Genomic DNA, 111,117 nt, shown 5'->3' with positions numbered 1-111,117 from the left:
CGAGGCCGGGATGCGCGAAACCGCCGCACTTCTGCCGGCCGGGGCCAGCTCCACCCACAAACTCGATGTGCGAGACCGTGAGGCCTGGGATGCGGCGCTGGAAGCCTGCGCCAAGGCCAGCGGCGGGACAATCGACGTGGTGTTCAACAACGCCGGGATCCCGCTGGGCGGCAACCTGATCGAGAACAACAGTGCCGAGATCGAGCGCTGCCTGGATATCAACCTGAAAGGCGTGCTGTTCGGCGCGCAGGCGGCCTACCCTTACCTCAAGGCCAGCGCGCCGGGTTCGTGCCTGCTCAACACCGCCAGCGCGGCGGGGATCTATGGCACGCCGGGCGCATCGGTCTATTCGGCGACCAAGTTCGGCGTGCGCGCGCTGACCGAATGCCTCGATGCCGAATGGGCGCCCGACGCGATCAAGGTCTGCGACCTGATGCCGGGCTTCATCGACACGCCGCTGATCGACATGAACCCCAACCAGCAGAGCAACGAGGATATCCGCGGCCGGGTGCTGGAAGCGGGGCTGGAAATCACTCCGGTCAGCGAAGTGGCCGAGGCCGCGTGGAAAGCAGTCCACGGCAATGACCTGCACAACCGCGTCGGCAAGACCGCCCACCGCATCGCCTTCGCCGCGCGCTGGATGCCGGGCCGGCTGCGCAAGATGACGCGGACCCAGCTCAAGCCGCTGGGCGGGCACTAAGGCCCTTCAAGATCCTCTCCAAATTCGCCGAATGGCGCATTTGGGGAGGTGGCAGCGGCGTCTAGCCGCTGACGGAGGGGTATCGACGCTGGCGTTCAAAACCCCTCCGTCTCGGCCTTGCGGCCGATCCACCTCCCCATTTGTCGCATTCGCAAAAAATGGGGAGGGTCTAGGAAATCTGTCCCGCCAGCTCCGCCAGCTTGGCCACCGTGTTCATGTTGCGCGCGGTGCCGTGCTTGGTAGCCGGAACCACCAGCTTTGAAGTGCCCACCCCGTCTGCATAGTCGATAAAGATCTCGCGCTGACCCAGCGCCAGCACTTCCGCGGCCTGGTGGCGCACCCCCTCCAGCGAGGGTTCGCGATCGGTGAACAGCACCAGCACCCGGTTTCCGGGACTATCCGGCCAGGGATTGCGCGCCGCCACATCGGCCAGTTCCTTTGCCCCGCGCACCAGCACGCCAATCGGCTTGCCCCATTCGGCTTCGATCGCCTGTTCCAGCAGCGCGCGCAGTTCGTCCTCGCCCTTGTCGCTGGCAAAGATCAGATTGCCGCTGGCGATGTAGGTCTGCGCGTGCGCCAGCCCCAGCCGCTCGGCCAGCGCCTTCAGTTCGGCCATCGGGACCTTGTTGTGCGGCCCCAGGTTGACCGCGCGAAGCAGCGCGACCCAGCCGGTCATCGGCGCGCCTTGCCCAGTCCCAGCCGGGCAATCGCCGCCTTGCCTTCAACACTCAGATGAGGGGCCAGTTCGGAATAGGGGACCAGCAGATCATCGGAGCAGGCCTGCATCACATGCGGCAATTCCGGAGTGAAAATCAGGCCCTTTGCCGATACCCCCACCGACCAGGTGGCCTGTTCCGCCAACGAGGTACGGCATTCGTCGCCATCTTCCTTCTGATCCTGGCGATAGCGCCGCATGATGGCGCGAAGCAGCGCCGGGCCCGGGTTCAGAGACGCGCCATCGGTGCTGGGATAGTTCTGCTTGCGCACCGCCTGGCGGGCAAACCAGCGATCGATCACGATCGGCAAACCGGTCTGGCGATCGAAGTTCATCCAGGAATAGCCCCAATAGGGATGGGCTCCGCCGCAATAGCCGGATGAACGATCAAGCGCGCGCACGAACATCGGGCCGATTTCAGCCGCTTCATAGATCTGCGTGTATTCGCCATCGGTTCCGCCCATCATCAGGCTTCCCTGAAAGCACTCGCGATATCCGATCACGGCCGGGGCAGTTGGCGCCAGTTCAAACCTGGCATTGATCTTGCGGTCGCCCGGGCGTTCAACGGGAAGCGCAAAGCTGGCGATTTCAACGCCGCTGAACCAGTCCGGCGGTCGGTAGCTGATGATGGTGTGCGGCGCGGCCGTGCGGTTTGCGGGCCGACGGGTGACCGTGACCGGCCCGTCGCGCGGCGCCATGAACGCCTCACTGGCACAGCCCTGGTTCTCATCCTTGCCATCGGGAAGCTGGTCCAGCGAGATCGGCAGGCGCTTGCCGCCATCGCTCCATTCGCCAACCAGCTGCGCGCCATTGCGCCCGATCTGCCAGGTGCCGGTTACCTTCCCGTCTCCGCCAGGCTGCTCATTCCACTGGCCGTTATCGTCCCTGGTCAAGCGGATCGGCCGTTTGGAGCTGAGGTAGTAATACGAACCGGTTGTCCACGACCCTTCCTGGAAACAGGCCACCACGGGCAGCTTGCCAATGGTTCCGCGCCATACGCCGCTGCCGATCAAGGCCACGTTTTCCGCATGTGCGGGGCCGGCCAGCAAGGCTGCGCTGGCGATTGCTGCAACCCACCTCACAGCATGCCCCCGATCGCCCGCGCCATCGCCGCATCGCGTGCCGACAGGCCATCGGCATCGTGCGTGGTCAGGGTCATTTCGACCCGGTTGTAGACGTTGAACCATTCGGGATGGTGATCGTGCTTGTCGGCATAGAGCGCGACGCGGGTCATGAAGCCGAAGGCCGCATTGAAATCGCCGAACCGGAAACTGCGGACAATCGCCTTGCCATCCTCGCGCAGGGTCCAGCCCGGGCATTCGGCCAGCAGGGCTGTTACTTCGGCATCGGTCAGGCGGGGGATCGTCATGGCTCACTCCTTGGCAGCGCGCCCGCTTTCCCCTATCCGGCTGGCCCATGCAAGAGTGCCGCATCGCCGCAAGAGACCTGGCCTGCCGCCGCGGCGACCGGTTGCTGTTTGCCGGGCTGTCGTTTGCCCTGCAGGCGGGGCAGGCGCTGCAGCTGGTCGGATCGAACGGGATCGGCAAGTCGAGCCTGATCCGGATCCTGGCCGGGCTGATGCCGGCCTATGCCGGAACCGTGGAAGTGGTGGGCGCGCTGGGGCTGGTCGATGAACGCCCCGCGCTTGATCCGCATCTGCCGCTGGGTCAGGCGCTGGCCTTCTGGCAGCGGCTGGATGGCCCGCACGATAACCGCGCGGCCGATCTGGGCCTGGCCGAACTGATGGATGTACCGGTACGCTATTTGTCCACGGGCCAGAAGAAGCGCGCGGCACTGGCTCGGCTGATCGGGCAGGCCGCACCGGTCTGGCTGCTCGACGAACCGCTCAACGGGCTCGACACGCGCGGCGCGGCGCTGGTGATGGACATGGTCGCCGGGCACTGCCGCGAAGGCGGGATCGCGGTGATCGCATCGCACCAGCCGTTCGACGTGGCAGACAAGCAGCAGATCGAGCTGAAGGACTTCGTGCGATGAACGGTCAGTTCCTTGCCCTCCTCCGCCGCGATCTGGCGCAGCTGTTCCTGGGCGGACGACGCGGCGGGGCCTTGCTGCCGGTGCTGTTCTTCCTGGCGGTGGCGATGCTCTATCCCTTTGCGGTCGGCCCCGATGCGCCTTTGCTGGGCAAGACCGGCGGGGGCATGATCTGGGTCGCGGCGCTGCTGGCAGCGATCCTGCCGCTTGACCGATTGATCGAGCCCGATCTGGAACTGGGCCTGTTTGACCAGTGGGCCTTGCGCGGGATCAGCGAGGAATGGCTGGTGAGCGTGCGGGTGCTGGCCCACTGGCTCAGCTTCGGCCCGCCGCTGATGCTGGCCGCCCTGCCCGCCTCGGCGCTGGTGGGCATTGATGGCGAGAAGCTGCGGCTGGTCGAGATCGGCCTGCTGGCCGGGACCCCGGGCCTCGCCGCGCTGGGCGTGATGGTCGCCGCGATCACCGCCGGCCTGCGCGGCGGCGCGGCGCTGGGCGGCCTGCTGGTGATCCCGCTGGCGGTACCGCTGCTGGTGTTCGGCGCGGGCAGTCTGGCCACCGGCGGCGAAAGCGGCCTGGCGCTGTGCGGCGCGTTCAGCCTGGTCCTGCTGGCGATCACACCGTTTGCGGCGGGGGCGGCGATCCGGGCTGGAAGAAGCTAAGGGGGTTTCACGCAGAGGCCGCAGAGAAGAGAGAAGAAAGAGAGACGCAGAGATGTTGATATGAGCCGCAGGCTCATACGACTCTTTCATCGTTGCGACTGACGGAACCTAGACAGAGAGAGCGGCTTCGCCGCAAGTGCGACGCCTCTGCGCCTCTTCTTTCTTCTCTGCGATCTCCGCGTGAAACCAATCAATAAGGCGGCTTGTCCAACCCCTTCGGGCTCGCCGTAAAGATCTCGCAGCCGTCGTCGGTGATCCCGATCGAGTGTTCGAACTGCGCCGACAAGGACCGGTCGCGGGTCACCGCCGTCCAGCCGTCTTCGAGAAGTTTCACCCCCGGCTTGCCCAGGTTGATCATCGGTTCGATCGTGAAGAACATGCCGGGGCGCAGTTCCGGCCCGGTGCCCGCCCGCGCGGCGTGGACCACTTCGGGAGCATCGTGGAACAACCGGCCCAGGCCATGCCCGCAAAATTCGCGGACCACGCCGTAGCGGTGCCCTTCGGCATATTTCTGGATCGCCGCGCCGATATCGCCCAGGTGCTTGCCGGGTTTGGCCTGTTCGATCCCCAGCATCAGGCATTCATAGGTCACATCGACCAGCCGCCGTGCTTTCAAAGGCACATCGCCGACCAGGTACATCCGGCTGCTGTCCCCGTGCCAGCCATCGAGCAGCGGGGTGACGTCGATGTTGACGATGTCCCCGTCCTTCAGCGTTTTGTCCGACGGGATCCCGTGGCAGACCACGTGGTTGATCGAAATACAGCACGAATGGGCATAGCCGCGATAGCCCATGGTGGCGGGCACCGCGCCGTTATCCAGCGTGAACTGGCGCACGAAATCGTCGAGCGCGGCGGTGGTCACCCCCGGCTGGACCAGCGGCACCAGCGCGTCGAGCGTTTCGGCGGCCAGCCGCCCGGCCTTGCGCATCGCTTCGAAGGCAGCAGGGCCGTGCAGCTTGATCGTGCCGTCACGCAGCTGGGTCTCATTATCGGCGACAGTTTGGTACTGAGTCATGCCGGGCACATAGGGCAAGCGAGCGGAAATTTCTACTGCGCTCACTTCCCGCTTGATGGGGGAAGGATGTGGAGACTTGGCAACTTGTTGCCTAGTCGCAGCTGGATGGGGGTGATCTCGCCGCCAAGCGCTGCATCTGGCGGCAAGATCACCCCTACCCAACCTGCGCTAGTCGCCAAAGCGACAAGCTCCGGTATCCCTCCCCCATCGAGGGGGAGGAAATTGGAACTGCAATCATTCCGATTTTCTGCTTTAGGCTGACAGCATGAGTGACAAGAACGCCCTGATCCAGCCCGACCGCGACCAAGCCGCGGTTCCGATCCACCTGGTCGACAAGGCCGGATTCGATGACTTCGTGAAGGGCCTTTCCGCCCCCCAGCGCGCCACACTGGCCGCGCAGAAGTTCACCGGCGATGGCTATTCCTATGCGATCGTCCCCGATGGTGATGGCTGGTTCGTGGTGTCGGGCGTGGCCAACACCGAAAGCCTGTCGAGCTGGTGCATGGCCAAGCTGGCCGAAGTGCTGCCGGCCGGCACCTATCGCCGCACCGGGGGTGAACCGGGGTCGGCGCTTTATGGCTGGGTCACCGGGCAGTACCGCTTTGACCGCTATCTGGCCAAGGGCGACGACGAAGGCCCGCGCGTGCTGCTGACCAAGGATGTCGCCGCGATTGCGCCGGTGCTGGCCGAGGCCGAGGCGACCGCGCTGGTCCGCGATCTGGTCAACACCCCGGCCGAAGACATGGGCCCTGCCCAGCTTGAGCATGAGGCGCAGCTGCTCGCCAAGGCGCATGGCGCGGACTTCAAGGTCACCCATGGCGACGCGCTGGAGCGCGGCTTTCCGATGGTCCACGGGGTTGGCCGGGCGGCGGCGCGCAGCCATGCCCCGCGCCTGATCGAGCTGACCTGGGGCGATCCCAAGCATCCCAAGGTGGCGCTGATCGGCAAGGGGGTGTGTTTCGATTCGGGCGGGCTCGATATCAAGCCGTCCTCGGGCATGCTGCTGATGAAGAAGGACATGGGCGGCGCTGCGCATGCCCTGGCGCTGGCCGCACTGGTGATGGGGCAGCGGCTGAAAGTGCGGCTGCACCTGGTGATCCCGGCGGTCGAGAACGTGATTTCGGGCAATGCCTTCCGCCCCGGCGACGTGCTGCGCAGCCGCGCGGGCCTGTCGGTCGAGATCGGCAACACCGATGCCGAAGGGCGGCTGGTGCTGGGCGATGCGCTGACCCGCGCGGGCGAGGAAGCGCCCGAACTGGTGATCGACTTTGCCACGCTGACCGGCGCAGCCCGGGTCGCGCTGGGGCCAGACCTGCCCGCGATGTTCGCCCGCCGCGATGACAGCGCCGACGAACTGCTCAAGGCCGGCGAGGCCGCCGACGATCGCTGCTGGCGCCTGCCGCTGTTCGATGGCTACCGCGAATACCTGAAAAGCGACCTGGCCGACCTCAACAATTCCAGCTCGAACGGCTTTGCCGGCGCATCGGTCGCGGCGCTGTTCCTTGACCGGTTCGTGCCCGAAGGGACCGACTGGATCCACTTCGATACCTTCGCCTGGCGCCCCGCTGCCAAGCCCGGACGCCCCAAGGGCGGCGATGCGCTGGGCCTGCGCGCGGCCTGGGGGCTGCTCAAGGGACGCTATGGATAACTTGCTAGATGGGCCGAGCGGCGCTAATCGCCCGCTCTTCCAGTTTGGGGAAAGCGCAACCTTGACCGTCAGTCCGATCCCGACCGGGCAGCTAGGCCTTACCGGACCAGCCGAAAAGCTGGATGCCGCGCATTGGCCGGTGCGCGGCGATCTGGCGCATATCCGCCTGGCCGGGCGCTGCTTTGTGCCGCACTATGCCGTGCCGATGGAGCGCAGCGTGGTGCCTTGCGGGGCCAAGCTGTTCGCGCAGAACAGCAAGGATGCCGAAGTCCGCGAAGTGCTGGGCGGCGGCGCGCTGTTCAACGTGCTTGACGTAGCCGGCGGCTGGGCCTGGGGCCAGGTCGGCGACGATGGCTTTGTCGGCTACCTGCCGGTCGAGGCGCTGCAGGAACGACGAAGCTAGGCAAAGCCCTTTCCGTTCGTTTCTGATTCAGGCCAATCATCATGACCCACACAGTCTTCATCGACGGCGCCGCCGGAACCACCGGCCTTGAAATCGTCGAACGTCTCGCCGCGCGCAGCGAGTTTGAGCTGCTGGTGCTGGACGAAAGCCAGCGCAAGAGCGCCGAGGCCCGCCGCGAGGCTTTCCATTCCGCCGATTTCGCCGTGCTGTGCCTGCCGGACGATGCCGCCAAGGAAGCCGTCGCGCTGGCCGAAGGCAGCAAGGTGCGGATCATCGATGCGTCCAGCGCGCACCGCGTGGCGCCGGGCTGGACCTATGGCTTTCCCGAACTGATCGGGCGCGATGCGATCGCTGCGGCCAACCGGGTTTCAAACCCGGGCTGCTACCCCACCGGCTTTCTTGCGCTGACCGCCCCGCTGGTCCGCGCCGGACTGCTGCCGGCCGACTGGCCCTACACCTGCCACGCGGTCTCGGGCTATTCGGGCGGCGGCAAGGCGCTGATCGAGCGGTTCGAGCATGACACCGACATCGCCTATCGCGATTATGGCCTGGCCATGGGGCACAAGCACGTGGCCGAAATGCAGCGCTATGCCGGCCTGACCCATCCGCCGCTGTTCGCCCCGGCCGTGGTGCCGGCGCACCGCGGCATGGTGGTTGAAGTACCGCTGCACCTGGGCCTGATCGCGAATGCGCCCGGTGTTGCGGCGCTGCGCGAATGCCCGGCGCAATTCTTTGCCGGTTCGGCGCTGGTGCGGGTCCATGCCGACCAGCCCGACGAACTGCTGCTGCGCCGCGCGATGGCGCCGTCTGACCGTCTTGACCTCTACGTCTTCGGCACCGACGAGCAGGCCCGGCTGGTGGCCATGCTCGACAACCTGGGCAAAGGCGCCAGCGGCGCTGCGGTGCAGAGCCTGAACCTGATGGCCGGGCTGGAAGAAACGGCGGGGCTTGAACTCTAAGGCCAAGCCTCGCTGCCAGCGTCAGGCCTGTTCTTTGACGTCATCTCCGCGGACTGCCAGGCGGGTCCGCTTGTCATAGTCACCAAGCACTGCCTTGGTCAGACCGAAATCGGTAATTGCCAGGATCACCAGCTCTTCGCTCTGGGACAGATTGCGCGATTGATGGAACGCCCAGCGCGGCACGAATGCCACCCCGCCCGGCTCCAGCGTCAGCCTGTCGTCACCGATCCGGACTTCGGCCGAGCCCTTGATCACATAGAACAGCGATTCATGGGCGTGGCGATGCAGTTCATTGTTGGCCCCCGGCGCGATCCGCACGACGCGCGGATCGAAGACCTGAATTCCTGAGAAGGCAAGCACGTCGACCGAAAAATCGATCCCCAGCCGCTCGTTGCGGTTGCGGTAGATTTCCCGGTTTCCTTCAGTGATGTCGACATGAAAGCCGCTGGGTTCATGCCCCACATTAAGCGGTTCACGCGCTTCGATATTGTCGATGATCTGGGCGAGGTCATTGGTCATGGCTGGTTCCGAAAATTGTGAGGGGAGCGCTGCCCGGCCCAGTCGGCTGGCAGCGCAGATTTCAGGCGGCTTCTGAATGCATGGCGTGCGAACAGGCCCGCTCGTACAGCCAGTCCCAATAGGAGGAGCGCAGCGACAAGGCCTTGATCATGCCCTTGCGGAGTTCGCCCTTGCCCGCAGGTTGTGCAGCGAAGCTGAGCGAAATCTCCTCAAGCGCTTCCTGGTGATGGTCATCAACCGCCGTATGAAGCGGGAAGAACACCCAATCCCTGGGCTGGATCGTGGAATCTGTCAGGGCCTGCACGAACGGGATGTAGATCGTGCTGACGATGTTTTCGGTCCCCAGCCCCAGTGCACCCAGTGCCTCGGCGGGCGAACCGTGCGTCAGGGTGGTGATGAAGGATTCGCGCCAGCAGACGAGTTCGATCGCATCGCTTGCGGCCTCGTAAGGCGTTGTGACGCCCGCGGCTTCGCGAAACCGCTTGAACAGCTGCGGATGCGGCACACCCTCGATCCATTCGCGCTCGATGCCGATTGCAGCCAGTTCGGCAAGTTCGGCTTCATCGTAAAAGCCCGATTCCTCGGTCAGGTTCTGTAGCAGGCTGGTGCGATGCGCGGGTGTTTCGAGCCTGGAGATTACTGCTGTCAGGTACCGCGGAAAGTTGATCGAATAGCCATAATAATTTTCGGCGAAGTCGCGAATGACCCAATCCATTCGGTCAAAGGCCCGGTTACCGATCGCTTCGAGATAGGGGTGCTTCACGGCACGGTGGTTGAGAGCTTCCTCGACAAGATCGTCAATTGAAACAGACACGTTTCCTCCAGGGATGAGTTGGCCTTCCCGCAGCGATCGAATTGCTGCAGGCAGAATGAGTGCGACTTATCCGACCGATTGCGGCGAAGGGAGCTTGGGCAGCGCACCAGTACATCGCCTCCCGCACTGGCCCTGCCCGTTTTTTAGGCAGCGCTTGCTGAAAAATCAGGCAAGCCCACCCCCGGCTTGACGCACGATTGTTGTGCATGGTCGCTATCAGCGATTCGAATTGTTGCGAATCCGCCCTTTTCGCACCTGCACAATCGGGTTAGAGCCCGATTCAGGCCACTGGCACGATTCTTGTTATGACAAGATCAGCATGTGGCAATGAAACCTCCGGACGCCCGGTGATCGGGTACGATCCGGCTTGCTGCGCAGGGGAATTTGACGTGAAAAAGATCGAAGCGATCATCAAGCCGTTCAAGCTGGACGAAGTGAAGGAAGCGCTGCACGAGGTCGGCGTTTCGGGCATTACCGTGACCGAGGCCAAGGGCTTTGGCCGGCAGAAGGGCCATACCGAGCTCTATCGCGGCGCCGAATATGTCGTGGACTTCCTGCCCAAGGTGAAGCTCGAAGTGGTCGTGCCGGATGACCTGGCCGAACGCACTGTCGAAGCGATTGCCGCCGCTGCCCAGACCGGCCGGATCGGCGATGGCAAGATCTTCGTGATCCCGGTCGAAAGCGCGCTGCGCATCCGCACCGGCGAGCGTGACAACGACGCAATCTAGGACGCGCAAAGCTCCGAATTCTCCCCTCCCGCTGGCGGGAGGGGCCGGGGGAGGGTCTGTTCCCGATCCCAACCGCAACAAGCCCTCCCCTACCCCCTCCCGCGGGGCGGGAGGGGAAACCAAGGGCCCCTTCCGCTGCGCGGCGGGGAAAATGCAAAGGACGAGACATGGCCAAGGCTAAGGACATCATCAAGCGGATCAAGGACGAGGAAATCGAGTGGGTTGACCTGCGCTTCACCGACCCCAAGGGCAAGTGGCAGCACCTGACCATGGTTGCCTCGGTGATGGGCGAGGACGAGCTGGAAGACGGCCTTATGTTTGACGGTTCGTCGATCGAAGGCTGGAAGGCGATCAACGAAAGCGACATGATCCTGAAGCCCGACCTGGATTCGGTCTATATCGATCCGTTCAGCGCCACCCCGATGATGATCATCTGCTGCGACATCGTCGAGCCTTCGACCGGTGACCTCTATGGCCGCGATCCGCGTTCGACCGCCAAGCGCGCCGAAGCCTTCGTCAAGTCGGGCGGGTTCGGTGACGCCGTCTATGTCGGCCCCGAAGCCGAATTCTTCCTGTTTGACGACGTGCGTTTCTATGACGGCTATGACGGCAACGGCTTCAAGATCGACGACATCGAACTGCCGACCAATTCGAACACCAAGTACGAAGCCGGCAACCTGGCCCACCGCCCGCGCGCCAAGGGCGGCTACTTCCCGGTCGCACCGGTTGACAGCTGCGTCGATATCCGCGGCGAAATGGTTTCGACCATGATCGAAATGGGCCTGCCCTGTGACAAGCATCACCACGAAGTGGCTTCGGCCCAGCACGAATTGGGCCTGACCTTCGGCACCCTGGTCCAGACCGCCGACCGCATGCAGGTTTACAAGTATGTCGTGCAGCAGGTCGCCCAGGCCTATGGCAAGACCGCGACCTTCATGCCCAAGCCGATCAAGAGCGACAACGGCAGCGGCATGCACACCCACATCTCGATCTGGGATGGCGGCAAGCCGCTGTTCGCCGGGAACGGCTATGCCGGCCTCAGCGATATGTGCCTCTACTTCATCGGCGGCGTGATCAAGCATGCCAAGGCGCTCAACGCCTTCACCAACCCGACCACCAACAGCTACAAGCGGCTGGTGCCGGGCTTCGAAGCGCCGGTGCTGCTGGCCTATTCGGCTCGCAACCGTTCGGCCTCGTGCCGCATCCCCTATGGCGCGGGTGACAAGGCCAAGCGCGTTGAATTCCGCTTCCCCGATGCGATGGCCAACCCCTACCTGTGCTATTCGGCGCTGCTGATGGCCGGGCTCGACGGGATCAAGAACAAGATCCACCCGGGCGAGGCGATGGACAAGAACCTCTATGATCTGCCCCCGGCCGAACTGGCCCAGGTGCCGACCGTTTGCGGTTCGCTGCGCGAAGCGCTGGAATGCCTTGAAGCCGATCACGACTTCCTGCTGCAGGGCGGCGTGTTCACCAAGGATCAGATCGACAGCTACATCGAACTCAAGTGGCCCGAAGTGATGCGCTGGGAAACCACGCCCTCGCCGGTTGAATTCGACATGTATTACAGCCTCTGATAGCTGGCAGTCATCACCGAGAAGGGCGTCCGAAGCGATTCGGGCGCCCTTTTTCGTTGTCCGGAAGTCACGCAATTCTGCCGCGAGCTGTGGTTAACGGCTGATTTTCGTTGCTCTGAGCGCTGCAAAACTACGCAAAGATTTCGCCGACCCGCACAGCGGCTACCCGCATACGTATTCATACGTTGAAAGCGTTTCCATTGAATCGCTGTTCAACATAGGGGCGCCGCGGTTTTTGCGGAGGACGACCGGCAGTATCCATCAAGGGTGCGTCGGCGTGGATGGACCTGGCTGGTCAAACAGCAGTGCGGGTCCACTTTGGTCCGCACAGGGAACATTCCTCGTCCTTCGGGTCGCACCAGGGCCAGCCTTCAGGCTGGCCCTGGCATGCGGCGCGCGAAGGCAGGCAAGGACTTATTGGACTGCGATGCACAGGCCCTTCGTAAATGAAGGGATCGAAAACCTCGATCCCGAAGCCATCCTCCACCTTGACCGCGCGATGCGGCGCGCGCGCGAACGCGTGCTGGGCGCGGGCGCGCTCAGCGACCCGATGTGGGCGGTGATGGTTGAACTCGCCAACGGCATTGACGGCCTGTCGTTCGAAGCGCTCGAAGCCGGCCCGCTCAAGCACCTCGGTCGGACCATGCTGCTGGGCTGCCTGTCCAACCTTCAGGAGGCCGAACTGGTCGACGGGCAGAAGCAGGCCCAGGGACCGCTGCTGTCGCACATCCGGATCACGCCGCTTGGCCGGCAGAAGATCGAACTGATCCTCAACGAAGCGCTGACGATCCTGCGGCGCTGAACGGAAAGGCGCCCGGATTGCTCCGGACGCCTTTTTCCACCGGTATACTGAACGGAAAAGGGGCTAGCTCCCGTTCAGCCGGCGTCGAGCATTCCCTTGCGGCCCAGGGCGATGATACTGCCCAGGATCAGCAGGGCAGGCAGCGCGGCGATGACCAGCAGCGGATCCAGTGCCGCGATCCAGCCAAGGTGGACCAGGGCGCCCCACAGGATCAGCATGGGCGCAAGGATAGCCAGCGCGATCGCGGACGCTTCCAGCGTCACCTGGCTCCACATTTCGTCATAGTGGCGCCGGGTAATGCCGACCCAGGCCACAACGCCAGTCATCACCAGTGCAAATGCCAGAACCCCCAGCGCGGTATCTGCAGCAACCGGCCCGTCTGGACCCGCAAATGGCAGCAAGGTCATCGCCAGGCCTAGCATAACGCAGGTCGCCGCGCTGCCATTCAGCATGGCGCTGCGTTCGCGCAGGTCCTCTTCATCCGCGACGTTGAGGATCAGCGTACCCAGTTTGGGCCACAGCACGCCCACCCAGACGAACAGCCCGCAGAGCAGATAGAACAGACCGGTCGCCGCCAGAACCACGCCGCCCGGGGTCAGCACTGCCCCCCCGACCGGCATGTCGAAATACATCACCAGATGCGCCAATCCCGGGCCCAACAGCGCACCCATCAAGCCGCCGGCCAGCAGGCGCAGGGCATTCTTGCCGGAACGTGTCATGGTCATGCTTCAGGCTCCCATCGATCGATGAACAGGTCTTGCACCGGCACGCCGAACAGCTTCGACATGCGCAGCGCCAGCGGCAGGCTGGGATCGTATTTGTCGGTCTCGACCGCGTTGATGGTCTGGCGCGAAACGCCCAGCCGCCGGGCCAGTTCGCCCTGGCTCCAGCCCCGCGCTTCGCGCATGTCCCGCAACCGGTTCTCCACCTCGACCGCCTCCTTGCTGTCAAGAGCTCTTTACAGGCAGCGAGGTTCATCTGTCAAGAGTTTTTGACAGGCTGAAGCGCACGAAAATGCGCCGATTTTCGCAAAATCATTTTCCTACAGACCCGTTTGGTGCCTAATTTTCCGGCCTCTTCTGCGAATCGCGAGGCCGGCACCATGGAATTCTCACTCGACTTTTTTGACGCATTGCGCCGGATGAAGGCGCGCAAGCCGGATCCGGTTCCGGCCAGTCCCGCCCCCGCCAGTTTAACCGAGCCGCCTCCGGCCGAACCCGCCAAGGACACGATCTCGCCAGCAGGAATCGCGCTGATCAAACGCTTCGAAGGCTGCGCGCGCCAGCGGGCCGATGGCCGGTTCGAAGCCTATCCCGATCCCGGCACCGGCGCTGCCCCCTGGACGATCGGCTGGGGCGCAACCGGCAAGGGGATCGGGCCGGGGACGGTGTGGAGCCAGGACCAGTGCGACGCCCGGCTGGAAGCCGACCTGGCCCGCTATGCCCGCGACGTGAGCCGCGCGCTGGGCCGGGCCCCGACCAGCCAGCACCAGTTCGACGCGCTGGTCAGCTTTCACTACAACACAGGCGCGATCGCCCGGGCCAGCCTGACCCGGTTGCACAAGGCCGGCGAATATGCCGCGGCGGCGGCCGAATTCGGCAAATGGGTCCATGCCGGGGGCAGGCGCATGACCGGTCTGGTCCGCCGCCGTGCGGCTGAGGCGAGCCTCTATCGCGGCGAGTGACAGATTGCATCTTGCAATCCATCCACTCGGCTCCGAAATATGGTGTGTTAATCGAGCCATTAATAGGAGATTCGAGGATGCGCGAGCGGCTGCAACATTACATCGACGGCAAGTGGGTGGACAGCGAGGGCGGCGCCCGCCGCGAAGTCATCAATCCTGCCACGGAAGAGGCCTGCGCGGTCATTTCGGTCGGCACCAAGGCGGACGTCGACAAGGCCGTCGCCGCCGCGCGCCGGGCCTTCAAGAGCTATAGCCAGACCACCCGTGAAGAGCGCCTGGCGCTGCTGGAGCGGATTGTGGAGGAATACAAGAAGCGCGCAGCCGACCTCGCCCAGTCGATGGCCGAGGAAATGGGCGCCCCGCTGTCTTTCGCGATCACCGCGCAGGTTGGCGCCGGGATCGGCGGCTTCATGAGCACGATTGCCGCGCTGAAGGACTTCAGCTTCATGGAAGACGGCCCGGGCTACAAGGTCGCCTATGAGCCGATCGGTGTGGTCGGCATGATCACCCCGTGGAACTGGCCGCTCAACCAGATTGCGCTCAAGGTTGCCCCGGCGCTGGCCGCCGGTGACACCATGGTGCTCAAGCCGTCGGAAGAATGCCCGACCAACGCGGCGATCTTTGCCGAGATCCTGGATGCGGCGGGCGTGCCGCCGGGCGTGTTCAACCTGGTGCAGGGCGATGGCCCGACCACCGGCAATGCGATTTCCAGCCACCCCGACGTCGAAATGGTCAGCTTCACCGGTTCGACCCGCGCCGGGATCGCGGTGGCAATCGCCGCCGCGCCGACCGTCAAGCGCGTCCACCAGGAACTGGGCGGAAAGAGCCCCAACCTGGTCCTGCCCGATGCCGACCTGGCCACCCAGCTGCCCGCCGTGGCGATGGGCCCGCTGGTCAACACCGGTCAGAGCTGCATCAGCCCCACCAAGGTGCTGGTCGCCAAGGACCGCGAGGCCGAAGTGGTGGCCTTCTACAAGAACATGTACTCGGCCACCCCGGTGGGTGATCCGATGGCCGAAGGCCAGCACCTGGGCCCGGTGGTCAACAAGGCGCAGTACGAAAAGGTCAAGGGTCTGATCCAGTCGGCAATCGACCAGGGCGCCAAGCTGGAAACCGGCGGCACCGACCTGCCCGCCAATGTCAATCGCGGCTATTTCATCCAGCCGACCGTGTTCTCGGGCGTGACGCCTGACATGACGATCGCGCAGGAAGAAATCTTTGGCCCGGTGGCGACGATCATGACCTACGACAGCCTGGATCAGGGCATCGAGCTGGCCAACGCCACCGAATACGGCCTTTCGGCTGCAATCACCGGCGATCCGGCCAAGGCTGCCGAAGTCGCCGGCCAGCTACGCGCTGGCATGGTCGCGATCAACAACTGGGGCCCCACCCCGGGCGCGCCGTTCGGCGGCTACAAGCAGAGCGGCAACGGCCGCGAGGGCGGCCTGGCCGGTCTCAAGGACTTCATGGAAATGAAGGCGATTTCGGGCCTGCCGGCCTGATCCAGCTTTCCTGAGGCGTAAACCAAGCCCCCTTCCCGCCCGCGCGGGAAGGGGGTTTGGTTTTGGGTGAAGCGCTTGTCGGCCAGGATCCGATCTGCAATCCTGCGACCATGCTGGATGGCTTGAGCTTTGGATGGCGAACCGCGGTGCTGACCGTTGCTCTGGTCCAGTTGCTGCTGTTGGCTCTGGCGTTGGCTCGCACGTTGGCCAACCGCACCGCCAATCGCACGCTCGCGTTGCTGTTGCTGGTCCTGGCGCTGCAGGTCACGCCGTGGCTGATCGGCTTTGCCGGCTTCTATGACAAATGGCCGTGGTTGAGTTTCGCTCCGTTCCAGATCGGCCTGGCGGTTGCGCCGCTGGCCTGGCTCTATGTCGTGGCGCTGACCGAGGGGCATTGGCCCGTGCATGGCTGGCGGCACTTGCTGCCCGCACTGGTGCAGTTCGGCTACCTTGGCGCCTGCTTCGCGCTGCCGCTTGCTACCAAGCTTGCCTGGGCCAATCGTTCCGCGACCGGCTATGGCCTGATCACCGGCCTGGCACTGCTGGTCCAGCTGGCGTGGTACGGCCGCGCGGCGGCGCGCCGGTTCACGGGCTATCGGCTGGCGCTGGGTCAGCATATTGCCGACGATCAGCGCTTTGCCGCGCGCTGGCTGTCGGTCGCGCTGGGCGTACTGACGCTGTTGTTTGCGATCTGGTCCGGGTACCTGCTGTGGGACCTGGTCGCGCCGCTGAGCTACAAGGGGCTGATGGGCCTCTACCTGGCGATCGCGGCCTGTGCGCTGTTCCTGGGGATCGAGGGGTGGCGGCATGCCGCAATGCCTTTCCCACGCCTGCCCAGCCTGACAACCGAACCCGCACCCGATCAGCGTGACTGGACCGAACAGGGCCAGGCCTGGGCCGCGCAGGTCCGCGCCGCCGGTTGGGCGCGCGATCCGGATCTGACGCTCGCCAGCCTGGCCCGCAGACTGGGAACCAACACCGGTTACCTCAGCCGGGCGATCAACCAGGGACTTGGGGTCAACTTCGCCAGTTTTGTGGCCGGACTGCGCGCCGAAGCGGTCGCCGAACGACTGCGGGCCAGCGACCCCGCCGACCTGCTTGAAATCGCTCTTGCGGAAGGTTTCGGTTCGAAGGCCAGTTTCAATCGCGCCTTCGTGGCGCGGTTCGGACAGAGCCCGTCGGCCTTCCGGCGCGAGGTATCAAAACCCGAATAGTTGCGCGATTGCCGGTTTTGAGGCGCATTTCAGACCGCGCCCGGCGATCACAGCGTTCATGAACAGACGCACATTCCTTCACGCCGGATCCACTGGCACTTTCGCTCTTGCTGCCGGAACCTTATGGCCGGGCACTGCCCGGGCTGCGTCCGGCGGCCTTGACGATGTCGAGATCGTCCGCCGAGCACTGGACCTTCATCCCGGGCTCTACCGCTACAACACCCCGCGTGGCTTCGCCGCCAAACTTGACGACTTCGCCCGGAACTGGGCTGCGCGGCCTGACCGCGCTTCGCGGTTCCTGGCGCTGTCGCGATTGACCGCCGAGGTCCGCTGCGGCCACACCCAGTGCAATCCCTTCAACCAGAGCGACACCGTGGTGGCAGAGCTGTTCGACCGGCCGACCCGCGTGCCGTTCCGGTTCGTTTGGATCGGCGAAGAGATGGTCGTCACAGGCGATAGCGGCGCCACCACCGGAATCGAATGCGGCAGCGTGGTCGAGCGCCTGAACGGGCAGCGCCCGGCAGCAATCCAGCACAGCCTGCTGCGCTATGCCCGCGCCGACGGCAGCAACGATGCCAAGCGCCGGGTGCAGATGGAAATGCGCGGCGATGAACAGTTCGAGACTTTCGACATCTTTCAGGGCCTGCTGTTTCCGCCCGGGCCGGAAGGCCACCGGGTAACCTGGCGCGATCCTGCAGGCCGGCGGCACAGCGCGGTGTTACCAGCCATTTCCTATGCCACCCGCAAGGCGCTGCTGCCCCCCGAACCGGCCGGGGATCAGCCGCTGTGGGACTGGCGGATCGACCAGGCCGGGATCGCCATCCTGACCATGCCGAGCTGGGTGACCTATCACGGCAAATGGAATTGGCAGGGCTGGCTGAAAGACCGCTTTGCCAGCCTTGGCGGGGCCAAGGGCCTGGTGATTGATCTGCGTCGCAATGAAGGCGGGACCGATTGCGGCACCCTGATCCTGCAGCATCTGATCAGCCGGACCGTCTATCCCATGCCATATGCAACCCGCGTGCGGTTCCGCGAGGCGCCGGCGCAGTTGCTTCCCTATCTCGACACCTGGGATCGATCGTTCCGGACTCTGGGCCGCAACGGCCGCGACGCTGGCGGCGGATTTTTCGACCTGCCCAGCGACGATGATGAAACCGAATTCGCCGCGATCAAGCCACTTCCCCCGCAGATCCAGGTGCCGGTGGCCGTGCTGATGGGACCGGTCAACAGCTCGGCCACATTCAGTTTTGTACGCCGGGTGCGGGAAACCGGCGCGGCCCGGCTGTTCGGCGGGCCAAGCGGCGGCAATCTGCGTGGGATCAACGGCGGGGCAATGTTCTTTGTGCGCCTGCCCGAAAGCGGGCTTGAGTTCGACCTGCCGCTCAAAGGCTTCTTTCCGCGGCTGGCCCAGCCCGACGCCGCAGTCCAGCCGCATGTCAGGATCATCCCTAGCGCCGCTGACATCGCAGCCCTGCGCGATCCCGAGCTGGCGGCGGCCCGCAGCTGGATTCTTGGCTGACAGGCTGACGACGCTTTGAGCGGGGGACTTGACAGTGCGCTCATTGATTCGATATTTCCACATTTATCGAATCATGGAATCAAAATGGACGCCACCCAAACCATCCGCGCCCTGTCCGCCCTGGCCCAGGAACACCGCCTGGCCGCGTTTCGCCTGCTGGTTGAAGCGGGCCCCGATGGGCTGGCGGCTGGTGCGCTGGCTGACGCGCTGGGGATTCCGGCCTCTTCGCTCAGCTTCCACCTGGCCCAGTTGAGCAACGCCGGGCTGGTCAGCCAGCGCCGGGTCAGCCGCTCGATCATCTATGCGGCAGACTATGCCGCAATGAACGGCCTGCTTTCCTACCTCACCGAAAACTGCTGCGCCGGGGGATTATGCGCTCCGGCCACAACTGCCGAAAGGATTGCCTCATGAAGCGTTTTCACGTTCACGTCGGCGTTGCCGATCTCGATCAGTCGATCGCCTTCTACAACGGTCTGTTCGGCCAGCAGCCCAGTGTGACCAAGCCGGATTACGCCAAGTGGATGCTGGACGATCCGCGGGTCAATTTCGCCATTTCGGTCAAGGAAGGGGCAACAAAGGGGATCGAGCATCTGGGGCTGCAGGTTGAGGATCAGGGCGAACTGGCCCAGGTCTATGCCGCACTCGAAGCGGCCGGTCGCCCGGTGCTGGAAGAAGGCGCGACCACCTGCTGCTATGCCAAGACCGAAAAGAGCTGGATCGCCGATCCCGACGGCGTGGTCTGGGAAGCCTTCCTGACCACCGGGGATTCGACCGTCTATGGCGCCGCGCCCGAACTGGAACAGCTGGTTTCGGCCAATGCCGCTGCAGGATCGTGCTGCGCGCCCGCCGCCGCGCCGCAGGCAGCGGCCGCGACCGGCGGATGCTGCTGAACCCGTGAAGCGCACACTGTGGGCAGAAGCGGTGGGCAGCTTCCTGCTGTTCGCAACCGTGATCGGATCGGGCATCATGGCCGAGCGGTTGGCCGACGGGAATGTGGCGGTTGCACTCCTTGCCAACACCGGCGCGACGGCCGCGATGCTTTACGTCCTGATCGCCATGCTGGAGCCGATTTCCGGAGCGGAATTCAACCCGGCGGTCAGCCTGGTGATGCGGCTGCGTGGCCAATGCTGCTGGAAGGGCCTGGTTGCGCGCGTTGCTGTGCAAGTGGCAAGTGGTGTGCTGGGTGCGTGGTGCGCCCATGCGATGTTCGGGCTGCCGATACTCCAGATCTCGCAGCATGTGCGCGCAGGGACCGGGCAATGGCTGGGCGAGTTCATCGCCACATTCGGGCTGGTCCTGACGATATTGCTGACTGCGCGCCATCGCCCGCAATCTGTCCCGGCCAGCGTCGCACTCTTTATCGCGGCGGCTTACTGGTTCACCTCGTCAACCAGCTTTGCCAATCCCGCGATCACGGTGGCGCGCAGCCTCAGCGATACCTTCGCCGGCATCGCTCCGGCCAGCGCGCCAGCCTTTATTGCCGCGCAGCTCGCCGGCGCGCTGGCGGCACTCTGGTTCGACAAAACTGTCCTGGCGGAACCAGCCTAGCCGGCCACCTTGTACTGGCCCTGCACCCCGTGGGCACCGTCCTTGGTGCTGCCATCCAGCGGCAGGGCTTCGGTGCGGCGCATCTGCGCGGCCTTGGCGATCAGGGCATCCTGCTGGGCCGGTTCGAACGCGACCCAGCCGCCGCGGGTCAACCGTTCGAGCGGGCGGTAGCGGATCTTGTACTGCATCCGCGCCGACCCATCGACCCAATAGCCCAGATAGACGTACGGTAGCCCTTCATCCGCCGCGCGGCGGATGTGATCGAGGATGATGTAATTGCCCAGCCCGCTGCGTTTGCCGTGATCGGGCTCATAAAAGCTGTAGATCATCGACAGGCCATCGCCCTGGCGATCGGTCAGGCAGGCACCGACCAGCCGGCCGGGCGTCCCATCGCTGCTGGGTTCGCGATATTCGATCAGCCAGCTATCGACCGGGGTGTGTTCGACCATGTCGGCGAAATCGATCTCGTCCATGCTGGTCATCCCGCCGCCGGGATGGCGCTCGCCCAGATAGCGCTGGAGCAGTTCGAACTGTTCGGCGGTTGACCAGGGGCGGCACACGCTCGACACCAGATCGCCGTTGCGCTTCAGTTCGCGCCGCTGGGTAGCGGACGCGCGGAACTGATCGGTCACCACCCGCACCGAAATGCAGGCCGAACAATCAACGCATGACGGGCGGTAGGCCACGTTCTGGCTGCGGCGAAAGCCGATCCGGCTGAGCGCATCGTTGAGTTCGCTGGCGTGCGGGCCCTTCAGCTCGGTAAACACCTTGCGCTCGCTGCGCCCGGGCAAATAGGGGCACGGGCTGGGGCTCGTGACGAAGAACCGAGGAAAGCGAACGGGAGCCGTCACAACGCGCCAATATCCCTAATCTGGGGTTACCAGGGCGTTATGCCGACAAGGGCAGCGCGTTGAAAGAACTTTAACCACGAAACGTGGTAAACAGATGGTTATTATGCACAGCCCGGTGACCTGCCCCGCGCTGGGGTTCGCCCCCCAGAACAGGTCGTGGGCGGCTAGCCCAGTTCGACCAGTTCCACCGAATAGCCCTTTTCACCCAGGCTTTCGACCAGCGCATCCAGCTGTTCGCGGTCGCGCGCTTCGCATTCGATGTCGGTGATCAGGCCCTTGGCCGGCAGGTGGGTGAAGATCCTTTGGTGGTAGATCTCGATGATGTTGACATTGTGATTGTCGAATTCGCGCATCACCTTGAACAGCGCGCCGGGGCGGTCCTGCAGGGTCAGCCGCAGCCGCGCGAGGCGGCCCGAGCGGGCAAGATCGCGCAGCAGCACATTGGCCAGAAGGCGGGTATCGATATTGCCGCCAGTGATCGGGATCCCGATCTTGCGGCCCTTGAACCGCGCCGGATGGGCCAGCACCGCCGCCAGACCTGCCGCACCCGCGCCTTCGGCCACGGTCTTTTCGATCTGCAGCAGCAGCGAAACCGCGCGTTCCAGCGCGCTTTCGTTCACCAGCACCACATCGTCGAGCAGCTTGCGCAGCATGGCCGAGGTGAATTCGCCCGGTTCCTTCACCGCGATCCCTTCGGCCAGGGTATCCCCGCCGCAGGGCAGCTCGTTATGGCGCAGCTTGTTGTACATCGAGGGGAACAGTTCCGCCTCGACCCCGATCAGCGCGATATCGGGCTTGATCGCGCGCGCGGCCACGCTCATCCCGGTAGCCAGCCCGCCCCCGCCCACCGGGATTACCAGCATGTCGAGATCGGGCACCTGCGCCAGCATTTCGAGCGCGACAGTGCCCTGCCCGGCGGCCACGTGCGGATCGTCGAAGGGGTGGACGAAAGTCAGCCCCAGTTCTTCTTCCAGCCCGCGCGCATGGGCATATGCCTCGTCAAAGGTCTCACCATGCAGCACCACCTTGCCGCCCAGCACTTCGGTCTGCTGGACTTTCACCGTGGGCGTGGTGCGCGGCATGACGATCGTCACCGGCACGCCCAGCCGCCCGCCGTGGTACGACAGGCCCTGCGCATGGTTGCCGGCCGACGCCGCGATCACGCCGCGGTTGGCCTTGTCACCGCCCAGCAGCAGCATGGCGTTAAGCGCGCCGCGTTCCTTGTAGGCGGCGGTGAACTGAAGGTTTTCGAACTTCAGCCAGATTTCCGCGCCGGTAATCTCAGACAGGGTCCGCGAATAGTCCATGGCAGTTCTGACCACTGCGCCTTCAATGCGCGCGGCGGCCGCGTGCACATCGTCGATGGTCAGTAGCGAATTGGCGGAGTCGGTCTGGATATTCATGACGCCGCCGCCCTAGGGCAAAGCACGGGAGGCCGCAAATGCTAAGTTGTTTCGTCTGACGGCAGAAAACGTAGCAAAAATTGCGCAATCAGCAGAGCCAGCGCAACAGCAATGCTATCGGCGAGCCAGTCGCGCCAGTCGCTGTCGCGGTGCAACATGGGGATCGCCTGCGCCACTTCGATCGCGGCGCCGAACAGCGACAGTCGCAGCGCGATCGCCCAGATCTTCGACGTCCGCCAGGCCAGGCGTGCGACCAGCGCCAGCACGGCAAAGGCCAGCATGTGCTGAAACTTGTCGCCGAACCGGTCGATCGGCAGCTGCGGCGGCTTGGGCAGCAGCGCCATGGTCAGCGCAAAGGTGGCGAGCAGCCAGAACAGCGGACGCAGCAGGCGCGGCGAAAGCAGGCGGAGGATGAACGATGGCATTGCGCTGCGATAGTGGCAGGAGGGCCCAGCACAAAATGGTTTTGCTATGCCGCAATAATGCATCTGGCGAACGATGCGAAAGCGGCTAAACAGCAGGGATATGACCACGCCCCTCAACGTATCGTTCCTGGGCCTGGGCGTGATGGGCGGCGCGATTGCGCGGCATATCGGCCAGGCCGGGCACAAGCTCACGATCTTCAACCGCACCCCGGCACGCGCCGCCAGGTGGCAGGAAGCCAACCCCGGCCTGGCCGCGCGCGTTGCCAAAAGCCCGGCCGAAGCGGCCGAGGGCGCCGATGTGGTGCTGACCTGCGTTGGCAATGACGATGACCTGGCCGATGTGGTGCTGGGACCGACCGGGGTGTTTTCGGCGATCGGCAAGGGCGCGGTGTTCATCGACCATACCACCGTTTCAGCGCGGATTGCCCGGCAGATCCAGGTCGAGGCGCGCGACCTGATGGTCCACTGCGTCGATGCGCCGGTCACCGGCGGGCAGGCCGGGGCCGAGAACGGCACCCTGACCGTGATGTGCGGCGGCCGCGACGATGCGATCGAGGCGGCGCGCCCGGTGATGGAAGCCTATACCAAGCGGATCGTCCATGTCGGCAAGGCCGGCGCCGGACAGACCACCAAGATGGTCAACCAGATCGCCTTTTCCGGAATCCTCGCAACCTTGAGCGAAGCGCTGCGCTTTGCCGAGGCGGCGCATCTTGATCTCGATAAGGTCTATCAGGCGATCTCGGGCGGCGCGTCGCAATCGTGGCAGATGGACAACCGCTGGAAGACGATGTGCGAAGACAGCTTCGACTTCGGCTTCGCGATCGACTGGATGCGCAAGGACATGGGCCTGGCGATGGACGAGGGACGTTCGCTGGGCGTTTCCTTGCCGGTCGCGGCGCTGATCGACCAGTTCTATGCCGAGGTTCAGGCTATGGGCGGCGGGCGGCAGGATACCTCTGCGCTGGTCCGCCGCTTGCCCAGGAAGGGGAAATGATGCTGCGTACCATGCTGGCGGCGGGTGCCGCGCTGATCGCCCTGGCCAGTCCGGCCATGGCCGACACCCTGCTGGATAATGTCGATGGCATGACGCTCGACGCCAACAACGCGGTGGACCATTTCACCGGGCTGGTGATCGACAACGATGGCCGGATCAAGCAGGTGCTGCACCGCGGCGACAAGCGACCCCGCACCGACTATGCGATCGACGGCAAGGGCCAGTTCCTGATGCCCGGCCTGATTGACAGCCACGCGCATGTGATGGGCGTGGGGATCGGGGCGATGACGCTGGATCTGTCGGAAACCAAGTCGCTGCCCGAAGCGCTGGCCCGGATCGACGCCTATGCCAAGGCCCACCCCGATCGCCCGTGGATCCTGGGTCGCGGCTGGAATCAGGAGCTGTGGCCCGACAAGCGGTTCCCGACTGCGGCCGACCTTGACGCGGTGGTGGGCGATCGCCCGGTCTGGCTGCAGCGGGTCGATGGCCATGCCGGCTGGGCCAATTCGAAAGCGCTGGCCCTGGCCGGGGTTACCGCGGCGACCAAGGACCCAGCCGGCGGTCAGATCGAACGTGTGCAGCCCGGCGGCAAGCCGGCCGGCGTGCTGATCGACAACGCGCAGGACCTGGTTGACAAGGTGATCCCCGCCCCGCGCCCCGAAGACCGCGATTTCGCGTTTGCGCTGGCGCAAGACATCTTTTTCAGCCGAGGCGTGACGGCCGCCGCCGACATGGGCACCACGATCGAGGACTGGCAGGCCTTCCGCCGCGCGGGTGACAATGGCACCCTGCGGATGCGGGTGATGAGCTACGCCGCCGGGGTCGATAACATGGTGCTGATCGGCGGGCCCGGCCCCTCGCCCTGGCTTTACCAGGACCGGCTGCGGCTTAACGGGGTCAAGCTTTACGCCGATGGCGCACTGGGATCGCGCGGGGCCAGCCTCAAGGCGCCCTACAGCGATGCACCGGGCACCAAGGGGCTGCGGATCACCGAAAATACCGCGCTGAAGAACATGATGAGCCGCGCAGCGATGGATCACTTCCAGATCGCGGTCCACGCGATCGGCGATGAGGCCGACGCCAGCCTGCTTTCCGCGATCGACGAGCTTTCGGGGACCTATACCGGCGATCGGCGCTGGCGGATCGAGCATGCCCAGATCGTCGATCCGGCCGATATCCCGCAGTTCGGCAAGCACGGGATCATCGCCTCGATGCAGCCCGTCCACCAGACCAGCGACCGGCTGATGGCCGAAAAGCGGCTGGGTCCGGACCGGCTCAAAGGCGCCTATGCCTGGAAGACGATCCAGACAACCGGATCGAAGCTGGCCTTCGGGTCTGATGCCCCGGTTGAGCTGGCCGATCCCTTTGTCGGCATGGCCGCCGCGATCAGCCGCCAGGGCACCGATGGCGAACCGGCCGGCGGCTGGCAGCCGCAGGAAAAGGTCACCCGTGAAGAGGCACTGGCCGGCTATACCGTCAACGGCGCCTATGCGGGCTTTGCCGAAGGCCGCTTTGGCCGGCTGGTGGTGGGCGAGCGCGCCGACTTCCTGTTCGTCGATCGCGATCCGATGCTGGCCACCGCGCGCGAGCTGGCCGATACCAAGGTGCTGCAGGTCTATGTGGGTGGCCGGCTGGTCTGGGATGCCAAGACCGCGAAGAAGCCGGGCAACTGATCAGGCAGGCGGCGGCGCCAGATCGGTGCCCGCCGCCTTGCTTTCCCGGCGTTCGCCCAGCCACATCACCAGCAACGCGCCTTCGAACAGCAACACCAGCGGCACCAGCAGCAGGATCTGGCTGACGATATCGGGCGGGGTGATGATCGCGGCGATCACCGCCATCAGCACGATCATGTACCGGCGCAGTCCGATCAGTTGCTTGCGGCTGACGATCCCGGCGCGGTTGAGCAGCAGCAGCAGCACCGGCAACAGGAAGCTGATCCCGAAGGCCAGGATGAACTGCATCACCAGCCCCAGGTAATCCCCCGCAGCCGGCAGCGCTTCGACGTTCAGGCCGCCCTTTACACCCTGAAAGCCCAGCATCCATTTGAACGCGGTGGGCATCACCACCAGATAGGCCAGCGCCGCCCCGGCAAAGAACAGCACCGGGGTCATGAACAGGAACGGCAGGAACGCCTTCTTTTCCTTGGCGTAGAGTCCGGGCGCAACAAAGGCCCACAACTGGTTGGCAATCACCGGGAAGGCCAGCATGAAGCCGCCGAACAGCGCGACCTTCAGCTCAACGAAAAACGCTTCGTACAGTTTGGTGTAAACCAGCTTGCCCTGACCAGGCGGAAACGCCTCGGTCAGCGGACGGATCAGAAAGCCGAAGATGTCGCTGGCGAAGTACAGGCAGATGGCAAAGGCCACCCCCAGTGCCAGGATCGATCGCATCAGCCGGGTGCGCAGTTCGATCAGGTGATCGAGCAGCGGAGCCTGGCTTTCATCGATGTCGCTGACCTGGAAGACCATTACCCGGCCTCTACGCCATCGGGCGTCCGCTTGGTCGATTTCCGGGCCTTTGCCGGCTTGCGCGGCTTGGTCGTCCTAGCAGCCTTGGCCGGTTTCGCGGGCTCGGCCGGCTCGGTCGGCTCGGTCGGCTGGGCAACGTCTTGAACATCGCTGGGCAACGGCTCGGCATAGGTGCCGGGGTCTGGCCCCACCAGCGCGCTGTCATCGCCGCTCGCAGGCGGGTGCGCGGCCATGATCGCGTCGTTCTGCGCCTTCCACTGCTTTTCCATGTCCTCAAGCTCAGCCTCGCGGATCATGGTTTCGATACCGGAACGGAAATGGCCGGAAACACGGCGCACCTTGGCCACCCAGCGGCCCACCGTGCGCATCGCGCGCGGCAAGTCCTTGGGCCCGATCACCACGATCGCAATGACCGCAGTGAACAGCATTTCATCCCAGCCGATATCCAACATGGCGTCGCCTAGCCCAGCCGCGCGCGGCGGCTATTGCTGGTTGTTCTTGCTGGCGTCGATCGTGGTATCGCCGTTCAGCGTGGCCTGCCCGGCAGGCGGCGGCGGGGGAATCTGGCTGGCGGGCGGCTGGCTCTTGTTTTCATCGCCCATGCCTTCCTTGAAGCTCTTGATGCCTTTGCCAAAGTCACCCATGATTTCAGAGACGCGACCGCGGCCAAACAGCACCAGCACGATGATCAGCACCACGATCCAGTGCCAGAGCGAAAAACCACCCATTGTTCCAAACTCCATCTGGGGCGCGAAACCCGTTAGCCCCTCAGCACGCTATCTAGGCGCTTTCTTCCTCACTTGCCAGTCCGGCGTCGGATTCATCGTCCTGATCGCCGCCCACGGTCGCCATCGCCTCGGCCAGCGCATCCTCCACCGGATCGAGCAGCCCGGCAGCGCGCAATTCATCAATGCCAGGCAGGTCGCGGCGGCTTTCGAGCCCGAAATGGGTCAGGAAATCGGGCGTAGTGGCATAGATTACCGGGCGCCCCGGAACTTCGCGGCGGCCAACGATCCGCACCCAGCCGGCTTCCATCAGCACATCGAGCGTGCCCTTGGCGGTCTGCACCCCGCGGATCGCTTCGATCTCTGCACGGCTGACCGGCTCGTGATAGGCGACGATCGCCAGCACTTCGGTGGCCGCGCGCGACAGGCGGCGCACCTCCTCACGCTCGCGCCGCAGCAGGTGGGCAAGGTCCGGCGCGGTCTGGAAATGCCAGCGCTTGCCGCGCTCGACCAGTTGTACCCCGCGTTCGCGATAGGCCTGCTCGAGTTCCGCCAGCGCGGCCTTCACGTCAGCGCCGCCCAAATGAACCGAAATCGCCTCCGCGCTCATCGGTTCGGTCGCCGCGAACAGCGTTGCCTCGACCGCGCGGACCAGATCATCGGGGCGGACGGCGTGCTGTTCGCTCATGCCCGGATCCCCCGCAGGCGAAGCGGCCCGAAGGTATGATCCTGGCTGATTTCGGCCTTGCCCAGCCGCGCCAGTTCAAGCGCGGCGACAAAGCTGGAGGCGAGCGCCGACTTGCGCAATTTGGGATCGGCGTGCGGCGGCAGGAATTCGCGCAGCTCCATCCAGTCCAGGTTGACCCCAAGCATCGATGAAACCCGGCTAAGCGCCGAATCCAGCGTCATCACCATCCGGTCACGCACCATGTGCACCACCGGCGCGGTGCGCGCCTTGACCTGACCATAGGCCTGGACCAGCGCGAACCAGTCACACTGCCACAGGCTCTTGCGATCGACCCGCAGCCCTTCGGGCGCACCGCGCATGAAGGTATCGCGGCCCAGCCGGTCACGCCCCATCAGCCGCGCTGCGGCATCGCGCATCGCCGCCAGCCGCTGCAGCCGCAATTGCAGCCGCAGCGCCAGTTCTTCGGGGCTGGGATCGGCCTGTTCGTCACGCGGCAGCAGCAGCGCGGACTTCAGATAGGCCAGCCAGGCCGCCATCACCAGATAATCGGCCGCCAGTTCCAGCCGCAGCGCTTCGGCCTGTTCGATATAGGTCAGGTACTGGTCGACCAGTTCAAGGATCGAGATCCGCCGCAGATCGACTTTCTGCCGCCGGGCCAGATCGAGCAGCAGGTCAAGCGGCCCTTCCCAGCCATCAAGCTCAAGGTACAGCGCGGCATCCTCGCTGGCCGCGCTGGCAACGCCTTGCCAATCATCCTCGGCAAAGGTCACTGCCGGGCTGTCGATCAGGCCGTCTTCAGTCATGCTGTCACCAGCCCCAGCAGGGCATCGCGCTTGGCCAGCAGTTCGCCCTGCTGCGCGACATCGCCGTGCATGGTCATTTCCGCCAGCGCGCGGTCAAGCCGGACGCGGGTTGCCTCGCCCATGGCGGGCAGCCGTTCGCAGATCCCGGTCATGTCGTCCATCCTGGCCCAGCAATTGAGCGCAATGTCACAGCCCGCCGCGATCGAGCGTTCGGCGCGTTCGGGCACCGAACCGCTGAGCGCCTCCATATCTAGGTCGTCGGTGATCAGCAGCCCGTCGAAGCCGATCCGCCCGCGGATAATTTCGCGGATAATCCAGGGGGATTGCGTGGCCGGGTTCTCGGTGTCCCAGGCGGTGAACAGCAGGTGCCCGGTCATGCCGGTCACCGCGTGGTTCAGCGCCCGGAACGGCGCAATATCCCATTCCAGCTCGGCATCGCTGGCATCGACCGTCGGCATCGCCTTGTGCGTATCGCAGTGCGTGCGGCCGTGGCCGGGCATGTGCTTGATCGTGCCGACCACCCCGGCCCGGGCCAGCCCTTCCAGCACCGCGCGGCCCAGTGCCGCCACCCGCAGCGGCTCGTGACCAAAGGCGCGGTCGCCGATGACATCGTGCGCGCCCGCCTGGCGAACATCGAGCACCGGGGCATGGGTGCAGCTGATCCCCACTTCGGCCAGATCCAGCGCCAGCGCATGGGCATTGGCGCGCGCCGCCTCGATCGCGCTGGTCGGGGCGAGGTCATAAAGCCGTTCAAACGCTTCGCCTGCCGGATAGGCCGGCCAGACCGGCGGCTTCATCCGCTGGACCCGCCCGCCTTCCTGATCGATCGTGATCAGCAACCGCTCACGCCCGTGAATCGCACGCAGATCATCGGTCAGCGCGCGGATCTGGTCACGGCTTTCGACATTGCGTCCGAACAGGATGTAACCCGCCGGATCGGCCTCACGGAAAAACGCGCGCTCATCGGCGCTGAGGGTCAATCCGGAAAGGCCGAAGATGGCGGGCGTCATAACCGGGCGAAAGTCGCAGCAGGAGAGGGATTCGGCAAGCTGCCGCGCGCCGGATCGTGTGGATTATCGCGCTATTTCACCTGGCAGGAAATGCCTGCGGCCTTCAGCTTGCCGCACAGCGTATTGGCCGCGCCGGTATCGGGTGCCACCGCCTGCAGGCGATAGACCGTCCCGGCCTCGGCCGTGCCCTGAACCACGCGGTGCGAAACGCCCGACAGCGCCCCGCCGGCCTTGGTGCCCAGCTGGGTCCAGAACGCCTCGGCCTTTTCCTTCGATGAGAAGGCGCCGACCTGGACCCCAACCCCGCCCGAAGGGGCGGTCGCAGCGCCACCGGCCGGAGCAGCTGCAGGGGCAGGCGCGGCCGGGGCAGCGCTGCTGCCGGCCATCTGCGCGGGCCGGGTCTGGCCCTCGGATACGGCAAAGCTGGTGTCACCGGTGCCGTCGAAGGTCTTGCCGCCCGGATCCTTGGGCGCTTCCTTGTAGGGCTTGTCATCGGCCGCGACCAGGCTGCCGTCGGCCACCAGCGCCGGATCGGGATTGCGGTGCGTGGCCCAGTAGATCCCGCCAACGATCGCGCCTAGCGCCAGCACGGCCAGCACGCCCAGCCGCGCGGTCTGGCCCCAGTCGGTGCCTTCGTAGTCGGCGTAGTCCTCGTCGTCGGAGCTTTCGAGCCAGGGCAGGCGTTCGTCCGCGTCTTCCAGCGCCAGCTGTTCGGTCTCCAACGGCTCGCCGTCGTGGTCTTCCCAGCTTTCCTCGCGATCCCCGTCGATGCCCGCCATGACTACATTTCCTCTACTGCCTCCACGCCCAGGAGGGCGAGGCCATTGCGGACAAGTTGCCCGATTTGGGACGCAAGATAAAGCCTTGAAGCCGTTAGCTTACCATCTTGTGCCACGATGAAGCGCTTTTCCGGCTTGTCGTTGCCAAGGTTCCAGTAAGCGTGGAAGGCGGCGGCCAGATCGTGGAGGAAGAATGCCACCCGGTGCGGCTCGCGCGCCTGGGCTGCGCCTTCAACCAGCCGCGGGAACTGTGCGCCCAGCTTGATCAGCTCAAGCTCTTCGGCGCCCAGCAGCTCCAGCGCATCGGCTGAGGGTGCAAAGCCCTCCGCCTCCGCCTTGCGCAGGGTCGAGCGGATCCGGGCGTGGGCGTATTGCACATAGAACACCGGATTGTCCTTCGATGCCTCGACCACCTTGTCGAAATCGAAGTCCATCTGCGCTTCGGGTTTGCGGGTCAGCATGGTGAAGCGGACCACGTCCTTGCCGACCATTTCGACCACATCGGCCAGCGTCACGAAGTTGCCGGCGCGCTTTGACATCTTGAACGGCTGGCCGCCCTTGAGCAGCTGGACCATCTGAACCAGCTTGACCTCGAACGGCTTGGGCGCGCCTTCGGCCCCGGTCATTGCCGCCACCGCCGCCTTGATCCGCTTGACCGTGCCGGCATGATCCGCGCCCCAGATATCGACCAGCGCATCGGCGCTTTCGGCTTTCTGGAAGTGATAGGCGAGGTCAGCGCCGAAATAGGTCCAGCTGCCGTCGCTCTTCTTGATCGGGCGATCCTGATCGTCACCGAACTTGGTCGAGCGGAACAGCGGCAGTTCGACCGGTTCCCAGTCATCGGGCGTCTTGCCCTTGGGCGCTTCAAGGTGGCCGTCATAGACCAGATCATGCGCGCGCAGCCATTGTTCGGCCGCGTCCGGCTTGCCGGCGGCCTGCAGTTCGGCCTCGGATGAGAACAGGTCGTGATGGATCCCCAGCAGGGCAAGGTCGGACTTGATCTCTGCCAGCATGGCCGCAACCGCGCGGGTCCGGAACGGCACCAGCCATTCGCTTTCGGGCGCGGAGACGAACTGGTCGCCGAATTCCTTTGCCAGCGCCTCGCCCACCGGGACCAGGTAGTCCCCCGGATAGAGCCCCTCGGGAATCTCGCCCACTGCTTCGCCCAGCGCCTCGCGGTAACGGACATGCGCCGAACGGGCGAGCACATCCACCTGCCCGCCGGCATCGTTGACGTAGTATTCGCGGATCACCTTGTGCCCGGCGAATTCGAGCAGCGCGGCCAGCGCATCGCCCACCACCGCGCCGCGGCAATGCCCCATGTGCATCGGCCCCGTGGGGTTGGCACTGACATATTCGACGTTGACCGTGCTGCCACCGCCCATGGCCGAACGGCCATAGTCGCCAGCCAGCGCGGCAATCGCGCGCAATTCGGTAAGCCAGGCGGCGGCATCCAGCCGCAGGTTGATAAAGCCCGGCCCGGCGATCTCGGCCGAAGCCACACCCGGAACCTTGACCAGTTCGGCCACCAGCGCCTCGGCCAGCGCGCGCGGATTCATGCCCGCCGGCTTGGCCAGCACCATCGCGGCATTGGTTGCCAGATCCCCGTGGCTGGGATCGCGCGGCGGTTCCACCGTGATCGGGCCACGGTTCAGCCCACCCGGCAGCGTTCCCGCCGCTTCAAGCGCATCGAGCGCGGTGTTCAGGTGCCCGGCATAGGCGGCATAGATGGTCTGCATCGTGGTCATGGCGGCGCGGTTAGCCTGTTTGCTTTGATAAGGAAATCCCAAGGGCCATCGCCCCCGGGATGCCGAGGGTGTGGCGATAATTGGCCCAGGGTGGTGCGAGAATGGCGGATTTCGAGAACCGGCGCGCCCCCTTCGACAAGCTCAGGGTTGTCGTAACCGGAACCGGAAGCGCAGAAAGCTGCCGTTCGCAGCCCTCCCTGGGGCAATTATCGCCGCACCCTCAGCGGGTGGCGTTGTAGACCAGCTGATCCTGGCTGAGCTGAAAACCCACCAGCACGTCGAAAGTGGCGCGGGTTACCGCGGCCTTGACTTCGGGCAGGGTCAGCGGATCGACAGCGGCGTCCTGCTGGCCGGCCCGGCGTCGGCGGGTCAACCGTTCGCGGATATCGGCCGGCAGGGTCGCTTCAGCGCGGTCGATCGAGGCGCTGCCCTGGCCGCTGGCCTGGGCGCGGTCCTGCCCGTCGGCGAAATTGACGGTGGCCTGGCCAACCCGCTTGGTGATCACTGCGCGCCCGCCGCGCAGCACCGTGACGAAATAGGGCACGGTCACCTGGCGCGCGCCGCGCGTATCGGTGCGGCGCACCAGCACATCGAAGGTCACGTTGGTCACCACCTTCTCACCGGCGTCGCTGCACTGGCTGCGCACGTTGGTCATCGCCGCGATCCAGTCGATATTGCCTGCGGTGGTATCGCCAGCCGTGCGGAACTGCGTGATATCCCCGGTATTGTTGGGAATCCCCACCGCCGGGCAGACCCCGCGCACGGCGGTGATGCCCACGCCTTCATCAACCACGATGTCGCCCTTGGTCTTGCACCCGGCAAGCGCGGCGGCCAGCGCGATGGCGGAAATCAGGCGGAAACGAGCGGTCATCGAGGCGTCCTTGGTTAAGCCCATGTGGTCTTCGTGTGCATGCCCTAGCGGCGCGCGGGGCAAAGCGCTAGGGGGGCCAAGATGAACGCCCCATTTCCAACCCCAGAAAAGCCTGCATTGCGCATGCTGCTGGCCGCCCCGCGCGGTTTCTGCGCCGGGGTCGATCGCGCGATCGACATCGTCGAGCTGGCACTGCAGCGCTATGGCGCGCCGGTCTATGTCCGCCACGAAATCGTTCACAACCGCTTCGTGGTCGATAGCCTGAAGGCCAAGGGCGCGGTGTTCGTCGAGGAACTGGACGAGGTTCCCGATGGCGTGCCGGTGGTGTTCAGCGCCCATGGCGTGCCCAAATCGGTGCCCGCAGCGGCCACTTCGCGCGGACTGGACTGGCTGGATGCGACCTGCCCGCTGGTCAGCAAGGTCCACCGCCAGGCCGAACGCCAGATCGAGGCCGGGCGGCACATCCTGTTCATCGGCCACCACGGCCATCCCGAAGTGGTCGGAACGATGGGGCAGGTGCCCGAAGGCACGATCACCCTTGTTGAAACGGTGGACGACGTTGCCGGGCTGGACTTTGACGACGAAAGTCCGCTGGCCTTCCTGACCCAGACGACGCTGTCGGTTGACGATACCGCCGAAGTGGTTGCCGCGCTCAGGGCCCGGTTCCCGCAGATCGTCGGCCCCAAGGCCGAGGACATCTGTTACGCCACCTCCAATCGCCAGGCTGCGGTCAAGACGATTGCGCCGCAGTGCCAGCTGGTGCTGGTGATCGGCGCGCCCAACAGTTCGAATTCGCTGCGGCTGGTCGAAGTGGCCGAACGCTGCGGCGCCCAGGCCCGGCTGGTCCAGCGCGGCGCCGAAATCGAAAGCCACTGGTTTGACGGTGTGGACGTGCTGGGGCTGACCGCCGGGGCCTCTGCCCCCGAAGAGCTGATCCAGGAAGTGATCACGCGAATCGGTGAATTCCGCGACGTGACGATGGAACAGGTGGTCACCGCCGAGGAAAAGATGGTGTTCAAGCTGCCCCGGCAACTGGTGGACTGAGATGGCCGTTTACACCCAGCTGGGCGCCGAGCAGCTTGCCGAGCTGATCGCCCATTTCGATGTCGGCGAACTGGTGATGGCCAAGGGGATCGCCGAAGGCGTGTCCAATTCGAACTGGCTGATCGAAACCACCGGCCAGGATGGTTCGGGCGCACGCTTTATCCTGACCATGTATGAATTCCGGATCGAGCTGGAAGACCTGCCCTATTTCCTGTCGCTGCTCGATCACCTGGCGGCCAGGGGCTGCCCGGTGCCGCGCACGATCCATGACCGCGATGGCGCGCTCTACCGGATGATCGGCGAAAAGGCCGTGGCGCTGATCGAGTATCTGCCGGGCGTGTCGGTCAGCGAGCCCACCGCCCAGCAGGCTCGCGCAGTCGGGGCGGAACTGGCGCGGATGCACCTGGCAGCGGCGGACTTTGCCGGATCGCGCGCCAACAGCATGGACCTGGCCGAATGGCGGCGGCTGGCCGATGCCTGCACCGCCCAGGGGCTGACCGATATCGATCCGGCGCTGGCCGGACTGGTTGAGCGTGAACTGCCGCTGCTGGCCGCCGCCTGGCCACAGGACCTGCCGCGCTGCGTGATCCATGCCGACCTGTTTCCCGATAACGTGCTGATGCTGGGCGGGCAGGTTACGGGCATGATCGACTTCTATTTCGCCTGCAACGATCTGACCGCCTATGATGTCGCGGTGACCCATGCCGCCTGGTGCTTTGATGGTTCGGGGCAGACATTCCTGGCGGAGCAATCGCGCGCGCTGCTGGCGGGCTATGAATCGGTCCGGCCGCTGAGCGCTGCCGAGCGTGCGGCGCTGCCGGTGCTGGCCCGCGGGGCGGCGATGCGGTTTGCGATGAGTCGGGCCTATGACTGGATCAACACCCCCGCCGATGCGCTGGTGACCCGCAAGGACCCGATGGCCTTTGCGCGCCGGCTCGAATTCTATGCCGATCCGGCCAATGCCGGGATCTTCGCCGCGGCATGAAGCAGGTCGAGATTTTCACCGATGGCGCCTGCAAGGGCAATCCCGGCCCGGGCGGCTGGGGCGCGGTGCTGCGTTCGGGCGGGCATGAAAAGGAACTGTCGGGCCATGACCCGGCCACCACCAACAACCGGATGGAACTGACCGCGGCGATTGAAGCGCTCAAGGCGCTGAAAAGCCCGTGCGAAGTCCAGCTCTATACCGACAGCAAATATGTGATCGACGGGATCACCGGCTGGATCTTTGGCTGGCAGAAGAACGGCTGGAAGAATTCGCAAAAGAAGCCGGTATTGAATGCCGACCTGTGGCAGGCGCTGCTGGAAGCCAAGCGCCGCCACAAGGTATCATGGCATTGGGTCAAGGGCCACGCCGGCCACCCCGAGAACGAGCGCGCTGACCAGCTGGCCAGCGACGCGGCGCTAGGTAAGGATAAATAAGAGTCCGTTCGTGGTGAGGAGGGACTGCCACTGAGCTTGTCGAAGGGGCTGGCCCGTCTCGAACCACCGCGTGCGCACGCAGGTCCTTCGAGACACCCTTCGGTCTTCGACAAGCTCAGCCCTACGGGCTCCTCAGGATGAACGGTGTTCTTTCGGCCTAGCTGTTGTCTTCAACCGGGGCGCCAGGGCCGTTCTTCTTGATCGATTCGATCGCGTTTTCGGCGCTGGCCTTGCTTGAATAGCCCTCGGTCGAGAACATCACTTCCGAATTGTATTTGAAGCGAACGCGGAATTCGCCAGCCTTGTCCTTGTAGATTTCGAACTTGTGAGCCATCGGTCTGTTCCTTGACTGGTTGAGTCCCCCATGGCCTCAAACCTAGCGCAACTGCCCGGTTTTGCTAGTGAAATCTGTCCGGCAAATAAGGCGCCGGATCAACCGCGCCGCCAGTCCGCCCCAGCAGCAGCCCTACCGCCAGATCGGCGGCCGCCGGTGCGGTCTGGATGCCGAAGCCGCCCTGCCCCGCGCACCAGAACAGGCCCGGCACCTTGGGGTCAAAGCCATAGATCGGCAGGCGATCGGGCGCGAAACTGCGCAGCCCGGCCCACTTGTGCTCGACTCGCCTGACCGGCCACTGGGCAACATCTTCCAGCCGGGCAATCGCGGTCGCCACGTCGATCTCCTCGGGTGCGGCATCGCACGGCGGATTGGGGGTTTCATCGTGCGGCGACAGCCACAGCCGGTCACCTTCGGGCCGGAAATAGAAGCTGCCGTCAAAGCCCAGCACCAGCGGCAGCTCGGGCGGAACCGGAGCCCCCATGGCCAGCTGGGCAATGGTGCGGCGATAGGGCTGCACGCCCAGCGGCCGGGCGCCGGCAAGTTCAGCAACCGGATCGGCCCAGGCTCCGGCGGCGTTGACCAGCACATCGGCGGAAAAGCGGCGTCCGTCCTCAAGCGCCAGCTGCCAGCAGGAACCTTCGCGGCGGGCCTGGGCCAGCCGGGCGCGGCACTGCAGTTCGGCCCCGCCCTGGCGGGCCTGGGCAAGGTAGAGCTGGTGCAGCGCGGCAACATCGATGTCGCAGCAATCGGGTTCGAGCACGCCATGCTGCCAGTCGCCCCGCAGGCCCGGTATGCGGCAGGCCAGCGCCGCGAATTCAAGCCGTTCGATCCGCACGCCCAGCCCGGCGAATTCGCCAGCAAACCGGTCCAGCGCCGCCGCCTCGTCCGCGCGCGCCAGGGTCAGCGCACCGCGCGGACGCAGCAGGCCATGCTGCTTGAGGAACGGCCCGGAAGCCGCGGTAAGCGGCAGGACCAGCGGCCCGCCATAGCTTTCGGTCCAGAACGCGGCGGAACGTCCGGTGGCGTGGTAGCCGGGCCGGTCCTCGGCCTCGAGCAGCAGGACCCGGCCCTGCCCGGCCAGTCCTGCGGCCAGCGAAGCGCCCGCCATGCCGGCTCCGACGATCGCAAAATCGAAGCGCCCACCCATTGCCGTCAGCGCGCGGCAACCCGCGCCAGCAAGGCATCGCAGGCCGCCAGCGCGCGGTTCCTGACCGAATCGGCCTCCCGCAGGATCTCGTGCCGGGCTTCCTTGCCGAAATGGACCAGCTCGCAATCGCCCAACCGCGCGGCGGCCCGCGCGATGGCCTTCCAGCCAACCAGCTTGTCATCGTCGGTGGCGACGATCACCGTCGGCACCTTGACCGCTTCAAGCAGCCCCGGCGTTTCCAGGAACCGCATCGAGGCATAGGCGCGTTCGACCCAGCCCCAGCTGCCCGGTCCCATCACCAGCTGCGGGCGCTGGCTGCGCCACCACAGTTCGTCGGCATAGCGCTCGGCATCGTGCGACAGCAGGTGCGCGCGCTCTTCGGGCACTTCGCCAGGGGCCTCGCTCCATTTCCAGGCCGGGCGGCGCGGATCGCCCAGCGCGCGAATCGCCTTGGCCGCCTGATGCATCACCGCCTGCGGCAGCAGGCTGGCGGTAAAGCCCAGCATCGGCGCGGACAGGATCAGCGCATCGGGATCGGCCAGTCCTTCGGCCACGGTGCGCAGCGCCAGATGTCCGCCCATCGAATGCGCCGCCAGCACATGTGGCCCCGGCGTTTCGGCCTTCCAGCGTTTCCACAGCAGGGCCAAGTCTTCAACCCAGGTGGCGAAATCATCAATATGGCCGGTGACCGGATCCTTGCCCAGCCGCCCCGAATCCCCCTGCCCGCGCCAGTCGCTGGCGGTGACGTGCCAGCCCAGCTCATTCCAGTGCGCCAGCGTTTCGAGGTATTTTTCGTAGAAATCGCCGCGTCCGGGCAGGAACAGGATCGAGCCCTTGGCGTCTGCCTGCGGGGCCGGCCAGTCAATCCGCCGGATCGCCCAGCCATCGCCCGCCTGCCAGCGGCTTTCGCTGGCTGCGGAAGGAATCGCGCGACGATCGAAGGCCGGTAAGCTTGCTTGCGACATTTGGATAATTCCAGCCTCTCGGCACTGGTTACTTTTTAGTAAGTCCTGCCCCTTAGACAGTCTCCCTGAGACCAGGGGGGCTGTAATGCCGGACTTCGAATTTCGTTACCTGCTGCTTGCCGCATTGGCAATCGCGCTGCTGGTTGCTGCCTTCACCGACATTCGCCGCCGCCAGATCGACAACTGGCTGAACGGTGCGATCGCCGCATCGGCTCCGCTTTACTGGTGGGCCAGCGGACTGTCGCTGTGGCCGGGCGTTGCCTGGCAGCTGGGTGTCGCTGTGGTAACGCTGGTGGTACTCGCAGGTCTGTTCGCAATGCGCGCGATGGGCGGTGGTGACGTCAAGTTGCTGACTGCGCTGGCGCTGTGGATCGAACCGCTGTGGTTCATGCGATTGCTGATCGGCATGGCGCTGATCGGCGGCGTACTCACCATCGTTCTGGGCATGTGGCACGTGATCCGCAAGCGCCGCGACAAGCTCGCCGTACCATACGGCGTGGCGATTTCGAGCGCCGGACTGTGGGTCCTTGCTGCCCAGTTTCTGCCAGCTTTCCAAAGCGCTGCAACAGCGCAGGGAGCCGGTTGACCGGATTTTAACCAGTTTGCCCGAATAGACACGGACGTTTTCGGGATTTTTCTAGGGGGCTTGCTTAGCCATGGATAAAAAGAAGCTGATGCTGCTGCTGGGCGCGCTGGTCATTGCGATCGGTACCGCACTGGCCGCTCGTAGCCTGCTCACCGGGGGTTCTGCCCCCAAGGCGGATGCCGCCCAGCAGGTCCCCAAGGGCCCGAAGGTCCTGGTGGCGCAACGCGCTCTGCCGGTGGGCACGATCATCACCGCCGATTCGGTCAGCTTCCAGCTGTGGCCGAAGGAAATGGTGCAGGACGCCTACTTCATCGACGGCGAAGCCGACATGAACAAGCTGCTCGGCACCGTGGTTCGCTACCCGATCACCGCCGGCCAGCCGGTCACCCAGGGCGCGCTGGTTGCCCCTGGCGATCGCGGCTTCCTTGCTGCGGCGCTTGGCCCCGGCATGCGCGCCGTGACGATCCCCGTTTCGGCCAAGACCGGCGTGGGCGGCTTCGTCTTTCCGGGCGACCATGTTGACCTGATGCTGACCCAGACCGTCCAGGGCAACGGCGACGGCCCGCCGCTCAAGGCGACCGAAACCATCCTGCGCAATGTCCGCGTGCTCGCCACCGACCAGTCGACCGACAGCACGGTGGAAGACGGCAAGACGATTGTCCGCTCGTTCCGCACCGTGACGCTCGAAGTGACGCCCAAGATCGCTGAAAAGATCGCGGTGGCCCAGACCATCGGCACGCTCAGCCTGTCGCTGCGCAGCCTGGCTGACAACCAGTCCGAACTCGATCAGGCGATTGCCAGTGGCTCGGTCAAGGTTCCGGCCGGTGCAACCAAGGATCAGGAAGCCAAGTTCCTCGCCAATGCGATGAACCGCCCGATCGATGCCAGTGCCACCTTTGTCACCGGCGGCGACGTGTCGCGCTTCCAGCGCCGCACTGCGCCCAGCCCCGAACGCTCTGCCCAGGTTGCGGCTCCGGCCATGAGCAGCCCGGCTCCGGCTTCTTCACAGCCGCGCGCCGCAGCGCCGAGCGGCCCCGTGGTCCGCGTGACCCGCGGCAAGAACACCACTGCCGAACCGGTTGGAGGACGCTGAGATGCTGACCCGTAACACTTCCGCTTCCACCGCCGCCACGAAAGGCCGCACGATGAAACGCCTTGCCTTTACCATGCTCAGCGCCACCTGCGCGGCTGCCCCGCTGGCTCTGATGCCGGTCGGAAGCGCCGATGCCCAGTCGGTCAGCCGGCCCGCCAATGACCTTGTCCTGTCGATTGGACGCGGCCAGCTGGTTACCGTCGGCGGAGCGATGGCCGATGTCTTCGTCGCCAACGAAAACGTGGCAGACGTTCAGGTGAAGAGCTCGCGCCAGCTTTATGTCTTTGGCAAGGCGGGTGGCGAAACCACCATCTATGCCAGCGACGCTGGCGGCAACATCATCTGGTCGGCCAACGTCCGGGTGGGTTCGAACATCGACAGCGTCGACCAGATGCTGAAGGTGGCGATGCCCGATGCCAAGATCTCGGTCTCGACCATGGGTACCAACACTTTCCTGCTGACCGGCACCGTTGCGGCGCCCGAAGATGCCGCTGAGGCCGAGCGCCTGGTCCAGGCCTTTGTCGGCAAGGAAGCCAATGTCATCACCCGCGTGAAGATGGCCACGCCGCTGCAGGTCAACCTGCACGTCAAGTTCGCCGAAGTCAGCCGCACCCTGGTGCGCGACATCGGGGTCAACATGACGACCGGCGATGCTACCAGCGGATTCCAGTTCGGGATCGGTCAGGGCCGCGGATTTTCGTCAACCTTCCGTCCGGGCACTGTAACCGGCGTTGGCAACAAGCCGTCGATCTGGGTTCCCGATATCAACAACCCCGGAAAGTTCGTGCAGGTTGACGGTACGTCGGTCAGCCCGATCGGGGTTGGCACCACGCTTGCGGGTGCCGGAAAGCTGTTCGGCCTCGACATCCTTGGCGCGCTCGATCTGGGCGAACAGGTTGGCCTGGTTTCGACCCTGTCGGAACCCAATCTGACCGCACTGTCGGGCGAAACGGCAGAATTCCTGGCGGGCGGCGAATATCCGATCCCGATCAGCCAGGGCCTGGGCACCACCTCGATCGAATACAAGCGGTTCGGGGTCAGCCTGGCCTATACGCCGACGGTGCTGGCCAATGGCCGGATCTCGATGCGGGTCCGTCCCGAAGTGTCCGAGCTTTCGAGCCAGGGCGCGATCACCATCAACGGCTTCCAGGTTCCGGCGCTGACCGTGCGTCGCACCGAAACCACGGTCGAGCTCGGCTCGGGCCAGTCGATGATGATTGCCGGCCTGATGAGCAACGCCGCGCAAAGCACCGTCAAGAAGATGCCGGGCGCCGGCGACCTGCCGATCGTGGGTTCGCTGTTCCGTTCGAGCCACTTCCAGAAGGGTGAAACCGAACTGGTGATCGTTGTGACGCCGTACCTGGTCCAGCCGGTCAGCGCCAACGAGATTGCCCTGCCGACTGACGGCTATCGCAGCCCCAACATGCTGCAGCAGGTGTTCGGCAACCAGCAGAGCGCCGGCAAGTCGGGTGAAAAGCGCCCGATGCCCAGCAGCGGTCCCGCACAGCAGGGCCCCAATGGCCCGCAGGTGGGTGAACTGATGTCTCCGCAAGCAATCGTGCCGCAATCGGCCAGCGCCAAGGAAGACAAGAAGAACAAGAAGAAGAGCAAGGACGGCGATGCCGCCGCGCCCGGCTTCAGCCTGAACTGAGGAAGGACCAACCATGCGTATTCTCAAGTCTCGCAAAGCGCTGGCTTCGGCCCTTACCCTTTCGCTGGCACTCGCGCTTGGCGGCTGCGGCGGCGGTGGCTTCCCCAGCAATCGCAGCCTCGACAGCGTGCACCAGCCGGTAGTTTCGACCACCAGCTACACGCTCGACATTTCGGCTGGCCCGGGTGGCGTCTCGATCCCCGAACAGCGCCGTCTGGCTGGCTGGTTCGATGCCATGGCGCTGCGTTACGGCGACCGGATCTATATTGACGATCCGATGAAAAGTGCCGGTGCCCGCGCCGCGGTTGAAGGCGTTGCCGGCAAGTACGGCATGCTGGTCAACGACGATGCGCCGGTGACGCCGGGTGATGTATCGCCGGGTACTGTCCGCGTGGTCGTGACCCGTTCGAGCGCCACCGTTCCGGGTTGCCCCGACTGGTCGCAGAATTCGGACGCCAACCTGACCAATGGCACCAACGCCAGCTATGGCTGCGCGGTCAATTCGAACATGGCTGCAATGGTCGCTGATCCGCAGCACCTGCTCAAGGGTGCCAGCGGCAGCGGCGTGACCACGGTCATGAGCTCGACCAAGGCCATCGACACCTATCGCGAAGCTCCGCCGTCAGGCCAGAAGGGCCTCAAAGAACAATCGTCGCAGAGTGGGAAGTAAGCCATGAATGCTCCTTGGAAACCTGGCGTGCAGGGCAACCGCGATCCGTTTGCCGCCTTCATCTGCGACGATGCCGCACTCGATGTGCTGCGCCCGGTCGTGATCGAAATGGGCTGGCAGCCCGAGAAGTGCAACAAGGGTGGCCTGCGCAACGCCGTGCAGTCACTCTCGATCTCGGCCAGCCCCAACATCCTGATGGTCGACCTGTCGGAAAGCGGCGATCCGCTGAACGATATCAACGCCCTGGCCGAGGTTTGCGAACCCGGCACGGTGGTGGTGGCGATCGGCCAGGTCAACGACGTGCGCCTGTACCGCGACCTTCTGGCCAGCGGGATCCACGACTACCTGCTCAAGCCGCTTTCGCCCAGCCAGGTGCGCGATGCCCTGGTCAACGCCCAGGCGGTCTTTGCGAATCCCAAGTCGCACGATCCGGCAGTGGCCAAAAAGCATATCTCGACTGCGGTCATCGGTACGCGCGGCGGGGTTGGTGCTTCGACCATCGCCACTTCGCTGGCCTGGCTGTTCAGCTCGGACGAAAAGAGCCCGACTGCTCTGCTCGACCTTGATGTGCACTTCGGCACCGGCGCGCTCGCGCTCGACCTCGAGCCGGGCCGCGGCCTGACCGACGCGATCGAGAATCCGGGCCGTATCGACGGACTGTTCATTGAACGTGCGATGATCCGCGCCAACGATCACCTGGCGATCCTTTCGGCCGAAGCGCCAATGAATTCGCCGCTGATGACCGATGGCGCCGCCTTCATCCAGCTTGAGGAAGAATTCCGCCAGGCGTTCGAGATGACGGTGATCGATCTGCCGCGCAACATGCTGATCAACTTCCCCAACCTGCTGGCCGACGTGAACGTGGTGCTGGTGGTGGTGGAAATGACGCTCGCTTCGGCGCGCGACGCGATCCGCATCCTGTCGTGGCTCAAGAGCAACGCCGCCCATGTCCAGCCGCTGGTCATCGCGAACAAGGTTCAGCCGGGTGTCGCGGAAATCAGCAAGGCCGACTTCGAAGCCTCGATCGAACGCAAGATCAATTTCACGATCCCGTACGACGTCAAGGCCGCGACCAATGCTGCCAAGCTGGGCCAGACCTTTGCCGACGCCAACCGCTCGGCCAAGGCCGGGGTCGCGATCCGCGACATCGCCAAGTCGATCATGAACGTCGGTGACGGCGAAGTGATCGACGCGGCGATCAAGCCAAAGAGCTCGTTGCTGGGCAAGTTCGACCTCAAGTCGATGCTGTCGGGCAGCAAGAAGGCCAAGGAAGTGCCCGCTCCGGCCCAGGCCTGAGCGCGTGAGTGAAACCGGGACCCGCCGCAATGCGGCGGGCCACCCCGCAACGGAAGGCGAGTAGCGCGGATGAGCATTGTCCAGCTCCTGCTGATTGCCATGGGCCTGATGAGCTTCATGGTCCTGGGCTATCTGGCCTTCGCGGGCCCGTCGGCGGCCAAGGAAGGCACGCGCCGGCTCCAGGCCGTGCGCTATCGCCATTCCGACAGCACGGTCGACCGGGTCGAAGCGCAGCTCAAGAAGGCGGTCGCCGCCCGCAAGCCCAAGATGCACCAGATCGCCGGTTCGGAATCCCGGATCGCGGCGCTGGCGCTCAGGCTGCACCGTTCCGGCAAAAGCTGGACACTGGCGCAATATGCCTATGCCTCGGCCGGTCTGGCGCTGGCGGTTACCATCATCATGTTCCTCAAGACGGGGGCCGCGCTGCTCTCGCTTGGCGTTGGCCTGATTGCCGGTGCCGGGCTGCCTCACGCGGTGGTCGGCTTCTTCATCAAGAAGCGCAACAACGCCTTCACCACCAAGTTTCCCGATGCGATCGAACTGCTGGTTCGCGGCCTGCGCTCAGGTCTGCCGGTAACCGAAACGCTGGGCGTGGTGGCAACCGAAGTTCCTGGCCCGGTGGGTGAGGAATTCAAGCTGGTGACCGAACGCATCAAGATCGGCAAGACCATGGAGGACGCCCTCCAGGAAACCGCCGACCGGCTCAACACGCCTGAATTCAGCTTCTTCTGCATCACTCTGGCGATCCAGCGCGAAACCGGGGGTAACCTCGCCGAAACGCTGTCGAACCTTGCCGACGTGCTGCGCAAACGCGCGCAGATGAAGCTCAAGATCCGCGCGATGAGCTCTGAATCCAAGGCTTCGGCCTACATCGTCGGCTCGCTGCCGTTCATCGTCTTCGGGATGATCTACTGGATCAACCCCAAGTATCTGGGTGGCTTCTTCACCGACGACCGTCTGATCGTCACCGGGCTTGGCGGCCTGGTATGGATGTCGATCGGCGCCTTCATCATGGCCAAAATGGTCAGCTTCGAGATCTGAGTCAGGGGAACCGGACAATCATGCCTACCAATCCGCCCGGACCTACGCTCCTCGGCATCGACGTCATCTGGGTCGGTACGATCCTGGCGTTCTGCGCCGCACTGGCTGTGATCTTCGCGATCTACACTGCGGTCACCATCCGTGACCCGATGCAGAAGCGCGTCAAGGCGCTCAACGACCGCCGCGACCAGCTCAAGACCGGGCTGATCACCGGCGGCTCGAAAAAGCGCGCCAGCCTGGTGCGCAAGACCGAAGCCACCGACAAGATGAAGGACACGCTGTCCTCGCTGAAGGTGCTGCAGCAAAGCCAGCTTGAGATCATCCAGCAGAAACTGGCCCAGGCCGGGATCCGCCGCAAAGAGCTGGGGATCGTGGTGATCTTCGCCCGCATGGTGCTGCCCGTTGTGCTGGGCGGGTTTGCAGCCTTCATGATCTATGGCGTCAACTATTTCCCGACCTGGGGCGGCATGAAAAAGCTGATGGCCTTCGCCGCAGCCGTTGGTGCTGGCTACAAGGGTCCGGAAGTCTACATCCAGAACCTGATTTCCAAGCGCACCGACGCGATCCGCAAGGGCCTGCCCGATGCGCTCGACTTGCTGGTGATCTGCGCCGAAGCCGGTTTGACGGTCGATGCCAGCTTCAACCGCGTGGCGCGCGAACTGGGCCGGGCCTATCCCGAACTGGGCGATGAATTCGCCCTGACCGCGATCGAGCTCGCCTTCCTGGGCGAACGCCGCATGGCCTTTGAAAATCTGGCCTACCGCGTCGATCTCGAAGCGGTGAAGGGCGTGACCACCACCATGGTCCAGACCGAACGCTATGGTACGCCGCTGGCTTCCGCACTGCGCGTGCTGTCGGCCGAATTCCGCAACGAACGCATGATGCGCGCCGAAGAAAAGGCCGCGCGCCTGCCCGCGATCATGACCGTGCCGCTGATCCTGTTCATTCTGCCGGTGCTGTTCATCGTGATCCTTGGTCCGGCAGCCTGTTCGATCGCCGATGCCTTTGGCGGCGGTGGTCCGGGCAAGAAGTAAGGCTCAATTGCCTGGGGGCAACCAAAGGCCGGTTCGGGATCCCCGAGCCGGCCTTTGCGTATCAGGCCTGGGTGACGGTGCCTTCGATCGCGCCGAAGATGGTGTGGCCGTGATCGTCGCGCATCTCGATCCGCACCACATCACCAAAGCGCAGGAACGGGGTTGTGGCCGCGCCGCCGGCAATCGTCTCGATCATGCGCTGTTCGGCAATGCAGGAATAACCCCGCCCGCCCTGACCGCACGGACGCCCCGGTGAGCCATCGGGATCGCGGTTGGAAACCGTACCCGATCCGATGATCGAGCCCGCACCGATCCGGCGGGTCTTGGCCAGATGCGCGATCAGGGTGCCGAAATCGAACGTGCATTCCTCGCCGGCATTGGCGCGGCCAAAGGCTTCACCGTTGAGGTCAACGCTTAGAACGCGGTTCAGCCGACCGCCCTGCCAGGCCTCGCCCAGTTCTTCAGGAGTGACAAAGACCGGCGAGAAATGGCTGGCCGGTTTTGACTGGACGAAACCGAAGCCTTTGGCCAGTTCGGCCGGGATCAGGTTGCGCAGCGAGACATCGTTGACCAGTCCGACCAGCCGGATATGATCCAGTGCATCCCCGGCCGAAACCCCTTGCGGAACATCGCCGGTCACCACGCAGATTTCGGCCTCCATGTCGCAGCCCCAGGCTTCATCGGCCAGCGTGATCGGCTCACGCGGCCCGCGCAGGTCATCGCTGCCGCCCTGGTACATCAGCGGATCGTGCCAGAAGCTGTCCGGCAGTTCGGCGCCGCGCGCCTTGCGCACCAGTTCGACGTGGTTGACGTAGGCCGAACCATCGGCCCACTGGTAGGCGCGTGGCAGCGGCGCGGCGACTTCGCGTTCGTGAAAGCGTTCACGCGGGATCGCACCGTGTTCCAGTTCGGTCGCCAGCGCCTCAAGCACCGGCGCGTGCCGGTCCCAGTCATCCAGCGCGGCCTGCAGGGTGGGCACCAGGTGATCGGCCGGGGCATACCAGGCGAGATCTCTGGAAACGAGAACCAGCCGCCCGTCGCGGCCGTGGGGCAAAGATGCCAGTTTCATATGGTCATGGTTCCTTCTCGCCAGCCTGCTCGCGGATACGCTGCAGCAGGTCCTTGAAAGTCTTGCGTTCGGGCGCGCTCAGCCCGGAAAACAGATGCTCTTCCATCTTAAGTGCGATCGGCATGATCGCGCCGTGGACCTCGCGGCCCGTCGCGGTCAGTTCAAGATGATGCGATCGCCCGTCACGCATGTTGGGGCTGCGCGCGATCAGACCGCGTTCTTCCAACACCTTGCAGGCGCGGTTGACCGCCACCTTGTCCATCCGGGTGGCCCCGACCAGTTCACGCTGGGTGTGCGCACCGCTGTCACCCAGCACTGCCATCACCCGCCATTCTGGAATCTTGAGCCCGAAACGCGATGAATACTCCGCCGCGATCCGGTCACTCACCGCGTTGGAAGTGATCGAGAGCAGATAGGGCAGAAAATCGACAAGGCGGGCAGACTTGGCGCTCATGAACTGGTTCCTGTTGCAACCAGTTCGCTAAGTGGCCGCGTGGCAAAGCGCAATGGCAAAGGTCAATTTTCGCAGGTTCTAAGGTGCGGCGGCCGCAAAGGCGGGATGTTCGCGCAGGGCGGCATCGATCCGCACCAGCTTCGGGTAGGGATCAAGCGGCAGCTCAAACCGGCGGGCATTGGCCATCTGCGGGACCAGGCAGATATCGACCAGATTTGGCGCTGCCCCGCCAAACAGGCCTTGTTCCGGAGCCTGAGCTTCCAGCGCGGCAAAGCCGTTGCCGATCCAGTGCCGGTTCCATTCGTAGGTCGCGGCGTCATCAGCGCCAAACTGGCTTTTCAGCCGGTTCATCACCCGCAGGTTCTGGATCGGATGGGTATCCGCAGCAATCACCAACGCCAGGGCGAGCGCGGCGGCACGCGCGGCGGGATCGGCTGGCAGCAACGCCGGTTCGGGGCGGGTCCGGTCAAGGTAGTCGATGATCGCCAGGCTCTGGGTCAGCAGGTGGCCATCGATCGCCAGCGCCGGCACCAGCCCTTGCGGATTGAGCGCGGTGAATTCCGCGCTGCCCTGCTGGCCCACCCGCAGATCGATCGGCACAGTGCGAAAAGCCAGGCCCTTCAGGTTCAGCGCAATCCGCACCCGATAGGCCGCCGAACTGCGCGGCCAGTCATAGAGCACCGCTTCAGCCACCCAGCACCCGCCCTGCCACGGCCTGCAATTTCGCTACCAGCGCGGGATCACGCGCGGTGGGTGCAGTCATGATCGCATGTTCAAGCGCATGGTCGATCGGGCTGGCGCTGCGCGCCTTGGGCAAGGCGCGGGCGAAAGCGCGCACCACCTTGGCGGCCAGATCGACATTGCGCTTCATCACCGCCATAATCTCGCCAACGTCGGCTTCGTCGCCTTCGCGCCAACTGTCATAGTCGGTCACCATGCCCAGCAGGGCATAGGGCAGTTCAGCTTCGCGGGCGAGGCGCGCTTCGGGCATGGCGGTCATCCCGATCACATCCGCACCCCATTTGCGGTAGAGCTTGCTTTCGGCCCGGGTCGAGAACTGTGGTCCCTCGATCGCGACATAGCAGCCGCCATCGTGGATCTTGGCCTCATCCTCGGCCACCGCCGATACCAGTCCGGCACGCAGACGCGGACAAATCGGATCGGCCAGACTGACATGGGCAACCAGGCCGGGTCCGAAGAAACTGTTCTCGCGCCCGGTCGTGCGATCGATAAACTGGTCAACCGCAACGAAATGCCCGGGTGCCATGCCCGGATTGAGCGAGCCGATCGCCGAAAGCGCGATCACATCACTGACCCCGCACCGCTTGAGCACATCGATATTGGCACGGTAGTTGACTGCCGAGGGCGGCACGGCATGGCCGCTACCGTGGCGCGGCAGGAAGGTGAAGCGGACCCCTTCAAGCGTTCCGGTGGTTACCGCCGCCGATGGCAGGCCGAACGGGCTGGCAACCTCGATCTCCTGGGCACTGTCCAACCCGATCCCGGACGCCAGGCCGGAACCGCCGATAACCCCGATGTGCCAGGTGCCGCTGTCAGATATTTCGCTCATTGGTGAGCGAGGATACCGGCCATGATGAAGTCGATGCAATGCTCACGATAGCGATCGCGCAATTCTTCGGTCAGGGTATCGGTATCGTAGCAGTGCTTGAGCACCAGACGGGAGGCAAAGAACCGGTCGGCAGCGCCGGTGGTGGTGAAATAGAACATCTGCGGATCGACATTGCGGAACACACCGCGCTTCACCCCATCGGCGATCAGCTTGTCATAGGCGCGGCTGAGCGGGGTCAGATAGGAATCGGCGATCCGGTGGGCTTCATCGGGATCGCTTTCACGCACCAGCCGCATCAGCAGGCGGTTGAGATAGGGGGTCTTGTAATAGGTATCGACCACCGCCCCGATGTGCCGCCGCAGCCGCACTTCGGGCGGCATGTCCTTGGCCATCAGGGCATCGACCGCGTGGATGATCCCTTCCATGTCGCGATCGAGCAGGGCCTTCATCAGCCCGGCCTTGTTGCCGAAGTAGTACTTCACCAGTGCCGAATTGAGCCCCGAACGCAGCGACAGTTCTGACAGCGAAATGTCGACGATATCGCCTTCGCGCATGATGTCGGACGCGGTCTGCAGCAATTGCTCGCGCGCGCCCGGCGGCGCTTCGCTCGCCACTTCTCGCGTCACAGTGCTCATTTGTAAGGCGGCTCCCCTCCCCACCACGGGTAGAAATCGGGCATATCGCTTGAAACCCGTAGGGGAAAGTCAGGCGCGCGCTTCTCAAGGAAGCTTTGCACACCTTCTTTTGCATCGGCGCCCTTCGACAGGCGGTAGATTGCCCGGCTATCAACCTTGTGCGCTTCCATCGGGTGATCGCCCGATGGAATCCGCCACAGCATCGCGCGGGTCATCGCCACCGATATGGCCGAGGTATTTTCGGCAATCTCGCGCGCCAGGCCGCGCGCGGCGTCGATCAGTTCGCCCTGGGGGTGGACCGATCGCACCAGTCCGGCCTTGAGCGCCTCTTCAGCGCCAAAGATCCGACCGGTCATGCACCATTCCAGCGCCTGGTTGATCCCGACGATCTTGGGCAGGAACCAGCTGGAGCAGGCTTCGGGCACGATCCCGCGCCGCGCGAAGACAAAGCCATAGCGCGCATTGTCGCTGGCCAGACGGATATCCATCGGCAGCTGCATAGTCACGCCCACGCCCACCGCCGCGCCGTTGCAGGCCGAGATCAGCGGCTTCTTCGACTGGTAAAGCCGCAAGGTCAGCAAGCCACCGCCATCGCGCACACGCGGATCGGACAGATCCTCAACCGGTTCCGAATTGGAGAAGACTGCCCGGCCATCGTCGGGTGTCAGATCGGCCCCCGCGCAAAAAGCCCGCTCGCCCGCCCCGGTAAAGATCACCGCGCGGACCGAATCGTCAGCATCGGTTCGGTCCATGGCATCGATGATCTCGTTCATCATCGTGCCGGTAAAGGCATTCATCTTGTCCGGCCGGTTGAGCGTCAGCGTGGCGATGCCCTCCGCAATGTGAAGGTCAATCTGCGAATATCCCATGCTTATCTCTCCCGGCCGGCAATTGTTGGATCAACGAGGTGCCATACGGATGGCACCATCCAGGCGAACGTCCTCGCCATTGAAATAGCCGTTCTCGATCATGGTCATGGCAAGATTGGCATATTCGGCGGGATCGCCCAGTCGCTTGGGGAACGGCACCGATGCGCCCAGCGCATCCTTCACCGGCTGCGGCGCGGCGGCCAGCAGCGGGGTGTTGAAGATGCCCGGCAGGATCGTGTTGACGCGGATGTTCTCGCTCGACAGATCGCGCGCGATCGGCAGGGTCATGCCGACCACACCGGCCTTCGATGCCGAATAGGCGACCTGGCCGATCTGGCCGTCTTCGGCCGCAACCGAAGCGGTGTTGACGATCGCGCCGCGATCACCGTCTTCCTGCGGATCAAGCGTCATCATGCCGGCCGCCGACATGGCGATGCAGCGGAAGGTGCCGACCAGGTTGATCTGGATCAGCCAGTCGAAGGCGCTGGGCGGGTAGAACTTGATCGAACCGTCTTCCTTCGAACGGCTGGCGGTCTTCATCGCCGCGCCGGTGCCGGCGCAGTTGACCAGCACGCGTTCCTGCCCGTGCGCTTCGCGAGCCTTGGCAAACCCGGCGGCGACGCTTTCATCGCTGGTCACGTTCACTTCGCAGAAGATCCCGCCGATTTCGGCGGCGAGCGCTTCGCCCTTTTCGGCCTGGAGGTCGAAGATGGCGACCTTCACGCCCTTGGCGGCGAGCGCGCGGGCGGTAGCGGCACCAAGGCCCGAAGCCCCGCCGGTAACCACTGCGGCAACGGTGTTGTCGAGTTTCATTTCAGATATCTCCGTTTGGAATCAGCACATTTCTACTACCGGGTTGAGCTCGGCTCAGACAATCTCAACAATAGTGACGTTGGCGACACCGCCGCCTTCGCACATGGTCTGCAGGCCATACTTGCCGCCCCGCGCCTTGAGCGCATGCAGCAGCGTGGACATCAGCTTGGTCCCCGATGCCCCAAGCGGGTGGCCCAGCGCAATGGCCCCGCCATTGACGTTGAGCTTTTCCGGATCGGCCCCGGTGTGCTTGAGCCAGGCCAGCGGCACCGAGGCAAAGGCCTCGTTCACTTCGTAAAGGTCGATATCACCGATCTTCATTCCTGCGCGGGCCAGCGCCTTGTCGGTGGCGAACAGCGGCTCTTCCAGCATGATCACCGGATCGCCGGCAGTCACGGTCAGGGTATGAATCCGGGCCAGCGGGGTGAGGTTGTAGCGCTTGAGCGCTTCTTCGGAGACCACGAGCGCAGCCGACGAACCGTCGCAGATCTGGCTCGAGGTGGCTGCGGTCAGCGTCCCGCCTTCCTGCAGCAGCTTGACCCCGGCGATGCTTTCCATCGTGGCATCAAAGCGGATGCCTTCGTCCTGGGTGTGCACCCCGGCACCTTCGGGGGTTTCGATCTCGATCGGGACAATTTCGTTCGCAAAGGCCCCGGAATTGGTTGCGGCGATCGCCTTCTGGTGGCTCGACAGCGCGAACCGGTCGAGATCGTCCTTGGTGAAGCCGTGCTTCTTGACGATCATTTCCGCGCCCATGAACTGCGACCACATCACACCGGGATACTTGGCTTCCAGACCCGGCGACTTGTAGTGGCCCAGCCCTTCCTTCATGTGGAACATCGCGCTGGTGCCCATTGGCACGCGGGTCATGCTTTCGATCCCGGCCGCGATCACGACATCCTGCACACCGCTCATCACCGCCTGGGCAGCGAACTGGACCGCTTGCTGCGACGAACCGCACTGCCGGTCGATCGAGACTGCCGGGGTCGATTCCGGCAGCAACTTGCTGGCCAGCACCGCGTTACGCCCGACTTGTCCGGCCTGCTGGCCGGCCTGCGTAACGCAGCCCATGATCACGTCATCAACCGCATTGGGATCGATCCCGCTGCGCGCAACGATTGCATCGAGGCTGGCCGCAGCCAGATCCACCGGGTGCACGCCCGCCAGGCGCCCACCACGCCGCCCGCCGGCGGTCCGTACTGCATCGACAATATAGGCTGTAGCCATTTTCCGCGAGTCCTCTGCTGGATGTTTAACCGATCGATTAAAGCGCCGCCCGGCTCAGGTCAAGCTGTGGGGTCAAGCTGTGGCAAATAGACAACAAGCTTGCAGGAAATGTCGCAGGACCGGGCTGGACGATTGCCAGCAGGTTCCAGTTATTTCAGGGAGGCACGATCCGGCTCTGCGTGCAGAGCCTGACGGCGTTTGATGCTGGCAGAGGTTCTGTCTGTTCAGGCGCCGCCTTTCCAAAACTCTCCCGCTGATCGGCGGGATTGGGACCAAGGGGCTTGAAACATGAAGTTTTTCCGCAAATCCGCACTTTCGGGCGCAACTTGCCTGCAGAGCGCCGTCTTTGTCGCCGCGCTGGTCGGCATGCCGGGCGCCGCCCTGGCGCAGGACGCCGCTCCGGCCGATTCGGCTGAGTGTGTTGACGAGAACGCCGACGGCACGTGCGACACCCAGGAGAAGAAGACCGATCTGGTCGTCACCGGTTCGCGTATCGCCCGTCCGAACCTGACTTCGGCCGTGCCGATCACCTCGATCGGCGGCCAGGAGTTCACCAGCGAAGGCCAGACCAACATTGGCGATACGCTGAACGAACTGCCGCAGCTGCGCAGCACCTTCTCGCAGCAGAACCCGGGTCTGGGCATCGGTATCGCCGGTCTCAACCTGCTTGACCTTCGCGGCCTGGGCACTTCGCGTACCCTGGTGCTGGTCAATGGCCGCCGTCACGTGCCGGCCGACATCCTTAACAACGCCGTCTCGCCCGACATCAACTCGGTCCCGAACGACCTGATCGACCGCGTCGATATCGTCACCGGCGGTAACTCGGCGGTTTACGGTTCGGACGCGATCGCCGGGGTGGTCAACTTCGTGCTGCGCCGCAACTACAGCGGGCTGCAGATGCGCGCCAGCGCTGGCGTGATGGAAGGCGGCTGGGGCGCCGGCTATTATGCTTCGGCGATGTACGGCAAGAACTTCGCCGACGGCCGCGGCAACATCACCCTGCACGGCGAATATTCGCACCAGGATCGCGTCTTCGCTTCGCAGATTGACTGGCTGAAGAGCAACGACGCTTTTGTCACCGTTGACCTCGACACCGGTGGCCTGACCCAGGGCAGCGACGGCTGGGCCGACACTGCCTTCATGCGCGACATTCGCAGCAGCACGATCCACCGCTATGGTCTGATCCCGATCAACCAGCGCAACTCGGTTGCGACTTGCGGTCGCGCTCTGGTCGCAACCAACGGCGCTCCGACCAGCGTTGGCGGCAATGCGATGAGCTGCACCTACATCTTCACGGATACCGGCAACATGGTCGAGCAGACCGGCACCCGCATGGGCACCGGCATCAACTCGGTAATCCTTGGCGGCAATGGTCAGACCGGCCGTGAAACCGAACTGCTCTCGGTTATCCCGCGCTATGATCGCGTCAACTTCAACATGCTGGCGCACTATCAGTTCAGCGATGCGGCCGAAGTGTTCCTCGAAGCCAAGTGGAACCGCGTCATTGCTCAGGGTTCGGCCGCTGCGCCTTCGTTCACCCAGGGCACCGGGACCCAGTTCGACTTCCGTGAACGCCTGCGGATCGACAACCCGTTCATGTCGGCGACTGACCGCGCCACGCTGTCCAACGCAATCATCGCTTCGGGCTGTAACCCCAGCCTGACCGCAGTGTGTGGTGCGGGCAACCTGACCGCGGGCCAGGTCGCCCAGATCGGTGCCGGCACCTATCGCTATGTGTTCGCCAAGCAGTTCCTCGACGTGGGTATCCGCGACGAACACTTCGAACGCGACACCTATCGCATCGTCGGCGGCCTGCGCGGCACGTTCAACGACGACTGGAACTATGAAATTTCGTTGAACTACGGCAAGTTCAAGGAAACCACGATCCAGAGCGGCTATGTTGATCGCCAGCGCTTCATGCTGTCGATCGATTCGGGCATCAACCCGCTGACCAACCAGATCGAATGCCGCGCCAAGTTCGATCCGGCTTCGGCGCTGATCCTGCAGCGCGGTGACCTTTCGGCCACCCAGATTGCGGCGCTCAATGCCCGTCTGGCTGCCGATATCTCGGCTTGCGTACCCTACAATCCGTTCGGTGCCGGTGTCGGCAATGCCGCCGCCGCTGCCTATTTCGGCGTCAACGCCTCACACACCGCCAGCCTTGATCAGCTGGTCGTCTCGGCCTCGCTGGGCGGCGACACCAGCGGCCTGATCGAGCTGCCGGGCGGCCCGATCAAGTTCGCGATTGGCGGCGAATATCGCCGTGAAAAGGCGTTCTATGAACAGGATCCGCGCACGGTCGGTGGTTACACCAACGCCGTCGTGATCCCGACCTTTGCTCCGGATCCGTTCGAAGTGAAGGAAGCCTATGGCGAAGTCCTGATCCCGCTGCTGGCCGACATGCCCTTCTTCCACGAACTGACCCTCAGCGGTGCGGCTCGTGTGGCGAAGTATCAGGGCGGCACCGGCACGGTCTGGGCTTACAACGGCGGCGCCCAGTGGGCTCCGGTCGATGGCCTGATGTTCCGCGGCAACTACGCCCGCGCGGTGCGTGCTCCGAACGTCTCGGAAACCGCATTCCCGCTGGTTCCGAACTTTGCTCCGGGCTTCTCGGATCCGTGCCGCGCCACGGCGATCAACAGCGGTTCGTCGACCCGCGCCGCGAACTGCGCCGCGGATCTTGGTGGGCTGCTGGCGGGCCTGCCCGACATCGCCTATTCGCTGCCGATCGTCAGCGGTTCGAACCCCAACCTGCAAGCTGAAAAGTCCAGCTCGTGGACCTTCGGCCTGGTGTTCGAACCCAAGTTCGTTCCGGGCCTGTCGCTGACCGTCGACTACTACGACATCAAGGTGAACAACATCATCGCCTCGGTTGGCGCGCAGGGCATCGTCAATGCCTGCTACGATCAGCCGACCCTGGCAAACGTGTTCTGCGCCCAGTTCTCGCGCTGGCGTGGGCCTGGCGTGGGTACGCTTGGCGAACAGCCCGGTCAGCTGCTGGGCAACTCGCTGATCAACGCTCCGCTCAACTACGCGGCTCGCGTGCGTCGGGGCGTCGATACCCAGATCACCTATCGCAAGACCTTCTCCGAAAAGGTGAAGCTGTCGACCAACCTGATCTGGACCCACAACCTGAAGATCAGCAACTACCAGAACGCAACCTTCCCGACGCTGGAAAACCCGATTCTGGGCGAACTGGGCGATCCGAAGGACGAATGGCGTTGGGATACCGACCTGCAACTGGGCCGGTTCACCCTGGGCTATCGCGTGCGGTACATCGGGCCGATGGTCATCAACGCCTGGGAAGACTTCAACGTCGCCCCCGGGGCCTGTAACCCGCCGGGAAGCACGGCTTGCCCGCCGTTCAACTCGGATCTTTCGGACACCCACGAGTTCCCGAAGGTGTTCTACCACGACATCCGGTTCGAATTTAACGTACCGGAAGGTGGTATCGGCAAGAACCTGCTGTTCTTCTTCGGCATCAACAACGTGTTCGACAAGCACCCGCCGCTCGGCTCGACCGCCACGGGTGTCGGCAGCGCGATCTATGATTATCGCGGCCGCAACTTCTACTCGGGTGTCCGCGCGCGGTTCTGATCGCACGCAGTTTCCTGAACAAGGGGGGCCGGAACACAGTTCCGGCCCTCTTTTTTTGTTGCTAGCATCGCAGACGATGTCTGCACCCGATCCCCTCGCTCAAGCGTCGGCCCTGCTTCAGCGCCGTGACCTCGCCGGGGCCTACCGCCTGCTGGCCGAAGCCAGCAATGCCGGACACGCACGCGCAGCGGCAGAGCTTGCCGATTGGCGAATGAGCGGTCAGCTGATCCGCCGGGACTTGGCCGCCGCGCGTGACCTTTATGGTCGCGCCGCCGACCTGGGCCTCGATGCCGCCCGCCCGGTCCAGATCGCGCTGATGGCCAGCGGTGCTGGCGGCACGTCCCCCAGGCAGTGGCAAGCCGCGCTAGGCCTGCTTCGCCAGCGCGCCACGCGCGACCAAATGGCATCACGCCAGATTGCACTGATCGATGCAATGGCGATCGACGAAGCCGGTGATCCGCTATCCTTGCCCCCGTTCGAAACCGCCAGCGCGGAACCGCTGATCCGGCGTTGCCCGCAGTTCATGACCGTCGAGGAGTGCCGCTATGTGGCGGACCTCGCATTGCCGGCAATCCAGCCTGCGGTTGTGGTCCATCCCCAGACCGGTCAATTCATCCGCGACCCGGTGCGCCAATCGGGCACGGCCTCGTTCGCGCTGGTCGAAGAGGACCCGGTCCTTCATGCGCTGAACCGCCGGATCGCCCGGGCGACCGCAACCGACTATGCGCAGGGCGAACCGATGCAGGTGCTGAGTTATCACCCTGGCGAGCACTACAAGCTGCACAGCGATGCCCTGCCAGCGGGACACAACCAGCGCACCGATACCTTTCTGGTGACACTCACCACCCAGTTCGAAGGCGGCGCGACCAGCTTTCCTAAGCTCGGGCTGGAGCTGCGCGGGGCACTCGGCGAGGCATTCCATTTCCGCAATGTCGACGCCCAGGGGCAGCCAGAGCCACTGGCCTGGCACGCCGGCAACCCTGTGACCAGCGGCCGCAAGCTGCTGCTCTCGCGCTGGATCCGGCAAGTGCCGCTTGATCTGTCGGGCCCGCCCGGCCGTCCCTTCTGACCCGGAGCCCGCAATGCAACTGATCGGCCAGTACGACAGCCCCTTCGTCCGCCGTGTCGGCATCGCCCTGACGCTTTACGGAATGCCGTTCGAACATCTGCCCTGGTCGACCTTCGGCGATTGGGAGAGGTTCGTGCACCAGAACCCGCTGCGCCGGGTGCCTACCCTGGTCCTCGGCAATGGTGAGGCACTGATCGACAGCGCGGCGATCCTCGATCACCTGGACGAAGCGCACGGCCGCGAACGCGCGTTGATCGCCGCATCCGGCCTGAATCGCCGCGCCAGCCTGCGCCGTATCGCGCTGGCCACCGGTACCGCCGACAAGGCGGTCAGCTTCTTCTATGCGCGGCTGTTCAGCCCGTCGCTCGACGCGGCCTTCATGACTCGCAGCGAAGCGCAGGTCCGCGACGGGCTTGCCGCGATCGAGGCCGAATGTGCAGTCCGCCAGGGCGAATGGTGGCACGGATCAGGACCCGGGCACGACGACATCGCCGTGGCCTGCGTTGCGCGGTTTCTGTCCGAGGCCTATGCCCATCTGGTCCGGCTGGCCGACTATCCCGCACTGGCTGCCCACTCGGCCCGGGCCGAGGCGCTGCCGGCGTTTCAGGCGGTGTGCCAGCCGTTCATTCCGCCGAGCTAGGCAACCACCATCGTCAGCGCGCCATCACCCTCGTCGATCCTGACCGTGCTGCCGTCGGGGATCTCTCCGCCCAGCAGCTTTTCGGCCAGCGGATCCTGCAGGTAACGCTGCACCGCCCGCTTCAGGGGCCGCGCGCCATAGACCGGATCATAGCCGACCCGGCCCAGCCAGCGCTTGGCGGCATCTGTCAGGTCGAGCACGATCTTGCGATCCTTGAGCAGCTTGCCCACCCGGCCGACCTGGATCTCGACGATCGGCGCCATGTGTTCCAGGCCCAGCCGGTGGAACAGGATGATCTCATCCAGCCGGTTGAGGAATTCGGGGCGGAAATGCCCGCGCACCACTTCCATCACCTGCGGCTCGACGCTTTCAACGTCTTGCCCGTCTTCCAGATTGGCAAGGTACTGACTGCCAAGATTGCTGGTCAGGATGATCAGCGTGTTGGTGAAATCGACCACGCGGCCCTGCCCGTCGGTCAGCCGGCCATCGTCGAGCACCTGCAGCAGCACATTGAATACGTCGGAGTGCGCCTTTTCGACCTCGTCGAACAGCACCACCTGATACGGTCGGCGGCGCACGGCTTCGGTCAGCACCCCGCCTTCTTCATAGCCGACATAGCCCGGAGGCGCGCCGATCAGCCGGGCGACCGAATGCTTCTCCATGAATTCCGACATGTCGATCCGGACCATCGCGGTGTCGTCGTCGAACAGGAAACCGGCCAGCGCCTTGGTCAGTTCGGTCTTGCCGACGCCGGTGGGGCCGAGGAACAGGAACGAGCCGAGCGGCCGGTTGGGGTCCTGCAGACCGGCGCGGGCGCGGCGCACGGCCTTGGACACGGCGACCACTGCATCCTGCTGGCCGATCACCCGCTGGCCGATCACCTCTTCCATCTTGAGCAGCTTCTCGCGCTCGCCCTCCATCATCTTGTCGACCGGCACGCCGGTCCAGCGGCTGACCACGGCGGCGATGTCCTCGGCGGTCACTTCCTCGCGCAGCAGCGCGTTTTCGGAAACCGTCTGCGCCTCGGCCAGCTGCTTTTCGAGCGCGGGGATCGTCCCGTATGACAGCTCGCCCGCCTTGGCGAGATCGCCGCTGCGCTGCGCCTGTTCCAGTTCGACCCGCGCCGCGTCGAGCTGCTCCTTGATCTTGCCTTCGGCTGCGATCTTGTCGCGCTCACCCTGCCAGCGCACGGTCAGCGCGGCGCTCTGTTCCTCCAGCTGGGCCAGCTCTTCGCGCAGCGCCGCGAGGCGATCCTTGGAGGCCTGGTCGGTCTCCTTGGCCAGCGCCATTTCCTCGATCTTGAGCTGGATGATCCGCCGGTCGAGCACCTCGATTTCCTCGGGCTTGCTCTCCACTTCCATCCGGATTCGGCTGGCGGCCTCGTCCATCAGGTCGATCGCCTTGTCAGGCAGGAAGCGGTCGGAAATGTAGCGGTTGGACAGCGTCGCGGCGGCGACGATCGCCTGGTCGGTGATCCGCACCCCGTGGTGCAGCTCGTAGCGGTCCTTCAACCCGCGCAGGATCGAGATCGAATCCTCGACCGTCGGCTCACCCACGAAGACCGGCTGGAACCGCCGCTGCAATGCCGGGTCCTTTTCGACGTACTTCTGGTATTCGTCGAGCGTGGTCGCGCCGATGCAGTGCAGTTCGCCGCGCGCCAGCGCAGGCTTCAGCAGGTTGCCGGCATCCATCGCGCCTTCCGATTTGCCGGCCCCGATCAGGGTGTGCATCTCGTCGATGAACAGGATGATCTCGCCCTCGGCGCCCTTGACCTCGTCGAGCACGGCCTTGAGCCGTTCCTCGAATTCGCCGCGATATTTGGCGCCCGCGATCAAGCTCCCCATGTCGAGGCTCATCAGGCGGCGGTCCTTGAGGCTGTCGGGCACGTCACCATTGGCGATGCGCAGCGCGAGGCCCTCGGCGATCGCGGTCTTGCCGACGCCCGGTTCCCCGATCAGCGCCGGGTTGTTCTTGGTCCGCCGGGCCAGGATCTGCACGGTGCGGCGGATTTCCTCGTCGCGGCCGATCACCGGATCGAGCTTGCCATCGCGCGCGGCCTGCGTCAGGTCACGGGCGTACTTCTTCATCGCCTCATAGGCATTTTCGGCGCTGGCATTGTCGGCGGTGCGTCCGCCGGTCAGCTCCTGGATCGCGCTTTCCAGCGCCTTCACATCGACCCCGGCGGCCTTGAGCGCCTGCCCGGAAGGATTGGTCGCCACCACCGCCAGCGCCTGAAGCATGCGCTGGACCGAGACATAGCTGTCGCCCGCCTTGGCGGCGAGCTGTTCGGCCTGGTCGAGCACCCGCACGGTATCGTTATCGAGCCCCGGGGTCGCCTGGGCGCCGCCGCCGGTAACCGCAGCGATTTTGGCCAGCGCCTCGTCAACCTTGGAGACGACCAGCTGCGGATTGCCACCGGCGCGCTGGATCAGCCCCGAAGCCATGCCCTCGCTGTCTTCAAGCAGCGCCTTGAGTACGTGTTCGGGCGTGATCCGCTGATGGTTCATGCGGATGGCAACGGTCTGGGCGCTTTGCAGAAAACCCTTTGCGCGGTCGGTGAATTTCTCGAGGTTCATGGGTGTATCAGCCTCCTGTTACACCTGAAGGTAGTGTTGCCAATGCGCAACACAAGGGGTGCTTGCGATTTTTCGACTCCAAAGGCTACCACAGTGCAGCGGGGAGGACGATTGATCATGCGCAAATGGGCAAAACGTGCGGGCTGGACCGCGCTGGGTGTCACGCTGACCACACTGGTCGGCCTGGCCAGCTGGGAACCGTTCCTGGCCGAGCAGCCCGGGCCGCCACCGCCCGAGCGGCACTATTCGGCCGAGATCCTGCGCGATGGATTTGGCGTACCGCATATCCACGGCAAGACCGATGCCGATACCGCCTTTGGCGTTGCCGTAGCCCATGCCGAGGATGACTTTTCGACCCTGCAGGACGTCGTCGCGATGACCCGCGGCCGGTTTGGCGCGATTGCCGGGCCGGACGGCGCGGGGGTGGACTTTGCCTACCACTGGCTGGGCGCGCGCCAGACCGCGCGGGCGCATTACGGCGAACTGCCGGGCGATGTCCGCGCGGTGCTCGATGCCTATGCCAGCGGGCTCAACCACTTTGCCCGGCAGCACCCGCGCGAAATCAAGCTGGCCCGGCTGTTCCCGGTCAACGGCGAGGATATCGCCACCGGCTTTGCGCTGCGGCTGCCGTTCTTCTTCGGGATGGACCGGGTGCTGCGCCCGCTGAGCGAGGGTGCCGAGCTACTGCCCGAACATGGTCCCCCACTCGGCCTCGCTCCGCCGATCACGCCGGGCGCAACGCACGGCGATGATTTCATCCCCAGCCACCCGATGCCGCTGCCGATGGGGGCGGATGCCAGCCAGGCCGGCTCCAACGCCTTTGCCGTGGCCCCGCAGCGCGCGGGCGATGGCACCACCCGGCTGCTGTCCAACAGCCACCAGCCCTATCGCGGCGGGGTGGCCTGGTATGAACTGGTGATCGACAGCGATCAGGGCTGGCACTTTGCCGGGGCGACCTTCCCCGGATCGCCCTATCCCTTCATGGGCCACAACGCGGACCTGGGCTGGACCAACACGGTCAACCGTCCGGACCTGATCGACCTCTACAAACTGGAAACCAGTCCCGACAAGCGCAGCTACAAGCTGGGCGGCCAGTGGCGGCCGTTCGAGCAGGCCAGGGTCTGGCTGCCGGTACGGTTTGGCCCCTTCACCCTGCCGATCCCGCGCACGGTCCTGCGTTCTGTCCACGGCCCGGCGATGCTCTATGGCCGCGGGGCGATGGCGGTGCGCTATGCCGGAATCGGCAATCTGCGCAGCGTTGAGCAGTATTACCGGATCACCAAGGCCCGCAACTTCGCCGAATGGCAGGCCGGGATGGCGATCCAGGGCGTGCCGGCTACCAATTTCATCTACGCCGACAAGACCGGTACCATCGCCTATCTCTACAACGCCGCCATGCCCGATCGTAAGCCGGGGCCGAACTGGCGCTACCCGGTCGATGGGACCCGTTCGGACCTGATCTGGCAGCGCTCGATCCCGTTTGCGAGCTATCCCAAGGTGGTCAACCCGGCCTCGGGCTATGTATTCAATTCGAACAACACCCCGCTGCTCGCCGCTGGTCCTGGCAGCGAGCTTGATCCCGGCGCGATCCCGGCGATCTGGGGGGTAGAACTGGACCTGACCAACCGGGCGCGCCGCGCCGCAAAGCTGCTGGCCGAACCCGGCCCCATCGGGCGCGACCGGCTGCTGCGGACCAAGTTCGACACCGGCTATGAGCGCGCCGGCTATGTCGCCTACATGCTCGATGGCATCGCCAGGCTCGACCTGCGCGGCGAGCCGGAATTGCGCAAGGCCCAGGCCCTGCTGGCCGGCTGGGACCTGACCGCCGACGGCAAGGGCGCGGCCGATGCGCTGGCGGTTCTGGTGCTCGAACAGGCGATGAAGAACAGCTACGGGCTTGAGCCGCTGCCCGATCCGAAGGCCGAACTGGCCAAGGCGGCGGCGCACCTCAGCAAATATTTCGGGCGGATCGACCCGCCGCTGGGCGAGCTGATCCGGATCCGCCAGGGCTCGATTGACCTGCCCATGGACGGCGGCGGCGATACCCTGCGCGCGGCGACCGACTGGACCGTCGATCCCGACGGGCGGCTGTCGGTCAAGCATGGTGACAGCTTCATCATGCTGGTCGAATGGAGCAAGGATGGCACGCTGCGTTCGCAGTCAATCCAGCCCTATGGCGCGGCCACGACCCGTCCGGCCAGCCCGCACTATGCCGACCAGGCCCCGCTGTTCGTCGCTCACCGGTTCAAGCCGGTGTGGTTCACCCGCGAGGACGCGGCCCGGCATGCCCGCAGCCGCAAGGTGGTTTCGAACTGACCAAAGCAAAAGGGCGGCCCGCCTGCGCGGACCGCCCCTTCGGTTTTGGCCATGCCGCGATCAGCGGGTGCCGATAGTATCCGCCGGAGCAGCCGGATCGCCGGTCACCGTGCCGCCGCTGGCGGGGGTGGCGCGCGCGAGCAGGATCCCTGCGAGGTGCGGGGTGGCCATCGAGGTGCCGCTGATGGTGTTGTAACCACCGCTCAGCCAGGTCGATTTGATCGACACGCCGGGCTCGGCATAGTCGATCGGCGGGTTGCCATAGTTCGAGAAGCTGGCCCAGGTGTTGCCGTTGGCAAAGGCCGAAACGGTATAGACGTTCGTGCCGTTGGCACGCGCGGGCGAATGGTTGTTGGCGTTGTCGGTTTCATTGCCGGCCGCCAGCGCGAACTTCACGCCGCCGGCAGCAGCATTGACCACCGCCGTATCAAGCGCGGTCGAAACTCCGCCGCCCAGGCTCATATTGGCGACGTCGCCCGCCTGACCGTTCTGCGCAACGTAATCGACGCCGGCGATCACGCCCGAGTTCGAACCCGAACCGCGACGATCAAGCACGCGAACCGCAACCACCCTGGCCCCCGGCGAAACGCCGATCACGCCGATGCCGTTGTCGAGCGCAGCGATGGTGCCCGCAACGTGGGTGCCGTGGCCGTTCTGGTCAGCCGGAGTGGTGGTGCCGCCCAGAAAGCTGCGGCTGCGCGCGGTATCGACGTTGAGATCAGGGTGCGTCAGATCGATCCCTGAATCGATTACCCAAGCCGTACCGAACGTGCCCGCTCCGCCGCCGTTAACACGCGCGATGCCCCACGGGGTTTCCTGCGGCGGCTGAGTACCGCCGCCACCCGGCTTGGCTTCGGCCCGGATCGGCGGCGCGGCCATTACCTGGTCCTGCTCGCAATAGGCGATGTTGGGATTGGCGGCCTGCATACGCTCAACTGCCTGAGCCGGCATGTTGGCGTTGAAGCCCTGCAACGCCGCGCGATAGACGTGCTTGACCTGGCCGCCCTGAGCCTTGACCGAGCGGTGGGCTTCGGATTCAACCTGGCCACGCGACACAGTGTTGGCCTTGAATACACAGATGTAGGAGTTGGCGATCTTTTCGCCGGCGACCTGCGCATGGGCAGGAGCGGCAAGTGCAATCATCGGCAGCCCGGCCAGTGCAAGGCCGAGCAAAGTCTTGTTCTTCAGCATCTTCCCTCCGATAGGTTATTGGACAGGCGGCGACCCGCTGCCTGTCGTACCGGCCAGACTAACGCGCAGACCCTGACTGTCGAGCCGGAGAAACCCGCAATTGTGGAAAATCGCGACGAACGGTTGTTGTCGAACCACGAATGGAACTTATTGAAATTTATATGAATTAGACCGGCGTCAGCAGCAGTATTCGTGCGCCAGCATCGCTCCGTTATGGTGCTGGTGCCGGAGTTGGCACTGCATCCGGAACGCTCGTCTGATCGAAGCGCCGATGCCGGACAATGTGCGGAGTAATCACGATATAGAGCTCGGTCTTCGAACTGCTCGATCGTTCAACCTTGAACAGGTTGCCAACCAGCGGGATGTCACCCAGTCCGGGAACCTTGCTCTTGCGCTTGATGATGTTTTCCTGGGTCAGTCCGCCGATCACGAATGTTTCGCCATCACGCACCGTGACCGAGGTCTCCGCCTCGCGCTGGCTGATGGTGGGATAGCCCTGGCTATAGCCACTGACCGATGAGACCACACCATAAAGCTGGGCGGTGACAAAGCCATCGGGTGAAACCCGCGGAGCGATCTGCAAGGTCACACCGACGTTGACATACTGGACCTGCTGCGAAACCCCGTTGACCCCCGACAGCGTAATCGCGGTGAGGATCGGCAAGGCATCCCCGGTGATGATCTTGGCGCTGGCCCCGCTTTGCGCGGAGATCCGGGGGCGCGAGAGAATTCGCCCCTCGCCCCTTTCGACCTGGGCGTAGATCGCCGCCTGCAGCACGCCTGAGGGCAGCACATCGCGTGGATCCAGATTGATGCTGCCGGGCAGGAACGCGCCGGTTTCGATCCGCCCGACCGCGATCTGGCCGTTCGAGTTGTTGAGATCGATCCCCAGGTTCTTGGCCCCGGTTTCGGTCAGTTCGACAAACTGGGTTTCCAGGATCACGCTGTCCACCGGCACGTCGATCAGCGCCACCTGCTGCTTCACATGGGCAATCCGCTCAGGCGAACCCGATACCCAGATCGCATTGAGCCGGCGATCGACCCCCAGCCCGTTGCCGAACGACTGGCCAAGCTGCTTTTGCGGTTGCTGCTGCTGCTGGGGTGGCTGCATATAGCTGTTCTGGTTGCCCGATCCCAGCGAACCAAAGCCCGGTTCGCGGCGGATAAAGACATTGTTCGGCTCGATCGTTGCCCCTTCGACCAGCAAGCCGATCACTTCGCTGACGTCGGCGTATTTCAGCGGGATCAGCTCAAAGCTTTCCCCTGGCCGCACACTCATCTGCGGACCAAGGTCACTGGCCGGGGCCACTGCCGCACCTTCGGACCCAAGCGGGCGGCTGCCGGTCGCCTCTTCCTCGCTGACCTTGCGGACCTTGACCTGAACCACGTTCTGCCCGGCGGGTTCGACCGTCACCTTGGCCGCAGCCGAGGTATCGAACCGCAGCACCAGATCGGCCCCGGCCACTTCAAAACGGGCCGAGCGGACCAGTCCCTTGCCAGCCAGGCCCTGGACCACCCGCGGGCTGCGCAGCGCATTGCGGAAGATCACCGCCGGCAGCGTGGGATTGGTGTTGAGCGGGTCAATCCGCGGCTGATCAGGGCTGAAGCGCAGCATGAAGGCCGCCTGGCCATCATCGGCGGTTACCGGCTTGATCTCTTCCAGCACGGCCGGAACCGGGGTGCCCTGTGCCGCCAGCGGCGCCGCGCCCAGCAGCAGCAGGCCAGGCGCCATCACGGCACCCAGCGCGGCCAGCAGCACAGCGCGCAGATTCGGCAAAGCGACCTCCCCAAGGCCCGACCAGGCGGGCGAAGCTGGCGACCCTAGAGCCGCGCGGGCGATTCGCAAGGGGCCTTGCCATCCGGCGATGGGACGGTTCATGCGGTTCGTCGAATTGCGCTGGGCGGAAGGCCTTAATTTGCCCACCAAGGAGCGAAATTCCGGGGAGTTTTCATGTCCATGCGCCGTTTTGTTTCCGCTTCGCTCCTGGCCCTTGCCCTCAGCGCCTGCGCTTCGGCGCCCGGTGCCGAACTGGCCAGTGCCCCGCCGCCTCCGGCCGAAGCACCCGCCCCTGCACCCAAAGCCAAGGCCCAGCCTGCTCCGCTCAGCGAACTGGTCAAGGCGGTGGATATTCCCTACGAGCAGTTCACCCTCTCCAACGGCCTGCAGGTGATCGTCCACACCGATCGCAAGGCGCCGATCGTGGGCGTGACGACCTATTACCGCGTCGGTTCGAAAAGCGAGCCCAAGGGCCGCACCGGCTTTGCCCACCTGTTCGAACACCTGATGTTCGGCGGCAGCGAAAACGTCCCCAATTTCGATATCCCGCTGGAAGGCGCCGGATCGACCTCGACCAACGGATCGACTTCGTTCGATCGCACCAACTATGTCGAAGTGGTGCCCAAGGGGGCGGTCAACCTGGCGCTGTTCATGGAAAGTGACCGGATGGGCCACCTGCTGGGCGCGGTCAGCCAGGACAAGCTCGACAAGCAGCGCGGGGTTGTCCAGAACGAGAAGCGCCAGGGCGACAATGAGCCCTACGGCCTGGTTGACTATGCGATCGGCGATGGCCTGTTCCCGGTTGGTCACCCTTATCGGCACAACACGATCGGTTCGATGGCCGATCTCAACGCCGCCAGCCTGGGCGACGTGCGCAAGTGGTTCACCGACAATTACGCCCCCAACAACGTGGTGCTGGTGCTGTCGGGTGATATCGATGTCGCCACCGCCCGGCCGATGGTCGAAAAATGGTTTGGTCACATCCCGCGCGGTCCCGAAGTGCGCAAGCTGGATGCCAGCCCGGTCACCCTGGCCGCGCCGGTGCGCCGCGAGATGAAGGACCAGGTGCCGCAGACCAGGCTCTATCGGGTCTGGTCGGGCCCCGGCATGGCCCATGCCGATGCCCCCGCGCTCGATATGGGCATGCGGGTGCTGGGCGGGCTGGCCAGCTCGCGGCTCGACAACAACCTGGTGCGCGGCAAACAGCTGGCCACCTCGGTCACCGCCTATGTCGCGCAGTATGAACAGGTCAGCGTGATCCAGGTTGAAATGAACGTGAAACCGGGGATCGATCCGAAGGTGGCCGAAGCCGCGCTGGACGAGGAGGTGGCCCGCCTGATCAAGGATGGCCCCAGCGAAGACGAACTGCGCCGCGCGGCCACCGGCGCGGTTTCCGGTCAGATCGCCAGCCTTGAACCGGTCGGCAATTTCGGCGGCAAGGGTTCAACCCTGGCCGAAGGGCTGCTCTATTCGGGCAATCCTGCGCAGTACAAGACCGATCTGGAACGGATCGCCGCGCTGACCCCGGGCGAAGTCCAGGGCGCACTGCAACGCTGGCTGTCGCGCCCGGTCTATGCGCTGACCGTCAGCCCCGGCGAACGCACCGAGCGCGGCGAGGTAATGGGCGGCTGGGGCGATGAGGCGATCAGCACGCCGCCGCGTCCCGATGCGAAGAAGCCTGCGGCGAAGCTTGCCACCGGGCCCAAGCGGGCCTTCCCGCCGGTCGATCCGGTGGGTGACCTGACCTTCCCGGCGCTGGAACGCGCCACCCTGCCAAACGGGATCCCGGTGATCCTGGCACGCCGCACCGCAGTGCCAGGCGTGCTGGTCAGCCTGAGCTTCGACGCCGGCCACGCCGCCGACCTGCAGGACAGCCCCGGCACCCAGTCGCTGATGCTGACCCTGCTCGACGAAGGCACGCAAGGGCTGGATGCCACCCAGATTGCCGAGGAACAGGAGCGGCTGGGCGCCAGCATCGGCGCCGGGGCCGGCCTTGATACCTCGAACGTGACGATGAGCGCGCTCAGCGCCAACCTCCAGCCCTCGCTTGACCTGCTGGCTGAAGTGGTGCTGCGCCCGGCCTTCCGCGACGACGACGTCACGCGCGCCCGCGACCAGCGCCTGTCGCAGATCGCCCAGGCCAATGCCAGCCCGCGCGCCTTGGCGACGCGCAACATGGGGCCAATCCTGTTCGGGCCGGGGCACCCCTATGGCCAGCTGAGCGACGGACTGGGCGATGCCCGCTCGGTCGCGGCGCTGACCCCGGCTGCCCTTCGCGCCGCACACGGCAAGTGGCTGCGCCGTGACAATGTGACCATTACCGTGGTTGGCGATGTAACCATGGAGCAGCTGAGGCCGATGCTCGAGGCCAGCTTTGGCAGCTGGCAGGCCCCGGCCACACCGCGTCCGGCCAAGGCGCTTGACGCCGCGGTGCCCACACCGCGCCCCCGGATCGTGCTGATTGACCGGCCCAATTCACCGCAATCGGTGATCGTCGCCGGGCGGGTGCTGCCGATCACTGGCCGCGACCAGGGGCTGGAAGCGCTGGGCCTGGCCAACGAAGTGCTGGGCGACGGGTTCCTTTCGCGCCTCAACATGGACCTGCGCGAGGAAAAGGGCTGGTCCTATGGCGTGCGCAGCACGGTGCGCAGCCCGATGGGGCCGCGCTCGCTGCTGGTGGTGGCCCCGGTCCAGTCCGATCGCACCGGGGATTCGATCTCCACCATCCTGGGCCATTTGCGCGCCTTCCCGCTGACCAAGGGGGTCGACAAGGTCGAGCTCGACCGGGTGACCGAAGGCAATGTGCGCGGGCTGCCCAACCAGTACGAAACCAACGGCCAGGTGCTGGGGGCCATCCAGTCCAACCAGCTGCTGGGTCTGCCCGACAATTACCAGACCACCCTGCCCGGCCGCTATCGCGCGGTCGATGCCAAGGCGATCAATGCCATGGCCGGCAAGTACCTGGGCGCCGATGGCCTGGTCTTCGTGGTGGTGGGCGACCGCAAGCAGGTCGAGCCGCAGCTCCGCAAGCTCGGCCTGCCGATCGAAATCGCGCCAGCGGTTGACTCCGCGCCCGATAGCAGCAAGTGATGCCGTTACTTACCCCACTGTAAGCGAGGAGAGTTCGAATGTCTGTTGCCGGCACCTATGAATGCGTGACCAAGACCCCGATGGGCGACCAGAAGAGCGAAGTGACCATCAACGTCGATGGCGACACTTTCACCGGTTCGAACGTCGGCGCGATGGGTTCGATGGAACTCGAAAACGGCAAGGTCGATGGTAACAAGCTGACCTGGTCGATGAAGATGACCGTCCCGATGCCGATGACCCTCGAAGGCGAAGCCACTGTCGATGGCGACACCCTGACCGGTTCGGTCAAGGCTGGCGCATTCGGCACCTTCCCGATGAACGGCACCCGCAAGGGCTGATTTCGCCGCAAGGCTGAAACACAAAGGGCGCCGGAATTCTGCTCCGGCGCCCTTTCGTTTGTCCAGCCGAGTAGGACTAACCCAGCCGCTCGCGCAGCACCTGGTTGACCAGCTGCGGATTGCCCTTGCCCTGCATGGCCTTCATCGTCTGGCCGACGAAGAAGCCGAACAGGTTTTCCTTGCCGCCCTTGTATTCGGCAACCTTGTCGGCATTGGCGGCCAGAATGGCATCGACCGCAGCCTCGATCGCGCCGGTATCGCTGGTCTGCTTGTTGGCCTCGATCTCGGCCGCCAGGTCGATGTCGCTGGTCAGGTGCGCCTCGAAGATTTCCTTGGCCTTGCTGCCCGAAATCAGCCCGCTTTCGGTCGCCACCACGATCATGGTGTTGGCTTCTAGCGAGTTCTTGGGATGATCCGCGCTGAGCGAATGCGCCCCCAGGATGCCCGGGCGTTCCGACAGCAGCCAGTTGGCGACCCGCTTGGCCAGATCGCCCTCACCCTTGCCGGCGGCTGCGGCGACCGAGGCCAGCAGCGCTTCGAACTGGCGCGCCACCTCGACATCGGCGGTCAGCACATTGGCGTTATAGGCCGACAGGCCCAGCCCGGTTTCATAGCGGTGGCGCTTGGCATCGGGCAGTTCCGGCAGGCTGGCGCGGCATTCGTCAAGGAAGGCATCGTCCAGTTCCAGCGGCAGCAGGTCCGGATCGGGGAAATAGCGGTAATCGTGCGCATCTTCCTTGCTGCGCATCGACCGCGTTTCGTTGCGATCGGGATCGTAGAGCCGGGTTTCCTGCACCACCGTGCCGCCGTCCTCGATCAGATCGACCTGACGGCGGGCCTCGCTTTCGACCACGGCCATCACGAAGCGAACCGAATTGACGTTCTTGGTTTCGGTGCGGGTGCCAAACGGTTCACCCGGACGGCGGACCGAGACGTTGACGTCGGCGCGCATCGAACCCTGATCCATGTTGCCATCGCACGATCCGACATAGCGCAGGATCTGGCGCAGCTTGGCGATATAGGCCCCGGCTTCAGCCGGGCTGCGCATGTCGGGCCGGCTGACGATTTCCATCAGCGCCACGCCCGAGCGGTTGAGATCGACATAGGACATGGTCGGGTGCTGATCGTGCATCAGCTTGCCGGCGTCCTGCTCAACGTGGATGCGTTCGATCCCGATCGTCTTGGTGCTGCCTTCGGGGTCCTTGTCGTCAAGCACCACCTCGATCTCGCCCTCGCCCACGATCGGATGGTAAAGCTGGCTGATCTGGTAGCCCTGCGGCAGATCGGCGTAGAAGTAGTTCTTGCGATCGAAGCGCGACCACTTGTTGATCTGGGCATTGAGCGCCATCCCGGTGCGGACAGCCTGGCGAATGCATTCACGGTTGGGCACCGGCAGCATCCCCGGCATGGCCGCATCGACCAGACTGACCTGCGAATTCGGCTCGGCCCCGAAAGCGGTGGCGGCGCCCGAAAACAGCTTGCTCTGCGAAGTGACCTGCGCGTGGACTTCAAGGCCGATCACGACCTCCCATTCGCCCGTGGCGCCGTGGATGCGATAGTTGCTCATGGATCTGCCGATAGTGCCCTCAAAGAGATCTGAAAAGGGCCTAAAGCCGCTCTGCCAGCCGCCGTGACCATTGCCGCGCCGGCTCTTCGATCCAGCGCCAGGTCAGCCCGGCCACGCCCGCGCAGGCCAGGATCATCGCCAGCTGAACCGCCAGCGCGGGCAGCAGTGGCAGATCGATCGCCTTGATCGGGGTCTCACCCTGCCAGGTATAGCTGGCCAGTGGCAGCCCCAGATGACGCGAGGCCAGCAGGAACAGGTCAGCGATCCGGGCCATTACCATCACGTGAACCATGTAGAGGCTGTACGAAACGGTCCCCAGCCACAGCGGCCAGCGCAGCAGCATCAGGCGCGAAAGCCAGCCAGCCTGATGCGCGAAGACAAAGGCCGCCAAGGCAGAAGGCACCACCACCAGACCGGCAGTCTCAAAGCGTTCGGCGTTCCAGACGAACAGCAACAGCAAGCCCAGCGCCAGTGGCTCAAGCAAGCCGGGGGCTGGCAGGCTTTGCCCGGCGCGGCGTTGGTACAGCAGCCAGCACAGCATCCCGGCTGCGAACCCGGCCATACCGCGCTGCACCGCATTGGTCAGGATCAGCATATCGACCCCAGCCAGTTGCAGCACCAGCGCCCCCAGGCCCAGCGCAATGAACACCGTCAGCCCCAGTCGTCCGGCATGAAAAGCCGTTGCGGCCAAGGCATAGAGCAGCAGCTCGACTGCGATACTCCAACTAACACCATTGTAATAATTGCGCTTTTCCGGGATGTACGCATCGAGGAGCAGCACGGCCCGCAGCAAGTGCTCACCCGAATGAACCCCGGTGAAGGGCGCGCGAAGGTTGAGGCCGCCCGATCCGAACGCCCAGGCGGCAAGCTCCAGCGCCAGAAAGGCCGCAACCATCACCAGATGTAGTGGCAGAACCCGCCCCAGCCGCAGCACCGCAAACCGCGCCCGGGAAAATCCGTTCGCCAGCCGCTCGCCATAGCTCTCGGCGATGACGAAGCCCGAGATGACAAAGAACAGATCGACGAAGAGCCCGCCCGCACTGGCCAGCGGGATCGTGGCCAGCCCGTTGCTAGCCGGCATGTGGTGCAGCAACACCCCCAGCGCGGCCAGACCGCGCAGCGAATCGAGCGCGGCAAAGCGGTGCGCAGGCGCTGCCGGGCTCATCCAGCGTCCTTCACAAGCATTGTTCGAGAAAAAAGTCTGCGCTGCAAAGTAATCGGCCCGGCACTTTCAAAACGGCAGAATTGCGCCACTTAGTCCGCCCCAGATCGCCATCAAGTCAAGCCGTTCATACACATAAAGATGTCTTTAAGTTGCATTTTTTTGTTGCGCGATCCGAATCACGCTCCTAACGGCCCGCTCCCCCGGCCAAGGGCGGGGCGCATATCAACGGTTTGGGGTTCCGGATCCCCGCCCGCATCGGCTGGCTCTGCCAGGGCGATGTACGGATGGCGCTTCGTGTGGTCAGGCGTGTGTAGCCTAACGGTAAGGCAATCGGTTTAGGTCCGATGACGCAAGTCATTGCGGGTTCGACTCCCGTCATACGCACCATTGGATAGCTCAGTTGGTTAGAGCACTGGACTGTTAATCCAGGTGTCGAAGGTTCGATTCCTTCTCCACTCGGTCATTACACGACCAGCAGCTTGAAACGCTGTTCCAGACCCGGTTCGGGGACCGGCTTGCCGACAGGAGGGCAAAAGACCGGCACGGAACGCCTGCGGGCGAACCGGGCCGGGACCGCGCCTTCCCAGAAGCCACTGCCAATGGCCAGGCTGCGGGCAAAGGCCGCGCTGCGCCGGGATCGACCGGGATCGCTTTCAAGCGGCCCCAGGTCCGCCCCGCGCGCTGCAAGGCCCGCTTGCCCGCCGCCCGCCGGCGATAGTGCCGCCGGTCCCCGGATCTTCGGCCCGGGAATCGAAGCAACACGATGAAACAGAAAGGAAATGGCGTGTCTTAGCGCGATTTTGAATGGTGAATGAGATGATGAAGCGTTTGATTGATCTTGTGATGGGGCGCACCCGCGTGCTCATCGATGAAGGCGAGCGGGCGGTCTGGCTCTACCAGGGTCAGGTCCAGGGCATCCTCGGTCCCGGCGAACAGGTGCTGAAGAACCGCGACGGTTCGGCAGTGCTTGAGCGCCAGAAGCTGGGCCAGATGCTGTTCCTGTCCAACTATGAACAGGCGGTGCTCGACAAGCTGCCCGAGGACGTTGCGCGGCACCTGACCGTGTACCGGACCGGCGAGAACGAGATTGCAGTCATCGAACGCGATGGGCTCATCAACACCGTTCTCGCGCCGGACAGCAAGCTGGTGCTGTGGACCGATGCCGGGCCGTGGAAGGCGCAACTGGTTGATACCGGCACCGGCCTGCGGGTCGAACCCCGGCTGCTCCAGCGGCTGCTCAACGCGGGCAGGCTGCAGCAGGTCAGCCTGGTCGAGGTTGACGAGGGCAAGATGGCCCTGGTCAGCATCGATGGCCAGCTGGCCGAACAGCTGGGCGCGGGCGTCTATGGCTACTGGAAGGCCGGGCGGAAGGTCGGGGTCAAGCTGATCGACCTGACCCGCCAGTCGCTGGACGTGACCGGGCAGGAAGTCCTGACCCGTGACCGTGTGACCCTGCGGATCAACCTGGCGGCGGAATACCGCGTGGTCGATCCGGTCCTGGCAACCGGCAGCGTGAAGGATTTCAGCGACGCGCTGTACCGCGCGCTGCAGTACGCCTTCCGCAAGACGCTGGGTGCCAAGACGCTTGACCAGATCCTTGAAAACAAGGTGACGGTTGACGCCGAGGCGGCCGAAAAGGTCCGCAGCGATATGGCCGCGATCGGGATCGAGGTCAGCGAAATCGCCCTCAAGGACGTGATCCTGCCGGGCGATATGCGCGAGATCCTGAACCAGGTGGTCGCAGCGCAGAAGGAGGCGGAGGCCAATGTCATCCGCCGGCGTGAAGAAACGAACGCCACCCGCTCGCTGCTCAACACTGCCAAGGTCATGGCTGAAAACCCGGTCATGCTGCGGCTGAAGGAACTGGAGGCGCTGGAAAGCATCGCCAGCAAGGTCGACAAGCTGACCGTGATGAACGGCACCAGCGGCCTGATGAACGACCTGGTGAAGCTGGCCGATTGAGGCCGGCGTTCACCGGGACGCTCGCGGGGCGCGGTCGGAAACGATCGCGCCCCGTTTCATTTCCGGGAAAGCTGGGCACGAGTGAGCCTGCCGCGCTGTAAACGCGGTGCTTCGGCTGTGGAGGTGCGAATTCCTCCCCTCCCCACCAGTGCGCGTATAGTCCAATCGCCAAAGACGATGGTCTTTGAAGCGGTGCGATGGGAGTTCGAGCTGGAGCTTCGAAGCTGCAGAGACCACCGGCCAGGCCGGTAATCCCTCCACGCGCACCAAACTACCTCACCACCACCGCTCAGGCTTCGCGCTGAACTGCGCACGGCTCTCGATCGCGAGGCCCGCATTGAGCACGCCTTGCTCATCGAACGCCTTGCCGATGATCTGCAGCCCCAGCGGCAGCCCTTCGCGGTTGAGCCCGGCGGGCACCGACATGGCCGGCAGGCCCGCCAGCGAGGCGGGGACGGCGAAGACGTCGTTGAGGTACATCGACAGCGGATCATCGGTCTTTTCGCCGAGGCCAAAGGCGGCAGTCGGCGCGGTCGGCGCCAGGATCACGTCGCAGCGGGTGAAGGCGTTCTTGAAGTCCTGGCTGATCAGCGTGCGGACCTTCTGCGCCTGGGTATAGTAGGCGTCATAGAACCCGGCGCTGAGCACATAGGTGCCGATCAGGATCCGGCGCTTGACCTCTGCCCCGAACCCGGCGGCGCGGGTGGCGGCGTACATGTCCTGCAGGCCGGCCCCATCGGGCAGGTCGCGCAGGCCGAAACGCACCCCGTCATACCGGGCAAGGTTCGATGAGGCTTCGGCCGGAGCGATGATGTAATAGGCCGGCAACGCATACTTGGTGTGCGGCAGGCTGACCTCGACGATCTCGGCCCCGGCGTCCCGCAGCCATTCGATCCCGCGATCCCAGCTGGCCGCGACATCGGCGTCCATCCCGTCCATCCGGTATTCAACCGGAACGCCAACCTTCTTGCCCTTGAGATCGCCCGAAAGGCCCGCTTCCCATTCGGGAACCGGCAGGTCGAGGCTGGTTGCATCCTTGGGATCGAACCCGGCCATCGCTTCCAGCATGATCGCGCAGTCACGCACGTCGCGGGCCATCGGCCCGGCCTGATCGAGGCTGCTGGCGAAGGCGACGATGCCCCAGCGGCTGCAACGGCCATAGGTCGGCTTGATCCCGGAAATGCCGGTGAAAGCGGCGGGCTGGCGGATCGAACCGCCGGTGTCGGTGCCGGTCGCCGCCGGGGCGAGCCGTGCGGAAACCGCCACCGAACTGCCGCCCGAGCTGCCGCCCGGAGCCATCGCCGCATTGCCGCCATCGTTCCGCCGCCAGGGCGAAATGACATTGCCGAAATACGAGGTCTCGTTCGACGAGCCCATCGCGAACTGGTCAAGGTTGAGCTTGCCCAGCATGCCCGCACCGGCGTTCCACAGGTTCTGCGAAACGGTCGATTCGTATTCGGGCTTGAACCCTTCAAGGATGTGGCTGGCCGCAGTGGTCTGCACGCCCTTGGTGGCGAACAGGTCCTTCATGCCGATCGGCACGCCGCCCATCTTGCCCAGCGGCTGCCCCGCCGCGCGGCGCGCATCGGTGGCCCTGGCGGCTTCGATCGCGGCGTCAGGCGTGGCAACGATGAAAGCATTGAGCGCAGCCTGCGCGGCGGCAACATTGGCGTTGAACGCCTCGGCCACTTCAACCGCGGTGAAGTCACCCTTGGCCACGCCGTCGCGGATTGCCGCGACGCCCAGTTCGGTAAGATCGGTCATTATTCGATCACCTTGGGCACGCCGAAGAACCCGTCCTGCCGCGCCGGGGCATTGGCAAGCACGGCGTCGCGCTTGCCCCCGGCGGTCAGCGGATCGGCATCGATCACGTCGTCGCGCAGCCGCAGGTGATTTTCGATCACCGCGGTCATCGGTTCGACCCCGGTCACATCGACTTCACCCAGCTGCTCCACCCAGGCGAGGATTCCGTTTAGTTCGGGAACCATCGCCTCGAGCTCGGCCTCGCCCACCTTGATGCGGGCCAGCGCGGCGATCTTGGCCACGGTGGCGGTATCAACCGACATGTTCGCGTCTATCCTGTGCTTACTTGGTCTTCGGCGACGACTTGGGGGCATCCTTGCCCGGCGCTTCGGCGCCTTCGCCGCCCTGGGCCTGCTGCATCTGCTGCATCTGCTGGAGCTGCATCATCTGCTCAAACTGCTGGCGCGGCATGACCTGCAGGATCTCGATATCGAAAACCAGATCGCTGTTGGCCGGAATCACCACTTCGCCGGTCTGCGGATTGCTCTTTTCCTCAGGGCCATAGGCCTTGGCGGCGGGGATGGTCAGCTTGTACTTGCCGCCCTGCTTCATCTTCAGCAGGCCTTCGGTGAAGCCCGGAATCATGCCGGTAACCGGCAGCGGGGTCTGCTGGCCTTCATCGAAGGTCTTACCGCTCAGCAGCTTGCCGGTGTAATTGATCACCACCACGTCGGCTTCGGTCACGGCCTTGCCGCTGCCGGCCTTGACGGTTTCCAGATCAACGCCCTTGGGCAACGAGGCCCAGGCCAGGCCCGCAGCGGCCAGCGCCACGGCCAGCACCCCCAGCCACAACTTGGTCAAGGCGCCCTTGGCGATGGGCTGCAGCGGTACGCGGGTCACTTCGGTCATGCGGATTCCTGTCTGACAGATATGCAAAAGGGCGCGGAATTGTTCCGCGCCCTCATGGCCCAACACGGCCCGCCATTCAAGCGGGCGTGGAGCAACTTACTTGACGCCGTCGCGTTCCATCCGCTTGCGCTCCATCTTGCGGGCGCGGCGGACAGCGGCAGCCTTTTCACGGGCGCGCTTTTCGCTGGGCTTTTCGTAGTGACGACGCAGCTTCATCTCGCGATACACGCCTTCACGCTGCAGCTTCTTCTTGAGCGCGCGCAGAGCCTGCTCGACATTGTTGTCGCGGACGAGAATTTGCATAAATTAAGCCACCTCACAAACAATGGAAGAGAGCCCCGCTTTGTCCCTCGCGGGGGTGCATCCAATTGATTCGATAAACACGAAATTGGCCGAATCCCTTGAAGGATCGGCTCGAACCGGCGGGCGGCTAGCACCATGCGGCACGCTTGGCAAGCCCGGCCCGGCCAAAATCATGGCCTGACGGCCACAGTTTCGTTTCCGCGGTTAGCACCGGATCGGACCAATCTGCATGAAGCGGCCAGTCGAAACCGGATTAGAACGCAGTCGGCGGCACCGGTCGCAACCCCGCGCGAACTTCCCCCTCGGTGCCGCCGCCCTTCTGGCCTTGCTGCGATCCGGCGAGTAACCTAAGGCCGCAGCTGTGACCGCGCCGCCATCCTTCCTTGCCGCATCGCTCTATGTCGCCCTGGGCGGCGGGGTGGGCGCGTGGTTGCGCTATCTGACCGGCCTGGCCTGGACCCGCGCGATCGGCCCGGTCGCGGCCAGCGCCTTTCCCTGGGCGACGCTGAGCGTCAATGTGCTGGGCAGCCTGGCGATGGGCCTGCTGGCCGGCTGGCTGGCCCGCCACGGTGCGCACGGCGAAGGCTGGCGGCTGCTGCTGGGGGTTGGCGTGCTGGGCGGGTTCACCACCTTTTCGGCTTTCAGCCTGGAACTGGCGCTGCTGGTTGAGCGCGGCAGCCTGGCCACGGCCTTTGCCTATGCCGCCCTGTCGCTGGCAGCCGGACTGGGCGGCCTGTTTGCGGGGCTGGCCATGATGCGGGTAGCAGGATGAGTACGGAAGTTCGCCAGTTCACCGTTGGCGCCGATGACGACGGCGTGCGGCTTGACCGCTGGTTCAAGCGCCACTTGCCGCAGGTCGGCTTTGCCACGGTCAGCCGCTGGGCGCGCACCGGGCAGATCCGGATCGATGGCAAGCGCGCCGATCCGGCCGATCGGCTCAGCGCCGGGCAGGTGCTGCGCGTGCCCCCCGGCGGCGATACGCCCGAACGCAAGCCCCGGACGCGCAAGCCGCTGACCGAGGAACAGCTGGCGCTGGCGGATTCGATGGTGCTGACTCAGGACCGCGCCGCGATCGTGCTCAACAAGCCGCCCGGCCTTGCCACGCAGGGCGGCAGCGGCACTTTCTCGCATGTCGATGGCCTGCTTGATGCCTATGCCATGGATGGTCCCCGCCCCCGGCTGGTCCACCGGCTCGACAAGGATACCTCGGGCGTTCTGCTGATCGCCCGCACCCCGGGCAGCGCCGCTTTCTTCTCGCGCCATTTTTCGGGGCGTTCGGCGCGCAAGGTCTATTGGGCGCTGGTCACCGGCGTGCCCGAGATCGCCGATGGCCTGATCGACCTGCCGCTGGCCAAGCAGCCGGGCAGCGGCGGCGAAAAGATGATGGTCGACAAGTCGGGCGAAGGGCAGAAGGCGCGCAGCCGCTACCGGGTGATCGACCGCGCCGGCAACCGCGCCGCCTGGGTTGAACTGCAACCGCTGACCGGTCGCACCCACCAGCTGCGCGTGCACATGGCGGCAATTGGCCACCCGATTGTCGGCGATGGCAAATATGGCGGGCCGGAAGCTTTCCTGTCCGGCTCGATCAGCCGCAAGATGCACCTCCACGCCCGGCGGCTGATCATCGACCATCCCGACGGCGACCAGATCGACGTAACCGCGCCGCTGCCTGAACACTTTGCCGCCAGCCTGGCCCAGCTGGGCTTTGACGAGGCCGATGGCGACAATGCCCCGGTCTATATTGCCCCGCCCGAGAAGGAGCAGCGCAAGGCCGCGGCCAAGGCCCATGCCAAGCAGTACCGCAAGGAACGGCGCGGCGAACGCCGCAGCCGCGGTGCCGGCCCCGCCTCCGCCCCGGGAAAGCCGCCAAAGAAGCGCGGGCCAACCAAGGGTAAAGGCTCACCCAAGCCAGGAAAGAAATGATGCATCCCAGCCCGATCTATCGCCACCAGGACCGCGCACTGCTGGAAATGCTGGTCGATGAAGTGGGCTTTGGCATGCTGTTCGCGCAGACCCCCGATGGCCCGCGCGTGGCCCATGTGCCGTTCCTGTGGACCGGCGATGGCGCGCTGCAATTCCACCTGGCGCGCGGCAATGCCCTGACCAAGCACCTCGACGGCGCAACCGCGCTGGCGGTGATTAACGGCCCTGATGGCTATATCAGCCCGCGCTGGTACGCCGACCAGACCCAGGTCCCGACCTGGAACTATGTCGCGGTCGAACTGGAAGGCCGGGTGCGGCGGATGGACAGCGATGGGCTGCTGGGACAGATCACCGCATTGTCTGACAAACACGAGGCGCAGGTCAGCGAAGGCAAGCCCTGGACCATGGACAAGCTGCCCGAGGAAAAGCTGCGGGCGATGCTATCGGCAATCGTCGGCTTCGAACTGGAAGTGCAGGGCTGGCGTGAAACGATCAAGCTCAGCCAGAACAAGAGCCTGGATGAGCGCGAGCGGCTGGCCGCCGGGCTGGAAGCCGAAGGTTCACCCGCCATCGCCCAGCTGATGCGCACCCTGGCGCCGTGACCCGGCGGCTGGCCCTGTTCGATTGCGATGGCACGCTGGTTGATGGCCAGGCCGGCGTGGTCAACGCGATGGAAGCGAGCTTTACCGAACTGGGCCTGCCCGCGCCCGACCGCCATCAGGTGCGCCGGATCGTGGGGCTGAGCCTGCCGCAGGCAATCCGTCTGCTGGCGCCCGATACCAATGAGGCGATCCGCGCCGAGCTTGATGCGGCCTATCGCCGGATCTTCCGCGCCGCGCGCGAATCCGGGCAACTGGTTGAGCCACTTTACGACGGGATTGCCGAACTGGTCGGTGACCTCGCAGCCGAAAGCTGGGTGCTGGGCGTCGCCACCGGCAAGAGCCAGCGCGGGCTGGAACATTGCCTGGCCACCCACGGCCTGACCGCACACTTCGCCACGCTGCAAACCGCCGATCACCACCCGTCCAAGCCGCATCCCTCGATGGTCGAAACGGCGCTGACGGAAACCGGGGTTGAGGCGCGGCACTGCACCATGATCGGCGATACCCAATTCGACATGGCCATGGCGGTCAACGCCGGAGTGCGGGCGATCGGGGTGGACTGGGGCTATCACACGGTCGAGGAATTGCTTGAAGCCGGGGCAGAAGCGGTCGCCACCAGCCCCGCTCATCTGAAGGAACTGTTGCAATGAACGCACAAGAGAGCGACGCCCGGCTGCGCTTTTTCATCCTTTCCGCCGTGCGCCTGGCCAGCGTCGCGCTGATCGCGGTGGGCATGGCGATCGTCGCCGGAAAACTGCCGATCCCGAAGCCGGCCGGGGTGGTCTTCATGGTCTTCGGCCTGCTCGAACTGCTGCTGCTGCCACCGTTCCTGGCCCGCAAGTGGAAATCGCCGCAGCCATGAAGCGGTTCTGGACAGCGGTTGCAATTGCCGAAGCGGACGGCGCCTTTCAGGTCACGCTCGATGGGCGCGCGGTCAAGACCCAGGGCAAGCGCGCCCAGCTGGTTCCCAGTCGCCCACTGGCAGAGGCCCTGGCGGCCGAGTGGGCGGCGCAGGGCGAAGAAGTCGATCCCGCGCGCTTCGTGCTGCGCGATCTGGCGGATCTGGCGATCGATGTCATTGCGCCCGATCGCGGCGCCGCGATCGCCGCCCTGCTGCGCTACGCCGAAACCGATACGCTGTGCTATCGCGCCGATCCGGAAGATGCGCTCCACCAGCGCCAGGCCGAACTGTGGGACCCGCTGCTGGCCGCTGCCGAAGCGCGCTGGGATGTCCATTTCGAACGCGTCGCGGGCGTGATCCACCGCGCCCAGCCCGCCGCGACGCTTGACCGGCTGCAGGCGGTGCTGGCCGCTGAAAGCGATTTCGCCCTCGCCGCGCTGACCACGCTGACCGCGCTGGCGGCATCGCTGGTGGTGGGGCTGGCCGCGTTGCAGCCGGACGCCGATGCCGCCGCGCTGTGGCAAGCGGCCGAGCTTGAGGAAGCCTGGCAGGCCGAACTGTGGGGCAAGGACCACGAGGCCGAGGACCGCCGCGCCCGCCGCTTCGCCGCCTTCAGCGCCGCGCTCGATTTCGCGCGGCTGGCGCGGGGTTAGGCCGACAGCCCGGCACCGCGCCGATAGGTGAGCGCCAGTTGCAGGCTTTCGGCGATCCGGCCGGCCTTGGCCTGCAGCTCGGCGGCCGCTTGCGGCTGCAACATGGCCTCGGTCACTTCGGCCCACAGCCCCAGCCAGCGCTCGAACATCGCGGGGGTCAGGGTCTCGGCATGCTTGAGGTGCGCCGGGACCGGCTGGCCCTTGTAACGCCCGCTTGAAAGCATGACCGAGGACCAGAAGGCCGACAGCTTGTCGAGATGCTCTGGCCAGTCGGCAATTGCCCGGTTGAAGATCGGCCCCAGCGCCGCATCAGCGCGGACCCGGGCATAGAAGGCATCGACCAGCTGGCTCAGTCCGTTCTCGTCAAGGGTCAGCATCGGCGCGACTCGCTTTAATCATTCATTTGCGGCGCATCTATACGCCCGTCACAAAACATGCAAAACAAAAGAATGTTTATGGGAGCGCTGCGATGCGATTGACCCGCTACACCGATTTCGCCCTGCGCGTGCTGCTTTACCTGGGCCGCGAACCGGGCCGCCTGGCCTCGATCGCCGAAATCTCACGCGCCTATGGCGTATCGCAAAGCCACCTGATGAAAGTGGTCAGCGACCTGGTCGGTGCGGGCTATATCGAAAGTGTGCGCGGTCGGAGCGGCGGGATCCGCCTGGCCCGTCCACCGGCACAGATCATGATCGGATCGCTGGTCCGCCATACCGAACTCGACCTTGAACTGGTCGAATGCGGTGCCTGCCTGATCGCGCCGGCCTGCGGGCTGACCAGCATGTTCGATGAAGCGCTGGCCGCGTTCCTGGCCGTGCTCGACGGCTATTCGCTGGCCGATGCACTATCGCGCAAGGGCGATTTCACGCACCTGCTGCGACAGGCACCGGGCACGGCCTAGGCCTGGCCTGCCACCACCCAGTCGGCCACTTGCCCGGCCACGTCGTTGGCCGCCTTGTTCAGCGCGGGGCCGACGAATTCGGGCTTGGGCTGCACGCCCGGCACCACGCTTTCGAACCGCTTGGTCTGCAATTCGCCCTTGGGGCCGGTGCGCATCGCATCGAAGCGCACCACCACCGACTGGTTGCGCGCATCGAAACCCATGTCGATCAGCCGGCCCGACAGCCGCGTACCGCTGACCGGGGCGGCCTGGGTATCTTCCAGCACCAGCACCTGGGTGCGGCTGCGCAAGGTTTCAGCCAGCAGGCCGCGGAACAGCCGCGACGGGCGTTCGACCCAGGCCGTGCCGACCAGGTAGGCCACCTGGGTATCATCGACCTGGACCGGGACCCGCAGCACGGCTAGCCGCTGATCGGTTTCCGGCTCCATCACCATGATCGCGCTGGCGACAGTGCCGCTGGCGGCAGCACCAGCGGGAACCTGGGTGCTGGCGGAAAGGCTGAGCAGGAATGGCGGCGGCTTGCCCCCGCCCAGGCTGACGCAACCGGCCACGGTCAGCAGCAGCGCCGGCACGGCCAGCAGCTTCGCGGCCGCGATTTTGGCAGCAGGCCCCATGCCCTTCATCCCCTTCATGGCTTGTAATCCGGCAACTGATCGCCACCCAGCAGGCCCTTGGCGCCCTGCTCGTTGAGCTTTTCGGTCATCGCCCTGAGGCTCTTGGTAGTCGCCCGCAGATCGCGGATCGTCGCTTCGGCTTCGGGCAGGGTGCTGTTGTTCAGCCGCTGCGCCCCCGGCCGCATATCAGACAGCAACCCGTCCAGCTGGTCGGACGCCTTGTGGATCGATTTGAGCGACTTGTTGAACTGGTTCACCATCGGGCGGAAATCCTCGTTCATCATCGCATTGGTCGATCCGGCCACCTGCTGGAATTCCGCCAGTGCCGCCTGGGCCTGGACCAGCGTGGTCTGCAGCTCAAGCAAGGTGCGCTGGACCTGCGGCGAGGCATTGGCCAGTTCGCCGGTCATCCGGTCGGTGTTGGCGAGGATATTCTCGATCGATTGCTGGTTCTTGTCGGAGAACAGCAGCGTCAGCCGCTCGGTCAGGGTGGCCAGCCGTTCCAGCAGGACCGGCGCGGAATTGAGCAGTTCGCCCAGCCCCCCGCGCTTGGTCGGGATCACCGGCACGCCTTCCGGGCAGGCCGCGCTACGGTTTTCGGCATCGCAGGCCAGCAGCGGCGCATCCTTGCTCGCCCCTTCCAGCTGGATGTTCGAAACCCCGGTGAAATTGCTCTGGATCGTGGCCGTGGTGCCCAGGCGCACCGGCACATCCTTGTCCACCGCGATCCGCACCCGCACGAAACCGGGGTCCTTGTGCCACAGTTCGATGATCTTGACCTGCCCCACCGGCACGCCCGAGAAATTTACCGCCGAGCCCTTCGACAGGCCATCGACCGACTGCTTGAAGAAGATGTCGTATTCGTTCTTGCTGCCTTCGCCCAGCCGCGCGATCCAGATGATCACCGCCGCCAGCAGCCCCAGCAAGGCCAGCGAGATCGCTCCCACCCAGACATGATTGGCCCTGGTTTCCATCGCCCCTCTATTCCCCCGCTTTGGCCAGCTTGTCCATCGCTTTGGCGCGTTGCTGCGATGCCTTGGCCGCGCGCCCGCGCGGACCGTTGAAGTATTCCTGGATCCACGGATGGTCGAGCGCGAGCAGTTCGGGAATGGTCCCGACCGCGATCACCTGCCGATCGGCCAGCACCGCCACCCGGTCGCAGATCTCGTACAGGGTATCCAGATCGTGGGTGATCAGGAACACGGTGTGGCCCAGCGTGTCCTGCAATTCATCGGTCAGCGCGTCGAACGCGGCGGCACCGATCGGATCAAGCCCGGCGGTCGGTTCGTCCAGGAACAGCAGTTCGGGATCGAGCGCCAGGGCCCGGGCCAGCCCGGCGCGCTTCTTCATGCCGCCCGAAAGCTCGCTGGGATACTTGTCCGCCGCTTCGGGCGGCAGGCCCGAGAGGCGGACCTTGTATTCGGCAATCTCGCGCCGCAGTTCGGGCCCGATCTCGGGATGGAATTCCTTGAGCGGCACCTCGATGTTCTCGGCCACGGTCAGCGTTGAAAACAGCGCCCCGCCCTGGAACAGCACGCCCCAGCGGCTGCGCACGTCAACCTCGCCCGGTTCGCGCGGTTCGCCCATCTGGTGGCCCAGCACCTCGATCCGGCCCTCGCTGGGCTGCTGCAAACCGATGATCGAGCGCATCAGCACCGATTTGCCGGTGCCCGATCCGCCCACCACGCCCAGGATTTCCCCGCGCCGCACCTGCAGATCGAGGTTCTCGTGAATCACGTGCGGGCCGAATTCGTTCTTCAGCCCTTCGACTACGATCGGGAACTGACCGTCGAAAAGGTCGGAGCTCATCCCCACCCCACTTCGGTGAAGAACACCGCAAAGAAGGCGTCGAGCACGATCACCGCGAAGATCGCCTGGACCACCGCCACCGTGGTCTTGAGCCCGACCTCTTCGGAATTTCCGTGCACCCGCATGCCCTGATAGCACCCCGCCAGCGCCACGATCAGCCCGAACACCGGCCCCTTGATCAACCCGACCCACAGGTCATGCCGGGGCACCACTTCCTGGATCCGGGTCAGGAAGGTGAAGAACGGGATTTCCAGCGCGAACATCGAGATGAACGCCCCGCCGATGATCGCCAGCACTGCCGAATAGAACCCTAGCAGCGGCATGATCAGCACCGATGCCATCACCCGCGGCAGGACCAGCGCTTCCATCGGAGAAACGCCGATGGTGCGCATTGCATCGACTTCCTCGGTCAGTTTCATCGTGCCGATCTGCGCGGCGAAGCTTGAGCCTGAACGGCCCGCGAACATGATCGCGGTCATCAGGATGCCCAGTTCGCGAAAGCTGAGCCGTCCGGTCAGGTTGACGGTGTAGATCTCCGCCCCGAACTGGCGCAGCTGCACCGCGCCCTGCTGGGCGATCACGATCCCGATCAGAAAGCTCATCAGGCCAACGATCGGTAAGGCCCCCACCCCGACCAGCTCGATCTGGCGAACCAGCGAAATCCAGCGGATCCGCGACGGATGCCGCAGCGCCCGCGCCGCAGCAATCAGCAGCGCGCCCAGAAACCCCAGCAGTTCCAGCACCCCGTGGACATAGCCCATGGTGAACTCACCGGCCCGGACCAGCAGGCCGGTTAGCGGAGAAAGCTGTTCATCCGCAGCGCCGGTCTCCTCGTCCTGCGGCTTTTCGCGCACCGCGGCGATCAGCCGCCGGGCTTCCTTGCTGGCGCCGCTGACCGTGGCGCCAAACTCGTCGGCCAGACGCGATACGATCCAGGCCCCAACGGTGTCGATCGCGCCGACCCCGGCCAGATCGATCCGCGCCACCGGCCCGGCAAGCCCGCGCAGCCGCTGGTCAAGTTCGCCCACCGAACTGACGATCAGCGGCCCGGCCAGCGCCACAACCTGTGCGCCATCCGCTTCGCTCTCGATCGTGAAGTCAGCCCATTCGCGCATTGCGCCGATGTGTGCGGGAAAAATGCGGCCTCGGCAAGGCGAACCAAACCGTTGCACCCGCCGCCCCGCGCTGGCAAAGGCCCCAGACGATGACCGACAGCACACTCGACAAGACTTTCGACCCCGCCGCGATCGAGGCGAAGTGGTACGATCACTGGGAAACGAACGGCCTGTTCCGTCCGGAGCGTAGCGATGCGCAGCCCTTCACCATCGTCAACCCGCCGCCCAACGTCACCGGCTCGCTGCACATCGGCCACGCGCTCGACAACACGCTGCAGGACGTGGTGATCCGCTATGAGCGGCTGCGCGGCAAGGATGCGCTGTGGGTGGTCGGCACCGATCACGCGGGCATCGCCACGCAGATGGTGGTCGAACGCCAGCTGGAAGAACGCCAGGACAAGCGCACCAATTACACGCGCGAAGAATTTGAGCAGCTGGTCTGGAAGTGGAAGGCCGAAAGCGGCGGGGCGATCACCCGCCAGCTGCGCCGCCTTGGCTGTTCGATGGACTGGAGCCGCGAACAGTTCACCATGGACCCGCACTTCAACCAGGCGGTGACCAAGGTGTTCGTGGACCTGTACAACCAGGACCTGATCTATCGCGACAAGCGGCTGGTCAACTGGGACCCCAAGCTGAAGACCGCGATTTCCGACCTTGAGGTGGAAACCCGCGAAGTGAAGGGCAGCTTCTGGCGCTTCCGCTATCCCTTTGCCGATGGCAGCGGCCATGTCGAAGTGGCGACCACCCGGCCTGAAACCATGCTGGCCGATATGTGCGTGGCGGTGAACCCGGCGGACGATCGGTACAAGGCGGTGGTCGGCAAGGAGATCCTCCAGCCGATCACCGGCCGCCGCTTCAAAGTGGTGGCGGATGAACATGCCGATCCGGAACTGGGCAGCGGCGTGGTCAAGATCACCCCGGGGCATGATTTCAACGACTTCGAAGTGGGCAAGCGCGCCGGGATGAAACCCGCCGAAATGCTCAACATGTTCGATGCCGAAGCCCGCGTGGTGCAGACCGCCGACGGGCTGGTGCCGGACGAATTCGTCGGTCTGGACCGCTTCGTTGCCCGCGATCTGGTGGTCCGCCGGATGAAGGAAGCCGGCTGCCTGATCCCGCACGTGGTCAAGGACAAGGACGGTAACGAGAGCGAGCTCGACGCAGAACCGCGCGTGATCCAGCAGCCCTATGGCGACCGCGGCGGGGTGCCGATCGAACCCTGGCTGACCGACCAGTGGTACGTCCGCGCCGAAGTGCTGGCGCAGGATCCGATTGCGGCAGTGAAGGACGGCCGGATCGAGATCGTCCCCAAGAGCTGGGAGAAGACCTGGTTCAACTGGATGGAAAACATCCAGCCGTGGTGCGTGAGCCGCCAGCTGTGGTGGGGGCACCGGATTCCGGCGTGGTATGGCTCGGACGGTCAATGCTACGTTGCCGAAAGCGAAGAAGCGGCCCAGGCCAAGGCTGGTCCAGGCGTGACGCTGGAACGCGACAGCGACGTCCTCGACACCTGGTTCTCCAGCGCGCTGTGGCCCTTCGTCACGCTTGGCTGGCCGGACACCGGGGCAACGCTTTACCAGCGGCACTATCCCAACGACCTGCTGATCTCCGGCTTCGACATCCTGTTCTTCTGGGACGCGCGGATGGCGATGCAGGGGATGCATTTCAATCAGGGCCAGGTGCCGTGGAAGCGGCTGTACCTGCACGGCCTAGTCCGCGCGGCGGACGGGCAGAAGATGTCCAAGTCCAAGGGCAACGTGGTCGATCCGCTGGGCCTGATCGACAAGTACGGCGCCGATGCGCTGCGGTTCTTCATGGCGGCGATGGAAAGCCAGGGCCGCGACATCAAGATGGATGACCGCCGGGTCGAAGGCTATCGGAACTTCGCGACCAAGCTGTGGAACGCCGCGCGGTTCTGCCAGGCGAACGGAATTGCTGCATCAGGCTCGCTTGCAGCACCTGCCGCAAAAAGTGCGGTAAACCGCTGGATTATCGGCGAAACTGTCGAAACGCTGGAAGCCATCGACAAGGCCATGGCCGACCTGCGGTTCGATGCTGCAGCAAACGCGATCTACCACTTCGTCTGGGACCAGTTCTGCGACTGGTATATCGAACTGATCAAGGGCAGCTTCGATGACGAGACCAAGGCGGTGGCCGGCTGGGTGCTCGACCAGATCCTGGTCATGCTGCACCCCTTCATGCCCTTCGTCACCGAAGAGCTGTGGTCCAAGCTGGGTGACCGCGCGGCCTATCCGCTGATCACCGCGAAGTGGCCGGAACCGGGTGTGGGCGTCGATGCCGAGGCCAAGGCCGAGGTCGAGTGGTTGATCGCGCTGGTCGGCAACCTGCGCACCGCCAAGAACGAGCTGGGCATCGCCCCCGGCGCAAAGCTTGACGCCTTCCTGCCCGAGCCGAGCACGGCAACACGCGGGATCATCGAGCGCAACGGCGCGGCGATCGAACGTCTTGCACGCCTCAACGGGATTCGCTTCGAAGCGGCTCCGGCCGGCGCGGCGATGCAGATCGGCGCGGGCGATGCCAATGTCATCATCCCGCTCGAAGGCGTGATCGACATTGCCGCCGAAAAGGCCCGCCTGTCCAAGGCGCTTGAGGCAGCCAGCAAGGAAGCCAAAAGCCTCGAAGGCCGCCTCTCGAACACCGCCTTTGTCGAAAAGGCCAAGCCCGAAGCGGTCGAAAAGGCCCGCGCCGACCACGCCATGCACCAGGCCGAGGCTGAGCGGCTGGCGGCAGCGCTGGCGCGGCTGGGGTAGGCCCTGCCACTGTCATCGTCACCCCGGGCTTGACCCGGGGTCCCGCTTGTTGCGGCCAGCGCTGCGCCAAAAGAACCAGCGGGACCCCGGATCAGGTCCGGGGTGACGGCCTGGTGTATTCGTGGGTTCGGCCCCTGTCCTACAGGCTTAGGAACTGGCATAGGATCGAACCATGACCTGCCGTCCGCCCTTCCCCATATTCTCGCGCGCCGCAGCGCGGCCCGCCTGCGCGCGGGGAAGGCTGGCGGGCGGGAAATTTCCATTCTTTGCACCCTGTGAACTTTGTGAGGTTATTCAGCCAAGCGTGGACTTTTCTGAATGCTAACTCTCGCCACAACCACGCCGGGCGAGCCCGAGATCTTCGCCTCGCTGCAAGGCGAAGGGCCGAGCCTGGGCCGGCCGGTGGCCTTCGTCCGCCTCTCGCGCTGCAACCTCGCCTGCACCTGGTGCGACACGGCCTATACCTGGCGGTTCGAGGGCGATAACCGCCCGCACCGCGATGGCCGGGCGTTCGAGCGCAGCGCCAACCAGCTGGTGCTGGACGAGGCCGAGGTCGCCGCGCGGATCATGGCGCTGGGGCAGGACCGGCTGGTGATCACCGGGGGTGAACCGCTGCTGCAAGGCGCGGCGCTGGCAAGGATGGTCGCTCTGCTGGCCGGCATGAGCGTTGAGATCGAGACCAACGGCACGGTCGCCCCGCACCCCGCGCTCGACAGTCTGGTGGCGCAGTACAATGTCAGCCCCAAGCTGGCCCATTCGGGCAATCCGGCTGAGCTGGCCCTGGTGCCCGAACGGCTGGCCGCCTGGGCCGCCGATCCGCGCGCGTGGTTCAAATTCGTTGTGGCCGAACCCGAACAGGTCGGTGAAGTGCTTGCCCTGGCAGAGCAGCATGGCATCCCGCCGGGGCGGATCTACCTGATGCCCGAGGGGACCGACAGCGTTACCCTGCGCGAGCGGGAGCGCTGGCTGGCGCCGCTGGCGCTAACGCACGGAATGCGAATGAGCGACCGCCTGCATATCCATCTCTACGGCGATACGCGGGGGACGTAACTGTCCACCTGGCGGTGGATGTAACGCCATTCGCGAAGGCGAATAGCGCAGCAAGCGAACTAACGCCCCTGGGCGCGCCAGCGCTGGACGGTGCGGTGGACCATTTCCTCTTCGCCGCCCGACTGGCTCCACAGCTGGGTAAAGCTGGGGTCGGCCGAGGCCGGACGCTTCACTTCTTCCAGTTCGTCGAAAGCAACGCGGATCGGGATCGAAACGCCTTCGCCGCACATGATGCATTCGCGGTTGCGCAGCGCCGGAATCGAATCGAGGAAGCCGCGCGCGCCTTCGGGCATGGCGGCCTTCACGAACGCCTGGTCGCGATCGTTGTTGAGACGCATCGAGATGATCGTGCCGCACTGCGACAGCACGCCTTCGGCAAGGTCGGACGGACGCTGGGTAATCAGGCCCAGCGAAACCCCGTACTTACGGCCTTCCTTGGCGATCCGACTGAGGATCCGACCGACCGAGGAGCCATCGGCGTTCTTCTCGTTGGGAACATAACGGTGGGCTTCTTCGCAGACCAGCAGCACCGGGCGGGTCTTTTCATCGCGGGCCCAGATCGCAAAGTCGAACACCATCCGGCTCAGCACCGCGACCACGGTGGAGGTGATGTCCGACGGCACGCCCGAAACGTCGATGATCGAGATCGGCTTGCCGCGGCTGGGCATGCGGAAGATCTTGGCGATGAATTCGGCCATCGTATCGCCAACCAGCATGCCCGAGAACATGAACTGGAAGCGCGGATCGGCCTTGAGCTCGTCGATCTTGTTCTTGATCCGCATGAACGGGGCCGAGCTGGTCGCCTTGTCGAGCTTGCCCATTTCGGTCTGGATCATGTTGGTCAGGTCAGACAGCAGATAGGGGATCGGACTGTCGACCGTGATCTTGCCCATGGTTTCGGCCAGCCGGTTCTTCGAACGCGCGGCCAGCAGGCACTTGGACAGGATGTCCATGTCTTCCTGCAGATCGTTCCCGCTGGATGTCAGGAACACTTCGCAGTGCTCCTCGAAATTCATCAGCCAGTACGGCATCTGCAGGTTCGACACGTCGAAGATCATGCCCGTGGTCTTGAACGCCGCCGAATATTCGCCGTGCGGATCGATCATCACGATATGACCTTCGGGCGCAGCTTCGCAGATCCGGTGGAGGATCAGCGCGGCGCTGGTCGATTTACCGGTACCGGTCGAGCCGAGCAGCGCGAAGTGCTTGCCCAGCATGGCATCGATGTAGAGCCCGGCGCGGATGTCGCGGGTGGGGAACACGGTGCCGACCTGGATCGAAGAGCGGCCATCGCTGGCGTAGATCTGCTTGAGGTCGTTGCTGGTCGCAGGATAGATCAGCGCACCTGGGATCGGATAGCGCGTCACACCGCGGCGGAAGCTGTGGATGCGGCCGGTCAGGCGTTCCTCGTCGCCTTCGCCCAGAAAGTCGATCTGGGCCATGATCCCGCCCGGGGTCTTCGAATCCTGGCGCTGCGTGCGCACCGAAGCGAGCAGCCAGCCCTTGCCGACGCGGATCTTGACCTGGCTGCCGACCTGCCCGGCCAGCGCGATCGAAGGGTCATGATCGCCGGCGCATTCCTGCAAGCGCTGAAGATCGAGCGCGATCGCCGAACCCGAACCGGCGATTTCAAGGACGATGCCGATCGGTTCGCGGGCATTGTCGAATTCCTGGCCGGCCTGCGCAGCCTGCGCGGCTTCTGCCGGGATTTCCGAGGCTTGCGCCGGACGCGCTGCACCAAAACCCTGCGTACCCATGTCGTTCATCGATCGGCCCTGTCTTGTCCCGCCAGACACAGTTCTGGCTGTGCCGGTGATACGACGAAGCCGTTAAAATTGGGCTAAATGGGTGGTTAATTCGATCACACCAGCGCGAACAGGCGCCCGGCCAGGAAGCCCATACCCACCGACAGCAGGACCGCCAGCAGACCATAGAGGAACCCATAGTCCTGCGAGAAATCGGCCACCGCGCGTTCGAACCCCTGTTTGCGGACTACCACGTGGCTGATCGCCGATGCCACCACGCGCCCCTTGCTGATCGCAAAGGTTTCAGCAGTGTAGGTGCCGGTTTGCACACTGGAAGGCAGCGCGATCCGGGCCTGATAGAGCACCTGCTCGCTGACCTTCACACCCTTGCTATCCTGCTTGTAGAGACCTTCGCGGGTCATCAGATCGACCAGCCCGGCCGACATCCGCGCCTGTTCCTTGGGATCATAGGAACCGATCGGCGAAAGCTGCAGCCAGGGCAGGCCCAGTTCATAGATCGCGGCGGTCTTGTCATCGACGATCTTGCCGATCGGGCGCGACGAGGCGACCGCGAAAAAGGTAGGGGCAGAACGGAATTCGACGCTTTCGGCGTTGACCCAGATGCCGGCCAGTCGCTGCTTTTCGCGCAGCACGATCGATTGCGTCGGCCCCTTGAGCACCACCACAATGTCATAGTCCTGTCCGGCCCGCGCGCCTTCCGGCGTCAGGATTGCGCCGAACAGCAGCAGTTCGGTCCCGCGAAAGCCCTGCCGAACCTGGACTTCGTGCTGCGAAATCTCGGGCACCAGGATCGGATCGCGGGCCGCGCCAAGCAGGATCAGGGCAAGGAGCAGGAACAACCGCTTCACGACGGCGTGACCGTGTAGATTTCATCGGGTTGCCAACCCAGCCCCAGCGCCATTCGCAGCGCCACCAGCAGCACGATCGCGGCCAGCACGAAGCGCAGCCGTTCGGCCGGCAGCTTCTGGGCCAACTGCGCCCCGATTTGCGCACCCGAAACCGAACCCAGCAGCAGCAGCGCAGCCAGCACGATATCGACCGCGCGGGTGGTGACCGAATGCATCATGGTGGTGGCCATGGTCACGAACAGGATCTGGAACAGCGAGGTACCGACCACCACATTCGCGCTCATCCCCAGGATGTAGAGCATCGCCGGCACCAGCACGAAGCCGCCGCCGATCCCCATCAGCATGGTCAGGATCCCGGTTAGCACCCCCAGGATCAGCGGCGCCAGCGGCGAGATGTAAAGCCCCGACCGGTAGAACCGCCAGCGCATTGGCAGGCTGGCGACCATCGGATGGTGCCGCCGTTTGCGCGCCGGGACCGGAACCCCGGTCTTCTGGGCCTGCAGCGCCTGCCAGCTTTCACGGGCCATGATCCAGCCGATCGAACCCAGCAGCAGGACGTAAAGCAGGTTGATCACCACGTCGATCTGGCCCAGCGCCTGCAACAGGCTGAACAGCGCCGCGCCCAGCCCGGTGCCGATGATCCCGCCGGCCACCATTACTGCGCCCATCTGGTAATCAACCCCGCCGCGCCGCGAATGGGCAAAAACGCCCGAAACGCTGGCCCCGGTCACCTGGCTGGCCGCCGATGCGGCAGCAACAGTGGGGGGAATGCCATAGAAGATCATCAGCGGCGTGGTCAGGAACCCGCCGCCCACCCCGAACATGCCCGACAGGATCCCCGTCAGCGCACCCAGCGCGACGATCACCAGGCCGTTGACCGAAAGGTTGGCAATGGGGAGATAGACGTCCATGACAGGGCCGCAACGCTAGCCCAGCCCAATGGCCAAAGAAAGGCCGGGTTTCCTAGAATCCCACCGAAAGCGTAACCACCGGCCCTGATCCCGGCGCGGCATCGCCGGCAACCCGGAAGCGGTAGTCAGCCGAGAGCCGCGAATTGGCCGGACCGACCGGAACTTCCAGCGTGGCGGTAGGTCCGACGTCGAGCCGCTTCGCCCCGCGCTGTGCCCCGCCCCAGGTGCCGCCACCCGCGCGCAGGCGGAACTTGCCCAGTTCGGCCAGCGGCTTTTCGATCCGGGCCTGACCATCGACAAAGGCCGTCCCATCACGCCCGCCGACATAGCCGGCCTGCAAATAGACCTCACCCCGAGTGCCCAGCGGCAAGCGGAACGGCTGCAGTTCGGTAACCACTGCTGCGGCGGGGCGCACGATCGTGCCGGTGGTGGTGCGCGTAGCCCGGCCTTCAAGCATCAACGCCACCGGCACTTTCGGAACAGGGCGGAAGGACAGCCCCAGCGCAGCCTCTTCCCCGCGCGGACGCTCAATCCCGCTGGCCAGCCGCAGGTACAGCGTCGGCCGCCAGGCGCTGGCCGGCGCCAGGCGATAGCGCAGCACCGCGCCCACCTGGCTGCCGCCATAGAAGCCCGCCGGAACGAAGGCGCCGGGCAGGCCATTGCCCGCCTGGTTGAAGCCATTGCCACCCGAACGCAGCAGCAACCAGGAATCGCCCGACCAGCGGGCCTGATGCGGCTGACTGGCCGGTTCGGTTGCCTTTGTCCGGGCGGGTGCCGGCGGTGCCAGCATGGCTGGAACCTGCAAGGGTTCCGGCGGCGCGAGCATATTGGTCTCGCGTTCGGCCAGCGGCATCTGGTTGGCTGCGAACAGCAATTGCTGGTGCCCTTCGAGCATGGCGATCTGCGCGATTTCCTGTGCCTCGCCAGTATCCACGCTGTTCACGGGCTGCGGACCGGCAGTGGTGGTCGGCGCCGGGCGCGGCGAGTCCTGCGGGGCCAGTGTTGGCTGCGCGCCGGGTGCCCCACTGCGATCCTGCGCTGGGGCCAGGCGTCGATCGGGTCTGACTGCGCCGCCCGGTGCTGCCATGTCCGGCTGCTTGGCATCGGGCTTGATCGCGGACTCTTCCCACAGCGCTGCACGCGCCCCAACCCAGCTGACCATCAGCAGGCCCAGCGCCACCAGCGGCTGCCCGCGCGGCCGGGTGAAGCGCTTGTTCCGCTGGATCTGGCCCGGCGTCCGGTTCATGCCCGCACCGTCCGCGCCCGGGCTGTGGCCGTGGCCGTGGCCGGGTGCCGGTCATGTACGGTCTTGTCCCAGGTGACCTGGCCATCCTGCAGCGAACGGAAATAGGCCCCCAACGCCCGCCGTCCGGCCATGATCGCAATGACATTGGCCACCGGGATGCGCAGCACCGCGCGCAGCCCTTCGCGCCAGCCATATTCGCGCGCGGTGAACACCGCCCGAGACATCGCGCGCCACAGGAACCCGATAAAGCTGGCCAGCAGCATCGACTTGAGCGGCCAGGACAGCGCCAGCACATTGACCATGCCCAGCGCGTGCAGCCCGATCAGCACCGCATCGAGCACCAGCAGCAGATAGGCGCTGGCCAGGACCAACGCGGTCAGCGGCCCGCGCCGGTCGCGCAGCGCCATCCACACATCGACCGGGCGGAAACTCCAGCCCATCCGGTCCCAGCCCTGAAACGCGATCCCGTGGACCCAGCGGGTCTTCTGGCGCACCGCCGCATCAAGGCGGTTGGGGAAATAGCTGCGGGTGGCCACCAGCTGTCCGGCGTCGTCGCGCAGCCGCAAGAAGGCACTGCCGCGTCCCTGACGTGACAGCATCATGCCCAGCTCGTAATCCTCGGTCAGGCATTCGGGCGCAAAGGGGCCGAACTCACCCTCAGCCGCGCGCCGCTCGGCCAGCTGCCCCAACGCCGCACGCGAAAATCCGCAGCCAACGCCTGCAGCCGGGATCGATGCCCCCAGCGCCGCCCGCACCACCATCCCCTTGGCATGGTTTTCGGCGAATTCGTCGGAATAGTGCCCGGCAATCCAGCGCGAGCTGTCCTGCGGTTCGGGGCGCACCGGCAATTGCACGAAGTCGCGCAGCACCAGCGCGGTATCGACCGCCTGCAATGCACAGGGGTGCACCATGTCCTCGGCATCATGCAGCAGCACGTTGACAAAGTGGCGGCCCTGGCGCTCCTCATCAGCGCAAAGCGCGGCGTATAGCCGATTGAGGCAATCGGCCTTGGTCGTGGGGCCGCGTGCGCCCAGCAGCACCAGCCGCAGCCGCAGATCATCGGCGCTGGCCGCGATTGCGGCGGCAACTGTGGCCGGATCGTTGCTGTAACAGCCAATGTAGAGCGTCAATTCGCGCTGCGGCCAGGATGCCAGCATGTGGCCGATCGTGGTGCCGATCACCTGGCTTTCACCGAACGCCGGGATCATCACCGCGCAAGGCCCCGACAATGGCTCCGCACCATAACCCACCGGCAGGCGCGGAGTCTGGATCCGGCCCTTCAGCCGCAATCCGAGGTAGGCCAGATCGATCGCGAATTCATCGAGCAGTCCGATGCAGAACCAGAACGCGGAAAAAGCCAGCAACTCACGCTCAACCAGCAGCAGCCAGTCAAGTGCAGTCCAGGCAGTCGCTCCGTCCGCGATCATGCGATTTATTCAGCCCCTGCTGTCCGCCCCAAGAACAGGCAGCCTATCGGCAAAGCAACAGGTGTGCAACGCGTTCGCAATGCACTTGGCAAGTGCTTGCAATTATTGCGCAGAGTTCGGAAATCGACCCGCAGTTCCGGTTTCGCTTGCATCCGTCAGGCATTTCCCCGATTCGCCCGGAATGACCGCAAAACGCCATCCTTTCTCAATCCTGGCCGGTCGGATCGCGCGGCTGCTGCATGGCGATGCCGGTGCGGGAATCCTGCTGCTGGCGGTTGCCGCGGCGGCCATGCTGCTCGCCAATTCCCCGCTCGGCCCGGCCTATCACGAAATCCTGCACCACCCCCTGGGTTCCAGCCCGGTGGCGCACCTGGGCACGCTGCATGCCTGGATCAACGACGGGCTGATGGCGCTGTTCTTCTTCGTCGTCGGGCTTGAGATCAAGCGCGAGGTGCTGGAAGGCCAGCTGGCCCGGCCCGAACAGCGCCGCCTGCCAGTGCTGGCGGCCATCGCCGGGATGGCTCTGCCGGCCGCGATCTATCTGCTGGTCAGCGGCGGCGAGCCCCGGCTGCAGGCGGGCTGGGCGATCCCCGCCGCGACCGACATCGCCTTTGCGGTGGGCATTCTGGGCCTGCTGGGCAAGGGCCTGCCGCCCTCGCTGCGGCTGTTCCTGCTGACCGTCGCGATCGTGGACGACCTGGGCGCGGTGGCGATCATCGCGCTGGTTTATACCGCGCAGCTCGATCTGACCTGGCTGGCACTTTCCGGCGTGGTGCTGGCGGGGCTGGCACTGGCCAACCGCCGCGGGATCAAGCGCGGCTGGGTCTATGCGCTGGGCGGCACCTTGCTGTGGTATGCGGTGCTGCATTCGGGGATCCATGCAACGATTGCCGGGGTGCTGGCAGCGCTGTGCGTGCCGATCGCGCTCGACCGGCAGGGTGAAAGCCTGCTGCTGCGGATGGAGCACGTGCTCGCCCCGCTCAGCGCCTACCTGATCGTCCCGGTGTTCGGACTGGCCAATGCCGGTGTAGCCCTGCCGCGCGGCGGGATCGCGGCGATTGACCCGACTCTGCCCATGGCGGTGGCGCTGGGGCTGGTGCTGGGCAAGCTGGGCGGGATCTTCGGCGCGGTCTATCTGGCCGAGAAAAGCGGCTTTGCACCGCGACCGGCCGGCACCAGCTGGCGGCAGGTACTGGGCCTTTCGGCACTGTGCGGGATCGGCTTCACGATGAGCCTGTTCATCGCCCAGCTGGCCTTCCCCGCCGCGCCCGAACTGGTCGAGGATGCCAAGCTGGGGGTCTTCGCCGGATCGCTGCTGGCCGCGCTGCTGGGGTTCGTCCTGCTGCGCCGCAGTGCTCGCGGCTGAAGCCTACCAGCTGCCCACGTTGGGCATCGAGATCCACGGTTCCGCCGGCGGCAGGGTGCCGTCCTGCAGCAGTTCGACAGAGATCCCGTCAGGCGATTTGACAAAGGCCATGTGCCCGTCACGCGGCGGGCGGTGGATCGTGTGCCCGGCCGCCATCAGCGCTTCGCAGGTGGCGTAGATATCGTCCACCCGGTAGGCCAGGTGGCCGAAATTACGCCCGCCGTCATAGTCCTGCGGATCCCAGTTGTGGGTCAGTTCCACCTCGGCCACGCCCTCTTCACCCGGCGCGGCCAGGAAGATCAGCGTGAAGCGGCCCTGCTCGCTGGAAAAGCGGCGCACTTCATCAAGCCCGATCAGCCGGAAGAAGGCGATCGTTGCGTCGGGATCGGTCACCCGGATCATCGAATGGAGAAATTTGGTCATGGCCCCAGCTATGCCACAAGGCCCGCTCCGGACAAGCCGAAACGGGCCCTTGCGAGCAGTCAGATCGGCCGGATCAGAACGAAAGCTTGACCGAAGCGACGACCGTATCGTTCGAGAAGCCATCGATCGAGGCGCCATCGACCCCGACATAGGTCACACTCAGCGACAGGTTCTTGGCAATGGTGGCGCTGGCCCCCACCGAATAGTCAAACCCGCCTTCGGTCGAAACGCCGGTCAGCAACTTGGGCGAAAGCGCGCCCGATGTGTAACCCAGATGCGCGTTGACCGACACCGGCGTGCCGGGCACGCCGCTGCTGAGATCGCCGTACAGGTAGAGGTTGTCATCCCCGCCCAGCGCATCCTGTTCCCAGGCATAGTTCGCGCCGACCTTGGCCGTCACCGGGCCCAGTGTCTTCGACAGCGAGGCATAGGGTTCCAGGAAATTGGCCTTGCCGAAGCTGCCGTTGGGATAGGTGTACCAGGTTACCCCGACATCGGCAGTCAGCCCGCTGCTGATCTCGCCTGACCAGCCGCCATAGACATCGAGTTCGGCCGAACCATAGATATCGAGCGGGTCCTGTTCGAGGCTGGAGGCCCAGGTGCCGACATAGAAGCCGCTGGAATGGGTAGCCTGAATCCCGCCCTGCACGGCGAAATCGCCGCCCGAATAGGACAGGCCGCGCCAGCGGTAGTCGGTTACGCCAGCAACATTGCCGCTGAGCGTGAATTCGGCCGGCGGATCGGTTTCGTCGGCGAAGGCTGGAGTAGCGGCCAGCAGGCTGGCGGCGGTGAAAGTTGCGGCGCACAGGCCGCGGATGGACGTGAGCATATCAATCTTCCCTTGAACGATTGTAACAGCTTCGTCCCACCTGCACGCGTCCTTGCTTCTCGATGGCGGAAACATTCGGATCGCGTGGGCATGGGACTGCACAATCTTGTTGCACTGCACAAGAGCAAATCGCCGCCTTGCTTGCCTTAGCCCTGCGATGTGTGGTTTCGCGGTCACGGTGGATTGCGCGGCAGGCATGCGCCATTGTTCGTTAAGCTCCATCCGGGTATAGGCGCGCGCAGAGATTTCTCCGCCATGCTCAAGTCCTTGCGCTCTCTCCTCGGCCTGAACGACGGTCAGCCCGCTCCGGCGATCCCCGCCGGCCAGCGGGTCTATGCCGTGGGCGACATCCACGGCTGCCTTGGCCTGTTCGAGGCGCTGGTTGCGGCGATCGAGGCCGACGATGCCCGGCGCGGCGCCAGCGCAACCACGCTGGTCCTGCTGGGCGACCTGGTCGATCGCGGTCCCGACAGCGCCGGAGTGATCCGCCTGGCGCGCCAGCTGGCGGCGCGGCGCACGGTGCGGATCCTGCTGGGCAATCACGAGGAAATGTTCCTCGACGCGCTGGAAAGCGAAGAGGTGCTGCGGCATTTCCTGCGCTATGGCGGGCGCGAAACCGTGCTGTCCTATCCGGTCGATCCGGCCACTTACCACCGCGCCGAACTGGACGAGACCCTGGCGCTGATGCGCGCCGCGGTGCCAGCCGAAGACATCGCCTTCCTGCGCGGCTTCGAAGATCAGGTGCTGATCGGCGATTATCTGTTCGTCCATGCCGGGATCCGTCCCGGCGTGCCGCTGGACGAACAGCGCGCCGCGGACCTGCGCTGGATCCGCGAACCCTTCCTGTCACACCGCGAAAGCCACGGCCCGGTGGTGGTGCACGGGCACACGATTTTCGAACGGCCCGATTTCGGGCATAACCGCATCGGTATCGATACCGGCGCCTATCGCACCGGGCGGCTGACCGCGCTGGGGCTGGAAGGCACCACCCGCTGGCTGATCGAGGCGGTGCAGGACGAATTGGGCGCGGTCAGCGCCACGCAAAGGAGTTTGGGATGAAAATCGCAATGGTCGGCTCGGGCTACGTCGGGCTGGTATCGGGAGCCTGCTTCGCCGATTTCGGCCACGAAGTGGTCTGCATCGACAAGGACCCGGCCAAGATCGACAGCCTGAAGGCCGGGATCATGCCGATCTTCGAACCGGGGCTGGCCGAACTGGTCACGTCGAACGCCAAGGCCGGGCGCCTGTCGTTCACTACCGATCTGGCCGAAGGGATCGCCGGAGCTGCGGCGATCTTCATCGCGGTTGGCACTCCCAGCCGCCGCGGCGATGGCCATGCCGACCTGTCGTTCGTCTATGCCGTGGCCGAGGAAATCGGCCAGAACCTGAAGAACGACGCGGTGGTGGTAACCAAGTCAACCGTGCCGGTGGGTACCGGCGACGAGGTTGAGCGGATCCTGGCTGCCGCCAATCTGCCGGTGAAGTTCGCGGTCGCCTCGAACCCCGAATTCCTGCGCGAAGGCGCGGCGATCGGCGATTTCAAGCATCCCGACCGGATCGTGGTGGGCACCGAGGACGAATGGGCGCGCGGCGTGATGAACGAGGTCTATCGCCCGCTGTTCCTCAACAAGAGCCCGATCCTGTTCACCAGCCGCCGCACCAGCGAACTGATCAAATATGCCGCCAACGCTTTCCTGGCGGTCAAGATCACTTTCATCAACGAGATGGCCGACCTGTGCGAAAAGGTCGGTGCCGATGTACAGGACGTTTCGCGCGGAATCGGGATGGACAACCGGATCGGCTCCAAGTTCCTCCACGCCGGCCCCGGCTATGGCGGATCGTGCTTCCCCAAGGACACGCTGGCGCTGCTCAAGACCGCCGAGGACTATGAAGCGCCGACCCGGATCGTCGAGGCGGTGGTGGCGGTCAACGACAGCCGCAAGCGCGCGATGGGCCGCAAGGTGATCGAGGCGCTGGGCGGAATGGACGCGGCGCGCGGCAAGAAGGTTGCGATGCTGGGCCTGACCTTCAAGCCCAACACCGACGACATGCGCGACAGCCCGGCAATCGCGGTGGCCCAGGCGCTGGTCGATGCCGGGGTGGAAGTGGCCGCCTATGACCCCGAAGGGATGGAACTGGCAAAGCCCCTGATGCCCGAAGTGGCGATGCAGGCCAGCGCCTATGCCGCGATCGAAGGCGCCGACGCGACCGTGATCGTGACCGAATGGGACGCCTTCCGCGCACTCGACCTTGATCGCGTCAAGGGCCTGATGAACGCGCCGGTGCTGGTTGACCTGCGCAACGTCTACGATCCGGCCGAAGTGCGCGCCAAGGGCTTCAGCTATTCAAGCGTGGGGCGGATTTAGGGGTCTCAGTGCCCCTCCGTCATTTGCTGACGCAAATGCCACCTCCCCGTTTGCACCAGACCCTCTCCGTTTTTGGCGAATGCCACAAACGGGGAGGTGGCAGACGCCGACAGGCGGCTGACGGAGGGGCTTCAACGCTGGCAATAACGCACCATCGCATCAGCAACGACCTCGGCAGATTTCAGCACATCGACCGCCGGTATCCGCACGATCTCGATCCCCATCTTGCGAAAGAAGGCGTCGCGCCTCTCATCGCGTTGCGGTCGATCACCCATTTCATGCGCGATCCCATCGATCTCGAAGCCGGTCCTGGACCTGATGTTGAAAAAATCGAGTACGTAAGGTTCGATCGCATGCTGGCGCCGGAAACTGACGCCGTCAGGTGACCGCCGCAACAAGTTCCACAATAGTACCTCGGGCAGCGACATGTCGCGGCGCAACTGGCGCGCTTTGAGGACGTTTTCGGATCGCCGCTTGCGTGGGATTTGCCCCTCCGTCAGCCCTGCGGGCTGCCACCTCCCCGTTTGTGCTTCGCAAAAACGGAGAGGGATTTGGTAGGTCGTCTGGACAGTTGACACAACCGAAACCGGCTCCGTTTTCGACGCAAGTCGCAAACGGAGCGGGGCGTCGCCGTCTCAGCCCAGCTCGGCCTTGAGCTGTTGCGCCCGCTCCGCCCCCACCAGTCCCAGCACCAGCAGGTGGCTGGCCCGCCGCATTTCCGCTGCGAAGCGCACCTGATCCCAATGCTCCGCCAGCCAGGCCTCAACCGTGGCGGCAACGGTGCGCAGCAGCAGGTCGGTGAAGGCCATTGGTTCGACCAGCGGGGCCAGTTCGCCAGCCTCCATTGCCGCACGGACCAAGTCGCCCCACAGGTGCCGGCCTTCCTCGCTCATCGCATCGCGCAGCAGGTTGGCTTCGACCCCGATCATCGCCGCGTAGAGCCCGCGATAGAATTCGGGTTCGGAGGTGTAGTGCACCACGATCAGGTCAACCGCGCCAAGCAACCGATCGAGCGGGCCATCATCCGGCAAGCGCGCCAGCCGCGCTGCAAAGCTGGCGAATTCATCGAGCACCACCCGGCGCAGCACTTCGCCTTTCGAACCGAGCAGGTTGTAGGGCGTGGCCGGACTGACCCCGGCCGCCTGCGCCAGTTGCAGCATCGAAAAGCCCGCACCGCCGGTTTCGCGCACCAGCCGGTGCGCGGCATCGACAATCGCGCGCTGGCGCGCTTCGCGGACTTCTGGCGACAGGGCCATCAGCCGACCGGGATATTCTCGTAATAGGGGATCAGGACATCGTCCGAGCCGGCTTCGACCTGGCCGAGCATCGCCACCGTGACCGGGTGGACCACATCAGCATCGGTCATCACTTCGATGAAGGCCGGCCCGCCGCAGGCGAAGGCGCGGTCAAGCGCACCCGCCAGTTCGGCAAACTGCGTCACCCGTTCGCTGTTGAGGCCAAAGGCGCGGGCGATATCGGCGTAATTGGTCCCCTCGAGCTTGGAGATGACGTTGTAGTTACCGCCGAACATGATCTGCTGGCCGTGGATCGACATGCCCCAGACCTGGTTGTTGAGCACCACGTTTACCACCGGCAGGTGGTGGCGGACCATGGTATCGAATTCCTGGATGTGGAACCCCAGCGCACCATCGCCGGTCAGGTGCACCACCCGCCGATCGGGAAAGGCCAGCTGCGCGCCGATCGCAAAGCCCGGGCCGATCCCCAGGCAGCCCAGATACCCGTGGGTGAGCAGCGAGCCGGGCCGGTTGACCGCTGTCGCCGCCCCGGCCCAGGATGCGGCCTCACCGCCATCATAGACATAGATCGCATCCGGCCCGGCCTTGTCGGCCACGGCCTTGGCGGCATGCAGCGGGTGGATCCCCTGCCCGGTTTCGGCATCGGGGAACTGGCTGGCAAAAACCGCCGCAGCCGATGTAGCCTGGGCCCGCCATTGCTCCAGCCCGGCGGGTGCCCGCCCATCGAGCGCGGCGGCTAATGCGCGCACCGTTTCGGCACTGTCGGCGGCGATTGCCAGCTCGGCATCGCGGATCCGTCCGATCTCGGCCGCATTGGTGTGGACCTGCGCCAGCCTGGCGGCATCCGGCACCACCGCCCCCGAACGTCCACCCAGGAGCAAGCCCATCCGGCCGCCCAGCAGGATCACCAGGTCGGGGGGATCGATCCCCAGCAGCGGCAGCAGCGCCAGGTTGCCCGCCGCACCGCCATCGCACGGGTGGCCAGCGGGCAGCACGCCTTGCGCCAGCGTCTTGGTGAAGACCGGCAGCGGCAAGGCTGCGGTCAACGCGCGCAATGCCTCGGCGCAGGCCGCATTGGCGGCTTCGTTACCGGCGATCACCACCGGGCGCTTCGCGGCCAGCAGCATATCAGCCAGCGCCTGTACTTCGGCCGGGCTGGGCGCGGCGTGGGGCCGCACGTTGACCCCGGCCGGGGCGGTTGCGCGGCTTTCGGGCACGCTCATGTGCAGCACGTCGATCGGCAGTTCCAGCAGCACCGGCCCCATCGGCGCAGTGCGCGCCTGGCGGATCGCCATGGCGGTCAGATCGGCGATCCGTTCGGTCGACGGGATCGAGAAGGCCCATTTGACGCTGGGCCGGGCCATCGCCACCTGGTCGATCCCGCCCTGCATCGGGTTGGTCTCAACCTCGCGCAGCGGCGGGGCGCCGACGATGAACAGCACCGGCGAACCATCGAGCCTGGCATTGGCCATCGCCGAGATCGCATTGGTGAACCCCGGCCCGGCGGTGACGATGCACACCCCCAGCTCGCCGGTTGCGCGGGCATAGCCATCAGCGGCGTGGCCGGCGGCGCTTTCGTGGCGGAAGTCGGTCAGCGCGATCCCTTCATCGACGCAGCCCTTGAGCAGCGCCTCGAGGTGCCCGCCGTGAAGCGCGAAGGCCTGCTTCACCCCCGTCGTCTTGAGGGTCCGGGCCAGGATCTGCCCCCCGACCAGCCGTTCGTCCGCCATCGCCCGTTCTCCGTGTTGCGACTCGCCTGCGCTTGTGATTATAGTGCACTCTAATAATCAGCAAGAGAGGGCAGCCATGGCAAGGTTTGCAGGCAAGGTGGCGGTGATCACCGGCGGAGCATCGGGGATCGGCGCGGCGACTGCACGGCTGCTCCACCGCGAAGGGGCCAGCGTGGTGCTGGGCGATGTGGATCCCGCCGGGCAGGCGCTGGCCGACGAATTGGGCGAGCGGGCGCTGTTCAGGACCTGCGATGTCTCGTCGCTGGAACAGGTTGAGGGCCTTGTGGGTACTGCGGTGTCACGCTTTGGTGCACTCCATGTGATGTTCAACAACGCCGGCATCGGCAGCCTCTCACCGATCGAAGCACTGTCGGTCGAAGACTGGCGCAGGGTCATCGCGATCGATCTTGACGGGGTGTTCTTCGGCCTCAAGGTGGCAATCCCGGCGATCAGGGCCAGTGGCGGCGGGGCGGTGGTCAACACCGCATCGGCCAGCGGATTGGCCGCAGACTATGGCTTTGCCGCCTACAACGCCGCCAAGGCCGGGGTCATCAACCTGACCCGCACCGCCGCAATCGACCATGCCCGCGAAGGGATTCGGGTCAACTGCATCTGCCCCGGCCCGGTAGACACCCCGATCCTGGCCGGAGTCCAGGCGGTTCCGGGGCTGCGCAGCGACTGGGAGGACCGGGTGCCGCTGGGCCGCTTCGCCCGGGCCGACGAAATCGCCGAAGCGGTTGCCTTTCTGGCCTCGGACGCGGCTTCGGCGATCACCGGAATCGCGCTGCCGGTCGATGGCGGCTTGACCGCGCACACCGGGCAGCCGAACCTGATCAGGATATTCGGCGGCATGGCGGGAGGCGGGGAATGAAGGCAGTTGTCAGGCGCGGGACCGAGCTGGTCGATACCGAAATTGCCGATCCGGTTCCCGGCGAAGGCCAGGCGCTGGTATCGACGCTGGTCTGCGGGATCTGCGGGTCGGACCTCCACGCACTCCACTACCTCGATCACATGCTGGCGCTGACCAAGCGGGCCGGCGGGCTGGAAACGGTCGATCCTGCACAGGACATGGTCTTCGGACACGAGTTCTGCGCCGAAGTGCTCGACTATGGCCCGGGCTGCAGCGGGGCGATCAAGCCCGGCACGCGCGTGGTTTCGGTCCCCGCCGCATTCGGGCCGCAGGGCGGTGAACTGGTTGGCTATTCGAACCGCTTCCCCGGCGGCTTTGCCGAGCGGATGGTGCTGACCGAGGCAATGCTGCTGGCAGTCCCCAATGGCCTTGATGCCGAGCGCGCCGCCCTGACCGAGCCGATGGCGGTGGGCGAGCATGCGGTCGCGCAGGCCCCGCTGACACCGCAGTCCGTCGCGCTGGTAATCGGCTGCGGGCCGGTTGGCCTGTCGGTGATCGCCGCGCTCAAGGCCCGCGGCGTGGGCCCGGTCATCGCTACGGACCTTTCCCCCGAACGCCGCAGGGCGGCCGAGGCGCTGGGTGCCGATGTGGTGCTCGACCCGCGCCAGCATTCGCCGCACGACCGCTGGGAAGCGCTCGATGTGCCGGCGACCATGGCCAGCATGTCGGCCAGCCAGCTGATGGGCCGCAGCATTCGCGATGCAGTGGTGTTCGAATGTGTTGGCGTGCCGGGGATGATCCAGCAGCTGATCGAGAACAGCCCGCCCACCGCCACGATCATTGTCGTCGGCGTCTGCATGGAAAGCGATACGATTGAACCGTCTTTGGCGATCAACAAGCAGCTCGGGCTCAAATTTGTGTTCGGCTATTCGCCCGAGGAGTTCGCTGCGACATTGCACGAGATCGCCGAGGGTCACCGCGATGTCACGCCGCTGATCTCAGGCACGGTCGGGCGTTCGGGAGTGGCCGATGCCTTCAAGGCGCTGACGGGCGGCGGCGGTCAGATCAAGGTGCTGGTCAACCCCGCGCTCGACTAGGCGTTCCGCGCCATCAGCCCGCCATCGACCGGGATCGTCGCCCCGGTGATGAATGAGGCGCCGGGCAGGCACAGGCTCCAGGTCATGTGCGCCACCTCTTCGGGCTGGCCATAGCGGCGCAGCGCGGTGCGGCGGTGGGCATAGGTCGCCTTGTCGGCATCGGGGACCCGCGCGGTCATGCCGGTTTCGATCGGGCCCGGACAGATGCAGTTGACGGTGATCCCGGCCTTGCCCAGCTCCAGCGCCAGCGCCCGGGTCAGTCCGGTCACCGCCGCCTTGCTGGCGGCATAGGCGCTGTTGCCGCTGGTCGCGCCCAATGCCTCGGTCGAGGCGATGTTGACGATCCGCGGCGCGGCCGATTGCCGCAGCAGCGGCAAGGCCGCACGGATCACCCGCTGCTGGCCGGTGGCATTGATCCGCACGATCCGCTCCCATACCGCGTCATAGTCCTCACCGTCGATCGGGCAGAAGCCGGATACCCCGGCGTTGTTGACCACCACGTCGAGCCGGTCATGCCAGCCGCAGATCTCGGCCATCACGCTGGCGACACTGTCCGGATCGCCGACATCCATCGCCCAGCCCCGCGCCGATCCGCCCGCAGCGATGATCTCCATCGCCACCGCTTCGGCCCCGTCGGCGTTGACGTCGGTGACCGCGACATGCGCGCCATCCTGAGCAAACAGCCGCGCCGTGGCCCGGCCCATTCCGGAAGCCGCACCGGTGACAAGCGCGACCGAGCCCTTGAGCGAACGAAGCGGATTGGACATGGCAAACTCCCTGACAGGTGGTTCGGCCAGTTGAGCAACCAATTGCGCGAAGATCAATGCCAGGGGGCCTGTAAGCCGGGTTCTGTAGCGTGGACGGTATCCCAAAAGAGACCGTATCCGCACTGGCAGCCATTCCTCTAGGCCGTGTGTTGCCACGCGGCTCAAGCAACCAACCCGGGCGGTCGGGCGCGAAACACGCCTGTCCTTGCGGACGCGCCGCCCCTATTCGGTCTTGCTCCGGGTGGGGTTTGCCGTGCGAGCCCTGTTACCAGGGCCCCGGTGCGCTCTTACCGCACCCTTTCACCCTTACCTCTTGCGAGGCGGTCTGCTCTCTGTGGCACTTTCCCTGGGCTTCGCGGCAAGCCACTCGCCCGGCGGGCATTACCCGCCACCCTTGTTTCGTGGAGCCCGGACTTTCCTCGCGGTTCTAGCGAACCCCGCGGCTGCCCGGCCCCCTGGCAGAGCCCTATCTAGTCTTTCCGGCATCACGATCCAACAACAAAGAGAACAGGATCGCCGAGCATTCCCCGTCCACCAGCCCGTCGATGATGTGCGGACGCCAGCGGCGCTGGAAGGCGCGCATCGCGGCCTGGGGGTCGGAAATGTCATAGCCATAGCGCTCAAGCGCCAGAAAAAACGCGCCATCGTTCTCGAACGGACTGGGCATCTTTACCCGCGGAGTGCGCAGCGCCAGGCGGTGCGCGGCGAGCAGGTCCCAGTCGAACAGATCGCCGGGATCATCCTTGCGGGTGGGCGCAATGTCCGAATGGCCGACCACATTGGCGCGCGGCACGTCCCAGCGCTGGACGATCCCGGCCAGCAGCGGCACCAGGGCCTCCATCTGCGCATCAGGGAACGGGCGATAGCCGAATTCGTGCCCCGGATTGACCAGTTCGATCCCGACCGAGGCCGAATTGACATCGGTAATCCCGCGCCAGAAGCTTTTCCCGGCATGCCAGGCGCGGCGATCCTCGCGGACCAGGCGGTGGATCTGGCCGTCTTCCTCGATCAGATAATGGGCCGAAACGCCGAATTCCTCACTGCACAGCCGTTCCAGCGCTTCATCGGCGCTCTGCATGCCGGTGTAGTGCAGGACGACCATCGAGACCGGCAGCTTGCGCTCGTTCCAATTCGGGCTGGGAGTCTCGAAATCGATCAGTTCGGTCATTCAGCGCTGTGCCCGGTTCGTGCCTGATTGCACCTGCTAGCCTCTTTCGCAGGGCGCGAATTGCATGGAATCGCCCAGTCAGCCTTCGGGCATCACTGCGCCCATCACCAGCGCTTCCTCGCTCAGCGCGAATTGCAGTCCGCCGCCTTGCTGTCCGGCCAGTTCGTGCAGCATCCAGGCCGGCGCGGTGCGGCTGGACAGATCGGCGACCGGCAGCGAGCCATCAAGCGCGCGGCCAACATCGGCATCGAAGGCAATCCTGGGCCCGGCGGCGCGAACCACGATCTCGCTTGCCCCGCTGCGGCTTTCGACTCCAATGTCGAGCGTGCCGCCGCGAATTAGCGCGTCGATCCCGATATGGGCCAGGTTGAGCAGCACCTTGACCGCCGGCTTGGGCAGCGCATCGACCCCCAGTGCCCACTGGATCGTGATCCGCTCGTTCCCGGCCACCAACGCATCGACCAGGCTCTTCGGCTCCTCGATCGCGACCGAGCTGCCGAACCCGCCCGCCGCACCAAAGGCGAGGCGGAAGAACTTCAGCTTGTCGGCGCTGGTCCGGGCGCTCTGTTCGAGCAGTTCCATGCAGCGCTTGCGCATTTCGGGGTCTTTTTCATCGGCCAGCAGTTCAAGCCCGTTGGTCATCGCGCCGACCGGCGAAAGCAGGTCATGGCACAGGCGTGAGCAGAGCAGGCTGGCAAGATCAACGGCACTATCGGTCATCGGGGCCCCGTACTGGAAGTTCACAAAGTTGACAGGGTTCAGGAAATGAAATTCCCGCTGCCTTGCCGTCGCGCGCGACCTTAGTCGGCGATGAGCCGGTAGGAAAGCGCTTCGAAGCCATCCGGGCCATCACGCCACCAGGTTACCGCGCCAGCGGCCACGATCGCCCAGGCCCGGCCATCGCCGCTGGCCTGTGCACGGTCCTCATTCGATGGACCAATGTGACCGTTGGGATGCGAATGGTAATAGCCCAATACCTCAAGCCCGCCCGCCCGCTGCGCCCGGTGGGCGGAAATCAGTGCCTTTGGATCAATCTCGAAATGCCGTTCTGGCTGGGGGTGAACATTGGCCGCCGGGCGCACCATCGCCACCCGCGCGCCCTGCCCCAGCAGCAACCCGCAGCACTCGCGCGGATGCGCCTGGGTCGCTTCTTTGAGCATTTGCCGGATAACACCGCCCAGAACCAAAAGTTCCGTTCGTCCTGAGCTTGTCGAAGGACCGTCCTTCTTCTTTGCGAGGCGCGAGATTTCCACCCAATCTCCCCGGATGAGAGCCAGCTTCTTGGCTTTTGACCAGCCCTTGATCTGCCGCTCAGCCGACAATGCTTCGTAGCGAGTTGAGAACTCTTGTGACCAGACAAGCTCTACCGGCAGGAGTTGCTGGGTGAAGCCCTTGACCAATCCGCTCTTGTGATCACCGACCCGCCTTTCGAGGTCATCCGTATGCCCGGTGTAAAACTTCCCATCGCGGCAATGCAGCATATAGGCCCAAAAGGTCATTGCATGGGGCTAGGCCAAGGACGGTCCTTCGACAAGCTCAGGACGAACGGGATTTGGTTTCAGGGTCTTGTCTGGTGGGCGAGCGTCCCCACCTAGCTAGCGATGAACGGGGGAGATTCCATCATTTCCGGCGCAATCGCCGAAGCCGGCCAGCGGCTCGACAAGGCGCTGGCCGATGCCAGCGGTCTGTCGCGCGAGCGGATCAAGGCGCTGCTGGGCGAAGCCCGCGTGCTGCTGGACGGCAAGGTGGCCGCGCAGGCCAGCCTCAAGCCCGCCGCCGGCACCCGGTTTGAAATTCGCGTTCCCGAGGCGGTGCCGACTGAGGCGCAGGCCCAGGATATCCCGCTCAACGTCGTCTATGAAGACGAACACCTGATCGTGATCGACAAGCCCGCCGGGCTGGTGGTCCACCCGGCTGCCGGCAACCTTGACGGAACGCTGGTCAATGCCTTGCTGCACCATTGCCAGGGCCAGCTTTCGGGAATCGGCGGGGTGGTTCGCCCCGGCATCGTCCACCGGATCGACAAGGAAACATCCGGGCTGCTGGTGGTTGCCAAGAGCGACAAGGCGCATGAAGGGCTGGCCCGGCAGTTCGCCGATCATTCGATCGAACGCGCCTATTTCGCGGTGGTGGCAGGGCTGCCGGTTCCGCCAGCGGGCACAGTCAGCGGCCACATCGGCCGGTCCGATCACGATCGCAAGAAGATGGCCGTGCTGCACGAACTCAACAAGCGCGGCAAACATGCGGTGACCCATTACCGGCTGGTCGAGGCGCTGGACGGCGCATCGCTGGTCGAATGCCGGCTTGAGACCGGCCGCACCCACCAGGTCCGCGTTCACATGGCGTCAATCGGCCATGCGCTATTGGGCGATCCTGTCTATGGACGCACACCGCAGCGGCTTCGCCCGATTCTTACCCAGCTTCACTTTGCCCGGCAGGCACTGCACGCCGCAGTCCTGGGCTTTATCCACCCCGTTACGGGGGCAGCGCTGCGCTTTGAAAGCAAGCTGCCTGCCGACATGGCGGGGCTGTTGGTCGAATTGAGGAGCTAAAGCCGTTCTATTGTGGTAGAACACTTTTCCATGTGGCCATCGCAGGGGGATGCCTATTAAGGGTCTTTCAAGGGTGGGCCGACAAAGAAGGGACGAGTTGAATATGTCCGAAGCCGAACGCAAATTGCCCGCCACCGGTGGCACCACGCTGCCCAGCCTCAGCGGCGAGCAGAGCCTCAACCGCTATCTGGCCGAGATCAAGAAGTTCCCGGTGCTGACCGCCGAGCAGGAATACATGCTCGCCAAGCGCTATGCCGAACACCAGGATCCCGATGCCGCCAAGCAGCTGGTTACCAGCCACCTGCGGCTCGTCGCCAAGATCGCGATGGGCTATCGCGGCTATGGCCTGCCGGTCAGCGAACTGATCAGCGAAGGCAACATCGGCCTGATGCAGGGCGTCAAGAAATTCGAACCCGATCGCGGGTTCCGCCTGGCCACCTATGCGATGTGGTGGATCAAGGCGAGCATCCAGGAATTCATCCTGCGCAGCTGGTCGCTGGTCAAGATCGGCACCACGGCCGCGCAGAAGAAGCTGTTCTTCAACCTGCGCCGGATGAAGAAGAACCTCGACGCTTACGAAGATTCGGACCTGCATCCCGACCAGGTCAGGAAGATCGCGACCGACCTTGGCGTGTCCGAGGCCGAAGTGGTCAACATGAACCGCCGGATGATGATGGGCGGCGATGCCAGCCTGAACATCTCGTTCAACGAGGACGGCGAAGGCCAGTGGCAGGACATGCTGGAAGACAGCGGCCCGCTGCAGGACCAGATCGTCGAGGACGCGCAGGAAGCCGGCAACCGCCATGCCCTGCTGGTCGAGGCGATGGACAGCCTGAACGAGCGTGAACGCCACATCCTGACCCAGCGCCGCCTGATCGACGACCCGCGGACGCTCGAGGAACTGAGCCAGGAATACAACGTCAGCCGCGAACGCGTCCGCCAGATCGAGGTGCGCGCGTTCGAAAAGCTGCAGAAGGCGATGCTGCGGATCGCCGGCGAACGCAGGCTGCTGCCCGCAGCCTGACTTCGCCAGGTTAGCGTGAGGCGGAGCGACATAAATCGCTCCGCTGCGCGATGTTGCTACCCAATCCGGTAGTGTGTGCGCCCGAACAGCGCCTTATCCGGTTCGTGAAGGCCAGCCTTGGCCATCTCTGAACCTGAAAGGTGCAATATGCGCAGATTGCTCTCCACCACAGCGCTTGGGGCCGTCCTGCTGTCCAGCCCGGCCCTGGCCCGCGACGATTCGTGGTACATCGAAGGCGATGCCGGGGTGACCGTAATTCGCGACGTGCGCGTTTTCGAGAACGCGTCCCCCAACCAGTTGACCGCCGGAACCGACGTTCCGGTCGGCATCGTGGGCACCAAAACGGGATACGATCTTGGCGGTATCATTGGATACGATTTCGGACCCTTCAGGCTGGAAGGCGAAGTCAGCTATCGCCGGGCGGGGGTGGATTACCTTGCTCTGAACGGTGCGGTTCCGACCGATTCCCTCGCCGGACATGTCTCCAATCTTGGCGCCATGGCCAACGCCCTGATCGACATTGGTCCCGACGATGGCGTGCAGGCCTTTGTTGGCGGCGGGATAGGCTATGCGCACACGAAAATCGCCGCCAGAGCGACCAGCAATCAAGCAACCAATGTCTACACTGTAACGGCTTCGGACGGCGGTTTTGCCTGGCAATTGCTGGCTGGAGTGCGGATGCCGCTGAACGAGCATATCGACCTGGGCATCAAGTATCGCTATTTCAATCAGGACCGGGTTGATGGCCAAGCCAGCCTGTCCTTTATCGGCCTGACCCAGCCGATCACCCTGACCGATCCTGTCCATCAGCGCTATCGCAGCCATTCGGCGCTGCTGACGCTGGCTTACAATTTCGGCTCGGCTCCGCCGCCTCCGCCTCCGCCACCGCCGCCTCCCCCGCCGCCGCCGGAGCCCCCTGCTCCGCCGCCGCCGCCGCCGCCGTGCAACAAGGGTCCGTACATCGTGTTCTTCGACTGGGATAAGTCGGACATCACGCCGGAAGCCGCTTCGATCCTCGACAGCGCTGTCGCCGCCTATGGCAACTGCGCCAGTGTACCGATCATGCTCGCCGGCTATGCTGACCGTTCGGGTGGGGCCCCCTACAACCAGGGCCTGTCGGAACGCCGCAACGCGTCGGTCACTTCGTACCTGACCTCGCATGGTGTCCCGGGTGGTGCGATCACCAGCCAGGGCTTCGGCGAAAACAACAACCGCGTTCCCACCGC

111 protein-coding genes, 3 tRNA genes and 1 other RNA gene (1 of these 115 only partly in view) are annotated in these 111,117 nt (G+C 65.0%); 55 read left to right on the top strand and 60 right to left on the bottom strand.

The genetic code is table 11. The features are described from left to right. Nucleotides 1–700, top strand: partial view of an SDR family oxidoreductase gene (locus IT549_RS04595; RefSeq protein ID WP_292970283.1) — the 3' portion only. It extends 107 nt beyond the left edge of the window; 700 of the gene's 807 nt are visible here — the last part of the coding sequence; the start codon falls outside the window, past its left edge; the stop codon is at nt 698–700. 169 nt (nt 701–869) lie between these two features. Here IT549_RS04595 and IT549_RS04590 read toward each other — a convergent pair whose 3' ends face one another. The 3 genes from IT549_RS04590 to IT549_RS04580 are packed head-to-tail and all read right to left on the bottom strand — an operon-like array spanning nt 870 to nt 2,784. Then, a complete protein-coding gene (locus IT549_RS04590) occupies nt 870–1,376 on the bottom strand; it encodes a DUF1697 domain-containing protein (protein ID WP_292970281.1) in 507 nt (168 codons plus the stop codon). After that, nucleotides 1,373–2,497 carry a hypothetical protein gene (locus IT549_RS04585; RefSeq protein ID WP_292970279.1) on the bottom strand — a complete coding sequence of 375 codons (1,125 nt, stop codon included), beginning with the start codon at nt 2,495–2,497 and terminating at the stop codon, nt 1,373–1,375. The genes IT549_RS04590 and IT549_RS04585 overlap by 4 nt, the downstream gene beginning before the upstream one ends. Then, nucleotides 2,494–2,784: a 4a-hydroxytetrahydrobiopterin dehydratase gene (locus IT549_RS04580; protein WP_292970277.1), complete on the bottom strand. Its 291-nt coding sequence runs from the start codon at nt 2,782–2,784 to the stop codon at nt 2,494–2,496. The genes IT549_RS04585 and IT549_RS04580 overlap by 4 nt, the downstream gene beginning before the upstream one ends. A gap of 47 nt (nt 2,785–2,831) precedes the next feature. Between IT549_RS04580 and ccmA the strand changes: the two genes are divergently transcribed. Then, nucleotides 2,832–3,410 carry a heme ABC exporter ATP-binding protein CcmA gene (gene ccmA, locus IT549_RS04575; RefSeq protein WP_292970275.1) on the top strand — a complete coding sequence of 193 codons (579 nt, stop codon included), beginning with the start codon at nt 2,832–2,834 and terminating at the stop codon, nt 3,408–3,410. Further along, nucleotides 3,407–4,066 (top strand): heme exporter protein CcmB, encoded by a 660-nt coding sequence (locus IT549_RS04570; protein ID WP_292970273.1) that lies wholly within the window; start codon nt 3,407–3,409, stop codon nt 4,064–4,066. Before ccmA ends, IT549_RS04570 begins: the two co-directional genes overlap by 4 nt. A gap of 190 nt (nt 4,067–4,256) precedes the next feature. On the opposite strand, the gene map is transcribed toward IT549_RS04570, so the two are convergent. Next, nucleotides 4,257–5,081 (bottom strand): type I methionyl aminopeptidase, encoded by an 825-nt coding sequence (map, locus tag IT549_RS04565; protein WP_292970271.1) that lies wholly within the window; start codon nt 5,079–5,081, stop codon nt 4,257–4,259. A gap of 265 nt (nt 5,082–5,346) precedes the next feature. On the opposite strand from map, the gene IT549_RS04560 reads away from it, so the two are divergent. From IT549_RS04560 to argC, 3 genes are all read left to right on the top strand, one after another. Next, entirely contained in the window at nt 5,347–6,729 is a 1,383-nt protein-coding gene (locus tag IT549_RS04560) for a leucyl aminopeptidase family protein (protein WP_292970269.1), read from the top strand. A gap of 61 nt (nt 6,730–6,790) precedes the next feature. Next, entirely contained in the window at nt 6,791–7,132 is a 342-nt protein-coding gene (locus IT549_RS04555) for an SH3 domain-containing protein (RefSeq protein ID WP_292970268.1), read from the top strand. A gap of 41 nt (nt 7,133–7,173) precedes the next feature. Then, a complete protein-coding gene (argC, locus tag IT549_RS04550; RefSeq protein ID WP_292970266.1) occupies nt 7,174–8,091 on the top strand; it encodes an N-acetyl-gamma-glutamyl-phosphate reductase in 918 nt (305 codons plus the stop codon). Between the two features lie 21 nt (nt 8,092–8,112). Here the strand turns inward: argC and IT549_RS04545 are convergent, their stop codons facing one another. Together IT549_RS04545 and IT549_RS04540 are read right to left on the bottom strand one after the other, a co-directional pair. Next, complete coding sequence (locus IT549_RS04545; RefSeq protein ID WP_292970264.1) at nt 8,113–8,610, bottom strand: cupin domain-containing protein; 498 nt, start codon at nt 8,608–8,610, stop codon at nt 8,113–8,115. 61 nt (nt 8,611–8,671) lie between these two features. After that, complete coding sequence (locus IT549_RS04540) at nt 8,672–9,424, bottom strand: iron-containing redox enzyme family protein (RefSeq protein ID WP_292970262.1); 753 nt, start codon at nt 9,422–9,424, stop codon at nt 8,672–8,674. 389 nt (nt 9,425–9,813) lie between these two features. Here IT549_RS04540 and IT549_RS04535 point away from each other — a divergent pair, with 389 nt between their 5' ends. The 3 genes from IT549_RS04535 (at nt 9,814) to IT549_RS04525 (ending at nt 12,531) form a co-directional block, all read left to right on the top strand. After that, nucleotides 9,814–10,152, top strand: a complete 339-nt coding sequence (locus IT549_RS04535; RefSeq protein ID WP_292970260.1) for a P-II family nitrogen regulator — start codon at nt 9,814–9,816, stop codon at nt 10,150–10,152. Between the two features lie 167 nt (nt 10,153–10,319). Beyond that, nucleotides 10,320–11,729, top strand: a complete 1,410-nt coding sequence (gene glnA, locus IT549_RS04530) for a type I glutamate--ammonia ligase (RefSeq protein WP_292970258.1) — start codon at nt 10,320–10,322, stop codon at nt 11,727–11,729. Nucleotides 11,730–12,156: 427 nt separating this feature from the next. Beyond that, complete coding sequence (locus IT549_RS04525) at nt 12,157–12,531, top strand: hypothetical protein (protein WP_292970256.1); 375 nt, start codon at nt 12,157–12,159, stop codon at nt 12,529–12,531. Nucleotides 12,532–12,605: 74 nt separating this feature from the next. Here the strand turns inward: IT549_RS04525 and IT549_RS04520 are convergent, their stop codons facing one another. Together IT549_RS04520 and IT549_RS04515 are read right to left on the bottom strand one after the other, a co-directional pair. Beyond that, nucleotides 12,606–13,256: a hypothetical protein gene (locus IT549_RS04520; protein ID WP_292970254.1), complete on the bottom strand. Its 651-nt coding sequence runs from the start codon at nt 13,254–13,256 to the stop codon at nt 12,606–12,608. After that, on the bottom strand, nt 13,253–13,459 hold the full coding sequence (locus IT549_RS04515) for a helix-turn-helix transcriptional regulator (protein ID WP_292970252.1): 207 nt from the start codon (nt 13,457–13,459) through the stop codon (nt 13,253–13,255). The genes IT549_RS04520 and IT549_RS04515 overlap by 4 nt, the downstream gene beginning before the upstream one ends. A 174-nt stretch (nt 13,460–13,633) precedes the next feature. On the opposite strand from IT549_RS04515, the gene IT549_RS04510 reads away from it, so the two are divergent. The 7 genes from IT549_RS04510 to IT549_RS04480 all read left to right on the top strand — a co-directional run bounded on the left by IT549_RS04510 (nt 13,634) and on the right by IT549_RS04480 (nt 19,998). Then, complete coding sequence (locus tag IT549_RS04510; RefSeq protein WP_292970250.1) at nt 13,634–14,215, top strand: lysozyme; 582 nt, start codon at nt 13,634–13,636, stop codon at nt 14,213–14,215. A 77-nt stretch (nt 14,216–14,292) separates the two neighbouring features. Next, a complete protein-coding gene (locus tag IT549_RS04505; RefSeq protein ID WP_292970248.1) occupies nt 14,293–15,717 on the top strand; it encodes an aldehyde dehydrogenase family protein in 1,425 nt (474 codons plus the stop codon). Between the two features lie 62 nt (nt 15,718–15,779). Further along, nucleotides 15,780–16,931 carry a helix-turn-helix domain-containing protein gene (locus tag IT549_RS04500; protein WP_292970246.1) on the top strand — a complete coding sequence of 384 codons (1,152 nt, stop codon included), beginning with the start codon at nt 15,780–15,782 and terminating at the stop codon, nt 16,929–16,931. 58 nt (nt 16,932–16,989) lie between these two features. Beyond that, entirely contained in the window at nt 16,990–18,450 is a 1,461-nt protein-coding gene (locus IT549_RS04495) for a S41 family peptidase (protein ID WP_292970244.1), read from the top strand. Nucleotides 18,451–18,534: 84 nt separating this feature from the next. Further along, a complete protein-coding gene (locus IT549_RS04490) occupies nt 18,535–18,861 on the top strand; it encodes a metalloregulator ArsR/SmtB family transcription factor (RefSeq protein WP_292970242.1) in 327 nt (108 codons plus the stop codon). After that, a complete protein-coding gene (locus IT549_RS04485) occupies nt 18,858–19,340 on the top strand; it encodes an ArsI/CadI family heavy metal resistance metalloenzyme (protein WP_292970241.1) in 483 nt (160 codons plus the stop codon). Before IT549_RS04490 ends, IT549_RS04485 begins: the two co-directional genes overlap by 4 nt. Before the next feature lie 4 nt (nt 19,341–19,344). Beyond that, nucleotides 19,345–19,998: an aquaporin gene (locus IT549_RS04480; protein ID WP_292970240.1), complete on the top strand. Its 654-nt coding sequence runs from the start codon at nt 19,345–19,347 to the stop codon at nt 19,996–19,998. Here IT549_RS04480 and IT549_RS04475 read toward each other — a convergent pair. The 3 genes from IT549_RS04475 to IT549_RS04465 form a co-directional block, all read right to left on the bottom strand. Continuing rightward, the gene (locus tag IT549_RS04475; protein ID WP_292970239.1) at nt 19,995–20,849 is read right to left on the bottom strand and encodes an arginyltransferase; all 855 of its coding nucleotides are present in this window, start codon (nt 20,847–20,849) and stop codon (nt 19,995–19,997) included. The two genes, IT549_RS04480 and IT549_RS04475, sit on opposite strands and share 4 nt — an antisense overlap. Nucleotides 20,850–21,013: 164 nt before the next feature. Beyond that, nucleotides 21,014–22,252 carry a threonine ammonia-lyase gene (locus IT549_RS04470; protein WP_292970238.1) on the bottom strand — a complete coding sequence of 413 codons (1,239 nt, stop codon included), beginning with the start codon at nt 22,250–22,252 and terminating at the stop codon, nt 21,014–21,016. Nucleotides 22,253–22,293: 41 nt separating this feature from the next. Further along, nucleotides 22,294–22,677: a VanZ family protein gene (locus IT549_RS04465; protein ID WP_292970237.1), complete on the bottom strand. Its 384-nt coding sequence runs from the start codon at nt 22,675–22,677 to the stop codon at nt 22,294–22,296. A gap of 100 nt (nt 22,678–22,777) precedes the next feature. Here IT549_RS04465 and IT549_RS04460 point away from each other — a divergent pair, with 100 nt between their 5' ends. Then, nucleotides 22,778–23,671, top strand: coding sequence for an NAD(P)-dependent oxidoreductase (locus tag IT549_RS04460; protein ID WP_292970236.1), 894 nt, complete (start codon nt 22,778–22,780; stop codon nt 23,669–23,671). Then, nucleotides 23,671–25,344, top strand: coding sequence for an amidohydrolase family protein (locus IT549_RS04455; RefSeq protein ID WP_292971098.1), 1,674 nt, complete (start codon nt 23,671–23,673; stop codon nt 25,342–25,344). Before IT549_RS04460 ends, IT549_RS04455 begins: the two co-directional genes overlap by 1 nt. Here IT549_RS04455 and tatC read toward each other — a convergent pair whose 3' ends face one another. From tatC to IT549_RS04410, 9 genes are all read right to left on the bottom strand, one after another. After that, complete coding sequence (tatC, locus tag IT549_RS04450) at nt 25,345–26,139, bottom strand: twin-arginine translocase subunit TatC (RefSeq protein ID WP_292970235.1); 795 nt, start codon at nt 26,137–26,139, stop codon at nt 25,345–25,347. Then, on the bottom strand, nt 26,139–26,591 hold the full coding sequence (gene tatB / locus IT549_RS16165; protein WP_365776173.1) for a Sec-independent protein translocase protein TatB: 453 nt from the start codon (nt 26,589–26,591) through the stop codon (nt 26,139–26,141). Before tatB ends, tatC begins: the two co-directional genes overlap by 1 nt. A 30-nt stretch (nt 26,592–26,621) precedes the next feature. Next, nucleotides 26,622–26,867, bottom strand: a complete 246-nt coding sequence (locus IT549_RS04440; RefSeq protein WP_292970234.1) for a twin-arginine translocase TatA/TatE family subunit — start codon at nt 26,865–26,867, stop codon at nt 26,622–26,624. 52 nt (nt 26,868–26,919) lie between these two features. Further along, nucleotides 26,920–27,552: an SMC-Scp complex subunit ScpB gene (gene scpB / locus IT549_RS04435; protein WP_292970233.1), complete on the bottom strand. Its 633-nt coding sequence runs from the start codon at nt 27,550–27,552 to the stop codon at nt 26,920–26,922. After that, complete coding sequence (locus IT549_RS04430) at nt 27,549–28,355, bottom strand: ScpA family protein (RefSeq protein WP_292970232.1); 807 nt, start codon at nt 28,353–28,355, stop codon at nt 27,549–27,551. Before IT549_RS04430 ends, scpB begins: the two co-directional genes overlap by 4 nt. Further along, complete coding sequence (nagZ, locus tag IT549_RS04425; protein WP_292970231.1) at nt 28,352–29,365, bottom strand: beta-N-acetylhexosaminidase; 1,014 nt, start codon at nt 29,363–29,365, stop codon at nt 28,352–28,354. The genes IT549_RS04430 and nagZ overlap by 4 nt, the downstream gene beginning before the upstream one ends. A 71-nt stretch (nt 29,366–29,436) precedes the next feature. Further along, nucleotides 29,437–30,144, bottom strand: coding sequence for an SPOR domain-containing protein (locus IT549_RS04420; protein ID WP_292970230.1), 708 nt, complete (start codon nt 30,142–30,144; stop codon nt 29,437–29,439). Nucleotides 30,145–30,146: 2 nt separating this feature from the next. Then, nucleotides 30,147–31,892, bottom strand: a complete 1,746-nt coding sequence (argS, locus tag IT549_RS04415) for an arginine--tRNA ligase (protein ID WP_292970229.1) — start codon at nt 31,890–31,892, stop codon at nt 30,147–30,149. 220 nt (nt 31,893–32,112) lie between these two features. After that, nucleotides 32,113–32,763, bottom strand: coding sequence for a hypothetical protein (locus IT549_RS04410; RefSeq protein WP_292970228.1), 651 nt, complete (start codon nt 32,761–32,763; stop codon nt 32,113–32,115). Nucleotides 32,764–32,844: 81 nt separating this feature from the next. On the opposite strand from IT549_RS04410, the gene ispH reads away from it, so the two are divergent. The 3 genes from ispH to rnhA are packed head-to-tail and all read left to right on the top strand — an operon-like array spanning nt 32,845 to nt 35,226. After that, nucleotides 32,845–33,807: a 4-hydroxy-3-methylbut-2-enyl diphosphate reductase gene (gene ispH / locus IT549_RS04405; protein WP_292970227.1), complete on the top strand. Its 963-nt coding sequence runs from the start codon at nt 32,845–32,847 to the stop codon at nt 33,805–33,807. Between the two features lies 1 nt (nt 33,808). Beyond that, a complete protein-coding gene (gene thrB / locus IT549_RS04400; RefSeq protein ID WP_292970226.1) occupies nt 33,809–34,792 on the top strand; it encodes a homoserine kinase in 984 nt (327 codons plus the stop codon). Continuing rightward, the gene (gene rnhA / locus IT549_RS04395) at nt 34,789–35,226 is read left to right on the top strand and encodes a ribonuclease HI (RefSeq protein ID WP_292970225.1); all 438 of its coding nucleotides are present in this window, start codon (nt 34,789–34,791) and stop codon (nt 35,224–35,226) included. Before thrB ends, rnhA begins: the two co-directional genes overlap by 4 nt. Before the next feature lie 157 nt (nt 35,227–35,383). Here the strand turns inward: rnhA and IT549_RS04390 are convergent, their stop codons facing one another. From IT549_RS04390 to IT549_RS04380, 3 genes are all read right to left on the bottom strand, one after another. Further along, entirely contained in the window at nt 35,384–35,560 is a 177-nt protein-coding gene (locus tag IT549_RS04390) for a YegP family protein (protein ID WP_292970224.1), read from the bottom strand. A gap of 64 nt (nt 35,561–35,624) precedes the next feature. Continuing rightward, nucleotides 35,625–36,710 carry an FAD-dependent oxidoreductase gene (locus tag IT549_RS04385; RefSeq protein WP_292970223.1) on the bottom strand — a complete coding sequence of 362 codons (1,086 nt, stop codon included), beginning with the start codon at nt 36,708–36,710 and terminating at the stop codon, nt 35,625–35,627. 5 nt (nt 36,711–36,715) lie between these two features. Further along, nucleotides 36,716–37,675: an alpha/beta hydrolase gene (locus IT549_RS04380; RefSeq protein WP_292970222.1), complete on the bottom strand. Its 960-nt coding sequence runs from the start codon at nt 37,673–37,675 to the stop codon at nt 36,716–36,718. Between the two features lie 85 nt (nt 37,676–37,760). Here IT549_RS04380 and IT549_RS04375 point away from each other — a divergent pair, with 85 nt between their 5' ends. The 7 genes from IT549_RS04375 (at nt 37,761) to IT549_RS04345 (ending at nt 45,046) form a co-directional block, all read left to right on the top strand. Next, a complete protein-coding gene (locus IT549_RS04375) occupies nt 37,761–38,261 on the top strand; it encodes a prepilin peptidase (RefSeq protein ID WP_292970221.1) in 501 nt (166 codons plus the stop codon). A gap of 70 nt (nt 38,262–38,331) precedes the next feature. After that, the gene (cpaB, locus tag IT549_RS04370) at nt 38,332–39,354 is read left to right on the top strand and encodes a Flp pilus assembly protein CpaB (RefSeq protein WP_292970220.1); all 1,023 of its coding nucleotides are present in this window, start codon (nt 38,332–38,334) and stop codon (nt 39,352–39,354) included. Between the two features lie 52 nt (nt 39,355–39,406). Next, the gene (locus IT549_RS04365; RefSeq protein ID WP_365776165.1) at nt 39,407–41,005 is read left to right on the top strand and encodes a type II and III secretion system protein family protein; all 1,599 of its coding nucleotides are present in this window, start codon (nt 39,407–39,409) and stop codon (nt 41,003–41,005) included. Nucleotides 41,006–41,018: 13 nt separating this feature from the next. Then, on the top strand, nt 41,019–41,675 hold the full coding sequence (locus tag IT549_RS04360; protein WP_292970218.1) for a CpaD family pilus assembly protein: 657 nt from the start codon (nt 41,019–41,021) through the stop codon (nt 41,673–41,675). 3 nt (nt 41,676–41,678) lie between these two features. Further along, complete coding sequence (locus IT549_RS04355; RefSeq protein ID WP_292970217.1) at nt 41,679–42,971, top strand: pilus assembly protein CpaE; 1,293 nt, start codon at nt 41,679–41,681, stop codon at nt 42,969–42,971. Between the two features lie 69 nt (nt 42,972–43,040). Continuing rightward, the gene (locus tag IT549_RS04350; protein ID WP_292970216.1) at nt 43,041–44,012 is read left to right on the top strand and encodes a type II secretion system F family protein; all 972 of its coding nucleotides are present in this window, start codon (nt 43,041–43,043) and stop codon (nt 44,010–44,012) included. 20 nt (nt 44,013–44,032) lie between these two features. Further along, nucleotides 44,033–45,046 (top strand): type II secretion system F family protein, encoded by a 1,014-nt coding sequence (locus IT549_RS04345; RefSeq protein WP_292970215.1) that lies wholly within the window; start codon nt 44,033–44,035, stop codon nt 45,044–45,046. A gap of 61 nt (nt 45,047–45,107) precedes the next feature. Here IT549_RS04345 and IT549_RS04340 read toward each other — a convergent pair whose 3' ends face one another. The 8 genes from IT549_RS04340 to IT549_RS04305 all read right to left on the bottom strand — a co-directional run bounded on the left by IT549_RS04340 (nt 45,108) and on the right by IT549_RS04305 (nt 51,683). Beyond that, nucleotides 45,108–46,115, bottom strand: coding sequence for a fumarylacetoacetate hydrolase family protein (locus IT549_RS04340; RefSeq protein ID WP_292970214.1), 1,008 nt, complete (start codon nt 46,113–46,115; stop codon nt 45,108–45,110). A gap of 4 nt (nt 46,116–46,119) precedes the next feature. Then, nucleotides 46,120–46,569 (bottom strand): MarR family winged helix-turn-helix transcriptional regulator, encoded by a 450-nt coding sequence (locus IT549_RS04335; RefSeq protein ID WP_292970213.1) that lies wholly within the window; start codon nt 46,567–46,569, stop codon nt 46,120–46,122. 78 nt (nt 46,570–46,647) lie between these two features. Continuing rightward, nucleotides 46,648–47,262: a maleylacetoacetate isomerase gene (maiA, locus tag IT549_RS04330; protein ID WP_292970212.1), complete on the bottom strand. Its 615-nt coding sequence runs from the start codon at nt 47,260–47,262 to the stop codon at nt 46,648–46,650. Further along, nucleotides 47,255–48,139 carry an S-methyl-5'-thioadenosine phosphorylase gene (mtnP, locus tag IT549_RS04325; RefSeq protein WP_292970211.1) on the bottom strand — a complete coding sequence of 295 codons (885 nt, stop codon included), beginning with the start codon at nt 48,137–48,139 and terminating at the stop codon, nt 47,255–47,257. Before mtnP ends, maiA begins: the two co-directional genes overlap by 8 nt. Beyond that, nucleotides 48,136–48,774, bottom strand: coding sequence for a TetR family transcriptional regulator (locus IT549_RS04320; protein WP_292970210.1), 639 nt, complete (start codon nt 48,772–48,774; stop codon nt 48,136–48,138). Before IT549_RS04320 ends, mtnP begins: the two co-directional genes overlap by 4 nt. Then, complete coding sequence (locus tag IT549_RS04315) at nt 48,771–49,643, bottom strand: crotonase/enoyl-CoA hydratase family protein (RefSeq protein WP_292970209.1); 873 nt, start codon at nt 49,641–49,643, stop codon at nt 48,771–48,773. The genes IT549_RS04320 and IT549_RS04315 overlap by 4 nt, the downstream gene beginning before the upstream one ends. Before the next feature lie 30 nt (nt 49,644–49,673). Beyond that, nucleotides 49,674–50,456, bottom strand: coding sequence for an SDR family NAD(P)-dependent oxidoreductase (locus IT549_RS04310; RefSeq protein WP_292970208.1), 783 nt, complete (start codon nt 50,454–50,456; stop codon nt 49,674–49,676). A gap of 54 nt (nt 50,457–50,510) precedes the next feature. Continuing rightward, on the bottom strand, nt 50,511–51,683 hold the full coding sequence (locus IT549_RS04305; protein WP_292970207.1) for an acetyl-CoA C-acetyltransferase: 1,173 nt from the start codon (nt 51,681–51,683) through the stop codon (nt 50,511–50,513). Nucleotides 51,684–51,971: 288 nt separating this feature from the next. Here IT549_RS04305 and IT549_RS04300 point away from each other — a divergent pair, with 288 nt between their 5' ends. From IT549_RS04300 to IT549_RS04290, 3 genes are all read left to right on the top strand, one after another. Then, nucleotides 51,972–55,280, top strand: a complete 3,309-nt coding sequence (locus tag IT549_RS04300; protein WP_292970206.1) for a TonB-dependent receptor — start codon at nt 51,972–51,974, stop codon at nt 55,278–55,280. 76 nt (nt 55,281–55,356) lie between these two features. Then, nucleotides 55,357–56,349 carry a 2OG-Fe(II) oxygenase gene (locus IT549_RS04295; RefSeq protein WP_292970205.1) on the top strand — a complete coding sequence of 331 codons (993 nt, stop codon included), beginning with the start codon at nt 55,357–55,359 and terminating at the stop codon, nt 56,347–56,349. 13 nt (nt 56,350–56,362) lie between these two features. After that, nucleotides 56,363–56,989, top strand: coding sequence for a glutathione S-transferase family protein (locus IT549_RS04290; RefSeq protein ID WP_292970204.1), 627 nt, complete (start codon nt 56,363–56,365; stop codon nt 56,987–56,989). Here the strand turns inward: IT549_RS04290 and clpB are convergent. Further along, entirely contained in the window at nt 56,986–59,565 is a 2,580-nt protein-coding gene (clpB, locus tag IT549_RS04285) for an ATP-dependent chaperone ClpB (protein ID WP_292970203.1), read from the bottom strand. The genes IT549_RS04290 and clpB overlap by 4 nt on opposite strands. A 117-nt stretch (nt 59,566–59,682) precedes the next feature. Here clpB and IT549_RS04280 point away from each other — a divergent pair, with 117 nt between their 5' ends. Next, entirely contained in the window at nt 59,683–61,881 is a 2,199-nt protein-coding gene (locus tag IT549_RS04280) for a penicillin acylase family protein (protein ID WP_292970202.1), read from the top strand. A 60-nt stretch (nt 61,882–61,941) separates the two neighbouring features. On the opposite strand, the gene IT549_RS04275 is transcribed toward IT549_RS04280, so the two are convergent. Further along, the gene (locus tag IT549_RS04275) at nt 61,942–63,072 is read right to left on the bottom strand and encodes a S8 family serine peptidase (RefSeq protein WP_292970201.1); all 1,131 of its coding nucleotides are present in this window, start codon (nt 63,070–63,072) and stop codon (nt 61,942–61,944) included. A 211-nt stretch (nt 63,073–63,283) separates the two neighbouring features. Beyond that, entirely contained in the window at nt 63,284–64,849 is a 1,566-nt protein-coding gene (locus tag IT549_RS04270) for a type II and III secretion system protein (RefSeq protein WP_292970200.1), read from the bottom strand. A gap of 174 nt (nt 64,850–65,023) precedes the next feature. Between IT549_RS04270 and IT549_RS04265 the strand changes: the two genes are divergently transcribed. Both IT549_RS04265 and IT549_RS04260 read left to right on the top strand, forming a co-directional pair. Next, complete coding sequence (locus IT549_RS04265) at nt 65,024–67,939, top strand: pitrilysin family protein (protein WP_365776158.1); 2,916 nt, start codon at nt 65,024–65,026, stop codon at nt 67,937–67,939. A gap of 38 nt (nt 67,940–67,977) precedes the next feature. Then, nucleotides 67,978–68,277 (top strand): hypothetical protein, encoded by a 300-nt coding sequence (locus IT549_RS04260; RefSeq protein WP_292970199.1) that lies wholly within the window; start codon nt 67,978–67,980, stop codon nt 68,275–68,277. A 76-nt stretch (nt 68,278–68,353) separates the two neighbouring features. Here the strand turns inward: IT549_RS04260 and gatB are convergent, their stop codons facing one another. Continuing rightward, complete coding sequence (gene gatB / locus IT549_RS04255) at nt 68,354–69,844, bottom strand: Asp-tRNA(Asn)/Glu-tRNA(Gln) amidotransferase subunit GatB (protein WP_292970198.1); 1,491 nt, start codon at nt 69,842–69,844, stop codon at nt 68,354–68,356. A gap of 40 nt (nt 69,845–69,884) precedes the next feature. Then, nucleotides 69,885–71,009, bottom strand: a complete 1,125-nt coding sequence (locus IT549_RS04250; protein WP_292970197.1) for an acyltransferase — start codon at nt 71,007–71,009, stop codon at nt 69,885–69,887. A 304-nt stretch (nt 71,010–71,313) separates the two neighbouring features. On the opposite strand from IT549_RS04250, the gene IT549_RS04245 reads away from it, so the two are divergent. The 4 genes from IT549_RS04245 (at nt 71,314) to IT549_RS04230 (ending at nt 73,119) form a co-directional block, all read left to right on the top strand. Next, nucleotides 71,314–71,396, top strand: a tRNA-Leu gene (locus tag IT549_RS04245). Further along, nucleotides 71,396–71,468 (top strand) — tRNA-Asn (locus IT549_RS04240). The genes IT549_RS04245 and IT549_RS04240 overlap by 1 nt, the downstream gene beginning before the upstream one ends. A gap of 360 nt (nt 71,469–71,828) precedes the next feature. Continuing rightward, nucleotides 71,829–72,971, top strand: a complete 1,143-nt coding sequence (locus tag IT549_RS04235; protein WP_292970196.1) for a slipin family protein — start codon at nt 71,829–71,831, stop codon at nt 72,969–72,971. Between the two features lie 64 nt (nt 72,972–73,035). Further along, nucleotides 73,036–73,119 (top strand) — tRNA-Tyr (locus IT549_RS04230). Nucleotides 73,120–73,247: 128 nt separating this feature from the next. Here IT549_RS04230 and gatA read toward each other — a convergent pair. The 4 genes from gatA to rpsU all read right to left on the bottom strand — a co-directional run bounded on the left by gatA (nt 73,248) and on the right by rpsU (nt 75,926). After that, entirely contained in the window at nt 73,248–74,735 is a 1,488-nt protein-coding gene (gatA, locus tag IT549_RS04225) for an Asp-tRNA(Asn)/Glu-tRNA(Gln) amidotransferase subunit GatA (protein ID WP_292970195.1), read from the bottom strand. After that, on the bottom strand, nt 74,735–75,037 hold the full coding sequence (gene gatC, locus IT549_RS04220; RefSeq protein ID WP_292970194.1) for an Asp-tRNA(Asn)/Glu-tRNA(Gln) amidotransferase subunit GatC: 303 nt from the start codon (nt 75,035–75,037) through the stop codon (nt 74,735–74,737). Before gatC ends, gatA begins: the two co-directional genes overlap by 1 nt. A 19-nt stretch (nt 75,038–75,056) precedes the next feature. After that, nucleotides 75,057–75,623 (bottom strand): FKBP-type peptidyl-prolyl cis-trans isomerase, encoded by a 567-nt coding sequence (locus IT549_RS04215; protein ID WP_292970193.1) that lies wholly within the window; start codon nt 75,621–75,623, stop codon nt 75,057–75,059. A 96-nt stretch (nt 75,624–75,719) separates the two neighbouring features. After that, complete coding sequence (gene rpsU, locus IT549_RS04210) at nt 75,720–75,926, bottom strand: 30S ribosomal protein S21 (protein ID WP_088310185.1); 207 nt, start codon at nt 75,924–75,926, stop codon at nt 75,720–75,722. Nucleotides 75,927–76,287: 361 nt separating this feature from the next. On the opposite strand from rpsU, the gene crcB reads away from it, so the two are divergent. From crcB to IT549_RS04180, 6 genes are read left to right on the top strand one after another with little or no spacing between them, the layout of a single operon-like run. Then, complete coding sequence (gene crcB, locus IT549_RS04205) at nt 76,288–76,698, top strand: fluoride efflux transporter CrcB (RefSeq protein ID WP_292970192.1); 411 nt, start codon at nt 76,288–76,290, stop codon at nt 76,696–76,698. Then, nucleotides 76,695–77,849, top strand: a complete 1,155-nt coding sequence (locus tag IT549_RS04200; protein ID WP_292970191.1) for an RluA family pseudouridine synthase — start codon at nt 76,695–76,697, stop codon at nt 77,847–77,849. Before crcB ends, IT549_RS04200 begins: the two co-directional genes overlap by 4 nt. Beyond that, nucleotides 77,849–78,451, top strand: a complete 603-nt coding sequence (locus IT549_RS04195) for an FMN-binding negative transcriptional regulator (RefSeq protein ID WP_292970190.1) — start codon at nt 77,849–77,851, stop codon at nt 78,449–78,451. Before IT549_RS04200 ends, IT549_RS04195 begins: the two co-directional genes overlap by 1 nt. Then, on the top strand, nt 78,448–79,101 hold the full coding sequence (locus IT549_RS04190) for an HAD-IA family hydrolase (RefSeq protein ID WP_292970189.1): 654 nt from the start codon (nt 78,448–78,450) through the stop codon (nt 79,099–79,101). Before IT549_RS04195 ends, IT549_RS04190 begins: the two co-directional genes overlap by 4 nt. Next, nucleotides 79,098–79,313 (top strand): hypothetical protein, encoded by a 216-nt coding sequence (locus IT549_RS04185; protein ID WP_292970188.1) that lies wholly within the window; start codon nt 79,098–79,100, stop codon nt 79,311–79,313. The genes IT549_RS04190 and IT549_RS04185 overlap by 4 nt, the downstream gene beginning before the upstream one ends. Further along, nucleotides 79,310–80,005, top strand: a complete 696-nt coding sequence (locus IT549_RS04180) for an ATP12 family chaperone protein (protein WP_292970187.1) — start codon at nt 79,310–79,312, stop codon at nt 80,003–80,005. The genes IT549_RS04185 and IT549_RS04180 overlap by 4 nt, the downstream gene beginning before the upstream one ends. On the opposite strand, the gene IT549_RS04175 is transcribed toward IT549_RS04180, so the two are convergent. Continuing rightward, nucleotides 80,002–80,382, bottom strand: a complete 381-nt coding sequence (locus tag IT549_RS04175) for a group III truncated hemoglobin (RefSeq protein ID WP_292970186.1) — start codon at nt 80,380–80,382, stop codon at nt 80,002–80,004. The two genes, IT549_RS04180 and IT549_RS04175, sit on opposite strands and share 4 nt — an antisense overlap. Nucleotides 80,383–80,474: 92 nt before the next feature. Between IT549_RS04175 and IT549_RS04170 the strand changes: the two genes are divergently transcribed. Next, nucleotides 80,475–80,906 carry an Rrf2 family transcriptional regulator gene (locus tag IT549_RS04170; protein WP_292970184.1) on the top strand — a complete coding sequence of 144 codons (432 nt, stop codon included), beginning with the start codon at nt 80,475–80,477 and terminating at the stop codon, nt 80,904–80,906. Here IT549_RS04170 and IT549_RS04165 read toward each other — a convergent pair. The 4 genes from IT549_RS04165 to IT549_RS04150 are packed head-to-tail and all read right to left on the bottom strand — an operon-like array spanning nt 80,903 to nt 84,444. After that, nucleotides 80,903–81,538, bottom strand: coding sequence for an ABC transporter (locus tag IT549_RS04165; protein WP_292970182.1), 636 nt, complete (start codon nt 81,536–81,538; stop codon nt 80,903–80,905). The genes IT549_RS04170 and IT549_RS04165 overlap by 4 nt on opposite strands. Then, entirely contained in the window at nt 81,535–82,494 is a 960-nt protein-coding gene (locus IT549_RS04160) for an MlaD family protein (protein WP_292970181.1), read from the bottom strand. The genes IT549_RS04165 and IT549_RS04160 overlap by 4 nt, the downstream gene beginning before the upstream one ends. Nucleotides 82,495–82,501: 7 nt before the next feature. Beyond that, nucleotides 82,502–83,329 carry an ATP-binding cassette domain-containing protein gene (locus IT549_RS04155; protein WP_292970179.1) on the bottom strand — a complete coding sequence of 276 codons (828 nt, stop codon included), beginning with the start codon at nt 83,327–83,329 and terminating at the stop codon, nt 82,502–82,504. Continuing rightward, entirely contained in the window at nt 83,326–84,444 is a 1,119-nt protein-coding gene (locus IT549_RS04150; RefSeq protein WP_292970178.1) for an ABC transporter permease, read from the bottom strand. Before IT549_RS04150 ends, IT549_RS04155 begins: the two co-directional genes overlap by 4 nt. An 89-nt stretch (nt 84,445–84,533) precedes the next feature. On the opposite strand from IT549_RS04150, the gene IT549_RS04145 reads away from it, so the two are divergent. Then, nucleotides 84,534–87,215 (top strand): valine--tRNA ligase, encoded by a 2,682-nt coding sequence (locus tag IT549_RS04145; RefSeq protein ID WP_292970176.1) that lies wholly within the window; start codon nt 84,534–84,536, stop codon nt 87,213–87,215. 318 nt (nt 87,216–87,533) lie between these two features. Next, nucleotides 87,534–88,265: a 7-carboxy-7-deazaguanine synthase QueE gene (locus tag IT549_RS04140; protein WP_292970175.1), complete on the top strand. Its 732-nt coding sequence runs from the start codon at nt 87,534–87,536 to the stop codon at nt 88,263–88,265. Nucleotides 88,266–88,324: 59 nt separating this feature from the next. Here the strand turns inward: IT549_RS04140 and IT549_RS04135 are convergent, their stop codons facing one another. The 5 genes from IT549_RS04135 to IT549_RS04115 all read right to left on the bottom strand — a co-directional run bounded on the left by IT549_RS04135 (nt 88,325) and on the right by IT549_RS04115 (nt 94,463). Further along, nucleotides 88,325–90,031 carry a DUF87 domain-containing protein gene (locus IT549_RS04135; protein ID WP_292970173.1) on the bottom strand — a complete coding sequence of 569 codons (1,707 nt, stop codon included), beginning with the start codon at nt 90,029–90,031 and terminating at the stop codon, nt 88,325–88,327. Nucleotides 90,032–90,126: 95 nt separating this feature from the next. Beyond that, on the bottom strand, nt 90,127–90,879 hold the full coding sequence (locus IT549_RS04130; protein WP_292970172.1) for a TIGR02186 family protein: 753 nt from the start codon (nt 90,877–90,879) through the stop codon (nt 90,127–90,129). Continuing rightward, nucleotides 90,876–91,790, bottom strand: a complete 915-nt coding sequence (locus IT549_RS04125; protein ID WP_292970170.1) for a sulfite exporter TauE/SafE family protein — start codon at nt 91,788–91,790, stop codon at nt 90,876–90,878. Before IT549_RS04125 ends, IT549_RS04130 begins: the two co-directional genes overlap by 4 nt. 52 nt (nt 91,791–91,842) lie before the next feature. Continuing rightward, nucleotides 91,843–93,036: a hypothetical protein gene (locus IT549_RS04120; protein ID WP_292970168.1), complete on the bottom strand. Its 1,194-nt coding sequence runs from the start codon at nt 93,034–93,036 to the stop codon at nt 91,843–91,845. Next, nucleotides 93,033–94,463: a glycosyl transferase family protein gene (locus IT549_RS04115; protein WP_292970166.1), complete on the bottom strand. Its 1,431-nt coding sequence runs from the start codon at nt 94,461–94,463 to the stop codon at nt 93,033–93,035. The genes IT549_RS04120 and IT549_RS04115 overlap by 4 nt, the downstream gene beginning before the upstream one ends. Nucleotides 94,464–94,644: 181 nt before the next feature. Here IT549_RS04115 and nhaA point away from each other — a divergent pair, with 181 nt between their 5' ends. Next, nucleotides 94,645–95,829: a Na+/H+ antiporter NhaA gene (gene nhaA / locus IT549_RS04110; RefSeq protein ID WP_292970165.1), complete on the top strand. Its 1,185-nt coding sequence runs from the start codon at nt 94,645–94,647 to the stop codon at nt 95,827–95,829. Between the two features lie 3 nt (nt 95,830–95,832). On the opposite strand, the gene IT549_RS04105 is transcribed toward nhaA, so the two are convergent. Further along, nucleotides 95,833–96,252, bottom strand: coding sequence for a VOC family protein (locus IT549_RS04105; RefSeq protein ID WP_292970164.1), 420 nt, complete (start codon nt 96,250–96,252; stop codon nt 95,833–95,835). A gap of 73 nt (nt 96,253–96,325) precedes the next feature. After that, nucleotides 96,326–97,081 (bottom strand): TorF family putative porin, encoded by a 756-nt coding sequence (locus IT549_RS04100; protein ID WP_292970162.1) that lies wholly within the window; start codon nt 97,079–97,081, stop codon nt 96,326–96,328. 255 nt (nt 97,082–97,336) lie between these two features. On the opposite strand from IT549_RS04100, the gene IT549_RS04095 reads away from it, so the two are divergent. Then, entirely contained in the window at nt 97,337–98,140 is an 804-nt protein-coding gene (locus IT549_RS04095; protein WP_292970160.1) for a metallophosphoesterase family protein, read from the top strand. Next, nucleotides 98,137–99,447 (top strand): UDP-glucose/GDP-mannose dehydrogenase family protein, encoded by a 1,311-nt coding sequence (locus IT549_RS04090; RefSeq protein WP_292970158.1) that lies wholly within the window; start codon nt 98,137–98,139, stop codon nt 99,445–99,447. Before IT549_RS04095 ends, IT549_RS04090 begins: the two co-directional genes overlap by 4 nt. A 131-nt stretch (nt 99,448–99,578) precedes the next feature. On the opposite strand, the gene IT549_RS04085 is transcribed toward IT549_RS04090, so the two are convergent. Genes IT549_RS04085 through IT549_RS04075 form a run of 3 tightly spaced genes read right to left on the bottom strand, consistent with a single transcriptional unit; the run spans nt 99,579 to nt 102,433 of the window. Then, the gene (locus IT549_RS04085; protein ID WP_292970157.1) at nt 99,579–100,025 is read right to left on the bottom strand and encodes a DUF559 domain-containing protein; all 447 of its coding nucleotides are present in this window, start codon (nt 100,023–100,025) and stop codon (nt 99,579–99,581) included. Between the two features lie 57 nt (nt 100,026–100,082). Further along, nucleotides 100,083–100,703: a TetR/AcrR family transcriptional regulator gene (locus IT549_RS04080; protein WP_292970155.1), complete on the bottom strand. Its 621-nt coding sequence runs from the start codon at nt 100,701–100,703 to the stop codon at nt 100,083–100,085. Beyond that, nucleotides 100,703–102,433 (bottom strand): thiamine pyrophosphate-binding protein, encoded by a 1,731-nt coding sequence (locus IT549_RS04075; protein WP_292970154.1) that lies wholly within the window; start codon nt 102,431–102,433, stop codon nt 100,703–100,705. Before IT549_RS04075 ends, IT549_RS04080 begins: the two co-directional genes overlap by 1 nt. Before the next feature lie 76 nt (nt 102,434–102,509). Between IT549_RS04075 and IT549_RS04070 the strand changes: the two genes are divergently transcribed. Together IT549_RS04070 and IT549_RS04065 are read left to right on the top strand one after the other, a co-directional pair. Further along, nucleotides 102,510–103,304, top strand: coding sequence for an SDR family NAD(P)-dependent oxidoreductase (locus tag IT549_RS04070; RefSeq protein ID WP_292970153.1), 795 nt, complete (start codon nt 102,510–102,512; stop codon nt 103,302–103,304). Beyond that, nucleotides 103,301–104,380, top strand: coding sequence for a zinc-binding dehydrogenase (locus tag IT549_RS04065; protein ID WP_292970151.1), 1,080 nt, complete (start codon nt 103,301–103,303; stop codon nt 104,378–104,380). Before IT549_RS04070 ends, IT549_RS04065 begins: the two co-directional genes overlap by 4 nt. Here IT549_RS04065 and IT549_RS04060 read toward each other — a convergent pair. The 5 genes from IT549_RS04060 to IT549_RS16160 all read right to left on the bottom strand — a co-directional run bounded on the left by IT549_RS04060 (nt 104,377) and on the right by IT549_RS16160 (nt 107,814). Then, entirely contained in the window at nt 104,377–105,147 is a 771-nt protein-coding gene (locus IT549_RS04060) for an SDR family NAD(P)-dependent oxidoreductase (RefSeq protein ID WP_292970150.1), read from the bottom strand. The genes IT549_RS04065 and IT549_RS04060 overlap by 4 nt on opposite strands. 55 nt (nt 105,148–105,202) lie before the next feature. Then, nucleotides 105,203–105,606: RNase P RNA component class A (rnpB, locus tag IT549_RS04055), an RNA gene on the bottom strand. Between the two features lie 7 nt (nt 105,607–105,613). After that, nucleotides 105,614–106,315, bottom strand: coding sequence for an N-acetylmuramoyl-L-alanine amidase (locus tag IT549_RS04050; protein ID WP_292970149.1), 702 nt, complete (start codon nt 106,313–106,315; stop codon nt 105,614–105,616). A gap of 78 nt (nt 106,316–106,393) precedes the next feature. Then, nucleotides 106,394–107,035 (bottom strand): histidine phosphotransferase family protein, encoded by a 642-nt coding sequence (locus IT549_RS04045; RefSeq protein WP_292970147.1) that lies wholly within the window; start codon nt 107,033–107,035, stop codon nt 106,394–106,396. A gap of 80 nt (nt 107,036–107,115) precedes the next feature. Further along, nucleotides 107,116–107,814: a Mov34/MPN/PAD-1 family protein gene (locus IT549_RS16160; protein WP_365776142.1), complete on the bottom strand. Its 699-nt coding sequence runs from the start codon at nt 107,812–107,814 to the stop codon at nt 107,116–107,118. 102 nt (nt 107,815–107,916) lie between these two features. Between IT549_RS16160 and IT549_RS04030 the strand changes: the two genes are divergently transcribed. The 3 genes from IT549_RS04030 to IT549_RS04020 all read left to right on the top strand — a co-directional run. After that, nucleotides 107,917–108,867: an RluA family pseudouridine synthase gene (locus IT549_RS04030; protein WP_292970145.1), complete on the top strand. Its 951-nt coding sequence runs from the start codon at nt 107,917–107,919 to the stop codon at nt 108,865–108,867. A 103-nt stretch (nt 108,868–108,970) separates the two neighbouring features. Further along, nucleotides 108,971–109,891 (top strand): RNA polymerase sigma factor RpoH, encoded by a 921-nt coding sequence (gene rpoH / locus IT549_RS04025; RefSeq protein ID WP_292970144.1) that lies wholly within the window; start codon nt 108,971–108,973, stop codon nt 109,889–109,891. A gap of 147 nt (nt 109,892–110,038) precedes the next feature. Continuing rightward, nucleotides 110,039–111,117 (top strand): OmpA family protein (locus tag IT549_RS04020; protein WP_292970143.1); only part of this gene is annotated, 1,079 nt, incomplete at its 3' end.

The organism is Novosphingobium sp., assembly GCF_020852455.1.
In the GTDB taxonomy this organism is placed as follows: Bacteria; Pseudomonadota; Alphaproteobacteria; order Sphingomonadales; family Sphingomonadaceae; genus Novosphingobium.
Note: the sequence above shows the minus strand (reverse complement) of the source record. Positions and strands in the feature narration are given on the sequence as shown.

Coding starts and splice junctions, on each gene's coding strand:
- IT549_RS04590 (WP_292970281.1), bottom strand. CDS start 1,376: ATGACCGGCTGGGTCGCGCTGCTTCGCGCGGTCAACCTGGGGCCGCAC.
- IT549_RS04580 (WP_292970277.1), bottom strand. CDS start 2,784: ATGACGATCCCCCGCCTGACCGATGCCGAAGTAACAGCCCTGCTGGCC.
- ccmA (WP_292970275.1), top strand. CDS start 2,832: ATGCAAGAGTGCCGCATCGCCGCAAGAGACCTGGCCTGCCGCCGCGGC.
- IT549_RS04570 (WP_292970273.1), top strand. CDS start 3,407: ATGAACGGTCAGTTCCTTGCCCTCCTCCGCCGCGATCTGGCGCAGCTG.
- map (WP_292970271.1), bottom strand. CDS start 5,081: ATGACTCAGTACCAAACTGTCGCCGATAATGAGACCCAGCTGCGTGAC.
- IT549_RS04560 (WP_292970269.1), top strand. CDS start 5,347: ATGAGTGACAAGAACGCCCTGATCCAGCCCGACCGCGACCAAGCCGCG.
- argC (WP_292970266.1), top strand. CDS start 7,174: ATGACCCACACAGTCTTCATCGACGGCGCCGCCGGAACCACCGGCCTT.
- IT549_RS04545 (WP_292970264.1), bottom strand. CDS start 8,610: ATGACCAATGACCTCGCCCAGATCATCGACAATATCGAAGCGCGTGAA.
- glnA (WP_292970258.1), top strand. CDS start 10,320: ATGGCCAAGGCTAAGGACATCATCAAGCGGATCAAGGACGAGGAAATC.
- IT549_RS04525 (WP_292970256.1), top strand. CDS start 12,157: ATGCACAGGCCCTTCGTAAATGAAGGGATCGAAAACCTCGATCCCGAA.
- IT549_RS04520 (WP_292970254.1), bottom strand. CDS start 13,256: ATGACCATGACACGTTCCGGCAAGAATGCCCTGCGCCTGCTGGCCGGC.
- IT549_RS04510 (WP_292970250.1), top strand. CDS start 13,634: ATGGAATTCTCACTCGACTTTTTTGACGCATTGCGCCGGATGAAGGCG.
- IT549_RS04505 (WP_292970248.1), top strand. CDS start 14,293: ATGCGCGAGCGGCTGCAACATTACATCGACGGCAAGTGGGTGGACAGC.
- IT549_RS04495 (WP_292970244.1), top strand. CDS start 16,990: ATGAACAGACGCACATTCCTTCACGCCGGATCCACTGGCACTTTCGCT.
- IT549_RS04490 (WP_292970242.1), top strand. CDS start 18,535: ATGGACGCCACCCAAACCATCCGCGCCCTGTCCGCCCTGGCCCAGGAA.
- IT549_RS04485 (WP_292970241.1), top strand. CDS start 18,858: ATGAAGCGTTTTCACGTTCACGTCGGCGTTGCCGATCTCGATCAGTCG.
- IT549_RS04470 (WP_292970238.1), bottom strand. CDS start 22,252: ATGAATATCCAGACCGACTCCGCCAATTCGCTACTGACCATCGACGAT.
- IT549_RS04465 (WP_292970237.1), bottom strand. CDS start 22,677: ATGCCATCGTTCATCCTCCGCCTGCTTTCGCCGCGCCTGCTGCGTCCG.
- IT549_RS04460 (WP_292970236.1), top strand. CDS start 22,778: ATGACCACGCCCCTCAACGTATCGTTCCTGGGCCTGGGCGTGATGGGC.
- IT549_RS04455 (WP_292971098.1), top strand. CDS start 23,671: ATGCTGCGTACCATGCTGGCGGCGGGTGCCGCGCTGATCGCCCTGGCC.
- tatC (WP_292970235.1), bottom strand. CDS start 26,139: ATGGTCTTCCAGGTCAGCGACATCGATGAAAGCCAGGCTCCGCTGCTC.
- tatB (WP_365776173.1), bottom strand. CDS start 26,591: ATGTTGGATATCGGCTGGGATGAAATGCTGTTCACTGCGGTCATTGCG.
- IT549_RS04440 (WP_292970234.1), bottom strand. CDS start 26,867: ATGGGTGGTTTTTCGCTCTGGCACTGGATCGTGGTGCTGATCATCGTG.
- scpB (WP_292970233.1), bottom strand. CDS start 27,552: ATGAGCGAACAGCACGCCGTCCGCCCCGATGATCTGGTCCGCGCGGTC.
- IT549_RS04430 (WP_292970232.1), bottom strand. CDS start 28,355: ATGACTGAAGACGGCCTGATCGACAGCCCGGCAGTGACCTTTGCCGAG.
- nagZ (WP_292970231.1), bottom strand. CDS start 29,365: ATGACGCCCGCCATCTTCGGCCTTTCCGGATTGACCCTCAGCGCCGAT.
- IT549_RS04420 (WP_292970230.1), bottom strand. CDS start 30,144: ATGGCGGGCATCGACGGGGATCGCGAGGAAAGCTGGGAAGACCACGAC.
- argS (WP_292970229.1), bottom strand. CDS start 31,892: ATGACCACGATGCAGACCATCTATGCCGCCTATGCCGGGCACCTGAAC.
- IT549_RS04410 (WP_292970228.1), bottom strand. CDS start 32,763: ATGACCGCTCGTTTCCGCCTGATTTCCGCCATCGCGCTGGCCGCCGCG.
- ispH (WP_292970227.1), top strand. CDS start 32,845: ATGAACGCCCCATTTCCAACCCCAGAAAAGCCTGCATTGCGCATGCTG.
- thrB (WP_292970226.1), top strand. CDS start 33,809: ATGGCCGTTTACACCCAGCTGGGCGCCGAGCAGCTTGCCGAGCTGATC.
- rnhA (WP_292970225.1), top strand. CDS start 34,789: ATGAAGCAGGTCGAGATTTTCACCGATGGCGCCTGCAAGGGCAATCCC.
- IT549_RS04390 (WP_292970224.1), bottom strand. CDS start 35,560: ATGGCTCACAAGTTCGAAATCTACAAGGACAAGGCTGGCGAATTCCGC.
- IT549_RS04385 (WP_292970223.1), bottom strand. CDS start 36,710: ATGGGTGGGCGCTTCGATTTTGCGATCGTCGGAGCCGGCATGGCGGGC.
- IT549_RS04380 (WP_292970222.1), bottom strand. CDS start 37,675: ATGTCGCAAGCAAGCTTACCGGCCTTCGATCGTCGCGCGATTCCTTCC.
- IT549_RS04375 (WP_292970221.1), top strand. CDS start 37,761: ATGCCGGACTTCGAATTTCGTTACCTGCTGCTTGCCGCATTGGCAATC.
- cpaB (WP_292970220.1), top strand. CDS start 38,332: ATGGATAAAAAGAAGCTGATGCTGCTGCTGGGCGCGCTGGTCATTGCG.
- IT549_RS04365 (WP_365776165.1), top strand. CDS start 39,407: ATGAAACGCCTTGCCTTTACCATGCTCAGCGCCACCTGCGCGGCTGCC.
- IT549_RS04360 (WP_292970218.1), top strand. CDS start 41,019: ATGCGTATTCTCAAGTCTCGCAAAGCGCTGGCTTCGGCCCTTACCCTT.
- IT549_RS04355 (WP_292970217.1), top strand. CDS start 41,679: ATGAATGCTCCTTGGAAACCTGGCGTGCAGGGCAACCGCGATCCGTTT.
- IT549_RS04350 (WP_292970216.1), top strand. CDS start 43,041: ATGAGCATTGTCCAGCTCCTGCTGATTGCCATGGGCCTGATGAGCTTC.
- IT549_RS04345 (WP_292970215.1), top strand. CDS start 44,033: ATGCCTACCAATCCGCCCGGACCTACGCTCCTCGGCATCGACGTCATC.
- IT549_RS04340 (WP_292970214.1), bottom strand. CDS start 46,115: ATGAAACTGGCATCTTTGCCCCACGGCCGCGACGGGCGGCTGGTTCTC.
- IT549_RS04335 (WP_292970213.1), bottom strand. CDS start 46,569: ATGAGCGCCAAGTCTGCCCGCCTTGTCGATTTTCTGCCCTATCTGCTC.
- mtnP (WP_292970211.1), bottom strand. CDS start 48,139: ATGAGCGAAATATCTGACAGCGGCACCTGGCACATCGGGGTTATCGGC.
- IT549_RS04320 (WP_292970210.1), bottom strand. CDS start 48,774: ATGAGCACTGTGACGCGAGAAGTGGCGAGCGAAGCGCCGCCGGGCGCG.
- IT549_RS04315 (WP_292970209.1), bottom strand. CDS start 49,643: ATGGGATATTCGCAGATTGACCTTCACATTGCGGAGGGCATCGCCACG.
- IT549_RS04310 (WP_292970208.1), bottom strand. CDS start 50,456: ATGAAACTCGACAACACCGTTGCCGCAGTGGTTACCGGCGGGGCTTCG.
- IT549_RS04305 (WP_292970207.1), bottom strand. CDS start 51,683: ATGGCTACAGCCTATATTGTCGATGCAGTACGGACCGCCGGCGGGCGG.
- IT549_RS04300 (WP_292970206.1), top strand. CDS start 51,972: ATGAAGTTTTTCCGCAAATCCGCACTTTCGGGCGCAACTTGCCTGCAG.
- IT549_RS04295 (WP_292970205.1), top strand. CDS start 55,357: ATGTCTGCACCCGATCCCCTCGCTCAAGCGTCGGCCCTGCTTCAGCGC.
- IT549_RS04290 (WP_292970204.1), top strand. CDS start 56,363: ATGCAACTGATCGGCCAGTACGACAGCCCCTTCGTCCGCCGTGTCGGC.
- clpB (WP_292970203.1), bottom strand. CDS start 59,565: ATGAACCTCGAGAAATTCACCGACCGCGCAAAGGGTTTTCTGCAAAGC.
- IT549_RS04280 (WP_292970202.1), top strand. CDS start 59,683: ATGCGCAAATGGGCAAAACGTGCGGGCTGGACCGCGCTGGGTGTCACG.
- IT549_RS04275 (WP_292970201.1), bottom strand. CDS start 63,072: ATGCTGAAGAACAAGACTTTGCTCGGCCTTGCACTGGCCGGGCTGCCG.
- IT549_RS04265 (WP_365776158.1), top strand. CDS start 65,024: ATGTCCATGCGCCGTTTTGTTTCCGCTTCGCTCCTGGCCCTTGCCCTC.
- IT549_RS04260 (WP_292970199.1), top strand. CDS start 67,978: ATGTCTGTTGCCGGCACCTATGAATGCGTGACCAAGACCCCGATGGGC.
- gatB (WP_292970198.1), bottom strand. CDS start 69,844: ATGAGCAACTATCGCATCCACGGCGCCACGGGCGAATGGGAGGTCGTG.
- IT549_RS04250 (WP_292970197.1), bottom strand. CDS start 71,009: ATGAGCCCGGCAGCGCCTGCGCACCGCTTTGCCGCGCTCGATTCGCTG.
- IT549_RS04235 (WP_292970196.1), top strand. CDS start 71,829: ATGAAGCGTTTGATTGATCTTGTGATGGGGCGCACCCGCGTGCTCATC.
- gatA (WP_292970195.1), bottom strand. CDS start 74,735: ATGACCGATCTTACCGAACTGGGCGTCGCGGCAATCCGCGACGGCGTG.
- gatC (WP_292970194.1), bottom strand. CDS start 75,037: ATGTCGGTTGATACCGCCACCGTGGCCAAGATCGCCGCGCTGGCCCGC.
- IT549_RS04215 (WP_292970193.1), bottom strand. CDS start 75,623: ATGACCGAAGTGACCCGCGTACCGCTGCAGCCCATCGCCAAGGGCGCC.
- rpsU (WP_088310185.1), bottom strand. CDS start 75,926: ATGCAAATTCTCGTCCGCGACAACAATGTCGAGCAGGCTCTGCGCGCG.
- IT549_RS04200 (WP_292970191.1), top strand. CDS start 76,695: ATGAGTACGGAAGTTCGCCAGTTCACCGTTGGCGCCGATGACGACGGC.
- IT549_RS04195 (WP_292970190.1), top strand. CDS start 77,849: ATGCATCCCAGCCCGATCTATCGCCACCAGGACCGCGCACTGCTGGAA.
- IT549_RS04185 (WP_292970188.1), top strand. CDS start 79,098: ATGAACGCACAAGAGAGCGACGCCCGGCTGCGCTTTTTCATCCTTTCC.
- IT549_RS04180 (WP_292970187.1), top strand. CDS start 79,310: ATGAAGCGGTTCTGGACAGCGGTTGCAATTGCCGAAGCGGACGGCGCC.
- IT549_RS04175 (WP_292970186.1), bottom strand. CDS start 80,382: ATGCTGACCCTTGACGAGAACGGACTGAGCCAGCTGGTCGATGCCTTC.
- IT549_RS04170 (WP_292970184.1), top strand. CDS start 80,475: ATGCGATTGACCCGCTACACCGATTTCGCCCTGCGCGTGCTGCTTTAC.
- IT549_RS04165 (WP_292970182.1), bottom strand. CDS start 81,538: ATGAAGGGGATGAAGGGCATGGGGCCTGCTGCCAAAATCGCGGCCGCG.
- IT549_RS04160 (WP_292970181.1), bottom strand. CDS start 82,494: ATGGAAACCAGGGCCAATCATGTCTGGGTGGGAGCGATCTCGCTGGCC.
- IT549_RS04155 (WP_292970179.1), bottom strand. CDS start 83,329: ATGAGCTCCGACCTTTTCGACGGTCAGTTCCCGATCGTAGTCGAAGGG.
- IT549_RS04150 (WP_292970178.1), bottom strand. CDS start 84,444: ATGCGCGAATGGGCTGACTTCACGATCGAGAGCGAAGCGGATGGCGCA.
- IT549_RS04145 (WP_292970176.1), top strand. CDS start 84,534: ATGACCGACAGCACACTCGACAAGACTTTCGACCCCGCCGCGATCGAG.
- IT549_RS04140 (WP_292970175.1), top strand. CDS start 87,534: ATGCTAACTCTCGCCACAACCACGCCGGGCGAGCCCGAGATCTTCGCC.
- IT549_RS04135 (WP_292970173.1), bottom strand. CDS start 90,031: ATGAACGACATGGGTACGCAGGGTTTTGGTGCAGCGCGTCCGGCGCAA.
- IT549_RS04125 (WP_292970170.1), bottom strand. CDS start 91,790: ATGGACGTCTATCTCCCCATTGCCAACCTTTCGGTCAACGGCCTGGTG.
- IT549_RS04120 (WP_292970168.1), bottom strand. CDS start 93,036: ATGAACCGGACGCCGGGCCAGATCCAGCGGAACAAGCGCTTCACCCGG.
- IT549_RS04115 (WP_292970166.1), bottom strand. CDS start 94,463: ATGATCGCGGACGGAGCGACTGCCTGGACTGCACTTGACTGGCTGCTG.
- nhaA (WP_292970165.1), top strand. CDS start 94,645: ATGACCGCAAAACGCCATCCTTTCTCAATCCTGGCCGGTCGGATCGCG.
- IT549_RS04105 (WP_292970164.1), bottom strand. CDS start 96,252: ATGACCAAATTTCTCCATTCGATGATCCGGGTGACCGATCCCGACGCA.
- IT549_RS04100 (WP_292970162.1), bottom strand. CDS start 97,081: ATGCTCACGTCCATCCGCGGCCTGTGCGCCGCAACTTTCACCGCCGCC.
- IT549_RS04095 (WP_292970160.1), top strand. CDS start 97,337: ATGCTCAAGTCCTTGCGCTCTCTCCTCGGCCTGAACGACGGTCAGCCC.
- IT549_RS04090 (WP_292970158.1), top strand. CDS start 98,137: ATGAAAATCGCAATGGTCGGCTCGGGCTACGTCGGGCTGGTATCGGGA.
- IT549_RS04080 (WP_292970155.1), bottom strand. CDS start 100,703: ATGGCCCTGTCGCCAGAAGTCCGCGAAGCGCGCCAGCGCGCGATTGTC.
- IT549_RS04075 (WP_292970154.1), bottom strand. CDS start 102,433: ATGGCGGACGAACGGCTGGTCGGGGGGCAGATCCTGGCCCGGACCCTC.
- IT549_RS04070 (WP_292970153.1), top strand. CDS start 102,510: ATGGCAAGGTTTGCAGGCAAGGTGGCGGTGATCACCGGCGGAGCATCG.
- IT549_RS04065 (WP_292970151.1), top strand. CDS start 103,301: ATGAAGGCAGTTGTCAGGCGCGGGACCGAGCTGGTCGATACCGAAATT.
- IT549_RS04060 (WP_292970150.1), bottom strand. CDS start 105,147: ATGTCCAATCCGCTTCGTTCGCTCAAGGGCTCGGTCGCGCTTGTCACC.
- IT549_RS04050 (WP_292970149.1), bottom strand. CDS start 106,315: ATGACCGAACTGATCGATTTCGAGACTCCCAGCCCGAATTGGAACGAG.
- IT549_RS04045 (WP_292970147.1), bottom strand. CDS start 107,035: ATGACCGATAGTGCCGTTGATCTTGCCAGCCTGCTCTGCTCACGCCTG.
- IT549_RS16160 (WP_365776142.1), bottom strand. CDS start 107,814: ATGACCTTTTGGGCCTATATGCTGCATTGCCGCGATGGGAAGTTTTAC.
- IT549_RS04030 (WP_292970145.1), top strand. CDS start 107,917: ATGAACGGGGGAGATTCCATCATTTCCGGCGCAATCGCCGAAGCCGGC.
- rpoH (WP_292970144.1), top strand. CDS start 108,971: ATGTCCGAAGCCGAACGCAAATTGCCCGCCACCGGTGGCACCACGCTG.